Here is a 113,069-nt window from a genome sequence, read left to right on the forward strand (position 1 = left end):
TCAACTCCGCTCACCACCCCGACACCAAACAGGCGCCGGGGCGGTGAGCCATGCCCGCACCTTCGGTGAGTCGGCATGCCCCGGTGCCGCGGGACTCGCTACGGTCGACTCGCACGCACGACGCGGCCACCCACTGGGGCCGCCCAGCGATCCGGAAGGAATCCGATGAGGAAGACCGCACACCGCCGCACTGCAGGCGCCGTCGCCGGCTTGGCGGCCGTCGCACTGATCGCGGCGGGCTGTAGCAGCGACACGAACGACGACGCTTCGCCGTCGAACGCTGCGCAGACGGGCGTCTCGGCGACGCAGGAGCCCGAAGCCTCTGCCTCCACCGCCGAGTCCGAGTCCTCCGCCGCGCCGGCCTCGGCGTCGGAAGCCTCCGCGGACGCCTCCGAGGTGAAGGTCATGGGGGAGCGCGACGTCGAGGTGACGATGACCGGGCCGATCGCGGTCAAGTACGCATCGGCCACCGATGCTCAGAAGAAGACGCTCGGAAAGCCGCTGACCGGCGACCACAATGCTGAGACCCGGGACAGCGGCGTCGTCTTCCAGCAGTTCCAGGGCGGCGTCATCACGGCGAAGAACGATGATCCGGGCACTCCCGCGTACATCACCTGGGGCAAGATCCGCGATGCCTGGAACACCGAACGCGCCGCGGACGGTACCCCGTCGCAGACTGGCAAGAACGGGTCCGAGGGCCCGCTGGGAGTCGCGACCAGTGATGAGGTCACCGACGGCGACCTCAAGGAGTCGACCTTCGAGCACGGCAAGGTCACCTACAACACCAAGACCGGGAAGGTCACCGTCACAGTCAACGGAAAGGTCGTACCGGCGGAGTGAGGCCGGTCGGCCCTACCCCATTTGAGTGAGTTCGGCGGCCAACTGGCGGGTCCGTGCGGCGATGTCGTCGCGGACGAGTCGCATGCGTTCGACGCCGTCTATGCCGCGGCGAGAGGGTTCGTCGGTGTCCCAGTTGACGATCCGGGTGCCCGGCTGATCAACGACCGCTTGGCGACCGAGAGTGACGACGAGATCGACGGTCTCGAGGATGTGGGGATCGACGGCTTTGGGAATCTGATCGGTGATGTCCAAACCGACCTCGGCGAGGACGCGGGCGGAGAGTTCGTTGACGACCGTTCCCGGTTCGGTGCCGGCGGAGTGGACCTCTACTGAGTCGCCGGCGATGTGCTTCATGAGGGCTGCGGCCATCTGTGATTTGCCGGCGTTCTTGACGCAAACGAACAGCACCGACGGGGTCACGACGAGGCACTCCTTTCGACGCGAGCGGCGGGGGACGTGTCGGAAGGGAACCTGCTGCGCAATGCGAGAGAGACGTAGACCAGGGCGACCAGTACGGGTACCTCGATGAGCGGGCCGACGACCCCGGCGAGAGCCTGCCCGGAGGTGGCGCCGTAGGTGCCGATCGCGACGGCGATGGCGAGTTCGAAGTTGTTTCCGGCCGCAGTGAAAGCGAGCGTCGTGGTGCGGGCGTATCCGAGGCGCAAGGCTCTGCCGAGAAGGTATCCGCCGGCCCACATCACGGCGAAGTAGATCAGGAGCGGGAGCGCGATTCGTGCTACGTCGCCGGGGCGGGAAGTGATCTGTTCACCCTGGAGCGCGAAGAGCAGCACGATGGTGAACAGCAGGCCGTAGAGCGCCCATGGACCGACGCGAGGGAGAAACTCATCCTCATACCAGTCACGACCTCTGGCCCGTTCGCCGATCCTGCGTGAGAGGTATCCGGCGAGCAGCGGGATACCGAGAAAGACGAGAACGGACTTGGCGATCTGCCAGGGGGAGGCGTCGATCGAGGTCTGCTCCAACCCGAGCCATCCCGGCAGCACTGACAGGTAGAACCAGCCGAGCGCAGCGAACATGACGACTTGGAAGAGCGAGTTGATCGCAACCAGGACGGCGGCGGCCTCGCGGTCGCCACACGCGAGGTCGTTCCAGATGATGACCATCGCGATGCAGCGCGCGAGGCCGACGATGATCAAGCCGGTGCGGTACTCGGGGAGGTCGGGGAGCAGGAGCCACGCGAGGGCGAACATGAGCGCCGGCCCGAGAACCCAGTTGAGGACGAGCGACGAGATCAGGAGTCTGCGGTCGCCGGTGACGGCGTCGAGGCGGTCGTAGCGGACCTTGGCCAGGACCGGGTACATCATGATCAGCAGGCCGAGGGCGATGGGCAGAGAGATACCGTCGACCTCGATTGCTTCGAGCACCGTGTTCAGGCCGGGGACGAAGCGTCCCAGGAGCAGACCGGCCACCATGGCGACGCCGATCCAGATCGGCAGGAGACGGTCGAGCGTTGAGAGCCGCCGGGCCACAGACGTCTCGGGGGCCCCCGTCATCACGAGGGTGCTCCACTGGACTCCGGGACGAGGCTATCGGCTAGAGCTTGTAAAGCAACGGGCACGACGCGGTAATAGACCCACGTGCCCCTGCGTTCGGAGACCAGCAGACCCGCATCACGGAGTACTTTGAGGTGGTGGGAGATCGTCGGCTGCGAGACGTCGACCGCCGGGGAGATGTCACAGACGCAGGCCTCACCATCGACGTGGCTCGCGATCAGACTGAACAACTGGAGGCGCACCGGATCGGCGAGTGCTTTGAACACCAGCGCCAGATCACGGGCGTCGTGCGACGTCAGCGGCTGTCGCACGAGCGGTGAGCACCGCACAGACAGGTCGGTGACAGCGATCTGTTTCGACATACATCTATATTGACCGATCTCGAATCACGGGGCAACCGACGCCAGGGGAGGACCCTCGCGCGCGACTCACCGGCCCCGCCGGTGTCAGCCGACAGCAGGCGAGCAGCAGGTGGCCTGCGCACCGGGAGTCGGCTTCTCGTCGCGGCCACTCGCACCCGACAACGCTTGCGGCGATTCACCGAACTCGTCGGCATCGCCGAGCACGGCGTAGACCTCCCACGCTTCGCCGTCGGGCGCGGTGACCCAGACCTTGTCCTGGGTGGCGAAGCAGCACGTGGTGTCGATCTGCTCGTCGGTGAACAGGCCCGCGCCGGAGAGGCGAGCGATCTCGGCGTGCACGGTCTCGCTGGAGTCGACCTCGACACCGAGGTGATTCAGGCTGCCTCCACGGCCCCGATTCTCGATGAGCACGAGTTTCAGAGCAGGCTCATCGACAACGAAGTTGGCGTACCCGGGCTTGACCTTGGCGGGAACGGTGTTGAACAGAGTGCCGTAGAAGGCAATGGCCGACTCGAGGTCGTCGACGTTCAGGGCGAGTTGGATGCGGGACATGGCAATCCTCCAGCGATTCGATGAATGTCGAATTAGTTCGACAGCTCCGTTCTAATCGACACTTCGACGTATGTCAAAGCATTGGGTAGTGTGGGAGCCATGCCCAAGCCGTTGCCCGTCATCGATGTCAGCTCACCGATCTGCTGTGCACCGATCGGGGCCGGCCCGGTGGCCGAGGACGATGCCGTCGCGCTGGCACTGCGCCTGAAGGCCCTCGCCGACCCGGTGCGGATCCGGCTGCTGTCACTCCTGATGGGTTCCGTCAGGGGAGAGATCGGCGCCGGCGCTCTCGCCGAGGCAGTCGGGGTGTCGGCAGCCACCGCGTCGCATCACCTGGCGCAGCTGCGCAACGCCGGGTTGGTGGACTCGCAGCGCAGGGGAGTGCACGTGTTCTATCGGGCCGAGAAGGACAATCTCGAGGCGCTGCGAACAGTCCTGGCGACGTGTTGCTGAGGGGACGATCGAGGCCGGCCGCGACCGCTCCGCCGCAGGCCGAGTCACTTTCGCGCTGACCAGCGTAGAGTCGGTACTGACCGGCGGTCACATCTGGCAGAGCTCTGCCATCGGCTTCGGTCGTCACAGCCACCACCGTGGCCAGTCAGGTGAACGATCATGATCTCACCGTCCCGAATCCTTCTCCCCGCGCCGCGGCACCTGTACGGGCACATGCGCGATTACCACCGCGCCCGCCCCGGCCACGATTCACGCCCACAGGACATCGTCACCGGAATCCAGGAGGACGACACCGACAGCGTGCCGGGTGACCTGCTCGCCGAGTGGGACGTTCTCTTCTACCCCAGGACCGCCGATCCCGCCGAGCGTCTACGCGGAGACGTCATCGCCCGTCGCGTACGTCGTCGGGATCGACATTCCCGGACCAGTGTCCTGGCCGGCGACTCGCATCCGGTGATCCTGCTCGCCACCGACATCCCCCTCGAGGAGGCTCGTCAGGTGTGGCGGCGGACCCTGCACTCCGCCGAACACGACGTGACCCTGTCCGACATCATGACTGAGACCGAAACGGACTTCTCATGATCACCCGCCGACCAGACCTGCCGCCGATCACCCGCCGGCTCAACGCCCAGCTTCGCGAGCTGGACCTGAACGCCCTTGACCCCGAGAGCGCAGCGGCGATCAGCGAACTGAGTTCAGTAGTCCTCAACGTGACCGCCGAACTGGAGAACGATCTGATCATCAGCAGAGGTCGAACAGATCGCCCCACCCTGACGCGCCCTGCGTCGTGAGGAGGAGTATCCCATGATCATCATCCTCGGAGTCGTCATTCTGGTCGCCGCCGTGGTCATCGCGACCGTTGGAGTCTTGACCAACGACGGCGGCACCCACGCCCTGCCGACCGACAGCTTCTCCGTCTTCGGCTACCACGTGACCGGTTCGACCGGCACGCTGTTCCTGTACGGAGTGGTCCTCGGCGCGATCGCGATGCTCGGACTCGCGATGATCCTGGCCGGCGCGCGACGTTCGTCGCGCCGGGGGAGTCGGGCCCGCCGTGATCTCAAGCAGTCCGATCAGCGCGTCGAAAGCCTCAGCCAGGACCGGGACGAGTTGATCGCCCAGCACGCGGACACCGCCACGTCGCCCGACGCCCCCACCGGCCGCAGGTACTTCCGCAGACGCTGGCACAACGCGACCGGCTGAGGCCCGGTTTCCCCGCAGCGCGGTCAGATGAGCGGCGGGATGGCGGGGTCGATCGGCACCTCGATCACAGTGGGCCCCTTGCGGTCCCAGGCGTTCGCGAGTTCTGCACGCACTTCGGCGGCGGTCGATGCGACGACGCCCTTGGCGCCGTAGCCCTCGGCGACCAGGTGCGGCTTGAGCCCGGGCAAGTCGAGGCCGGGGACCCCGGGGTTGCGCTGGAACTCCGCGAACGCCTTCAGGATGCCGTACTCGCCGTTGTTGGGCACCACGACGACCAGCGGGAGATCATGCTGCGCCGCGGTGTACAGAGCCTGCGGAGAGAACTGCAGCGATCCGTCGCCGATCACCGCCATGACGGGACGGTTGCGACCGAGGTCGCGCTCAGCGAGCGCGACGCCGACTGCGGCGGGAAGATCCCAGCCGAGTGCACCGCTGGCCATCGCGAAGTAGCTGTCCGGTGCCGTGAATGCCCATTCCGAATGCAGGTCGGCGATGTTCGACGGCGACTCCTGCACGATGACGGTGTCCGCCGGCGCTGCTCCGCGCAGGACGCGGAACAACTGTCGAGGTGTGAGACGGTCATCGTCGTCGGGATCGGCGGGGCTGGCCACCGCGGACGGGTGCGGGGCGAGGCGGTGCTCTTGCGTCACGACCGTCGCCTGGCTCTGCCGTGCGGTGACGAGGTCCGCGAGAGCACGAAGCGCGAATACCGCGTCGGAGATCAGACTGTCGCCTACGGGCGCGCGACCCGACTCGGCAGGGTCGTCGGTGATGTGCAGCAAGCGGGCGCCGTGGGGGATGTAATCGCCTGGCACCCAGGGGTAGTACCGGAACACCGGCGCACCGACGACGAGAATCACGTCGTAGCCCTTGAGCTTCTCCGACAGAAGTCCTTGCGCGAACGGCAGGCCGCCGGCGTAGAGCGCATGGTCCTCGGGGAAGGACACGCGCTCACTCGACGGTGCCGCCCACACCGGCGCACCGACGCGCTCGGCGAGAGCGACGGCTTCGTCCCAGCCGTCCCCGCGGGCGATGTCCGATCCGTAGACGAGCACCGGATTCTTCGCTGAGTCGAGCGCCGCGGCGAACTCGGCGAGTCGCTCGGGGTCGGGCCCGACCCGGGTGGCGACCGACCGCACCGCAGCCGGACCGATCGCCTCCTTGTCCCAGTCGTCCAGCGGCAGGGACAGGAACACGGGTCCGTGCGGAGGCTGCATCGCCACGGCGTAGGCGCGCATGAATGCCGCAGGCACGTCCTCAGCGCGCGACGGCTGATAGGCCCACTTCACCCAGGGCTTCGCAATCACCTCGGGGTCGGGGTTCGCCAGCCACGGCTCCAGCAGGAGCATCTCCCGCGTCTGCTGACCCGCCGTGAGAATCAGCGGCGTCTTGTTCTGGAAGGTCGAGTCCAGTGTTCCCAGAGCATTGCTCACGCCCGCAGCAGTGTGCACGTTCACGAGCGCAGGCTTCCGGGTCACCTGCGCGTACCCATCGGCAGCGGCGACAACGCTGGCCTCATGAAGGCCGAGGACGTAGCGGAAGTCGTCTGGGAAGTTCTCCAGGAACGTTTCTTCGGTCGAGCCGGGATTGCCGAACACCGTGGTGAGCCCGAGCTCACGCAGGAGGTCGAACGTGGCCTCGCGGACTGTCGTCAAGTGACCTGCTCCTTCTGGAAGTTCCGCACACAAGAGTCGAAGACGTGCAGATGCACCCATCAATCCGAACCACAGCAGTTGCACGAGGCACAAACCCGTAAGCCGATTCACCCTGGCACGGATGGTCCCACCCAGGGCACAGATCGATCTGCTCCCGTCGGCTTCCGTAAGATGTGAGACGAGTCGCACCGCACTGCGGGCGCGCACAAGAAGGGGCGGACGATGGCGAAGCGGAACGACGGTGCCGGCGCCGTCGTCCTCGTGGTGTTCTTCCTGATCGCCGGAATCGCGATCGTATTTCCGAAACCCATCTGGCTCACCTTCGCCATCGTGCTCGGCGTCGCCGCGATCGCGGTCGTCGGCACGCTCGTGCGGAAGGACGTCGCGGAGCAGCGGCAGATCCGGGCGGCCACCGTCCGCGCGACGGAAGACGAACAAGCCCGAGTGGAGAGGGCCCGACAATCGAACCGGTTGGGACACAAGAACGTCGAGCGCCTCGAGTCCGCGCAAGTCGCCGCCGAGCGCGTGACCCTCTCGGACGCCGCGGGCGAAGGATGGCTGGGGGAGGTCGACTTCACCGAGGATCTGCGCACCATCGCGGAGAACTTCGAGAAGGCGACGGCGCTGCGTGCCACAGCGTCCGACCTGACGGCCCTGTCCGCTCCGAGCCCAGACGATCGTCGTATCCTCGCCGACGCGCAGACTGCCGCCGATCGCCTCGAGGACGCGGCGAATCTGCTCTCCGACCTGATCTGCCGGTGCTCAGACGAGGCCGACCTCATCGATGCCTCGCTGCGCAAGCAAAGGCAGGACGCCGAGAACGAGCGTAGACGCGCCGAGCTCCACGGCGACCTGAGTGCGATGCTCTACGGCGCCGAGAGCGCGCCTGGCGAGGAGCCGATGGAGTCCGGCGCCGATCGTGTCATGGCAAGAGTGGCCGCGTACCGGGAGATCGTCGCGGAGATCTCCCGAGTGCGGGACCACTGAACCGACCCCGGGTCGGGCCGCACGCCTCACTCTCGGTGGACACCCTTCGCCCGAGTCGGATCACGAAATGAGTGCCGCTCACACGTACGGCTGTGTGAGCATCTCCAGGAGGTGCCCCGACGGATCCCTGAAATAGACCCGACGGCCGTCATCGGTCGATACTTCACCGGGCCGGCGCATCTGTGGATCGGCCCAGTGCTCGACGTCGCGCCGCCGAAGGGCCGCGTATCCGCGGTCGAACTCGTCATCGTTCATCAGGAATGCCAGGTGAATCGGATCGTTGACCGGCGCGGTGGCGAACTGGAGGAGAGTGTCGTCATCGAGGACGATGTTGACGAACGGCCCCCAGTCCTCGGTCCGGCGAGCGCCGAGCACCTCGAGATAGAACTCGGCAGAGGCGGCGGGATCGTGTGCGCCGATGATGGTGTGATTGAAGCTGACTGACATTGAAAGACTTTCGTCTCCGGCACCTCCATGTCTGACGCAGTCCGTCACCGACACGCGATGCTGGAACAAACGATAGGAGATCTTCGCGGTCTACTCAATCGACAGTGTATTCGGGCAATGTCACTGCTTCGGCTTTGGAGAAGAACATCCGCCGGGCGAGAGGCCGCAGTGGTCGGCTGACCATGAGGCGGGTCGTGGCGATCCGAAGCCAGATCGCCAGACGGCTGTTCGGCGCGAAGCTCCGCATCCCGCCCGGCGGGAGTTCTTGTGCCGTGGTGACGTATGGCCGCGCGAGCTCGTCGTAGCGCTGTAGGGCGACCTGCAGGTCGGGCTGGCTCGTGACTTCGCCGGCGAGGATGTAGGCGCCCACGAGGGCGAGGCTGGTGCCCAATCCGGTCAGCGGCGACGGGCAGTACGCGGCGTCGCCGATCAGAGTGACACGATCGCGGCTCCATTCCGCCATATGCACCTGTACCAGCGCATCGAGGTAGAAGTCGTCCGCGACGTCCGCGGCGGCCAGGAGTTCGGGCGTGCGCCAGCCGGCGCCGGCGAAGCGCGTCCTGAGCAGCGCGCGCTGCTCGTCGGGGTCGTGCCGATCGAAGACGAGTGGTTCGGAGGCGAACGAAAGACTCGCTTTGGCGGTGCCGTCTTCGCGCCCCGGCCGCTGAGATGCGACCAGTCCGCCGGGATGGTTGTACATCGCGTACCAGCCGTCGAGAGACTCGCCCTCCGGCGCGGTGAACCAGGCCATGTAGCCACCCAGTGGCCGCACGAACTGTTCCTCGGGACCGAACACCAGCTTGCGGGTCGCCGAGTGCGGGCCGTCTGCGCCCACCACGAGGTCGACGAGGCAGACGGAGCGGTCATCCAGCTCCACCTGAACCTGATCGCCTGCGGGGGACAGGCCGCTGATTCGCGTACCGAACCGGTACTCGGCGCCGTGATCTTTACTGTCGGCCACCAGGAGATCGGCGAGGTCGCCGCGCAGGATCTCGATCTCGCTGACGATCCCTTCGCCGCCGAAGTCGCTCACGCGCATCTCGGAGAGGTGTCGCCCGGTCGAGTCGACTTCCGCGATGCCTTCCTGCTGCAGAGACAGCGCTCGCGCACGATCCAGCAGTCCCATCCTGTCCAGGACCGTGCGGCCGGCACCGCGCAGATCGACCGCCTGCCCGCCGGGCCTGACGCCGTCGGCGATCTCCACGACGGTCACATGCACCCCTCGTCGCGCGAGCAACGAGGCCAGAACAGGACCGGCGATCCCCGCACCGCTGATCAATACGGAATCGATCAATGTCTCATCCCAAGTGTTGGAAGCCTTTTCGCGATGCTACGCCGATCGGAATGACGTGGCCAGACGGATAAACCACGCGTACTGGTCGATCCCGGCGGCGAAGACTGCTGAGATCATTCCGGCGTTGGTCCACCCAAGACCCGGTAGGTGGTCTGGACCATCCCGCCGTCGAGGATCGCGGTACGGACATGCTCCAGGTGAACATCTCCGCCCAAGGGTCCGAACAGTGACGGCCCATCGCCGATGAGCACGGGCACGTGAGAAAGCGTGAGCTCGTCGACGAGGTGATCGATGGCTACCACGAGATGCAGAAGACGGGGAGGCGCCACGTGTCGCAGCCTGCCCCTGATTCATCCGATGCAATATGCAGTGGTTTACTTGTCATAATGTATCTTATCGGCACACCGGGTGGGCCAACGAGAGAAGCGTGATCGCGGTCAGATCCACCGAGGCCGCCTTGTCCGCCCGTGAGTCCGCTTGGTCAGGCCGAGTCCCTCGTGCCCACAACGCAGGTTCCGAATCGACTATCCACGTCGATGTCGCCGACCCGGTCACCGAATCCAGAAAGCCGGCCAACCTATCCGGCAGGTCATCGTCACAGGTTCACCAAGGACTCCGGCCACGCTTGCTCCGACCGTGGAAACACTTCTCCGAGAACATCTTTCAGCCCCACAGTCGCCGCCATTACGTCACAGTGACGTAATGGCGGCGACTTGCCACCCGTCGCAAAGTCACCACGGACTCGGATTCTGCGGCGAGGAACCTACGGCTCGACCGTCACCTTGATCGCCGACCCCTCCTTGACGATCTTGAACGCCTCAAGGACGTCGTCGAGCGGGATGTGGCGCGTGATCAGATCTTTGACCGGAACCTGTCCGGTCGAGATGTATTCGAGCGCCCGCTTGTTGTGTTCGGGTGCGGAGCCGTTCGCTCCGTGGATGTGCAACTGGCGGTAATGCACCAGGTTCGAGTCGCACGTGATCGTCGGGTCGGTCTTGGGAAGACCGCCGAAGAACGAGATCCGGCCGTTCCGCGCAGCCATCGAGATCGCCTGCTCCTGCGCGACGTTGGCCGCCGTCGCCGTGATGACGACGTCGGCGCCGCGGCCCTCCGTCAGCTCCATCACGCGCTCGATCACGTCCACTTGGGAGCCGTCGATGATCTCGTCCGGCGACACCGCGTCGGCCGACATCTGCAGTCGGCCCGCGTTGACGTCGACAAGATAGACGGGTCCACACTTGTGCACGCCGCGCGCGATACGAATGTGCATGCACCCGATGGGGCCGGCACCGAAGACCACCACGGTGTCGCCTTCCTCGATACCGAGCAGCTCTTGCGCGTTGATGGCACAGGCGAACGGCTCGGCTGCCGAGGCCTCATCGAAACCGACGTTGTCCGGAATCCGGTTGAGGCCGTCCACCTTGAGCACCTGCGGCGGGACGATCATGTATTCGGCGAACCCGCCGTCGTACTGGTACCCCACCGACGTCTGGTTCTGGCAGACCGCCATCCAGCCCTTGCGGCACTCGTAGCACTCACCGCACGGCACCGCGGCGATCACCTGGACACGGTCGCCGACCTTCCAGTCCGCGTCGAACGTCGAGTTGACGTCGGCGCCGACCTCGACCACCTCGCCGGCGATCTCGTGGCCGATGGTGCGGGGCGGCGTCAGGTTCTGGTGGCCGTTGTAGAAGATCTTCACATCGGTGCCGCAGGTCGAACAGTTGCGGACACGGAGCTTGACTTCATCGGGGGCGCACGCGGGTTCGGGGACGTCTTCGAGGCGGACATCCTCGGGGGCGTAGAAGCGCAGTGCCTTCATGGTGGTGTTCCTCTCGTAGCCGTCCAGACGGAATGTGGATGTGATCTAGGACTCTAGCGACCATTCGGGCACAAATCCACTTCCACTTCTGCCCGTTCATGGTGATTCTCTTGCATTTGTGCCCGTTTGTGTGTGTAATAGCTGTGACTGGTATCACTATGCGTATCAGAATCGGAGGCAACGCACATGTCAGAAGCTGATAGTTCCACTGAGGCGGCCCCCCGCGGTGGCATCCGGGTCGGCGCCCAGAAGTTCGGCACCGCGTTGTCGAACATGGTCATGCCCAACATCGGGGCGTTCATCGCCTGGGGCCTGCTGACCGCTCTGTTCATCGAATCCGGCTGGCTCACCGGGATCTTCAGCGGACTGAAGGACCCCGGCGGCTGGGTTGCCAAGATCGGCGGCTGGGGCGAGTACGACGGCGCCGGGATCGTCGGCCCGATGATCACCTTCCTGCTCCCCATCCTGATCGGATACACCGGCGGCCGGATGATCCACGGCAACCGCGGTGCCGTCGTCGGTGCCATCGCCACCGTGGGCGTGATCACCGGATCCGACGTCCCGATGTTCCTGGGCGCCATGATCATCGGTCCGCTGGGCGGCTGGCTGATGAAGAAGCTGGACGGCCTGTGGGAAGGAAAGATCCGGCCCGGCTTCGAGATGCTCGTCGACAACTTCTCCGTCGGTATCCTCGGCCTGCTGCTCGCGATCCTCGGGTTCTTCGGTGTCGGCCCGCTGGTCTCCACCTTCACCCGTGCCGCCGGCAACGCGGTCGACTTCCTGGTGAACCACGACGTCTTGCCATTGACGTCGATCCTCATCGAACCGGCCAAGGTTCTGTTCCTCAACAACGCCATCAATCACGGCGTGTTGACGCCCCTGGGAACCGCTCAAGCGGCAGAGACCGGGAAGTCCATCCTCTTCCTGCTCGAGACCAATCCCGGCCCCGGCCTGGGCATCCTGCTGGCCTACACGTTCTTCGGCACCGGCAATGCGCGGGCCTCGGCTCCCGGCGCCGCCCTCATCCAGTTCTTCGGCGGTATCCACGAGATCTACTTCCCGTACGTGCTGATGAAGCCGCGCTTGATCCTCGCGGCCATCCTCGGCGGCATGACCGGAATCTTCATCAACGTCTTGTTCAGCTCGGGTCTGCGGGCCCCGGCCGCCCCCGGATCGATCATCGCGATCTACGCCCAGACCCCCTCGGACGACTTCCTCGGCGTGACCTTGTCCGTGGTCGGGGCCACCGCGGTCTCACTGGTGGTGGCGACCTTCTTGCTGAAGATCGACCACTCCGAGGAGATGCCCGATCTCGCCGCCGCAACCGCTGGCATGGAGGCCATGAAGGGCAAGAAGTCGAGTGTCTCGTCCATGCTGACCGGCCCGGACCACAGCCGCGGCCCGATCACCGACATCGTTTTCGCCTGCGACGCGGGCATGGGGTCCTCGGCGATGGGAGCCTCGGTGCTGCGCCGCAAGATCAAGAAGGCCGGCTTCGACGACGTCACCGTCGTCAACCAGGCGATCTCCAACCTGGAGGACACCCACGACCTGATCGTCACGCACACCGATCTGACCGCCCGGGCCCGCCAGTCGACGCCGTCGGCCATCCACATCTCGGTCGACGACTTCATGTCGAGCCCCCGCTACGACGAGATCGTCGACCTCCTGGGCAAGACGAACTCGGCGGAAGGCGCTTCCGGTTCCCCGAGCGACGGTGCGGATCCAACTTCGGACTCCGCGACGGCTGCTCCCCCGGCCGGCGCCGTCGCGACCGCGCCCTCCCCCACCCAGCAGGCGCTGGCAGTGGAATCGATCGTCCTGCACGGCACCGCCACCACGCGCGACGATGCCATCGACGAAGCCGGCCGGCTCCTGGTCGAGTGCGGCGCCGTCGAAGAGTCGTACGTGGCCTCGATGCACGAACGGGAGAAGTCGGTCGCGACCTTCATGGGCAACGGACTGGCCATCCCTCACGGCACCAACGAAGCCAAGAGCGCCATCCGGCGCACCGGGCTGTCGTTCGTCCGGTACGACGAGCCCATCGACTGGAAGGGCAAGCCAGCCGAGTTCGTGGTCGGGATCGCCGGCGCGGGCAAGGATCATCTGACCCTGCTGAACACCATCGCCAAGGTCTTCCTCGACGCCGACGAGGTCGAGCGGCTGCGTGCCGCGCAGACGGCTGAGGAAGTCCGGGACATCCTCACCGAGGAGTGAGCGTCTCGTGGCTGCCACCCGGGCCGCGGGTAGCGTGATCCCCGTGGATCCCGGCACCAGGCAGCGGCAGATCGTCGAGTTCGCGCGCGCTCGCGGGCGGGTGGAGGTGGTCTCGCTCGCCGACGAGTTGGACGTCGCCAACGAGACCATCCGCCGCGACCTCAACGTGCTCGCGTCGCGGCGGCTGGTCAAGCGCGTGCACGGCGGAGCGATCCCGCTGGAGACCGCGGTCTTCGAGACCGGGCTGGAGTACCGCAGCGAGGTGGACCTGGCGCAGAAGCACCGCATCGCGGCGGCTGCCGCCGGCCAGTTGCAGGGTGCCGAGACGGTCTTTCTGGACGAGGGAATCACTCCCCGGCTCATCGCCGAGCAACTGGCCGACGAAGAGCTGACCGTGGTGACCGCGTCGCTGCTGGCCGCCGAAGCGCTCGCGAACAGTGCGGTCACCGTACTGCTCATCGGCGGCCGGATGCGCGGTCGTACCTTGGCCACCGTCGACGACTGGGCCGTCGACCGCTTGCGCAGCCTGGTGATCGACGTCGCCTTTCTGGGTACCAACGCGATCTCGCTCGAGCACGGTCTCACGACCTCCGATCCCGCCGTCGCCGCAGTCAAGCGTGCGGCGGTGCAGGTCGCACGGCGCCCGGTCCTGGTGGCCGCGCACTCCAAGTTCGGGCAGAGCAACTTCTGCCGGTTCGCCGAACTGGCCGAGATGGAGTCCATCATCACCGGCACCGAACTTGACGCCGACATGGCCGACCGATTCCAACAGCGCGGGCCGACAGTGTGGAGGGTCTGAGATACAGAACTATGGTAAGCCTTACCTGTGATCAAGAGTCGGAGAACACGTCTGGGCTGTCTCGCACTGGCCGGAGCGACAGCGCTCAGCCTCCTGGCCGCAGGTGAGGCCCGGGGCGCCGACGCGTTCGCCGAGGAGTTCAACGGCGCTGCGGGAACAGCGCCCCACTCCTCCACGTGGAACTTCGAGACCGGCGGAGGCGGCTGGGGCAACAACGAACAGCAGGTCTACACCTCGTCGCGGGCCAACTCCCGGCTCGACGGGGACGGCCACCTGCTGATCCAAGCCCGCAAGGACACCAGCGGCTGGACCTCGGCGCGCATCAACACCTTCGACAAGTTCACCTTCACCTACGGCACCGTCTCCGCGCGGATGTCGATGCCGATGGGCAAGGGACTGCACACCGGGTTCTGGTTGCTGGGCACCGACATCTACAGCGCGGGTTTTCCGGAGTCCGGTGAGGTCGACATCGCCGAGCACATCACCGGCAGCAATTTCGTCCACGTGGGCATCCACGGCCCCACCACCACGCCCGGCACGGGCAACGGCTCCCTCGGCGGGCTCGGAGCCGGGTCCCTCGATCTGAGCGGGCTCGGCAATGTGGCTCCGACGTTGACCGGGCGCTACCAGCGCGGTTTCGACGTCAAGAACATCGACCCCTCGCAGTTCCACACCTACGGCGTCACCAAGACCTCCTCGGCCATCACGTTCCTGTTCGACGGCGCCCCGGTGTACACGATCGCCAAGTCGTCACTCGCGGCCACCGAGAAGTGGGTCTTCGACAAGCCGGTCTACGTGCTCGTGAACCTCGCCGTCGGCGGGGACTGGCCCGGCGCGACCGACGGCGCCACCGCCGATGCGGCGACCGCCGTCATCGACTGGGTCCGCTACACGCCCTGACACCGTTCGATCCGGACACCGCTCGACCCGGAATCGGCTTCGCGGCCATTTCGGGAGGCAGCCGCGTAGGCTCGTAGTCAGCTGACACGAGACGACACCACGCGGCCTCGCAGCCCCTTTCGAGGCCCCGCGTCTCATGGAGGAGGCGGATTCCGGTGACTACCAACAGCTTCGAGGCCCGAGACCAGCTCGACGTGAGCGGCGACCTCTACGAGATCTATCGGCTCGACCGGTTGGCGGGCTCGTCGCGTCTTCCCTACAGTCTCAAAGTTCTCCTGGAGAACCTCCTTCGCAACGAAGACGGTCATCTGGTCACCCGCGCGCAGATCGAGGCCCTCCGCGACTGGGATCCGGCCGCCGAGCTCAACCCGGAGATCCAGTACACCCCGGCGCGCGTGCTGATGCAGGACTTCACCGGTGTCCCGTGCGTCGTCGACCTGGTCGCCATGCGCGACGCGATGACCGCCCTCGGCGGCGACCCGACCAAGATCAACCCGCAGATCCCCGCCGAGCTGGTCATCGACCACTCCGTCATCGCCGACGCCTTCGGCAGCCCGGAGTCCTTCGGCATCAACTCGGAACTGGAGTTCGACCGCAACAAGGAGCGATACCAGTTGCTGCGCTGGGGCCAGCGGTCGTTCGACGACTTCTCCGTGGTTCCGCCCGACACCGGCATCTGCCATCAGGTGAACCTGGAGTACCTCTCGCGCGTGGTCTTCACCCGCGAACGCAACGGAGCCACACAGGCCTACCCCGACACCCTCGTCGGCACCGACTCGCACACGCCGATGGTCAACGGCCTCGGGGTCCTCGGCTGGGGTGTCGGCGGCATCGAGGCCGAAGCGGCCATGCTCGGCCAGCCGATGAGCATGCTGATCCCCCAGGTGATCGGGATCCGGCTCAGCGGCGAACTGCGCGAAGGGACCACCGCCACCGATCTGGTGCTCACGGTGGCCGAGCTGTTGCGCAGCATCGGCGTGGTGGGCAAATTCGTCGAGTTCTTCGGGCCGGGCGTGGCCAACGTGCCCCTGGCGACCCGCGCCACCATCGGCAACATGAGCCCCGAGTACGGTTCCACCGCAACGATGTTCCCCATCGACGCCGAGACCCTCGACTACCTGCGTCTCACCGGGCGCACCGACGAGCAGATCGCGCTGGTCGAGGCGTACGCGCGGGAGCAGGGACTGTGGCACCGGCCCGATCACGTGCCCGACTTCTCCCGCATCGTCGACCTCGATCTGTCGACGGTCGAGCCGTCCATCGCCGGACCGAGCCGGCCCCAGGACCGGATTCCGCTCGGGGATGCACCGCGCACGGTCTTGGGGCTGCTCAACCGGGATCGCGACGATTCCGGTTCGGGCACAACGGGTGTGGACAACGCCTCGGCCTCGTCGTTCCCGGCCAGCGATCCGATCGCTCTGGGATCCGGTGACGGCGACGACGCACCGCCGCGGCGGGTCTCCGACGCCCAGCTCACCGCCAACGAGCAACTCGGCTGGCCCAGCGACCCGGCGGAGGTCGTGATCGGTGACCGGAAGGCGATCGTCGACCACGGCGACGTCGTGATCGCGGCCATCACCTCATGCACCAACACCTCCAACCCCGCCGTCATGCTCGGTGCCGCGCTGCTGGCCAAGAAGGCCGTCGAGCGAGGGCTGCGGACCCGCCCGTGGGTCAAGACCACCCTGGCTCCGGGCTCGCGCGTGGTCACCGACTACTTCGCGCGGTCCGGGCTGACCGAGTACCTTGATGAGCTCGGCTTCAACCTGGTCGGTTACGGCTGCACCACCTGCATCGGCAACTCCGGCCCACTGATCGCACAGGTCAGCAAAGCCGTCGGTGACAACGACCTGAACGTCTCCGCGGTGCTCTCGGGCAACCGCAACTTCGAGGGCCGCATCCATCCCGAGGTGACGATGAACTTCCTGGCCTCACCACCCCTGGTGATCGCCTACGCCCTCGCCGGGAGTCTGCACACCGATCTGCTGTTCGAGCCGCTGGGGACCAACGACGACGGCGAGGACGTCTATCTGCGCGACATCTGGCCCACCGGTGAGGAGATCAAGCAGGCCGTCGACGCGAACGTCGAAGCGCAGATGTTCACCGACGGCTACTCCGACGTGTACGCCGGCGACGACAACTGGCGCGGCATGACGATCTCCGACAGCGCCGTCTACGACTGGGACGACGAATCCACGTACATCCGCCGCCCGCCGTACTTCGACGACATGGCCCACGAACCCGCACCGGTACGCGACATCACCGGCGCGCGGGTGCTGGCCAAGCTGGGAGATTCGGTCACCACCGACCACATCTCCCCCGCCGGCGCGATCAAGCTCGACAGCCCGGCCGGCCGCTACCTGACCGAGAAGGGCGTGGACCGCAAGGACTTCAACTCCTACGGCTCGCGCCGGGGCAATCACGAGGTGATGATCCGCGGCACGTTCGCGAACATCCGGCTCCGCAATCAGCTGGTGCCGGGCGTCGAAGGCGGCTTCACCGCGCACTGGCCCGACGGCGAGCAGACGACCATCTACGACGCCGCCGAGGCCTACCAGCGCGAGGGCGTCCCGCTGATCGTCATCGCCGGAAAGGACTACGGGTCCGGATCCTCACGCGACTGGGCGGCCAAGGGCACGCGGCTGCTCGGGGTGCGTGCGGTGATCGCCGAATCGTTCGAGCGCATCCACCGATCGAACCTGATCGGCATGGGGGTTCTGCCCTTGCAGTTCCCGGAGGGCGACAGCGCCGAGTCGCTGAATCTGGACGGCGACGAGACGTACTCGATCACCGGTATCGCCACCGCCGACGGGCTCGCCGACGAGGTGACCGTGACCGTCGAGAAGGACGGCCGGAGCCGCGAGTTCACCGCCGTCGTCCGGATCGACACCCCGGCCGAGGCCGCCTACTACCTGCACGACGGGATCCTGCCGTACGTGCTGCGGACGCTGTTGGCGGCCGAGTGAGCGCCGGCGGCCCGGTGCCGCGGGCCACACCGGACCACCCGCGGTCCGGCCGGCGATGCCACGATGGACGCATGGCTAATCCGGGTGACATCGACCGCGATCGCGACGAGGACGGCCGCGCCCGCAATGCCCGTCCCCGTGACGCCCTCGGCCGTCCGCTGCCCCCGGGCAGTGTCGGGGTCGAACGTATTCCCGAAGATCTGGATCTGCCGGCCGCCGAATCGCTCTCGTGGGCGCAGGACCTGCTGGAGCAGGGACTCGCGTTCAATGCGCACGAGGTCCTCGAAGGGGCGTGGAAGAGCTGCCCCGACGGCGAGCGCATGCTGTGGCAGGGTCTGGCCCAGCTGGCCGTCGGCATCACGCATGTCCAGCGCGGCAACCCGAAGGGGGCGCAGTCGCTGCTCGAGCGGGCGGTCCGGCGTATCGAGTCTCACGAGGGGCCGGTGCCGTACGGAATCGACGCGGCCGGACTGGTCGCCTACGCCGACGACCTGGCCGCCGTTCTGCGCGGCGGCGACGATCCGGCACCCGGCGATCTGGTACCTCGCCTGACGTCCGCCGACGCCGGGCCGTCGCCGGTCACCCCGTGTGCACCGGCGGACGACTAAGCTGCCTCACGCGGGACCGAGTTCGGCGGAGGAAGGTGGCGGGGTGTCGTTCGCAGAACGCATCGACGGCTTTCAGCGTCGCCATCCGAAGGTGGGATTCCCCCTCGCGGTCGCCTACAAGTTCTTCGACGATCAGGGCGGCTACCTTGCTGCGCTCATCACCTACTACGCCTTCGTGTCACTGTTTCCCCTCCTGCTGCTGATGACGACGGTCCTCGGTTTCGTCCTGGAGGACGACCCGGAACTGAAGGACTGGATCGTCACGGCCACGATCGACCAGATTCCGGTGATCGGTGATCAGCTGAACGAACCCGGCAGCCTCGGCGGCGGATTCGTCGGGGTCACCATCGGCCTGCTGGGCGCCCTCTACGGCGGGCTCGGGGTCGCGGTGGCCTCACAGAACGCCATGAACATCGTGTGGGCGGTGCCGCGCAACAGCCGGCCGAATCCGATCAAGGTCCGTATCCGCGGCCTTCTGCTGCTCTTCACCGTCGGTCTCGCCATCCCCGGACTGGTGGTCCTCGGCGCATTCATCGCGGCCGGCGATTTCGGCAACTTCGGCCGCGTTCTCACGTTCAGCGGCGCCGCCGTGCTGGCCATGGCGGTCTTCACCGTCGCTTTCCGGATCGGCACCGCCCGCGACCTGAGCCTCGGCGACGTGTTGCCCGGCGCGATCATCGCGGGTCTGGGCTGGCAGTTCCTCCAGGAGTTCGGCAGCTACTACGCCCAGCGCGTGATCGTCCGCGCCAGCGCCGTCAACAGCGTCTTCGCCGTGGTGCTGGGCCTGATCGCCTTCATCTACCTTGCGGCCGCGCTGGTCGTGTTCTGTCTGGAGATCAACGTCGTCCGCGCCAAGAAGCTCTATCCGCGGTCGCTGCTGACACCGTTCACCGACAACGTCACCCTCACTCCCGGCGACGAAGCTGCGTACGCCGCAATGGCGAAGGCTCAGCGCAACAAGGGATTCGAGACCATCGAGGTCGGCTTCCAGAAGCCTGAAGAGCCTCCATCCGAACCCGAGGCGACTCCCACACCGCCGGAGAAGACTCCGCACCGGACCGAATGAGTCCGACCGGACTCCGACGATCTCCCTCTTTATTATCACTATCAATACTGATAATGTCGCACCATGGCGACGACCTCGGCCCTGTTGCACCCGGTACGACTACGGATCGTCCAGACACTGGTGGCCCACGAGGAAGCCACCACGCGTCGACTGCACGAACAGCTCCACGACATCCCGATCGCCACGCTGTACCGGCACATGGCGCACCTGGTGAAACACGGCCTGATCGAAGTCGCCGACGAAACGCAGATCCGGGGCACCAGCGAGAAGACCTATCGACTCGCCCCCGGGTTCGCCAATCCGTCGCCCGACGAGATCCGATCACTGAGCTCCGACGACCTCCTCACCGCCTTCACGGTCTTCACCTCGACGCTCATCAGCGATTTCGGCAGCTATCTGCGCACCGACGGCTACGACCTCGAAGCCGACTACGGCGGATTCACCACCGCCGACTTCTGGGCGAGTGCCGAGGAGATGGAGCAGTTGATCGCCACCATCAACACCGCGCTCCTCGAAGTCGCCGGCAATGCGCCGTCCCCCCAACGACGCCGGCGGGAGCTCGCCACCATCCTCATCCCACGCCCGGAACAGCAGGAGGATCGCTCATGAACGTCGAAGTCGGAGTATCCGATCTGGAACCCGGCATGCTGGTCGTCCTGCTTCCCGTCCTCGTCCTGCTGACCGGGCTGGTGGTGTGGTGTCTGGTCGACATCGTGCGCCGCGAGGAGGTCGGGCATCTCCCCAAGAGCGTCTGGGCACTCCTCGTGCTCCTGGCGGTCCCGGTCGGATCGATCCTCTATCTGGTTCTCGGCCGGACTTCCGGCACGGCGCTCGCCGCGACGGACACCGCCCACCCCGAAGCACCGTCACCGATACCACCGAGCATGCACACCCCTGCGCCGCAGAAGGTCTCGGCACACGGCCCCGACCTCGCCCTGCAGGTCGACGACCTCGGCCTGACCTTCGCCGGCGGCGCCGGCATCCACGGGCTGACCTTCGTCGCCCGGGACCGCTCGGTCACCGCGGTGATCGGACCGAACGGAGCCGGCAAGACGGTGCTGTTCTGCGTTCTGGCCGGACTGTTGCGCGCCGATACCGGGAGCGTGCAGACCCGCCCGGGCGCCCGGGTCGCCTACTGCCCGGACGTCCCGCAGTTCGAGGGTTGGCTGACGGCCCGGGAAGTCGTGGACACCTCCCTCGCCGTCTCGGGCATGGCGGGCGGCACCGATCCGCACACCGCGCTGCACCGCTGCGGCCTCGGCGACGTGGCCGATCGACGCGTCGCCGACTTCTCTCGCGGAATGCTTCAGCGCCTGGGAATCGCCGCCGCCCTAGTCCTCGACCCCGACGTCCTGATCCTCGACGAACCCAACAGCGCGCTCGACCCGATCGGCCGCGCCGACATCCGGCGGCTGATCCTGGAACAGAAGCAGCAGCGCTGCATTCTGCTGTCCAGCCACTTGCTCAGCGAGGTCGAACAGCTCGCCGACGAAGTGATCGTGCTCAGCCGCGGCCGGATCGTCGCCGCCGGCGACACCACCGACCTGCTCACCCGGGGGCTCGAACCCGCCTGGACCATCCGGCTCGCCGCCCCCGCCGCGACACCGCTGGGGGACCTGCGTGCCGCCTTCCCCGACGTCGTCCTCGACTTCCCGTCGCGGCACCTGTGCACGGCGGTCTTCGCGAGCTTCGAGGCCGCCGCGGACGCCCTCCCGCGGGTGCTCGCGGGCCTGCACGCTCCCGTCGTCGAGGTCACCCTGCGCGACCGTGACCTCGACGGCGCCTTCGCCCGAATCGTGGAGAGGACGACGACGTGACCACCGCGATCGGCGATGCCGCCGGTGTCGAGATCCGGCGACTGACCCGCACCGGACTGCTCCTCGGTCTGCTGGTGACCTTCGCCTTCTTCGGACTCGCCGGACCTGCACTGGCCCTGTACATGCCGCAGATCCTGGGTGCGGCGGCGGGGACCGAACAACTGACGATCGAGGCCGCCGAGGCCACACCCGCCGACGGAATCGCCTTCTACGATCAGAGCGCGATGCAGCTCGGGCTCATCTTCGCGATCGCGGTCGCCGTCACCGCCCTCGGCTGGGATGCCCGTACCGGCTCCTCGATCTTCTATCGCACGCGCGTGCAACGCCTGGCGAGCGTCCTGCTGCCTCGCCTGGCAGTGGATGCCGCCGCGGCCGTGGTCGGCTACTCGATCGGATTCCTGCTCGCCGTCGTGCTCACGTCGATCACCATCGGCGCGGTCGCCGCGGGTTCCGCGCTGGCACTGTGGATCTCGTCGACGGTGTACCTCCTCATGGCCATGAGCATCGGTCACCTCCTCATGGCCGCCATGCGCCGCACCGCCGCAGCCATCGCCGTCACGACGGTCGTGGTCCTGCTGCTGCCGGTGCTGAGCCAGGTCGGCGCGGTTGCGGCGTGGATGCCCACCTCGCTGCTCGGGTCGTCGACGATCCTCGTGTGGCCCCTGGTCTCGGCAGTCGTCGTCGCCGCGGCCTGCGTCGCCGGTGCCACCGTCGTCGCCGGTAGGCAGACGCTGCGGCGCGACACCTGAGCTATCGGTACTGCTCCTGCAACACCCGTTTGAGGATCTTGCCGGTGGGCAGCCTCGGCAACTCGTCGACGAACTCGAGCCGGCGGGGGCACTTGAACGGCGACACCCGCTCGGTGAGGTACTCCAACAGCCGTCGCTCGGTGTCTGGATCGCCACCGACGCCGGGACGCACCTGGACAGCTGCGTGCACCACCTGCCCAAGCTCGGCGTGCGGGATACCGAATACGGCGGCATCGACGACGTCCGGGTGGCCGGCGAGCACGTTCTCCGCCTCCTGCGGGTAGATGTTCACACCGCCGCACAGGATCAGGTCCGAGCGACGGTCCGCCAGATACAGGTACCCGTCCGCATCCAGACGACCTAGATCGCCCACCGTCGTCCAGCCGCGCTCGTTCCGGGACGTGGCGGTCTTCTCCGGATCGTGCAGATACTCGAACCACAAGCCGCCGGACGACCAGATGGTGCCCGTCTCGCCCACCGGCACTTCGGTGCCCGCGTCGTCGAGGATGTGCGGAGTCCCGCTGACGGCGCGACCGACTGACCCCGGGTGCGCCAGCCACTCCGCGGAATCGAGTTCGGTGAACAGATAGTTCTCTGTCGCCGAATAGAACTCGCGCACGATAGGCCCGAGCCAGTCGATCAGCTCCCGCTTGGCCTCGACCGGCATCGGGGCAGCCGCGTGGATCACGCATCTCAGCGACGACAGATCCCGCTCCCGGCGCTGCTCGACGGGCAGCTTGAGGATTCGCAGGAGCATGGTCGGCACCATCTGCGTCTCGGTGACCCGATGGGACTCGATCAGTTCCAGGGCGGTCTGCGCGTCGAAGGACTCCATGACGATCACGGTGCCGCCGTAGCGGTGCACCGTCATGGCGACCCGAAGCGGCGCAGCGTGATACAGCGGCGCTGGCGAGAGGTAGACGCTTCCCGAGCCCAGTCCCCACCGCTGATGGAACAGCGTCGCGAACCCGGGTGCGGTGCCCAGCGGCGCCAGCGTCAGTTCGGCCACCACGCCTTTCGGCCGGCCCGTGGTGCCCGACGAATACAGCAGGTCCACCCCTTCGCGTTCGTCCGGATGGGGTGGCGCACCGGCGGAGGCGGCCGCCAGTGACTCGAACTCCCCCTCCGGCTCACCGGTGGTGAACAGTTCCCCGATCGCCGGGGAGCCGTGGAGGGCACGCCGCGCAAGCTCTGTCATGCCGCCGCTGACCACCAGCGCCGCCGCGTCCGCGTCACCGAGGATGTAGGCGATGTCGTCGGCAGCCAGCCGCGTCGACAGGGCGACGTACCGCAGGCCCGCCCGTTGCAGTCCCCAGGCCACTTGGAAGAACCACTCGTCGTTCTCCATCAGCAGGGCGACGGTGGCACCGTGGCCCAAGCCCCGCGCATGCATCAGCCCGGCGATCGCGCGCGACGACTCCACCAGTTCGCCGTAGGTCACCGTGACCCCGGTCGAGGCCATGACATAAGCGGGCCGGTGCGGGTCCGCGGCGGCGTGGGTATCGGGGAACGACGTGCTCATGAGATCTCCGTTCGCCGTCGCTCAGTACAGGTAGTCTTCGCCGCTGGCGCGGACGGTCACGTCGCTGAGGCTGATTCCCCACGGCTGGTCGATCACGTGCACGACGGCGTCGGCGAGGTCGTCGGGCTTGATCAGCCAGTACTCGATCGAGTCGACGTCGGTCAGCGCCTCCGGCAGACGTTCCTCGATCATCGCGGTGGCGTGCTCGGCGTACTCCTGCTGCCGCTGCCCGACCAGTCCGAAGATCGCGGTGTCGTTGACGATCCAGCTCGCCAGATTGGTACCGGTGATCCCGGTCGGTCGCACCGTGGAAACCTTGATCTTGCCCTTGGATTCGATGCGGAGCGAGTCCGACAGCACGTTCACGGCCGCCTTGGTGGCGCTGTAGACGCCCGATCCGGCGATCCCGGCGTTGCCGTAGATCGACGAGATGTTGACGACGTGGCCGCGGCCCTGCGCGATCATCTGGTCGTGGACCGCGGAGATCCCGTGCACCACGCCCTTGATGTTGATGTCGATCGCACCGTCCCACTTGTCGGCCGCCTTCGCGTGGTCGGCGAAGTAGGCCAGCGGCATCACCCCGGCATTGTTGACCAGCACGTCCACCGCGCCGTACTTCTCGACGGCACGACGGGCCGCAGCATGCATCTGCTCGGCGTCGGTCACGTCCGCCGGCTGGGCGATCGCGTCCCCGCCGGCGGCGACGATGCCGTCGATCACCGTCTGAAGATTCGCGGCGTCGACGTCGACACCGACGATCCGGGCGCCGCGGGCCGCACACTTCTCGGCGACGAGGCGGCCGAAGCCGCTTCCGGCGCCAGTGATGATGATGACCTTGTCCTGCAGGTGTTCAGACATGAGAGTGCTCCTTGAGTTGAAGAGTTGATGCTCGCCGGTGCCGTAGGGCTCAGACGATGTCGATCGCGTCCAAGACGCGGCTCACGCGTGCCCGATCGCCCTCGACCGTGACGGCCGAGCGCCAGGCCGAGCGGCGGGTGCCCCAGCGCGTGAAGTCGAGTGCGTCGCTGACCGCGACATCGGCGGGCAGATCTTCGCTCTCGGTCACGGTGACCGAGTCCGGCTGGTCGGCATCGGTGCCGATCACGAACGACCGCTGCGTCGCACCGGTCAGACGCAGACCGACCGGGCCCTCGATCACCGCGCCGACGGCGCTCCCGCACATCGGCGCGAAGCCCGCGATCATCCAGTCCAGCGCCGGATCGATCGACGAGGTGATCGGCAGCTCGGCCGCCGAGGCCACCGCGCCGTGCGGCGCGAGCAAGTCTGAGTGCAGGTGCACCAAGTGATCGAAGGCCACCGCGTCGGACAGCTGCGCCATCGCGTACGTGCCCAGATCCAGCATCTCCAGCGGCTGATCCCGCAGCTCGGCGGTCTGGAGCGCGGCCAGCACCGCGAGTCCGGCCGCCGCCTGCTCGGCGTAGTAGTCGACCACCTGAGCCGGGCTCCAGTCGGCCCGTTCGATCACCGCGGCATCGTTGAGCCGCTCGGACGTGCCGCTCGGGTTGTCGGGCAGCACCAACTCGGGGTCGGCGATGAAGTTGAAGAAGAAGCCCATATGGCCGACCAGATCCTGAACACGCCAGCCGTGACAGGCGCTGTCGGCCGCCCACTGGTCGGCGGAGAGCCCTTCGATGATGGTCTGCGTCACGGCGGCCAGCTCCTGGGCCGCGGTGACTCCTCGTTGTGACATGTGTCCGTCGCTTTCTGTCGTCAGGCCGGAAGGAAGATGGACTTGGTCTGCTGATAGGCGGCCAGCCCTTCGGCGCCCAGTTCGCGACCGAGGCCGCTGGCCTTGACCCCGCCGAACGGCGAACCCCAGTCGAGGTTGAACGTGTTCACCCCGAACGAGCCGGTCTCCACCCGGCGCGCCACGTCCAGACCGCGCTCCTCGTCGCTGGTCCAGACGGTGCCGCCGAGCCCGTACTCCGAATCGTTCGCGATCGCGACGGCGTCGTCGAGGTCGTCGTACGACAGCACGGTGAGCACCGGGCCGAAGATCTCGTTGCGTGCGATCGCGCTGCCGTTGTCCACTCCGCCGAAGACGGTCGGCGCCACGAAGTAGCCGCGGTCGATGCCGGCGGGCGCGCCGCCTCCGGTGGTGACGGTGCCGCCGTCGGCGCGGCCCTGCTCGATGTGGTCCAGGACCCGGCGGCGCTGGCGGTCGCTGACCAGCGGCCCGATGAAGGTGTCCTCGTCCAGCGGGTCGCCGATCGGCAGACTCCGTGCCATCTCGGTGATCGCCTCGAGGTAGGAGTCGTACGCGGTGCGGGGCACCAGCACGCGGGTGGACATGTAGCACGTCTGCCCGGCGTTCAGCAGCGACGCCGCAGGCAGGCCGGCGACCGTCGCCTCCAGGTCGGCGTCGTCGAGCACCAGGGCCGCGGACTTGCCGCCGAGTTCCAGGGTGACCGGCCGCAGCAGCTCGCCGCACACCGCGCCGATCTGTCGGCCGGCGGCGGTGGATCCGGTGAACGCCACCTTGTCGATGCCGGGATGGGCCACCAGGTAGCGGCCGGTCTCCGCGCCGCCGGTGACGATGTTGATCGCCCCCGCCGGCAGTCCGGCCTCCACGGCCGCCTCGGCGAGAAGATACGAGTCCAGGGTGGTCTCCGGGGACGGCTTGAGGACCACGGTGCAGCCCGCCGCCAGCGCGGGAGCGATTTTGAACATCGACAGGACGGCCGGGAAGTTCCACGGTGCGATGGCCGCGACGACGCCGACCGGATCGCGGCGCACCACGGTGGTGCCCGGCATCGGCTGGCTGTTCCGGCGCTCCTCGCGCGGGGCCGCCTCGATCAGATCGGCGTAGTAGCGGAGCAGCTGGACGGGTGCCGCCCCCTCGGCGAAGCGTGCCAGCGCGATGGGCATGCCGTTCTCCGCGGTGACCGCATGAGCCCGGGCCTCGGCCCGCGCTTCCAGTGCGTCGGCGAAGCGGCGCATCATGTCGGCGCGCTCGGCATGGCTCTGTGCGCGCCACGAGTCGCTGCGGAACGTCTCTCGGGCGGCCGCTACTGCGGCATCCACGTCGGCGGTCGACGACGCCGGGATGGTCCCCGTCTGCTCCTCGGTGAGCGGCGAGATCACCGGAATGGTGTCGGTCGTCGCCGGCGTGCGCCATCGGCCGCCGATGAACAGAGAGGTGCGAGTGGTGTCTGTTGAGGTCATGGGGTCCTCCTCATTGAGGTGATCGTCACCGCCGTCTGTGGCGTATGAGTTCATCGTCACACCCGAGCCGCGCCGATTGCTTGACATCTGGTGCCATACTTTTTTACTTTTCAACACATGGCCGATCTCATCAGCGCCTCCTCGCTCAGTCGGTTCCCCCAACTCGCGGACCAACTCGGAGGCGACGCCGACAGGTTGCTGCGCGGCGTCGGCATCGACCCCGCCGTCGTCGGTGCGCACGACCGCTTCGTGCCGTTCACCGCGGTGTCCGCGCTGCTCGGTCGGGCGGCGGCCGAACTCCGCACCCCGGACTTCGCGCTCCGGCTGGCGGCTCAACAGCATCCGGACATCCTGGGGCCGATCGCCATCGCCGCACGCAACGCCACCACCGTCGGCGCCGCTCTGCAGGCGGTCACCGAGCATGCGCACGTGTACAGCCCGGCACTGGCCACCGCTGTACGCGCCGACGGCGATCACACCGCCTACGAGTTCGACATCGTGCTGCGTCGGGTGCCGGCTCGCGATCACATCACCGAACTCGCCCTGGGGGTCACCCTGAGCACGGTCAAGATGATCGCCGGACCCGCATTCCAGCCCGTGCGCGTCACCTTCGTCCACGCACCGATCGCCGAGCGCGAGGCGTACCTGGAGCACTTCGGTGCTCCCGTCGAGTTCGAAGCGCCGCGCAACACGATCGTCGTCCACACCGAGCTCATGAATCACCGGATCACTCAGGTCGATCCGCTCGCCCACGACCTCGCGATTCAGCTGATGGCCGGCGTGGACCGATATACCTCGTTCGAAGACACGGTCGCGGCCGCGATCAAGCGATCGCTCCCGGTGGGCGCGGCCGGACTGCCCCGCGTCGCGGCGCTCATGGCGATGCATCCGCGCACCCTGCAGCGCAGGCTCGGCACCGCGGACATCACCTTCGACGCACTGGTGGATCAAGTCCGCCGCGACACCGCCGGCGGCATGCTCGCCAACCCGAACGTCCCCCTGTCGGCGATCGCCACGCAACTCGGCTACTCCGAGCAGAGTTCCCTCACTCGCAGTTGTCGACGGTGGTTCGGCAGGACGCCGAAGGAGCACCGGCGTGCGCTGGTGCAGGCAGCGGCCGTGGCACGGTCCGACCCCGCTCGCAGCACGACCACCGATGCCGCGGGGCACTAGGCTCGGCGGGGTGAGCGTGCGTGCAGGAATCATCGTCACCGGTACCGAGGTCCTCAGCGGCCAGATCTCCGACCAGAACGGGCCGTGGGTGGCTGCGCGCCTGCTGGAGCTCGGCGTCGACGTGGCCCACGTGACCATCTGCGGCGACCGGCCCGGCGACATGACGCAGCAGTTGCGCTTCCTCACCGGTCAGGGTCTCGACCTCATCGTCACCACCGGCGGCCTGGGCCCGACGGCCGACGACCTCACGGTCCCCACCGTGGCCGCCTTCTGCGGTCTCGAGGTGATTCGCGACCCGGAGGTGGAGGAGCACATCACCCAGATCATCCGGCGGTGGCGCCGGTTCGCCGACGATCACCAGCTCTCCGATGCCCTCACCGCCGGCATCGCCAAACAGGCCCTGGTGCCGGCCGGAGCGGCCGCGATCCCGCCGACCGGGACCGCGCCCGGTGTCGCGATACCCGCTTCGCCCACTCACCCGGCGATCCTGATCCTTCCCGGGCCGCCCCGGGAACTGCGGGCGATGTGGCCGGCCGCTCTCGCCCAGCCTGCCGTCGCCGGCGTCCTGGCCGGCGCCGACGACGTGGTCCACGAGACGATGCGCGCCTACGGGCTCTCTGAACCCGATCTGGCCGCCACCCTGCGCCGAGCAGGTGAGGAGATCGGTGGCTACGACACCCTGGAGCTCACCACCTGCATGCGCGGCGGCGAGGTCGAGATCGATGCGCGGTTCCCGCGCGGCGCCGCCGCCCATTACGACGCCCTGAAAACACTTCTGCTGCAGGAACATTCCGGGCAGATCTTCTCCCCCGACGGCGCGACCGTGGACGACCTCCTGGCGCGGGCGCTCACCGGCCGCACCATCGCGACGGCGGAGTCGTGCACCGGCGGCCTGGTCGCCGCACGCCTCACCGACCGCCCCGGCTCCTCGGCCTACGTCCTCGGCGGGGTCGTCTCATACTCGAACGACGTCAAGATCAGGGTCCTCGGCGTCCCCGCCGATCTGATCGCCGAACTCGGGGCGGTGAGCGAGCCCGTCGCCGCCGCGATGGCCGACGGCGCGCGCTCGGTCGCCGGCTCCGACATCGCCGTCTCCACCACCGGCATCGCCGGTCCCGGGGGCCAGGTCCCGGGCAAGCCCGTCGGCACCGTGTGTTTCGGTCTGGCGATCGACGGCCGCCCCACCGCCACGGTCACCCGCACCTTCCCCGGCGACCGCACAATGGTCCGCACGCTCGCCACGTCCTACGCCCTGCACCTGGTGCTCGGCGCCCTCACCTGACCCAGTCTCGGCGACCGTGGTCCCGGCGCCGAGCAAGCGCTCGGACAGCTACGATCCGGGTGGACCGCTGCACACAGTGCGACGCGGTCCGCGACGAGAGGAAGAGCCGTGTCCGAGAAGTTCACCCTGCCCGAGAAGGTCACCGCCCTGGACCTGCCCCCGCAGGAGCTCAGTGCCGACACCCGGCGCTACTTCGAGATCTGCCAGGAGAAGCTCGGCATGGTCCCGAACGTGCTGGCGTCCTACGCCTTCGACGATGCCAAACTCACCGCCTTCACCGCCATGTACAACGACCTGATGCTCGGCGACTCGGGGCTGTCCAAGCTCGAGCGCGAGATGATCGCGGTCGTCGTCTCGTCGGTCAACAAGTGCTATTACTGCCTCACCGCGCACGGCGCCGCCGTGCGGCAGCTGTCCGGCGACCCGGCGCTCGGCGAGCAGTTGGTGATGAACTTCCGCGCGGCCGACCTGCCCGCCCGGCAGCGCGCGATGCTCGAGTTCGCCGAGAAGCTGACCGAGCAGCCCTCGAAGATGGACGAGGCCGACCGGCAGGGCCTGCGCGCGGCCGGCTTCTCCGACCGGGACATCTGGGACATCGCCTCCACCGCCGCGTTCTACAACATGACCAACCGGATGGCCGGCGCCGTCGACATGCGGCCCAACCCGGAGTACGCGGCCCAGTACCGCTGAGCGCGCGGGGACCGCCTCGCGGACATAGAGTCGAAGGCGACCCACCCCGAGTCCCTGGAGGCACGAATGCGCGCAGTAGTGATGTACGGCCCGGGCGACGTCCGCGTCGAGGAGGTCGAGGAGCCCACCCTCACCCGGCCCACCGACGCCGTCATCCGCGTCACCGCCACGTGCGTCTGCGGGTCGGACCTGTGGCCCTACCGCGGTTTCAACGAGATCGGGAAGCCGGCGCGCATGGGCCACGAGTATCTCGGCGTGGTCGAGCAGATCGGTGACGACGTGCACGATCTCGCGGTCGGCGATCACGTGGTCGGCTCCTTCGTCGCCTCGGACAACACCTGCGAGATCTGCCTGGACGGTTACCAGTCCCGCTGCATCCATCAGGTGATGATGGGCGGTATCGGCACTCAGGCCGACTACGCACTGATCCCCTGGGCCGACGGCACCCTGGTGAAGATCCCCGCCGAGCGGACTCCCGAGCAGACCGCGTCCCTCCTCGCCGCCTCCGACGTCCTGGGCACCGGCTGGTTCGCCGCCGTGGCGGCCGGTGCGGGTCCGGGCAAGACCGTCGCGGTGGTCGGTGACGGCGCGGTGGGTCTGCTCGGCGTCCTCGCCGCCGAACAGCTCGGCGCCGAGCGGATCATCGCCATGTCCCGTCACGCCGACCGCCAGGAACTGGCGCGCCGTTTCGGCGCGACCGACATCGTGACCGAACGCGGCGCCGCCGGGATCGCCGAGATCAAAGAACTGACCGGAGGTTACGGTGCGCACTCGACCATCGAGGCCGTCGGCACCCAGGAGTCGATGCAGCAGGCCATCGGCGCCACCCGGCCCGGCGGACACGTCGGCTTCGTCGGGGTGGCGCACGACGTCGAGCTCGACGGCTCGGATCTGTTCGTCTCCACCGTGCACCTGCACGGCGGTCCGGCGCCGGTGCGCCGGTTCCTTCCCGACCTGGTCGAAGCGATCATGACCGGACAGATCGCCCCGGGCGTGGTCTTCGATCTGACCCTCCCCATCGAGGAGGCGGCCGAGGGCTATCGCGCCATGGACGAGCGCACCGCAACCAAGGTGATGCTAACCCTCTGAACTGCACATTCATCGCCTCGCCGGGGCGGAGGACCCCGTCCTGGCGACACCCCTGACGGGACCGTCCTGCTGACGTACCATCCGGATTGAGGGGGCTCGTTCGGCTCCGAGACCCCATCTCAGCCCCGCTGAGCCGAGCCCTGGAGGCGAAACCGATGACGGAACGTCCATACACCACCACCGATTCCGGAGCACCGGCCGGCAGCGACGAGTATTCGCTCACCGTCGGCGCCAACGGTCCGATCGTCTTGCACGACCACTACCTGATCGAGCAGATGGCGCAGTTCAACCGCGAGCGGATTCCGGAGCGCCAGCCGCACGCCAAGGGCAGCGGCGCGTTCGGCACTTTCGAGACCACCGACGACGTCTCCGAGTTCACCTGCGCGAGCCTGTTCCAGCCCGGCGCCAAGACCGAGATGCTGGCCCGATTCTCGTCCGTCGCCGGCGAGCGCGGCAGCCCTGACACGTGGCGCGATCCGCGCGGCTTCGCGCTGAAGTTCTACACCGACGAGGGCATCTACGACATGGTCGGCAACAACACGCCGGTCTTCTTCCTTCGCGATCCCCTCAAGTTCCAGCACTTCATCCGCTCGCAGAAGCGCCGCGCCGACAACAACCTTCGCGACCACGACATGCAGTGGGACTTCTGGTCCCTCTCCCCCGAGACCGCCCACCAGGTCACCTGGCTGATGGGCGATCGCGGTACGCCGAGCACGTGGCGGCACATGAACGGGTACAGCTCGCACACGTACCTGTGGGTCAACGCCGAGGGCGTGAAGCACTGGGTCAAGTACCACTTCAAGACCGACCAGGGGGTGGAGTGCCTGACCGGCGAAGAGGCGGACCGGTTCACCATGACCGATCCCGATCACTACACGCGTGACCTGTTCGAGTCGATCGCCGGCGGCGACCATCCGAGCTGGACGCTGCACGTGCAGCTGATGCCGTTCGACGACGCGAAGACCTACCGATTCAACCCGTTCGACCTGACCAAGGTGTGGCCGCACGCCGATTACCCCCTGGTCCGGGTGGGCAAGATGACGCTGCACACCAACCCCGTCGATCACCACGCCCAGATCGAGCAGGCGGCCTTCGCCCCGAGCAACGTGGTGCCCGGGATCGGTTTCAGCCCGGACAAGATGCTGCTCGGCCGGGTCTTCTCCTACCCGGACGCCCACCGCGCCCGGATCGGGCCCAACTACCAGCAGATCCCGGTGAACAGGCCGATCAACCCCGTGCACAGCTACTCCAAGGACGGGGCGATGCGCATCGACCCGGTGCACGACCCGGTGTACGCGCCCAACTCCAAGGGCGGTCCGGCCGCGGACTATCCCGGCCAGGCCGAGCCGCAGTGGGCGGCGGACGGCGAACTGGTCCGCAGCGCCTACGAGTTGCACGCCGAGGACGACGACTGGGGACAGGCGGGCACGCTGGTACGTGAGGTGCTCGACGACGACGCGCGCGAACGCCTGGTCTCCAACGCCGCCGGGCACTTGCTCGCCGGCGTCACCGAGCCCGTGCTCGAGCGTGCTTTCGAGTATTGGCGCAACGTCGACGCCGACATCGGCGCCCGGATCGAGGCGGCGGTGCGGGCCGGCTGACCCCGCACCATCCCGGAGACGCGGTGACCGGTCCGCTGGGACCGGTCACCGCGTCGCCGTTCGGGCGGTCAGAACCCGCCGGCCACCCGCACCCGGGTCCGACCGGTGACCGCCCCGGACAGGATGGTCCGGAGCGTTCCGGGCAGTGCGGCGACGTCCACCTCGGTGGTGACCGCGTCGAGATGGCGGGGCTTGAGGTCGTCCCCGAGCCGCGCCCACAGCGCCCGGCGCCGGTCGATCGTCTGCTGCACCGAGTCGATACCGGCCAAGGTCACACCCCGGAGGATGAACGGGTGGACGGTGGTGGGCAGGTCCGCGCCGCCGGCCAGGCCGGAGGCTGCCACCACGCCCTCGTAGCGCAGGGTGCTCGCGATGTACGCCAGCGTCGTCCCGCCGACGCAGTCGACGGCGGCGGCCCACTGCGCCTTGCCCAGGGCGCGCACTTTCTCCCCCTCCGGCGGCACCCGGCCGATCACCTGGGCGGCCCCGAGCGCACGCAGCAACTCGTGAGCACTGTCGGTTCCGGTCGAGGCCACCACCTCGTACCCGGCCCCGGCCAGCAGATCGACGCTCACGCTGCCGACGCCGCCGCTGGCACCGGTCACCAGGACCGGACCGTCGTCCGGTGTGATCCCGTAGGAGATCAGCCGCTCGACGCTCATCGCCGCGGTGTACCCGGCGGTGCCGATGGCTGCCGCCTCGGCGGTGGTCAGACCGTCGAGGCGAACCACCAGGTCGGCGGGCACACGCGCGACTTCGGCGTAGCCGCCGTGCCGAGCGGTGCCGATGTCGCGGCCGTGTGCGACGACGGCGTCACCGACGCTGAAGTCCGCCGACGTGCTCGCCCGCACCGTGCCCGCGATGTCGATCCCCGGAATCAGCGGGTAGTCCCGGGCGACTCCGCCTTTCGGTGTCACCGCGAGCGCATCCTTGTAGTTCACGCTCGAATAGGCGACGTCGATCTCCACCGCCCCGTCCGGCAGGAAACTCTCGTCGACCCGCTGGTGGGCCAGCTCGATGTCGCCGCTGTCGCCCTGTTGCGCCACAAGCGCATTCACTTCACCCATGTCCGAAGCCTATGCCCTCGCCGCCTCCGGTGGTCGACCGATTCGCGGCACCGGACCGCGGGCCGGTGACCGGCCTGCTCACCGACCGGCTGACCGGCGCCGACGGGTGACCTAGGCTCGAGCTCATCGAGGTGCGCTCCGGTGCGCCACCACGGCCACGAGTGGAAGCGAGTCCCCCATGAGGTTCGGCGACGACTGGCAGGCACGTCTCACCCGCATGCCCGGGCCGGAGGGTGTCCACCGACTCAGCGTCACCGGCACCTTCCACTTCGACGGCCCGCCACGCAGCCTCACCGTGGCACCCGGCAGGCAGGGCTTCAATCAGTACATGCTGATCCTGACGCTGACTCTCGGTGAAGGACCGGCGCCGTCGTCCGACGAGCCCGACGTGAAGGTGGACTGGACCACCGACGTCGGCATCGAGTACACGGAGGTCTCCGTCGGCGTCGTCGGCTCCCCCGTCGCCGGCGTCACCCTGCCCGTCATCACCGATGAAACGACCTTCCGTCCGATGTGACCACAGCCTGGTCACATCGGGCGGAAGGTAGCGTACGACGACCCGGCCGGCGATTACGGGGTCACGGTTTCGGTGTCCCCGGCGGCGGCGACGATCTCCCGCAGCGCGGCCACATGCCCGGTGAACGCCGTTCGCCCAGTGGGCGTCAGGCGGGCGCGCACGGTGTGCCGGCGCCCGGTCAATCGCCTCTCGGTGGCCACGTAGCCGGCCTTCTCCAGTGTCGTGAGCTGTTTGGACAGGGCCGAATCGGACAGCTCGAGTCGATCTTTGAGGAACGCGAACTCCGCCCAGTCGGTGGAGGCGAGCGCCGCCACCAGAGCCAGCCGGGTGCTCGGGTGGATCAGCTCGTCGAAACGCGCACTCATGCGTGCGCCCAGTGCCGCAGCGTCCGCAGGATCTCCGGGCCGCCGAAACCGATGACCGCCGCCACCGCGACGGACGCGATGATTCCCGCGTGAGCCGCTCCGTCCGCGTCGAGCCACAGTGCGACGCCGACGGTGACCAGCACCCCGGCCACCAGGATGGCGATGATCAGCCACGGCAGCCGACGGCTCACGGCGCTCCGGCGCAACCGGACTCCCGCCGTACCGCGAGTGCCGTCGTACAGACGCCCGGCCAAGGTGGCGTTGAGCGCGCCGAAGAGCACGGTCCCGGTCACCGCAGCCCACACCGGAGCGAGGCTGCCCAGAACCCCGAGAGCGATCCAGCCGGCCGCGGTCATCCACCAGTACCAGCGCGGCAGACCGACGTCGTCGGAGACCTTCTGCTGCACTCGGTCGACGGCCTCTAGTGCCGATCGAGCGTTGTCGCCGGTCGCTTCGTTCATCACGATCACTCACTTTCCTTGTCGGAAAGTAACGTTCCTCTTTCCAGTCGGGAAAGTCAATAGGGCTCAGGAGACGACCCAGAATCCGAGCGCCGCCGCCGCAACGGTGGCGACCAGCGTGCCGAGCAGGTTGACCGCAGCCGCCCCCCAGCGCCGGTCCCGCGCCAGGGTCACCACGTCGACCATCGCCGTGCTGAAGGTGGTGTAGCCGCCGCAGAAGCCGACGCCGAGCACCAGGCGCCAGCCACCGGACTCGCCGCCGAACAGGGCCGCCCCGGTGATCATGCCGAGCAGAAGGCTGCCGGCCACGTTGACGCTCAGAGTGCCCCAGCCGACGCCCCGGCCGTACCGGGCCGTCACCAGTGTGTCCTGCGCGTAACGGGCGACGGCGCCCAGACCGCCGGCGACCCCGATACCGAATACCAGCGCGAGGGTCATCGGCCCACTCCCCTCTCCGGATCGGGTCCCCGGAGACGCCGCACGGCCTGCGCGGCACACAGACCCAGGCCCGCAGCGGTTAGACCGAAGACCAGGCTGGCGGCCGCATAGGCCGCGGCCAGTCCCGCCTGTCCGTGCCGGCCCAGCTGATCGAACTGGACGGCGAAGGAACTGTAGGTGGTGAAGGCGCCGAGGAATCCGGTGCCGAGCAGCAGCCGCGCGCGCCGCACACGGTCGGCGCGCCACCCGGACGAGGTCAGCGTTTCCAGCAGCAGCCCGAGCGCGAAGGCGCCGACGAGATTCACCGTGAACGTGGACCAGGGGAAGCCGTCCGGGCCGGAGGGCAGTGCCACATCCACCCCGTACCGCGCGGGGGCCCCGAGTAGGCCGCCGAGGAAGACCGTCACCATCGCCGTGCCGTGCCCGGCGAGCGGGCGCACTCGGGTCACCGCAGGTCGCCGACGGCGGTGACGGCCATGCAGAGCTCGGTGCACACGCGGGCGAGATCTTCCACGGGGATGTCGCGCTCGGCCAGCCAGCCGTCGATCACTTGGTTCACCCCGCCGACCACGAACTGCGCATGCCGGCGCGCCGCGGCATCGACCACCGGTGTGAAGCCCGGGACCTGCGGGCCGTATTCCAGAATCAGGGCGGCGAGCAGCTCGAAGGTCTCCCGGCGCCGGTTCTCCAGCCCCGCGATCTGCCCGACCTCCGTGGTCAGGATGCGCTGGCGCTCGGGATCTTCGGCGATGCCCCGCAGGAAGACCGTCAGCGCCGCCTCGAGCCGGGCTTCCACGTCACCCTCCGCTCCCATGCTGGTCTCGACCAGGGTCGTGAACATCTCCTCGCGCACTTGATCGGCGACGGCCACGATCACCGCGTCCCGGTTCGGGAAATGCTCGTAGAAGTAGCGGTTGGTCAGCCCCGCTTCGGAGACCACACCGCGGACGGTCACCGCCCCGAGCCCCTGCGCACCCCACGCGCGTCGGGCGGCGGCGATCAGTTTGTCGCGCCGCGCGGCCCGGCGGTCGCCTGCGCTCACGCCGCCGTAGTCCCGAATCACCGTTCCACGTGCCATTGACAGCGAATTCTAGCCGAGCCTATATTCGGACAACACGCGTTACCCAAAGAGCTGCGCCGTCCCGACAGGAGCCTTCCGCCATGGCACACACCATTCCCCGGCGACATCCCGACGCTCCGGTGCCGATCCCCGCGGGAGTGTCCGCGATCGGCACCGCCCTGGGGGTCCGCGGGCCCGATCCCGCCCGCTTCCAGCAGTTGGGCGAGCTGTTGATGGCCGGCGATCCACTGATGGACGAGTTCGCCGACTGGATGTCGACACAGGATTCCGCGCTGGTCCGGCCGCTCTTCGAGCAGGCCCTGGCGCGCGGTATCGACAGCGTCGAGAACGCCCCGGCCCCGCTACGAGCACTGTTCGACGAACTGGAGTCCGTCCCGGAGTGGGTCGATGCCGATCAGCTGGAGACTGCGGCGGCCGCCATGCGCAGCGGCGGCGCCGACGGCCTGTACATCGCGCGCGACGTCGCCCTGCTCGGCGGATATCAGTTCGCCGGCTTCAACCAGACGCTGTTGCGCACCGGGGCTCTGGAGAAGGGCTCCAACACCCGGTTCGCCGAGACCTCGCAGTGGGCGATGGACGTGATCGCGGCCGGGGGCCTCGCGCCGCTCGGCCCGGGCTACCGGTCCACCGTCCGCGTCCGGTTCATCCATTCGATGGTGCGCCGGCACGTGGGCGCCATGCCCGACTGGGACGCCGATCAGTGGGGACTGCCCATCAACCAGACCGACATGGCGGCGACCATCGTCGGCTCGCTGATCGCCCCCAGCCTCGGCGGCCTCGGGATGGGTATCGTCAACCGGCCCGCCGAGTACCGTGCCATCGCCCATCTGACCCGGTACGTCGGCTGGCTGATGGGTATCCGGGACGACTTGCTGCCCAACGACTTCCGCGATGCGATCCGTCTGCTGATGCACACCTCGGCGGCACTGGCCACCCCCGACGAGACCAGCAAGCGGCTGGCCAAGCCCATGGCGGACGATCCGATGCACTGGCAGTACCGACATCTGAGCCCTCTGCGCCGCCGCTGGGCCCGCCGTCAGCACCTGTCCATCAGCGCCGCTTTCCTTGGCCCGAAGGCCATGGCCACGCTCGGACTGCCCACTCGCACACTCCCCTGGTATCCGCTGCTCGCCCTCCCGCGGAATCTCGTCCGCTCCGGCGTCGGCTTCCTGCCCGGCGGCCGCGACTGGATGGCGGCGCGCGGCGACCGGCAGGCCCACGCGTTCCTGCGCACCATGACCGCGGCACCGGCCACCATCGGCGCCACCACCACCGTCGCCGAGCACGTGGCCTGAGACCGATCGCGGTTCCCCGGGCCCGGCGCTCAGCCCACCGGCCCGGGGACCAGGCGGGGCACCAGCCGGACCAGGACCACCATGGCGACCAGTTCGATCAGCGTCTGCAGCACCACCACCGACGCCGCGGCCGGTGCCAGCGGCCCCGGAAGGGCCAGCGCCAGCGGCAGCACCACGAGCGAGTTGCGCGTCACTCCGGAGAAGACGACGGCGCGCCGACCTCGCGTGTCCAGTCCCAGCCCTCGGGCGGTGACAACGCCGAAGATCGTCATCGCGACCGCGAACAGTGCATAGATTCCGGCCACCGTCCCCAGACCGGTCGGCCAGCCGTCCAGGCGGGGCAGTTGTGAGGCCACCACGGTGAAGAGCACCGCCATCATCAGCGGCACCATGGCCACCGTCGCCCCCGACTCGGCACGACGGCCGGCGCGGGTCCGCCGGGCCCACCACTGAGTCGCCCACGCGAGCAACAGGGGAAGCACGATCAACACCGCGAAGGCTTCCAGGAACGGCCGCACCTGGACCACTGCAGTCAGCTCCCGCCCGAGGAAGGCCCACAGATAGAGCGGCAACAGAGCCATCTGCACCACCAGCAGCACCGGCGTGGCGGCGAGGAGCCGCCGCTCGTCACCGCCGGCCAAACCGGTGAAGACGATGACGTAATCGACGCACGGGCACAGCAGCACCAGCAGCACCCCCAGTTGCACGCCGCGCTCGGACGGCACGAGCGCGAAGAGGGCGGCCACCACCAGCGGAACCACCACGAAGTTGAGCACCAGCACGGCGCCGAGGAACCGCCCGCCGCGCATCGCCCGCCCCATCGCGGCCACCGGAACCTGGAGGAAGGTCACGTACAGCAAAGCCGCCAGGAACGGGGTGATGAGCACGCTCAGCGACGAGAACGTCTGCGGAGCAAGTACTCCCGCCGCCGCGGCCACCGCGATCGCCCCGAGGTAGCAGGCGACCTGATGACGCTCCAGCGAGGCAGCCGCGGCCGCGGCCGAGGGACGGGAAGCCGGCACCCGGCCAGGTTAGCCGACCCCGGTGCCGCACCTGGCGAATCAGCCTGCAGCCGGGGCCGGCCCCGGGTTAGGGTGCGGCATGCTGACGGATCGATTTCGAATGGACGACCGCGTCGCGGTGGTGACCGGGGCCGGGCGCGGCCTCGGCGCCGCGATCGCCGTGGGTTTCGCACAGGCAGGCGCCGACGTGGTGATCTCCGCCCGCACCGCCGACGATCTGGAACGGGTGCGCGGTGCCGTCGAGGCGACCGGCCGCCGCGCTCTGGCTGTGCCGCTCGACCTGGCCACCGCCGATCCCGGGGAACTCGCCGAAGCCGCAATCGCCGAGTTCGGCCGGCTCGACACGGTGGTGAACAACGTCGGCGGCGCCATGCCGAAACCGTTCCTGGACACCAGCGTGCGCGACCTGGTCGGCTCCTTCGCGTTCAACGTCGGGACGGCGCATGCGCTACTGCTGGCGGCGGTCCCGCACCTACTCAAGAACGAGGACGGCGGCAGCGTCGTGAACATCACCTCCTCCATCGGGCGGCTGTCGGACCGCGGCTATCTCACCTACGGCACCGTCAAGGCGGCCCTGACGCACTACACCGAGCTCGCCGCGCAAGATCTGAGTCCGCGGATCCGGGTGAACGCGATCGCGCCCGGCGCCGTGGCCACCTCGGCCCTGGAGGTGGTGGCCGCCGACGACGGGCTGCGCGGGCAGATCGAGGCCGCCACCCCGCTGCGCCGCCTCGGCGAACCGGAAGACATCGCCGCAGCCGCGGTCTACCTGGCCAGTCCGGCCGCCGCCTACGTGACCGGCACCGTCGTCGAGGTGGACGGCGGCCTGGCCGCACCGAACTTCGCCCTGCCCATCCCCGACGTGCAGTAACCCCGGCATGCACCTGCACTGCTGCGTCGAGCCGTTCCGAAGGAGCCTGTCATGACCGACGCCGACGACATCCGCGCGATCGAACACCTCAAGTACCGGTATCTGCGCGCGGTGGACACCCGGGACTGGACGGCCTTCGCCGACACCCTCACCGAGGACGTCCACGCCGGGTACGGCTCCAAGATCAACGGCAAACCGCTCACCTTCACCGGCCGCACCGAGCTGACCGAGTATCTCCGGCAGGCGATGCCGCCGGACATGGTCACCGAGCACCGGGTCAGCCACCCGATGATCGAGGTGGACGGCGATACCGCGACCGGCAGCTGGTATCTGCAGGACCGCGTCATGGTCCCCGAGTACGACGTGCTGATCATCGGTGCCGCCTTCTACCGGGACACCTACCGACGCACCCCGGACGGCTGGCGGATCTCCTCGACCGCCTACGACCGCACTTTCGAGGCGACGGGCACCCTCAGCGGCGCCGGCCTGACGGTGCGGCCCGGCCCCGCGATCATCGGCGCGCCCGCCGGGGACTGACCGGCCGGGATGCCACGATGAGCTCATGTGTTTCAACGCGACCTCGAGCTTCATCGGCGCCGGTGTGATCGGGGTGGCCGGTGTGGCCACCCTCGCCCTGGTCCGGGACAAGCGGCAGCTGCCGTTCGCCGCCCTCCCCCTGCTGTTCGCCGCCCACCAGGCCCTCGAAGGGTGGACCTGGCTGGAGCTCGACGGCTCGTCCGACGCCCAGCTCTCCGGCTGGGGCGTGCACATGTGGGTGATGTTCGCCTGGGCGCTGCTGCCGATCTACGTGCCGTGGGCGGTGTGGCTGATGGAGCCGGACCGGCGCCGCCGCGGCTGGCTGCGGTGGCCGATGGTGATCGGCGGCGCCCTGGCGCTCTACATGGTGTATCTCTCGGTGCAACCCGAGATCGGCGTCCAGGTGATCGACAGCAACCTGGCCTACGAACTGGGGGCGCCGTTCAGCGGCGTCTGGCTGGCCGTGCCCTACGTGTTCGCCACCTGCTTCGGGCCGATGATGAGTTCGTACCGCTGGGTGATCGCGCTGGGCGTGGGCAATCTGGTCGCCATGACCATCGCCGCCATCATCAAGGCCGCCGACTATTCGTCGATCTGGTGCACCCTCGCGGCCTTCCTGAGCCTGATCGTCTTCGGCCACTACCTGTCCCAGTACACCGGTAAGGGCACCGGAAGTCCGGTGGGCCGGCCGCAGCCCCTCCCGGCCTGATCCGACAGCCGGCCTCGAGTCGAGGCCCGAGCCTTCTGCGCTCAGGCCCCGACGTAGTCGGCGAGGTGCTGGCCGGTCAGCGTCGAGCGATCGGCCACCAACTCCGCCGGCGTGCCCTCGAACACCACCCGGCCGCCGTCCTGGCCCGCGCCGGGACCCAGATCGATGATCCAGTCGGCGTGCGCCATCACGGCTTGGTGGTGCTCGATCACGATCACCGACCGGCCCGAATCGACCAGCCGGTCGAGCATGCCGAGCAGCTGGTCGACGTCGGCCAGGTGAAGGCCCGTGGTGGGCTCGTCGAGCACGTACAGCCCGGCCTTGTCGGCCATGGCGGTGGCCAGTTTGATGCGCTGGCGCTCGCCGCCGGACAGCGTGGTCAGCGGCTGACCGAGGGTGAGGTAGCCGAGCCCGACGTCGGCCAGCCGGTCCAGGATCTTGGACGCGGCCGGCGTCCGCGCCGCGCCCTCGGCGAAGAAGCCGCGAGCCGCCTCCACCGTCATGGCCAGCACTTCGCTGATGTCCTTGGCCGAATCCCCGTCGCCCAGGCGGTATTCCAGCACCTCGGCCCGGAACCGCTTGCCGCCGCAATCCTCGCAGGGTGAGGCCACCCCGGCCATCGTCACCAGGTCGGTGTAGATCACCCCGGCGCCCTTGCACACCGGACACGCGCCCTCCGAGTTCGCACTGAACAGCGCCGGCTTCACACCGTTGGCCTTGGCGAAGGCCTTCCGGATCGGTTCCAGCAGACCGGTGTACGTGGCCGGATTGCTGCGGCGCGAGCCGCGGATCGCGGTCTGATCGATCGCGACCACCTCCGGCTGCCCGGACACCGAACCGTGGATGAGCGAGCTCTTGCCCGACCCCGCCACGCCGGTCACCGCGACCAGCACGCCGAGCGGAACGTCGACGTCGACGTGATCGAGATTGTTGGCGCAGGCATCGCGGATCTCCAGCGTCCCGGACGCCTCGCGCACCTGCGGTTTCAGGACCGCACGGTGGTGCAGGTGACGGCCGGTGACCGTGTCGGCGGCCTCCAGACCGGCCAGGTCGCCCTCGAAGCACACCTGCCCGCCCCCGGTGCCCGCCCCGGGCCCGAGGTCGACGAGGTGGTCGGCGATCGCGATCACCTCCGGCTTGTGCTCCACCACCAGCACCGTGTTTCCCTTGTCCCGCAGGCGCAGCAGCAGGTCGTTCATCCGGGAGATGTCGTGCGGGTGCAGTCCCACCGTCGGCTCGTCGAACACGTAGGTGACGTCGGTGAGCGCCGAACCGAGATGCCGGATCATCTTGGTGCGCTGGCCTTCTCCGCCCGACAACGTCCCGGTGGGACGTTCCAGGGCCAGATAGCCCAGGCCGATCTCCACGAACGAGGAGAGGGTGGCACGCAGATTCTCCAGCAGCGGCGCCACCCGCGGATCGTCGAGCCGGTCGACCCACGCCGCCAGGTCGACGATCGGCATGCGGCACGCATCGGCGATGCTCAGCCCGTCGATCTTGCTGTTGCGGGCGTGCTCGGCCAGCCGGGTGCCGTCGCACTCGGGGCAGACGGTCTGGGTCACCGCGCGCTCGATGAAGGCCCGGATGTGCGGCTGGACCGAATCGATGTCCTTGCTCAGCATGGACTTCTGGATGCGCGGGATCAATCCCTCGTAGGTGAGGTTGATGCCGTCGACCTTGATCTTGGTCGGCTCCTTGTACAGGAGGGCGTCCAGCTCGGTATCGGTGAAGTCCTTGATCGGCGTATCCGGATCGAAATAGCCGCAGCCGCTGAAGATCCGCCCATACCAGCCGTCGGCGCTGTAGCCCGGAATGGTCAGCGCGCCCTCGTTGAGCGACTTCTCGGCGTCGTACAGCTGGGTCAGGTCCATCTCCGAGACGGTGCCCATCCCTTCGCAGCGCGGGCACATGCCGCCCAGGCTCTCGAAGCTGGCCTTGGTGGCCTTCTTGTCGCCGACCTTGATCGCACCGCTGCCGCTGACCGACGGCACGTTGAACGAGAACGCGGTGGACGGTCCGACGTGCGGCTCTCCGAGCCGGCTGAACAGGATGCGCAGCATCGCGTTCGCGTCGGTGATGGTGCCGACCGTCGAGCGCGGATTGCCGCCGATCCGTTCCTGATCGACGATGATCGCGGTGGTGATCCCGTCGAGGACGTCCACGTCGGGCCGTGCCAGTGTCGGCATGAACCCCTGGACGAACGAACTGTAGGTCTCGTTGATCAGCCGCTGACTCTCGGCCGCGACCGTGCCGAAGACCAGCGAGCTCTTGCCCGAGCCGGACAGCCCGGTGAACACCGTCAGCCGCCGTTTGGGCAGGTCGACGTCGATGTCCTTCAGGTTGTTGACCCGGGCTCCCCGTACGCGGATCAGATCGTGGCTGTCGGCCGGCACGGCGGGGTGGTCGTCGGCCTGCGGGTCCTGGTTCGAAGCGGTGGGCATGTCTGTCATTGTTCCGTATCCCGGCAGGCGATACTGGACCGCGTGACCGACCGGCGGTGTGCACCGTGAAGCCCGATCAGATCCGCGAGCGTGCAGCCGCCGCCGGTGCGCGGCTGCGCGATTCCGTCGTCGTCGCCGTCCTCACCGGACTGGGCCGCGCCAACGTCACCGACCGGGCGATGACCCTGGCCGGCCAGGCCTTCACGTCGATCCTGCCGGTGCTGATCCTGATCACCTCGATGCCCGGCCGGGGGCCGATCGAGCGCGCGCTCGACCGCATCAGCAGCCAGTGGCTGGAGCTGGACACCGGTTCGTCGTTCACCTCCGACGCCACCGTCGCCTCCTTCGGCATCGCCGGGGTGCTGATGACCGTCATCGGTGCGACATCGTTCTCCCGCGCCCTCGACCGGATGTACGCCGAGGTCTGGGAGTACCCCCGGCTCGGCATCGCCGGCTGGTGGCGGTGGCCGCTGATCATCGCCGCCATCGTCGCCGGGATCACCGTGGAGGTCTTCCTCATCCGCAGCTGGCCCTACGGCCTGACCATGGTGATCGAGACGGCGCTGAGCCTGCTGCTCTGGGCACTGGTCTGGGCGGCGGTCACCCGACTGCTCACCGCCGGCCGGGTCGGCGGCCGGGACGTGCTGGCCACCGGCGTGGCGATCGGCTCGGCCGTGGCACTGTTCTTTCTTCTCACGCAGATCGGTTTCGTGCCGATCCTGACCAACGCCGAGGCGCGCTTCGGCACCCTCGGCGTGGTCTTCTCGGTGATCGGCTGGCTGTTCGTCTACGCCTGGGTCATGGTCGCGGCGGTGGTCGTGGTGCACACGGTCCGCACGTGGACTCCGCGCGTCAGCGCGTCATGACCTGGGTCCGGGCGATCGCCTTGTCCACTTCGCCACGGCTCAGCGGGTCGTTGTTGGCCGAGTAACCGAGTGAGATCGAGCGCGGTGTGGTGTCGGCGATCAGCAGGGTGAAGTCGTCCGAGGTGATGGCGCCCCGCGAGACCGGCACCTTTCCGCGGAAGATCAGCACCTGCATGTCGCTGTCCTCAGGATGGTCCTCCCGTTCACTGTCGATCACGGGGGTGCGGGGGTTGGTGTTCTGATATCCGGGCATGTCCGGCAGGCATTCGATGATCTTGCGGCCGATGGCGCGCAGATCGCCGGTGAAGTCCGCCGGCAGCGCGCCCACCAGCAACTGCGCCTGCCAGTTCTGACCGGCCGGGCGGGAGACGACGATGCCGTCCGATCGCACCAGGAACGGCATCTGGCCACCGGGGTCGGGTGACCAGCCCGCCGGGAGGGCCTCGCTCGGAATGCGGATCGGTCCGGCCTCGAGGTTCGGCGACGTGCCGCGCCGCGTTCCGTTGCCCGCAACGCACGCCGTGGGTACGCCGCCGACCACGGCGGGATCGCTGGCAACGCTGCTGGAGGGAGACGCGCTGGTGCTGGGCGAGGTGCTCGACGAACTGGATGCGGTCGTCGTCTCGTCGTCTCCGCCGCCGGGAAGGACCAGCGCCAGGGTCACCCCGACCACCAGGATCAGGGCGATCAGCACACCGCCGGCGATCAGCACGGCGGTGCGGTTCCCGCTCGAGCCGCCGGTGCCGCCCGGGCCGCCCGCCGGAAAGCCGGGCGGAATCGGACCGCCAGGCGGAATCGGACCGGCAGGACTGTATCCCGGCGGCGGTCCACCGACGGCGGGGTACGCCGGCATCGTCGCGCCGTGACCGGGCGCGCCGCCTGCGGGCGGCACGGCCGGTGGCACCGCGGCACCGGCTCCCGGCGCACCCTGCCCCGGCGTGATCGGCGTCGTCGCGCCCGGCATCGTCGCACCGGCCGGACCGCCGACGACCCTGGTCGGCTCGTTCGCAGTCGGTTCGTTCACAGTCGGCTCGTTCAGGGTCTGAGCGAGTGCTGTGCCCTCGGCGCCGAGGAGCGCGGTCGCCAGGGCGGCGGCGAAGTCGCCGCAGGACTCGTAGCGTTCACCGGCCGGCCGCCGCACCCGGGCCAGGACTTCGTCCACCTCGGGCGACAGCTCGGGCCGCATGGTGGTGACCCGCTGGCCGATCGAGGCTCCGCCGCTGAGCAGAAAGGTGGCCAGCTCCCCCAGTGCCGCCTGGTCGGCGCGCTGCCCGGCCGGTCCGCCCGCCTCCGGAATCCCGAATCCGGTCACCCGATAGCGCCGTCCGGCCGGTCCGTCGGCGACGAGCACGTCCGACGGGGCCACCTCCGACCGGGCCAGCCCACGCGCGCGCGCCTGATCGAGGGCGCCGCCGACCGCGATGACCGCGGCCGCCGCGTCCTGGACGCTCAACGGTCCGGACTGGCGTACCAGCGCCTCGGCCGTGGGCGACAGCAGATACTCGGTGGCGATCCACAACCGTCCCTGTTCCTCGCCGTATCCGCGGATCGCGACGACGGCCGGATGATCCAGGCTGCCCGCTTGTGCGGCCGTGGTGAAGAAGGCCTGGCGATAGGCCGGGTCGCTGCCCCGTGACTCCGGCAGCAGCAGCAGGATGTCCTCCTGCGCGCCCTGAGGGGGTTTGATCAGGTAGGTTTCACCGGCAGGTCCGACCCCGAGCGATCCGACGATTCGCAAGCCGGCGAAGGTTTGTCCCGTGCGAAGCATGCGGTCACCCTACGACACCCGGCGGTGCGCCGCCGGGAGCGGTCCGGGGCTGCGGAGGTGGCCAATCGCGTCCGCTCCGGGACCTGCGCACCTAGTGTTTCAGTCCACGGGGGTGAGGCGACTCATCGGGGGGTTGGACGAAGGACGGTATGCAGACGATCAACACCGTGACGGGGCCGATCGACCCGTCGGCACTCGGCGCGGTTCTGGCTCACGAACACGTCTTCGTCCTGAACGACGATTTCCGGCTCAACTTCCTCGTCGACTGGGATGAGGAGGAGCAGGTCGCCGGTGCGGTGCGGCGGCTGACCGAGGTCAAAGAACTCGGCTTCGACAGTCTGCTCGACGTCTCGGTGGCCGGTCTGGGCCGCAACGTGGAGCGGGTGCGCCGCGTCGCCGATCAGATCGACCTCAACGTCCTGGTCGCCACGGGCCTGTTCACCTACAGCGACCTGCCGCTGCAGTTCCACTACACCGGCCCCGGGCTGGGCTTCGACTCGCCCGAACCGCTGGTCGAGGCCTTCGTGCGCGACCTGACCGTCGGGATCGGCCGCACCGGGATCAAGGCCGCCTTCCTGGTCTGCGTCATCGAGGCCGAGGGGCTCACCCCGGGCGTCGAGCGGATCATGCGCGCCGTGGGCCGGGCCAGCGTGGAGACCGGCGCACCGGTGGTGGTGCACACCAACCCGCACACCCAATCAGGTCTGGTCGCCCAGCGGATCCTCGGCGAGGAAGGCGTGGATCTGCGGCGGGTGCTGCTGGCTCACTCCGGAGACACCGGCGACCTGGACTACCTGCGCCATCTGGCCGATGCCGGTTCCCTCCTCGGGCTGGACCACTTCGGCGTCGACCTCCTGCTCCCCCACGAGACGCGGATGGCGACGCTGCTCGCCCTGCTGGAATCGGGGCACGCCGATCGGCTGGTGTTGTCCCAGAGCGCCTTCTGCTACAGCGACTGGTTCGACCCCGCCAGGATCGCCACGGCAGCTCCCGACTGGAACTACCGCCAGATCGCCGAGCGGGTGATCCCCGAACTCCGCGCACACGGGATCGCCCAGGCCACCATCGACACCATGCTGGTGGACGTGCCGCGCCGATTCCTCACCGGCGTCGATCCCGGCGCCGGTGAACCGGGACTTCCGACACCAATTTCTCTATATTCTGGACCTGGTCCAGATAACTGAGGCATGATGTGGGTATGGCCGACACCGAGACGCTCACCGCCTCCATCCGTGGGGCCGGTCTGCGAGTGACCCGGCCGCGGCTGGCCGTCCTCTCGGCGGTCTCCGAGACGCCCCACGCGGTCACCGAGACCATCCTCGGCTCGGTGCGCGCGGCGCTGCCCGAGGTCTCCCGGCAAGCGGTTTACGACGTCCTGCGCGCGCTCACCGACGCCGGCCTGGTCCGCCGTATCCAGCCGTCCGGTCACGCCGCGCGTTACGAGACCCGGATCGGCGACAACCACCACCACGTCGTCTGCCGCGACTGCGGTGACGTGCGCGACGTCGACTGCGCACTGGGCCAGGCCCCGTGCCTGACCGCCGCCCACGACCACGGCTTCGAGATCGACGAGGCCGAGGTCGTGTACTGGGGGCGCTGCCCCGAGTGCGCCGCCCGCCGGCGATCCGCCCACGACCACCCCCGCGAACCACTCTGACCGTCCGTCCCGATCCGGTTCCACCGACCCTGCCCGTTCCATCGACCCCGTCAGCTCCACCTACTCGTCGGCCGAACAGCTCGGCCGACCGAAAGGAAATCCTGTGTCCGACGAACAGCCCCTCGCCGAAATCGACGACAGCACCGCCGGTTGCCCGGTCCACGGCGGCCTGCGCCCGCCGTCGGAAGGCGGCGGCAACCGCGACTGGTGGCCCAACCAGCTCAACCTCAAGCTCCTCGCCGAGAATCCGGTCGAGGGCGACCCCTACCCCGGCTTCGACTACGGCGCCGCCTTCGAGAGCATCGACCTCGATGAGCTCAAGGCGGACCTGGATGCGCTCATGCACGACTCGAAGTCGTGGTGGCCGGCCGACTACGGCAACTACGGCCCCCTGTTCGTACGGATGGCCTGGCACGCGGCCGGCACCTACCGCATCAGCGACGGCCGCGGCGGCGGCGGGCACGGTATGCAGCGCTTCGCCCCGCTCAACAGCTGGCCGGACAACGCCGGTCTGGACAAGGCTCGCCGCCTCCTCTGGCCGCTGAAGAAGAAGTACGGGGCGAAACTCTCCTGGGGCGACCTGATCATCTTCGCCGGCACCTACGCCATGGAGTCGATGGGGATGACCATGTTCGGCTTCGCCGGTGGCCGCACCGACAAGTGGGAGCCCGAGGAGGTCTACTGGGGTCCGGAGACCACCTGGCTCGACGACGAGCGCTACACCGGTGAGCGCGACCTGGACAACCCGCTGGCCGCGGTCCAGATGGGCCTGATCTACGTCAATCCCGAAGGCCCCAACGGTAACCCGGATCCGCTCAAGGCGGCGGTGGACATCCGTGAGACCTTCGGCCGCATGGCGATGAACGACGAGGAGACCGTCGCCCTGATCGCCGGCGGCCACACCTTCGGCAAGACCCACGGCAACGGCCCGGCCGACGTGCTCGGCCCCGAGCCCGAGGCCGCGCCGCTGGAGACCATGGGCCTGGGCTGGAAGAACCCCACCCGCACCGGCGTCGGCGCCGACGCGGTCAGTTCCGGACTGGAAGGCGCTTGGAACAGCACCCCGGTCACCTGGGACAACAACTTCTTCTGGACCCTCTTCGGGTACGAGTGGGAGCTGGGCAAGAGCCCGGCGGGCGCCCAGCAGTGGCATCCGAAGGACAACGCCGGATCCACCAGCGTGCCCGACCCGGCCGACCCGGAGAAGCGCCATCAGCCGATGATGCTGACCACCGACCTGGCGCTGCGCTACGACCCGATCTACGAGAAGATCTCCCGCCGGTTCCTGGAGAACCCGAAGGAGTTCGAGGACGCCTACGCCCGCGCGTGGTTCAAGCTGACCCACCGCGACATGGGACCGATCTCGCGCTACCGCGGTGCCCTCGCCCCGACCGAGACGCTGATCTGGCAGGACCCGGTGCCGCCGGTCGATCACGAACTGATCGACGACGGCGACGTCAAGGCCCTGAAGAAGAAGATCCTCGAGTCCGGCCTGACCATCGGCCAGCTGGTCAAGACCGCGTGGGCCTCGGCCGCGTCGTTCCGCTCCAGTGACAAGCGCGGCGGCGCCAACGGCGGTCGCGTGCGGCTGGATCCGCAGCGCGACTGGGCGGTCAACGAGCCCGCCGAGCTGGCGCGGGCCATCGAGGTGCTCGAGGGCATCGCCGATCAGTTCAACGACTCGACCGAGGGCATGATCGGCCACCTGCGGCACGGGGACAAGAAGGTCTCCTTCGCCGACATCGTGGTGCTCGGCGGCGCAGCGGCCATCGAAGAGGCCGCCCGCCAGGCCGGCGTCGAGGTGACCGTGCCCTTCACCCCGGGCCGCACCGACGCCGTCCAGGAGCAGACCGACGTGGAGTCCTTCGAGGCCATGGAGCCCCGCTGGGACGGCTTCCGCAACTACGTCGCCGACGATGCGCCCATCCCGGCCGAGTACCTGCTGGTCGACCGGGCACAGCTGCTGGGCCTGACCGCCCCGCAGATGACCGCGCTGATCGGTGGTCTGCGCGTCCTGGGTGCCAACCACCAGGATTCGCCGCTGGGCGTCTTCACCGAGAATCCGGGCACTCTGTCGCAGGACTTCTTCGTCAATCTCCTGGACATGGAGATCGACTGGAAGCCGGGACCCGACGGCACCTACGTCGGCGTCGACCGGGCGACGGGCGAGCAGAAGTGGACGGCGAGCCGCGTCGACCTGGCCTTCGGTTCCAACTCGCAGCTGCGGGCCCTAGCCGAGGTGTACGGCCAGGACGACTCCAAGCGTAAGTTCGTCGACGACTTCGTCGCCGCCTGGCACCAGGTGATGGACAACGATCGCTTCGAACTGCGTCGCTGAACCGGCGGCACCACCACCGCCCGCACACCGGGAGACCCCGGTCCGCGCTTGTTGCCGGACCGGGGTCGCCCCGTTCGGTGGGCGTGTCAGGATGTCGGTATGAAACTCGGTCTGCAACTTGGATATTGGGGGGCGCAGCCTCCGCACAACCACGCCGAACTGGTCGACGCCGCCGAGACCTTCGGCTTCGATGCGATATTCACCGCGGAGGCATGGGGCTCGGATGCCTATGTCCCCCTCGCCTGGTGGGGCAGCCGCACCGAACGGCTCCGGCTGGGCACCTCGGTGCTGCAGATGTCGGCACGCACGCCCACCGCCTGCGCGATGGCCGCGCTGACGATGGATCACCTGTCCGGCGGGCGGCACATCGTCGGACTGGGCGTCTCCGGTCCGCAGGTGGTCGAGGGCTGGTACGGCCAGCCGTTCGCCAAGCCCCTCGCCCGCACCCGCGAATACATCGACGTCATGCGTCAGGTCTGGGCTCGCCGGGAGCCGGTCACCAGCGACGGACCGCACTACCGGCTCCCCTACGCCGGTGAGGGTGCCACCGGGCTGGGCAAGCCGCTCAAGCCGATCGTGCACCCGCTGCGCGCGGACATCCCCGTCTTCCTCGGCGCCGAGGGACCGAAGAACATCGCGCTCACCGCGGAGATCGCCGACGGTTGGCTGCCGCTGTTCTACACCCCGCGCATGGCTGACACCTACAACGAGTGGCTGGACGAGGGCTTCGCCCGCCCGGGCGCCCGGCACACGCGCGAGACCTTCGAGATCTGCGCGACCGCCCAGATCGTCCTCACCGACGATCCGGCCGCCGCCTACGCCGCGATCAAGCCGTTTTTGGCGTTGTACATGGGCGGCATGGGCAGCGAAGACACCAACTTCCACGCCGAGGTCTATCGCCGGATGGGCTACTCCGAGGTGGTCGACGAGGTGACCGAACTGTTCCGCACCGGCCGCAAGGACGAGGCGGCACAGATCATCCCCGACGCCGTGGTCGACGACTCGGCGATCGTGGGCGACGAAGCGCACGTGCGCGAGCAGATCAAGGTCTGGGAGGCCGCAGGCGTCACCACCATGCTGGTCTCGCCCGGATCGGTCGATGAGGTCGAGCGACTCGCGAAGCTGGTCCAGTGACCGCCCGGGGCCGCCTCCGATCACTGCTGGCGCTCCTGGGCATCACCGCCCTGATCCTCACCGGCTGCGGCACCACCTCCGACGATCCGGGCCGCCCGCGCACCTGCGTCGACGACTACAGCGCCGGAACCGACTACTTCCCGGACAAGGCGACCGTCGACTACGCCCAGAACTTCACCCTGGACTATCACCCGAACTACGTGGTCCTCACGGTGCGCCAGCCGTTCCCGGGCGGCAGCCCGGAGAGCTACGCGCTGGTGCGCTGCGGAACCCCGGCGCCGGAGCTCACCGGTGACCTGGCCGGCGCCCAGACCATCGAGGTGCCGGTGCAGACCGTCTACTCCGGTTCCACCACGCAACTTCCGTGGTTCACCGAGCTCGGCGTCCTGGACGCACTCACCGGCGCCGCCGACACCTCCATGATCAGCAACCAGCAGGTGCGTGACCGCGTCTCCGAGGGCAAGGTCACCGAGTACGCCACCGGTGCCACCGTCGACACCGAACGCGTGCTGGCTGCGCGGCCCGACGTCGTCCTCACCGACGGCACCGAGAACGGCGCCTACCCGGTGCTGAGGCGCGCCGGCATTCCGGTGGTGGCCGTCGCCGACTGGCTCGAGTCCAGTCCGCTGGCGATCGCCGAGTGGATCAAAGTCCTCGGAGTCCTCACCGACACTTCGGCCAAGGCCGAGGAAGTCTTCTCCGGCATCGCCGAGCGGTACAACGATCTCGCCGCGAAGGCGCGCGGGGCAGCGGTCACCGACCTGCTGTACGGCGCCGACTTCCAGGGCACGTGGACCGTGCCCGGTGCCGACAGCTCGTCCGGCCGACTGATCACCGACGCCGGCGGCCGGTGGCCGTGGAGCGACCGCGCCGGCAACTCGGTTCAGCTCAGTTTCGAAGAGGTGGTCGATCGCGCCGGTGACGTGCCGATCTGGCTGGTCTCGGACAACCAGTGGACGTCGATCGCCGATGTGCTGAAGGTGGATCCGCGGTACCGCAACCTGGCGGCGGTGTCCTCCGGCCAGGTGTGGAATGCGAATCTGGCGATGGGCCCGACCGGCGGCAACGACTTCTTCGAATCCGGCAGCGCGCGACCGGATCTGGTGCTGGCCGACACCGTCGCGATCCTGCACCCGGAGCTGCTGCCCGACCACGAGTTCGTCTACTACCGGAGGCTCGCGCGGTGATCGCGGAGGGTCCGGGGCGCAGCCGCCGGACCTGGTGGGCGTTCGGGCTGCTGGCGGCGGCGGTGATCCTGGCGCTGGGCGCGTCGCTGTTCCTCGGCTCGACGTCGGTGCCGTTCGGCGACACCGCCGCCGTCCTGCTCGGCGACAGCGACTCGCGTGCGGCCGGCCTGGTCCTGGATTTCCGGATCCCGCGCACCATCACCGCGTTCACCGTCGGCGCCGCCCTGGGACTGGCCGGCATGCAGATGCAGACCCTGTTCCGGAACCCGCTGGCCGACCCCTACATCCTGGGCGCCAGCTCCGGCGCCTCGCTCGGCGTGGCGCTGGTGGTGCTGCTCGGCGGCACCGCGGCCGGCGGCTTCACCAGCGGCCTGACCGGCATGGGGCGCAACGGCATGGTGATCGCCGCCGCCCTCGGTGCCGGAATCGTACTGGCGGTGATCGCGATCCTGTCACGGTGGGTGCGGTCGTCGGTGGCGCTGTTGCTGGTCGGCGTGATGCTTGCCTCGGTCAGCACCGCTGCGGTCTCGGTGCTGCTGACGATGACCAAACCGCAACTGGCCCAGCAGTTCCTGGAATGGGGTATGGGCACCTTCCGTGCCTCCACCTATCAGGATCTGCGGATCATGGTGCCGCTGGTGGTGGTCGGGATCGCGCTGGCTGCGCTCACCATCCGCCCGCTGAACGCGCTGCTGCTGGGTGAGGGCTATGCGCGCTCCATGGGCATCGGCATCGGCCGGACCAGACTGTCGATCATCGTCTCGGCCGCCATCCTCGCCGGCGTGACCACCGCCTTCTGCGGGCCGATCGGCTTCGTGGGACTGGTGGTCCCGCATCTGGCACGGTTCGCCGTCGGCAGTTCCGACCACCGGCTGGTGATGCCCGCGACTCTCCTGATCGGCGCCGCACTGACGCTGGTCTGCGGCGTGATCGCCGAGCTGCCGGGCACCGGCAAAGTCTTGCCGCTGGGCGCTGTCACCGCGCTCTTCGGCGCGCCGGTGGTGATCGTGGTTCTGGTCCGCGCCAGCCGGGGCCGGCTGTCGGGGGTGGGACTGTGAGTGTCGACCGAACCCCTGGAACCGGACTGGCCCTGCGCGATCTGTCCATCGGCTATCCGGCGCGCCGCTCGGGACTGCGACGCACCGGAACCGATCGTGTCCTGGCCGAGCAGCTGACCGCGACGGCCCTTCCGGCGCGGCTCACCGCACTACTCGGGCCCAACGGCTCGGGCAAGTCGACGCTGCTGAGGACCGTGTGCGGATTGCAGCCCGCGCTCGCCGGCCGGACCGAGATCGAGGGCCGCGACGTGGCCGACACCCCGCCGGCCCGACTGGCCACCTCGGTGGCCGTGGTGCTGACCGAACGCGTCGACCCCGGTTTCCTCAGCGTGCGCGAGATCGTGGCACTGGGACGCACCCCGCACCTCGGCGTGTCGGCGCGGATGACGGCCGACGACCACGCCGTCGTCCAGTGGGCGCTCGAGGTGACCGGCACCGCCGCTCTGGCCGGGCGGCTCGGCGGCGAACTGTCCGACGGTCAGCGCCAGCGCGTGATGACCGCCCGTGCCCTCGCCCAGCAACCCCGGCTGCTGATCCTGGACGAGCCGACGTCGTTCTTGGACGTCCCGTCGAGGGTGGAGCTCCTGGACCTGCTGGCCCGTCTGGCCCGCGAACAGGATCTGGCGGTGCTGGTGTCCACCCACGAGCTGGAATTGGCGCTCCGGCTGGCCGACGAGGTGTGGCTGCTGCCCGGTGACGGGCGGCTGGTCACCGGGCCGCCGGGCCTCGTCGCCGGCGAGATCGGCGCGGCCTTCGACCGCGGCCGCCTCCGCTTCGACGCGGACTCTCTGCAGTTCACCATCGCCGGCGATAAATGAACGGAAAGTGAACTGGCAGCCAACGCAGCTTGACTTCACCTGTACTTTTGGTTACAAATGAGTGGACGAGAAACGATCAAAGGAGGAGGACTACATGCCCGATCGCACAAGTCCCGATCTCACGTCGAAGATTCGCGGCTACTCACGCCGCCTGAACGCGCGTCTGCGCATGAGTGCGGCAGAGCGCCTGAGCCTGCAGGTCACGCACTCGCCCGTCGGAGTGCTCGGCACTCCACGCCGCGCCGCCTGACACGCGAAACGACCCCGAAGACCCCCGACCGCCGGTCGGGGGTCTTCGTCGTCTCCCGGACCTGCCGACGGGTCAGCCGCGCGCCGTCCGGGTGAGGTGCCAGGCCCCGCATTCGCATTCGTAGGAACCCAGTGACGGCGTGGCCCGGGGCGCGGCCGAGATCGCCAGGATCGCGGCCGTCACGGCGTCCCGGGTCGGATAGGCGATCTTCTCGGGTGTCGGACAGACCGGCGGCCGGTAGGTCACCCGGGGTCGCCGCCGGCGCGCGGGACGGTCGGCGGCAGCGGTCCGCTCCTCGATAATCTGGAAGTAGGCCTCGAGTTCGTCGTCGTCGAAGCCGTGGTTCATCCCCGGTGCGGCCGATCCTGCTCGGGCTCGTAGCGGGGCACCACGCGGAACACCTGGAGCTCCTTCGGCACACCTTTCGCCCGGAATCGTTTGCGCCGCACCACATAGCCGTCGGTGCCGGCCAACTCCAGCGTGGGGGCGCTGGCGTAGACCTCGCCGGCGCCGGCCGCCGCACACACCCGCGCCGCGATGTTCACGTCCACCCCCAGGAAGTCGTCGCCCACGGCGCGCGGCGCCCCGGTGTGGACTCCCGCGCGCAGCGCGGGCCGGTAGGAGGCCAGCCGGATGGCACTGACCGCGTCGGTGGCCTCGTGCGCCGCTTCGATCGCCTCGCGGCCGTCGACGAAGACCGCCATCATCCCGTCGCCGAGGGACTTGACCACGTGACCGCCTCGGTCGCTGATCACCCGCTCACTGACGTCGTTGACGGCGTTGAGCAGCTCCAGGACCTGATCGTCGCCGGCGCGCAGGGCCCACCGGGAGAAGTCGACCAGGTCGGTGAACAGGATGGTCACCGGGGTCGGCTCGGTGGAATCGGGCAGGCGGCGCCGGCTCATCGCCCGCCACACCCCGACCGTGGCGAGCCCGAGCTCGCGCACGGCGCTGGGCCGTTCGGCATTGACGTCTTCGATCGCCCGGGCCAGCCGGTCCAGGGTGGTCGACCGACCGGACAGCGGATCCGGCGGTGTCAGGCCGCGGGCGAACTGGGCGGCCCGGACCAGCGGGGCACTCGCATCGGTCCAGGCCAGCAGTTCTCCGGCCCGCTGCAGCGGCGACTGACTCGGCGCCACGGGCCCCAGTGGGACCACCGCATCGCTCGGCGGCGTCTGCGGTGCGTCGTCGTCTCCGCCGGGTCCAGGCTTCACAACTGCCGATTCTAGGCCAGGCCTAGGTCGCGTCCGCGTGCTCTGCGTCGTGTCTCGCACGCTGCTCGGCCCGGTTGGCGCGGATGCTCGAAACCATGGCGGCACCGATGAAGGCGATACCGACCAGGCCCGAGATCACCTCATTGACCTCGGTTTTCAGGCTGATCAGCAGAATCGTGGCCAGTGCGCCGATCGCCCAGTGCGCACCGTTCTCCAGGTACCGGTATTCGTTCAGCGTGCCGGCGCGCACCAGGTAGACAGTGAGCGAACGCACGAACATCGCCCCGATGAAGCCCAGGCCCAGTGCGATCAGGATCGGATCGGACGTGATCGCGAAGGCGCCGACCACCCCGTCGAAGGAGAACGAGGCGTCGAGCATCTCCAGGTAGAGGAACAGCATGAAGGCGGCCTTGCCGGCCACCACGACCGGTGTCCGGCGCGTCCCCTTCCCGGATGGGTTCCCGGCGGTGTCCACCTGGTCGGCGGACTCGGCCGGAGCCGGATCGCCGGTGTCGAAGAGCGAGGTGAGTCCCTGAATCGTCAGATACGCCAGCATGCCGACCAGGCCGGCCACCAGCACCGTGCCCCGTTCCTCGGCATCGGTGACGGCCCCGGCGGTCAGCAGCACGGCCAGGGCGACGATCACGGCGGCGTGCTTGATCCGGCCGAACCGGGCCAGGCCGTGCTCGACGAAGCGGCCCCAGAACTCACGTTCACCGTCGAAGGCGTAGTCCAGGAAGATCAGCAGCAGGAACATCCCGCCGAGCGCGGCGATCTGCGGATGCGCCTCGGTCATGATGGTGGCGTAGCTCGGATTGTCCGGGGTCTCCGGATTCGGCGGGTTGAGCGCCAGGTCCAGAGCTTGCGCCGGGTTCAGTCCGGCGGTGGCCCACACGATCACCAGCGGGAACAACACCCGCATGCCGAAGACCGCGATCAGCACGCCGATGGTCAGGAAGATCCGCTGCCAGAACGCCGACATCCGCTCGAGCACCGTCGCATTCATCACGGCGTTGTCGAAGGAGAGTGAGATCTCCAGGATGCCCAGGATGGTGCAGATGAACAGTCCGCTCCACCCGCCGTAGACGAAGGCGACCACCAGCGAGGCGAGCGTGATCAAGACCGACAGCGCGAAGGTGCGGACGATCATCGCAGGCGCTCGGCTTCCTTCGCGAGCCGCACCAGTTCGGTGGACAGCGCCGTCAGCCCGTCGCGGTCCTCACCTTCGTCCAGAGCGGTCGCCAGATCCTCGGCCGCGCAGCGCAGCGCGAACATCCGGTCCCCGAGCGCGGTGACCTCGTCCGGCGACAGGATCAGGGCGTCCGCGGGAATAGCCGTGCCCTCGGTGAGCGTTCTCTGTTCATAGGCGCGCTGCCGGCACGATCGTTTGCAGTACTTCCGGTGACGGCCGCGATCGGAGTCGACCATTTCGCGGCCGCACCACGCGCAGGCGTACGGCCGCTGCCGCCTCGTCGATTCGGGCACGCCCAGACGTTACCGTGCATCGTCGACGACGCCCGGCACCGGCGCACGGGTGCCCCGCGCCCGAGCGACGCGTAAGATGGACATGTTGACCTGAAGTGAAGGGAATTGCGCCACATGGCTGATCGAGTACTCCGTGGAAGCCGCCTGGGTGCGGTGAGCTACGAGACCGACCGCGACCACGATCTGGCACCGCGCCGGATCGTGCAGTACCGCACCGACAACGGCGAGATCTTCGACATCCCCTTCGCCGACGACGCCGAGGTCCCTTCGAAGTGGCCGTGCAAGAACGGCATGGAGGGCACCATCCTCGAAGGCGCCGAGCCCGAGGAGAAGAAGGGCAAGCCCCCGCGTACCCACTGGGACATGCTGCTCGAGCGTCGCTCCGAAGAAGAACTCGACGTGCTGCTGGCCGAGCGGCTCGACCTGCTGCGCGCTCGGCGCCGCGGCGGCTCGGCCTAGACTCGCCCGACCGCCGGGCGGCCAGAGACGAACAAGCTCCCGGACCGATAGGTCCGGGAGCTTCGTTCTTCCTACAGGGGTCTGTCTGCAGAGTTCTGCCTGCAGGTCAGTGACGGAAGCGGGCGGTGCGGCCCTGCCATCCCCACCGGGCCACGTTGAAGAACGACTCGGCGATCACGCCGCCGTCCATCTTGGACTCGCCGATCTCGCGTTCGGTGAACGTGATCGGCACCTCGCGGACGGTGAATCCCTGCTGGATGGTGCGCCAGGCCAGATCGATCTGGAAGCAGTAACCGGCCGATTCCACCTCGTCCAGGCCGATCGCCCGCAAGACCGGCGCCCGGTAGGCGCGGTAGCCGGCGGTGATGTCGCGGATCCTGCTGCCCAGCGCCAGTCGCGCATAGGTGTTGGCGCCCTTGGACAGGATCTCCCGGCGCTTGGGCCAGTTCACCAGTTCGCCTCCGGGCACATAGCGTGAGCCGATCACCAGGTCCGCGCCGTCGTTGATCTTGGCCAGCAGGCGATGCAGTTGCTCGGGCGCGTGGCTGCCGTCGGCGTCCATCTCGATGATCACCGGGTAGTCGTGGTCCAGCCCCCAGGCGAATCCGGCGAGGTACGCCTTGCCGAGCCCGTCCTTGGCCGTGCGATGCAGGACGTGGATGCGTCCGGCCGCGTCGTCGGCGGCGAGCTCGTCGGCGATCTCGCCGGTCCCGTCCGGACTGGAGTCGTCGACCACCAGGACGTGGATGTCGCTCAGCGAGTCCAGAAGCCGCCCGACGATCAGCGGCAGGTTCTCCCGCTCGTTGAAGGTCGGGATCACGACCAGCCCGCCGGCACCCTGCTCGCCGACCACCTGCTCGGCTCCCTGCGGGCTTCCGCTCATGGTGTCCCCTCGTCTGCTGCTGTGCCACGTCGGCTGAACGTGAACGTATCGAACCTAGTATGTCGGCGCAGGGCGTACAAAAACCCGCCCACCGCGCAGAGGACCGCGAACAACTGCGGCCACGGCCCCAGCGTCACCGCCGGGGTGGTCCCGGTGCGCAGCGGCAGCTCCGCCTCCAGGATCGCCGGACTGAAGATCTCGCTGTTGGTCAGGACCCGGCCGGCAGGATCGATGAGGGCGCTGACGCCGCTGGTGGCGGCCACCGCCACCGCCCGGCCGGTCTCGACGGCCCGGACCTGGGACATCGCCAGCTGCTGGTAGGTCATGTCGGTGTGACCGAAGGTCGCATTGTTGGTCGGCACGAACAGCAGCTGTGCACCGTCGCCCACCGCCTGGCGCGGCGACCTGTCGAAGGCGACCTCCCAGCACGTGGAGACGCCGAGGACGACGGCGCCCGCCGGGGTGTTCACGTCGACCACGGCCGGCCCGGTACCGGCGCGGAAGTCGCCCGCCCGGTCGGCGTACGAGGAGAACTTGGAGAAGAAGCCGCGCCACGGGAGGTATTCGCCGAAGGGCTGGATGATGTGCTTGTCGTAGCGGTCGGCGGGCTCCGGCGCGGCCAGCGAGTTCTGCGTCTCCCACACCAGCACCGTGTTGGTGGGGCGCCCGTCCGGCCCGTAGAGCAGCGTCCCGAAGACGATCGGGATGCCGGTGGCCGAGACGGCGCTTCGGATCACCCGGGCGGCATCGGCGTTGTCCAGCGGCGAGATGTCCGAGGCGTTCTCCGGCCACAGGATCAGGTCCGGTCTCGCCCGCTTCCCCGAGTCGACGTCCTCGGCCAGCCGCAGGGTCTCGCGGAAGTGGTTGTCCAGGACGGCGCGGCGCTGCTGATTGAAGTCCAGACCCAGCCGGGGCACGTTCCCCTGGATGGCCGCGACGCGAATGGTGTCCCCGCCCTCCGGCGCCGGTGCGGTGCCCATCGCGATCCCGGCGAGGGCCGCCGGAACCACGGCGCAGGCCGCTGCCGAGCCGAGCGCGACCGCCGTCGCGGGCCGCTGGACGAGCGCGATGACCAGGGCGGCGATCCCGGCGCCCACCAGGGCGACCGTGAAGGACAGTCCGGGCACTCCGAGCCAGCGCGCGACCGGGAGGAAGAAGCCCTGATTCTGGCTGAAGGCCGCCGCACCCCAGGGGAATCCGCCGAACGGGAAGGACGACCGCAGCCATTCCACGGCCACCCAGCACAGCGCGAACCACAGCGGCGCCGCCGCCGACACTCCCCCGGCGGCCGTTTCCCCCGCGCGCCGTGACGCGCGGGCGCGCATCGTGACCGTCGCCATCGCGCCGAACAGCGCCAGATACGCGGCCATGACCACCGAGAGCGCCACCCACGGGACGGCCCCCACGAACTCGCCGATCCACGGCAGCAGCGGCAGGAAGAAGGCCAAGCCGAAGACGAAGCCGACCAGGGCCCCGGTGCGCACACGAGGGCGGCCGACGGTCAGGCAGGCGTACAGGATCCCGAGGACGACCGGGGTGAGCGGCCACAGGCCCAGCGGCGGGAACGCCGCGTACGCCAGACCCCCGCCGATCGCCGCCGCGGCGGCGCGCAGCAGCGACGCCGACCTCACCGATCGTCTCGCGAATAGATCACTTCGCCGGCGACCGCGGTCTGCACGCACTGCGGAAGCCGCGCCCCGGGAGCCACGTCCGGCAGCCCGGGCACCCGCGACCGCGGATCGGTGGACCAGCGCTGCACATCGCTGCTGGACGCGGCCACCACCAGGTCGTCGATCTCCCACACCGCGTAGTGAGCGGGCGCGCCGGGCACCAGGGTGCCGGTGAGGCCGTCGTTGATGCCGCCGGCCCGCCAGCCGCCGCGTGTGGCGGCCGCGAACGCGGCACGCGGTGAGATCGCGCTCGCCGGATTGTTGTGGTGCGCCGCGGCCCGCACCGTGGCCCACGGGTCGATCGGGCAGACCGGTGCGTCACTGGAGAAGGCCAGCGCCACACCCGCTTTCGCGAGCGCCGCGAAGTCGTTCAGGCCGTCGCCGCGTTCCCCCAGCCGCTGCTCGTACAGTCGGCCGGGACCGCCCCAGGCGGCGTCGAAGAGCGGCTGCATGCTCGCCACCACCCCGCACCGGGCGAACAGCTCGGCCTGGGCCGCGGTCACCATCTCGGCGTGTTCCAGGCGGTGCACGCAGCGTGCGAGCGCCGGGGTACCGAGCTCGTCGGCCACCTCGGCCATCGCGGTCGCCACCATCGCGGCGGCCGCGTCGCCGATGACGTGGAATCCGGCCTGGATCCCGGCCTGGGTGGTCGCGCGCAGATGGGCCCGTACCTGGTCCAGATCGAGGTAGCCGACTCCGCAGGTGTGCGGGTCGTCGGTGTAGGGCTGCGACAGCAGCGCCGTGTGCGAGCCCAGTGCGCCGTCGACGAAGAGGTCACCGCCGATCGCGTGCGCGCCGGTGTCGGCCACCACCGCGCGGGCCTCGTCGGCGGTGGTCACGCACTGTCCCCAGTAGCGGCGCACCCGGACCTTGTGGTCCAGCTCGGCGAGGGAGCGGAAGTCGTCGATCCCGCTGATGTCGGGGCCGCCGTTCTCGTGCACGGCGGCGACGCCGTGGGCGGCGGCGTGGTCGAGGGCGCGCTGCTGGGCGCGGCGGCGGCCGGCCGGCGTGATCAGCCCGCGCGCCACCCCGCGCACACGATGGTGCGCTGCGGCGACCAGCGGACGCTGCGGGTCGTAGCCGGCCTCACCGGCCAGACCGTCGACGCTCTCGCGCAGCGCCGACGAGGCGGCCGCCGAGTGCTCGTCGATCCGGGCCAGATAGACCGGCCGCGGGCCGGCGACGGCGTCCAGGTCGGCGGTCGACGGCGCGACGTCCTCCCCCGGGCCGGCCTCGACCCAGGCGGAGTCGTCCCAGCCCATTCCCCAGATCACGTCCTCGTCGGGGTAGGCGGCCACGTAGGCGGACAGCTCGCGCAGGCACTGCGACCTGCTGGTCACCGCCGACAGGTCCAGACCGCCCAGGGCCAGACCGGTGTCGGTGAGGTGGACGTGGGAGTCGACGAAGGCAGGGCTGACGAAGCGTCCGCCCAGGTCCACGATCTCCGCATCGGGGTGGAGTGCACGTCCGACGTCGTCGGAGCCCACCCACACCACGGTGCCGTCGGTGATGGCGAGAGCGGTCGCGTCGGGCGTGGCGGGAGAGGAATAGACGATGCCGCCGAGAAGGAGCTGCGTAGTCACGCTGACAGTCTCTCACTCCGGTCCGGGCGGACCGCCGCGGGCAGGTCCGCGGCGCCCTCAGCGGTCGAAGGTCGGAGGCAGTGCTGGGCGGTCCACGTAGATGGTGCCGTCGGGATTGCGGATGGTGGTGTCGACCACCACGCTGCCCTCGGCGCGGCCGTCGTCCACCACGTCACCGTCGACGTACCCGCGCGGGGTCATCCCGACGATGGTGACGCGCTCGGCGAGCAGGCTCGCCCGGCGGGTGGCCGCCATCGCGACCACCGGGCGCAGCCGGCGGCGCACCGGACCGGCCAGCAGGATCAGTCCCAGAACGGTGCTGACGATGCCCGGGAGGATGGTCAGCAGGGCGGCACCGGCGAACAGCGCCGAATCGGTGAGCGTCCGGCCCGGCGAGGCGCCCTCGGGCTGCGGCGCGCGGGCGGCGGAGAAGATCTCCCGGGCGCGCCGGCCGAGCACGGCGAACCCGATGGCCGAGGCGGCGATCGTGATCAGGATCGCCCAGCCCCAGCCGAGGAAGTGGACCATCGCCCAGAAGGCGGCGATCTCCACTGCGAGGTATCCGACGACGATCCAGGGCTTCATCTTCCGACCTTCCCACGCGGGGCGTGTGTGCGACTGCTTACCGGTTCAACGCACGACGGCCCGATTTTGCTCCCGGGACGCCGCCGGTACCGGCTCAGGGCGGCCGCTCACTCCTCGCGGCGGCCCTCGATCTGCCCTTCGGCCTCCAGGTAGAGCGCCCGCAGCTGCTCGATCAGCTCCGGCGGTGGTTCCCGCCACATCCTGCGCTCGTTGGCCTCCAGCAGCCGCTCGGTGATCCCGTGCAGGGCCCACGGGTTCGACTGCTCCAGGAACTCCCGGTTGGTTTCGTCGAGCACGTACTGCTCGGTGAGCTTCTCGTACATCCAGTCGGCGACCACGTCGGTGGTGGCGTCGTAGCCGAACAGGTAGTCGACGGTGGCGGCCATCTCGAAGGCGCCCTTGTAGCCGTGCCGGCGCATGGCCGACAGCCAGCGCGGATTCACCACGCGGGCACGGAACACACGGGCGGTCTCCTCCGACAGGGTGCGCGTGCGCACGGTGTCCGGGCGGGTGGAGTCGCCGATGTAGGCCTCCGGCGACTCGCCGGTCAGCGCGCGCACAGTGGCCACCATGCCGCCGTGGAACTGGAAGTAGTCGTCGGAGTCGGCGATGTCGTGCTCGCGGGTGTCGGTGTTCTTGGCGGCGACGGCGATCCGCCGGTAGGCGGCCCGCATGTCGTCGACGGCCGGCACGCCGTCGAGGCCTCGTCCGTAGGCGTAGCCGCCCCACTCGGTGTAGACGGCGGCCAGATCCTCGTCGGTGCGCCACTGCTGCGAGTCGATCAACTGCAGCAGGCCGGCGCCGTAGGTGCCCGGGGCCGAACCGAAGACGCGGGTGGTGGCCCGGCGGGCGTCGCCGTGCTCGGCCAGCGCCGCCCGCGCATGCGCGGCGACGTAGTTGTCCTCGTCGGGCTCGTCGGCGGCAGCCGCGAGGGCGACCGCGTCGTCGAGCATGGTGACCACGTGCGCGAACGCGTCCCGGAAGAACCCGGAGATGCGGATGGTGACGTCGATCCGGGGGCGGCCCAACTCGGCCTGGTCGATCAGCTCCAGGCCGGTGACGCGGCGTGAGCCCTCGTCCCAGACCGGGGTGACGCCCAGCAGTGCCAGGACCTCGCCCACATCGTCGCCGGAGGTCCGCATGGCGCTGGTCCCCCAGACCGATAGGCCCACCGACTTCGGGTATTCGCCGTGATCGGCCAGGTAGCGCTCCACCAGCGAGTCGGCCAGCGCCCGGCCGGTCTCGGCGGCCAGTTGCGAGGGCACCGCCTTGGGGTCGACGGAATAGAAGTTGCGGCCGGTGGGCAGCACGTTGATCAGGCCGCGCAGCGGTGACCCGCTGGGGCCGGCCGGGATGAAGCCGCCGCGCAGGGCGTGCAGCACGCGGTCGATCTCGCAGTCGGTGGCGCGCAGTCGCGGCACCACCTCGGTCCCGGCGAAGCGCAGGATGTCCCCGACTGCGGGGGGATGGCCGTCGGCGGCGGCCGCGACCGCGTCGGGCGACCAGTCGCCGGCGGCGCAGGCGCTCACCAGCTCCCGCGCGACGGCCTCGACGCGATCGACCTCGCGGCGCGGGGACGACTCCTCGTCGAGCCCCAATGCCTCGCGCAGACCCGGGAGGGTCTGGCTGCCGCCCCAGAGCTGTCGTGCCCGGAGCATCGCCAGCACCAGGTCGATCTCCATGTCGGCGTCCGGGGCCTGCCCCAGCACGTGCAGGCCGTCGCGGATCGCGGCGTCCTTGATCTCGCACAGCCAGCCGTCGACGTGCAGCAGCATGTCGTCGAAGACCTCTTCGTCGGGGCGTTCGGTCAGCCCGAGGTCGTGGTCCATCTTCGCGGCGGTCAGCAGCGTCCAGATCTGCTGCCGGATGGCGGGCAGCTTGGCCGGATCCAGCGCGGAGATGTTCGCGTGCTCGTCGAGCAGTTGCTCCAGCCGGTTGATGTCGCCGTAGGTCTCCGCCCGCGCCATCGGCGGGATCAGGTGATCGACCAGGACCGCGTGCGCGCGCCGCTTGGCCTGCGTGCCCTCCCCCGGATCGTTGACCAGGAACGGATAGATCAGCGGCAGGTCGCCGAGGGCGGCGTCGGTGCCGCAGTCGGCCGACATGGCCAGCATCTTGCCCGGGAGCCATTCGAGGTTGCCGTGCTTGCCGATGTGCACCAGGGCGTCGGCACCGAAACCCCAGCCGTCGCGGTCGGTGCGCGAGGCCAGCCAGCGGTAGCTCGCCAGGTAGTGGTGGCTCGGCGGCAGGTCCGGGTCGTGGTAGATCGCGACCGGGTTCTCGCCGAAGCCGCGCGGCGGCTGCACCAGCAGGACGACGTTGCCGAAGGTCAGCGCGGCGATGACGATCTCGCCGTCGGGGTCGGCCGACCGGTCGACGAACAGTTCGCCCGGCGGCGGCCCCCAGTGTTCGACGACGGCGCTGCGCAGGCCGTCGGGAAGCCGGTCGAACCAGGCGGTGTAGTCGGCGGCGCCGACGCGGATCGGATTGGCCGCCAGCGCCTCCTCGGTGAGCCAGTCGGCGTCCTGACCGCCCGCATCGATGAGGGTGTGCATCAGCGCATCGGGGTCGTCGGCGGCGGGAGTGGCCCCCAGCCCCGGGATCGGCTCGTCGCCGAGGTCGTACCCGGCGGCGGCCAGCGCCCGCAGCAGGTGGATCAGCGAGCGCGGGGTGTCCAGGCCGACGGCGTTGCCGATCCGGGCGTGCTTGGTCGGATACGCCGACAGCAGCAGGCCCAGCCGCGTGTCCGGCGTCTGCAGGTACCGCAGGCGGGCATGTGCGACGGCGATGCCGGCCACCCGGGCGCAGCGCTCCGCGTCGGGCGCGTAGTACGGCAGCCCGTTGTCGTCGAATTCCTTGAACGAGAACGGCACGGTGATGATTCGGCCGTCGAACTCGGGCACCGCCACCTGGCTGGCGACGTCGAGCGGGGACATGCCGTCGTCGCTCGCGGCCCAGTCGTCCCGCGAGGACGTCAGGCACAGTCCCTGCAGGATCGGGATGTCCAGGGCCGCGAGGCGTTCGACGTTCCAGGCCTCGTCGTCGCCGCCGGCGCTCGCTGCGGCCGGGGTGGTGCCGCCGGCGGCCAGGACGGTCACGACCAGGGCGTCGTAGGTGCCCAACTGCTCGATGAGCTCGTCGGGCGCCGCGCGCAGGGAAGCGCAGAAGACCCCTTCGGCGCGGGCTCCGGCGGCCTCGATCGCACCGCACAGCGCGTCGATGTACTCGGTGTTGCCGGCCAGATGCTGGGCGCGGTAGTAGAGCACTCCGATACGAGGCTCCTCGGCCGGCACCTGTCCGGCGGTGCGCTCCAGCACACCCCAGTTCGGGGTCTCCACCGGCGGCTCGAAGCCCAGCCCGGTCAGCAGCACGGTGTCGGACAGGAAGTTGTGGACCGCCGCCAGGTTCTCCCGCCCACCGGCGACGAAGTAGCTGTGTGCCTGCGCGGCGACGCCGGCGGGCACCGTCGACAGCGACATCAGGTCGGGGTCCGGGTTGAGCTCGCCGGACAACACCACCACCGGAGCGGGGCCGGCGAGGACCGCATCGAGGCCCTCCTCCCAGGCCCGTCGTCCGCCGAGCAGTCGCACGACCACCAGATCGGTGTCGGCGATCAGCGCCGGCACCTCCTCGAGCAGTAGTCGTGCTGGGTTCGCGACGGCGAAATCGGCGCCGCACGTGGCGGCGGTACGCAGATCGGTGTCCGAGGTGGACAGCAGTGTGATCACGGGGGCCTGGCCTACTCCCTGCCGGATGGCGCGTCCGGCGTCGATGGTGTGGCGGCACGGAGCCGCCGGAACGACGCGGGTCTGACTCGGCTTCGGCCGGGTTGCCCCGCCGAAGCCACACAGTGGCGCGACCGCACCGGACTCTCACCGGCTTCCGCGTCGATCGGTCAGTGTCACCATAGTGGAGGACCGGTGCGGCCACCTCCGCCCGTCGGGGCGGGCTTAGGCTGGAGTGGTGAACAGACCGACCGACCGCTGCCCCGGGGTCTTCGCCACCCACGAGGCCGCCGACGGTCGGCTCGCCCGTCTGCGACTGCCGGGCGGGGTGCTGACTCCGGCACGACTGGAGGCTCTCGCCCTGGCCGCCGAGGAACTCGGCGACGGCTACATCGAACTCACCGGCCGGGCCAACGTCCAGGTCCGCGGCATCGCCGCGGACGACGTGGAGACCTTCGCCGACCGGATGATCGCTGCCGGACTGGCCGGGAGCCGCAGCCACGACCGGGTCCGCAACATCGTCGTCTCCCCGCTCACCGGGCGCCTCGGCGGCACGTCCGAACTGTGGACGGTCGCCGACCGGCTCGGCGACGTGCTCCGGGCGAGCGACCGGGCACAGGAGCTGTCCGGACGCTTCTGGTTCGGACTCGACGACGGTCGCGGCGACGTCCTGGCCCGGACGCCCGACGTGGTGGGGCTCTGGTCCGGTGACGATCGCGCCGAGCTGGTGATCGCCGATCACCGGACCGGCCGCACCATCTCCTTCGACGACCTTGCGGACACCCTGCTCGACGTCGCACTGGCCTTCCTGGACCTGCGGACCGACGAGTGGCGGATCGCCGACCTGCCGGCCGACCGTCACCGCGAGCTGCACCGGCGGTTCGCCGGTATCGGCGCGCCGGGCAAAGCTGCCCCGCCCGCTGACGCCCCGGTCGGACCTCGCGTCGGCTGGTTCGGTCAGGACGACGGCCGGGTGCTGCTGGGCGCGGTGACGCCGCTGCACCGGCTGTCGGCGCGCCAGGCGCAGTTCGCCGCCGCCGTCGGCGCACCGCTGATCGTCACCCCGGACCGTGAACTGCTGATTGCCGACCTCACCGAAGGTGTCGCCGAGACCGTGGTCCGGGTCCTGGCGCCGCTCGGCCTGATCTTCGATGCCGGCTCGGCGTGGACGCGGGCGAGCGCCTGCACCGGAGCACCGGGCTGCGCCAACGCCCGCACCGACGTCCGGCGGCTGCTCAGCGAACACGTCGACCGCGGCGGCGACCTCGACGGACGCGAGCACTGGGTCGCCTGCGAGCGCGGTTGCGGCAGCCCGCCCGATGCGCTGGTGCGGGTACTCGGCGCAGCCCCCGGGGACGCCGAAGTAGGCTGAACGCGCCATGAGCGACTATCTGCGTGACGGTGCGGCCATCTACCGCCAGTCCTTTGCCACCATCCGGGCCGAATCGGACCTGTCGGCCTTCCCCGCCGACCTTGAGCCGGTGGTGGTCCGGATGATTCACGCCTGCGGCCAGACCGATCTCACCGCGAACGTGATCGCCACACCCGGCGTGGTCGCCGCGGCCCGGGCCGCACTCGCGGCCGGCGGGCCGATCCTCTGCGACGCGAACATGGTCGCTTCGGGCGTCACCCGTAAGCGCCTGCCCGCCGACAATCCGGTGCGCTGCCATCTGGGTCAGCCCGGCCTTGCCGAGCTCGCCGAGCAACTGGGCACCACCAGAACCGCTGCCGCACTGGAGTTCTGGCGCGACGATCTGGAGCGCTCGGTGGTGGCCATCGGCAACGCCCCCACCGCGCTGTTCGCCCTGCTCGACAAGATCGACGCGGGCTGGCCCCGGCCGGCCGCGATCGTGGGTGCGCCGGTGGGCTTCGTCGGCGCCGCCGAGTCGTGCGCTGCCCTTGCCGAACGGAACGATCTCGAATTCCTCACCGTCACCGGCCGTCGCGGCGGGTCGGCGATCACCGCGGCCGCCCTCAACGCTCTCGCGAGCCCCGTCGAGTGAGCACCGTGGCCGGAAAACTCTGGGGCATCGGGCTGGGACCGGGCGACCCCGAACTCGTCACCGTCAAGGCCGCCCGAATCATCGGCGCGGCCGACGTGATCGCCTATCACTGTGCGCGCCACGGCAATTCGATCGCCCGGTCGGTGGCCGAGCCGTATCTGCGCGACGGGCAGCAGGAAGAGCGCCTGATGTACCCGCTCACCGTGGAGACCACCGACCACCCCGGCGGTTACGCGGGAGCGATGGCCGACTTCTACACCGAGAGCGCCGCACGGCTGGCCGCTCACCTGGAGGCGGGCCGCGACGTGGTCCTGCTCGCCGAGGGCGACCCACTGTTCTTCAGCTCGTACATGCACATGCACAAGCGACTCGCCGGCCGTTTCGATGCCGAGATCGTCCCCGGCGTCACCTCGGTGAGTGCGGCCTCCGCGGCTCTGGGCATTCCCCTGGTCGAGGGCGAGGAGACGCTCACGGTGCTGCCCGGCACGGCGGACGCGGGCGAGCTGATCGCCCACTTCCGTTCCGGGGAGGCGCTGGCGGTGATGAAGCTGGGCCGCACCTTCGTCAAGGTCCGCGAGGCGCTGATCGAGGCCGGTCGCGCCGACGAGGCCTGGTACGTCGAACGCGCCTCCACCGACCGGCAACGCGTGGAGCGGGTGGCGGACGTCGATTCGGCGACGGTGCCGTACTTCTCGCTGATCGTCGTCCCCGGACGGCGGAACAATCCGCTGGCCGCCGCCGAGGCCGGCAAGCCGGGTGACGCCGTCGCGGGTGAGGTGGTGGTCGTGGGACTCGGTCCGGGTCCGGTGGAGCAGACCACCCCGCAGGTGGCCGCCGAACTCGCCGCGGCCACCGATCTGGTCGGCTACGACACCTACCTGCGCCGGGTCACGGCCCGGCCGGGCCAGCGGGTACACGCCAGCGACAACCGGGTGGAGGCCCAGCGCGCCGAGTTCGCGCTCGAGCAGGCCGCCCGCGGTGCCCGCGTGGCCGTGGTCTCCTCCGGCGATCCGGGGATCTTCGCGATGGCGACCGCGGTGGCCGAGGCCGCGGCCGATGAACGCTGGCAGGGCGTGGGCGTCCGCGTGGTGCCCGGGGTGAGCGCCGCGCAGGCCGTGGCCGCCGCCGTCGGCGCCCCGCTCGGTCACGACTTCGCGATCTTGTCGCTGTCGGACCTGCTCAAGCCGTGGTCGGTGATCGAGGACCGGATCAGTCATGCGGTGGCCGCCGACCTGGTCTTCGCGGTCTACAACCCGGCTTCGAGTAAACGGACAGAACAGATCCGCCGGTTCGCCGAGTTGCTGAATCAGCTGGTGCCGTCCGATCGCGTCATGGTGCAGGGCCGGGACGTCGGTGGACGCGGCGAACGCCTGCGGCTGCTGACTGTCGGCGAGTTCGACCCGGCCACCGTGGACATGCGGACCCTGCTGATCGTCGGCTCGTCCCAGACCCGGATCGTCCGCCGGCCGGGCGGCGATCTGGTCTTCACCCCGCGGCACTACCGGGAGCGCTCCGCCGACTGAACGTCAGGCGCCCCGGACCCAATCTGCGGCAGCCGCAACGGAATCGACCCGCGCCAGATCGTCCGGCTCGGGCGGACGCTGCACCATCACCACGTCGATTCCGGCGTCCGCGGCAGCCGCCAGTTTGGCGCGGGTGAGTTCTCCTCCGCTGTTCTTGGTCACCAGCACGTCGATCCGGTGCTCGGCCAGCAGAGCGCGTTCGCCGTCCAGATCGTAGGGGCCGCGGGAGGAGAGGATCCCGCGATGCGGCGGCAGTGGTCCGGCAGGCGGGTCGACGACGCGGATCAGGAACCAGGCATCGGAGATCCCCGCGAAAGCGCCGGCGTCCTGACGGCCGGTGGTCAGAAAGACCCGGCCGCCGCGCTCGGCCACCGCCGTGGCAGCGGCGCCGATGTCGGGGACGCTGAACCAGCGATCGTCCGGGCCGGGCTGCCAGGCCGGCCGCGCCAGCCGGAGCAGAGGCACGCCGGTGCGCGTGCAGGCCGCGTGCGCGTTGGCGGTGATCTGCGCCGCGAACGGGTGGGTCGCGTCGACCACAGCCCGGATCTCGTTGTCGCGCAGCCAGTCCGCGAGACCGTCCACGCCGCCGAAGCCGCCCACCCGGACCTCGCCGACGGGCAGGCGGGGATTCCGCACGCGGCCGGCGAGCGAGCTGATCACGGGAATCTGCTCGCCGGTCAGTACGGCGGCGAGCGCCCGGGCCTCGCCGGTGCCGCCGAGCAGCAGAACCCGCGCAGCCGGATTCACTCCGCCTCCCCGGCGGAGGCGTCCCGGCGCAGCTTGGTCATGCGCGCCTGGGAGTAGAGGTAGCTGTCGGTGACACCGGTGGCGGCATCGGAGTCGAGGACCCGGCCGACGAAGATCACCGCTGTCTTGGTGATACCGGCGGCTTCCAGAGCTGCGGGCAGCTCCGCGAGCGGGGCGCGCACGATCTGCTGGTCGTCGCGCGAGGCGTACGCGACCGTCGCCGTCGGACAGTCGGCGCCGTAGTGCGGCGCCAGCGACGCCGCCAGCTGTGGAGCGCGGTGGGCTGCCAGGTGCAGAGCGAGGGTCACCCCCGTCCGAGCCAGCGATTCGAGGTCCTCCCCCGGCGGCATGTCGGTCGACAGCGTCGAGACCCTGGTGACCAGCAGGCTCTGCCCCACCCCGGGCACGGTGAGTTCGGCGTCCAGCGCGGCGGCCGCGGCGGCGAAGGCCGGCACGCCGGGGACCAGCTGGTAGTCGATGTTCAGCTCGCGCAGCCGGCGCAGTTGCTCGGTGAGCGCGGAGTAGATCGCCAGATCGCCCGAGTGCAGCCGGGCCACGTCGTGGCCGGCGGCGTCGGCGGCGGCCAGACGAGCGATGATCTCGTCGAGCGGCATCCGGGCGGTGTCGATGGTGACGGCGTCGGCCGGCAGCAGATCCAGAAGCTCGTCCGGAACCAGCGACCCGGCGTACAGGCAGGTCCGGCACCGGGCCAGGAGCCTCGCCCCGCGCACGGTGATCAGGTCCGCGGCCCCTGGCCCTGCGCCGATGAAGTAGACCGTCATCGGGTCACCACCCACTGCACCACCGGCAGCGCCGGGCGCCAGGCGGTCTTCGAGCCGAGAGCCGAGGCGTAGTCGAACTGCAACCGGGTGAGCGTGCCGCCGCCCTCGGCGTGCGCGGCGACCAGCAGTTGCTCGGTTTCCAGCGTGACGGCGTTGGCGACCAGGCGTCCACCGCCGGCGATCGCCTCGCGGCAGATTTCCAGAACCTCGCCATCCAGACCGCCGCCGACGAAGACCGTGTCCGGCCCGGGGGCCCCGGACAGCGCGTCCGGTACGGCCCCGGCGACGCTCAGGCGGTCGGCGACGCCGTGCCTGCGCGCGTTCGCGGTGATCCGGTCGGCGCGTTCGGGATCGGCTTCGAAGGCGATCACCCGGCCGGTCGCAGTCTGCCGGAGCCATTCGATGCCGACGCTTCCCGACCCGGCCCCGACGTCCCACAGCAGTTGTCCCTCGGCGGGGGCCAGCGCCGCCACGGTCACGGCGCGGACGGCCTGCTTGGTCAGCTGGCCGTCGTGGGCGAACTCCGCGTCCGCCAACCCGGGCGCCCGGCTCGTCGCCGGTCCCACGCAGTCGATCGCCAGAACGTTCAGTACCGGCGACGGCTCGTCGCGCCAGGTGCGGGCCGTACCGCTCGCGATGGTCTCGCCGGGACCGCCGAGGTCGCCGAGCACCGTCATCTCTGACCGCTCGAACCCCGTGCACCGCAGAAGGTCTGCGACACGGCCCGGGGAGTGTCCGTCGCGGGAGAGCACCAGCAGCCGTGCCCCGTCGGTGACCGCTCCGATGAGTGCTTCGGGTTCTGCGGTCACCAAGGACAGGACGCGGGTGTGCGCGAGATCCCAGCCGAGCCGGGCGGCCGCGAGTGAGATGCTGGAGGGAGCGGGCAAGACGGTGACGCGGTCGGCGCCGACCGCCTTCACGATGGTGCTGCCGATGCCGTGCAGCATCGGGTCGCCGCTGGCGAGGACGTGGACGGTCTGTTCCGGTGCGTCGGATTCCCCGGCGAGGACCTCCTGCAGGTGTTCGGACATCGGTGATCGCCAGGGCGTCGTCGCGGCGCCCAGATCGGCGGGCAGAAGCGCCAGCTGCCGCGCCGAACCGACGATCTCAGTGGCTGATCGCAACTGTGTCCGCGCGTGCCCACTGAGGCCGGCCCAGCCGTCGGCGCCGATCCCGACCACTACGAAGCGTGTCATCGCGGCAGTCGCCGCCAGATCGCGCGGGGCAACAGCCGCATCACGAAGAAGACCGGTCGCAGGCGCCCGGGAATCCACACCTCACCGCGGCCCTTCCGGTAGGCCGTCACCACCGCGTCCGCGACCTGATCGGTGGTCACCGACATCGGGGCCGGGGACGTTCCGGACTCCATCAACTCGCGGGTCATGTTCCCGATCACGAAACCCGGACGGGCCAGCAACACCCGAACGCCCGTGCCCTGCAGCGCATCGGCCAGACCACTCGCGAATCCGTCGAGGCCCGCCTTGGTGGAGCCGTAGACGTAATTGGCCCGTCGCACCCGGACTCCGGCGACCGACGAGAAGACGATGATGGTGCCGGCGCCCCGATCCCGGAAAGCGTTGGCCAGCAGGGTGATCACGCTGATCTGCGCGTAGTAGTCGGTGTGGGCGATCTGCAGGGCGTGTTCCACATCGGTCTCGGCGCGCTGGGCGTCACCGAGGATCCCGAAGGCCACCACCGCGACGTCGAGGGGGCCGTAGTCGGCGACGAGGGACTGCACGAGCGCCGGATGGGCGGCGACGTCGTCGGCGTCGAAGGCGACGGTGACGACTTCCGTGGCGCCCGCCGCCTCGAGCGCGGCCGTCTCGGCCGTCAGGTCGTCGGGGCGCCGGGCGGCGAGCACCACCCGGTTCCCGGAGGCCAGCCGCTGTGCGGTGGCCACTCCGATTTCACTGCGTCCACCGAATACCACGATCGTTCCCACCGGTGCAGTATCTCACCGCGGCCGCTGGCTACAGTCGGGGCATGGCGCGCTCCGTGGAAGACCTCAGTTCCGAGGCCCGGCAACTGCTCACCGAATACCATCTGGCGTCCCTGTCGACGCTCCGGGCCGACGGGACCCCGCATGTCGTGGCCGTCGGTTTCACCCTGCAACCCGAGACTGCGACCGCGAGGGTGATCACCTTCGAGGGGAGCCAGAAGGTGCGCAACGTGGAGCGCGGCGGCTACGCCGCCCTCACGCACGTCGACGGACCGCGATGGCTCACGCTGGAAGGGCCCGCCCGTATCCGCCGCGAGCCCGACCAGGTGCGCGACGCCGAACGCCGATACGCCGAGCGTTACCGCGAACCCAAGCCGAACCCGCAGCGCGTGGTGATCGAAGTGGACGTCACCCGTGCGCTCGGCTCAGCCGGAATGTTCGACGATCGGACCTGACGGGGCCGTGGGGGTGGACTGGGCGGGGGCGACTCGCGCTCCCGGACCGGGAACCGAGCGAACCTGCTCCGGGCCGGTCAGCCGGTGTCCATCGGCGCACTCCAGAACCGCGGAAACCTTCGCGTCGCAGCCGCGGTGCTCGACCACCAGTGCCGGGCCCTCGGGGCCGGCGCGGTGCTTGTCTCCCCACTGCAGGAGTGCGATCAGGGCCGGCTGCAGATCAAGACCGGCCGGGGTGAGCCGGTACTCGCGGCGTGCCCGGGCGCCGGCTTCCTGATATTCGGCGGTGGTGAGCACTCCGGCGCCGACCAGGTGCCGCAGCCGCGCCGCGAGCACCGATTCGGACATCCCGGTGTGCCGGCGGATCTGATCGAATCGGCGCACGCCGTGGAAGACCTCACGCAGGACCAGCACGCTCCACCGGTCTCCCATCACCTCCAGCGCGCGTTGCACCGAACAGTTGCCGGTGTCGTAGTCGAGCCAGTCCATACCGCCGAAGATACCTGACTTCACAGTTGACAGTCAGCCCTTCGCCATCTAGCTTTCGATTACGAAGCCAGGATGTTCCGAGGTCTGGCACACGAACGGAGATCGCCATGACAGCAGCCGACACGACCAGCGCTTTTCTCGACGCCTGCGGACTGACGCTGACCGAGGTGACCGGAAGAAGGGTGGTCGGCACCGTCGAACTCGACGAACGGCATCACACGCCGTGGGGCGTGGTGCACGGCGGCCTGTACGCCAGCCTGGTCGAGACCGCGGCCAGCGTCGGCGCCAGCACGGCCGTCGCCGACGCCGGACAGTTCGCCGTCGGATTGCACAACGGCACAGACTTTCTGCGGTCGAGCACCGGCTGCACCGCCGAGGTGGTGGCCGAAGCGATCCAGCAGGGCCGGACGCAGCAACTGTGGCTGGTGACCGTCACCGACACCTCGACCGGCAAGGCGCTCGCCCGCGGACAGCTCCGCCTGCAGAACATCCCGCTGCCGAGCTGAGCTCAGACGCCCGCCCCGACCACCGACGGCAGGATTCGACCGTCGAGTACGGGATCAGAGACGGGTGAGGCTGCGGGGACGGGTGTTCACCGGCTCGGGACCCTCGTCGGTGAGGATCACGATGTCTTCCAACCGCGCGCCCCAGCGGCCCGGCAGGTAGACGCCGGGCTCCACGGAGAACGCCATGCCGGGCCGCAGCCGGTCGGTGTTGCCGGCAACGATGTACGGCTCCTCGTGCACCGACAGCCCGATGCCGTGGCCGGTGCGGTGGATGAAGTACTCTCCCAGACCCGCCTCGGTCAGCACTTCTCGGGCCGCCGCGTCGATGCTCTCCGCGGTAGCCCCCTCGCGCACGGCGGCCACCGCCGCCGACTGCGCACGTTCGAGGGTGTCGTAGGCGGCCGCGATCTCCGGGGCGGGTTCACCGAAGCAGTACGTGCGGGTGCAATCGGAGTTGTAGCCGACACCGAGCGGTCCGCCGATGTCGACGACCACGATGTCCTCCGCCGTGATCACCCGATCGGACTGTTCGTGGTGCGGGTCGGCTCCGTTCGGTCCGGAGCCGACGATGACGAACTCGGCACTCGAATGCCCCTCAGCAACAATCGCTGCGGTGATGTCCGCGGCCACCTCGGCTTCGGTCCGCCCGGGCCGCAGCCACTCGCCCATGCGGGCGTGCACGCGGTCGATGGCCGCCCCGGCGGCGCGCAACGCATCCAGTTCGGCGTCGTCCTTGATCATCCGCAGTTCCCGCAGCACCGGGGTGGCCAGCCGCACCGGGACGCTGACCCGCTCGGCGAGCGGAATCACGTGCAGCGCAGGCAGCGCATCGGACACCGCTAGCGCGGGGTCGGCACCCAAGCCGTCGAGCGCCAGTGCGTACGGGTCGTCGCCGTCCACCCAGTCGCGGATCGCCAGTCCGAGGTCGCCGACCGCCGAATCACGCAGGGAGGCCAGTTCCAGACGCGCGGTCACCAGGTACGGCTCACCGGTCGCCGGAATCACCAGGGCGGTCAGCCGCTCGAAGGTGTCGGCGCGCACCCCGGTGAGATACCGGAGATCCGGACCGGTGCCGACGACGATCGCGTCGAGCCCGGCCTCGGCGGTGAGTTCGGCGGCGCGCTCCAGGCGGCGCGCATAGACCGCGGAATCGAATCGGGGATGCTCAGCGTGTGCCATGAGTGCCAGCCTATCGACCGTAGCCGGGTCGATTGTGGAACAGTGTGCCCATGGGAAAGGTGATGCTGCTCGACGGCGCGAGTCTGTGGTTCCGGTCCTTCTACGCCCTGCCGGAGAAGCTGACCTCACCCGACGGCCGGCCCGTGAACGCGGTGCGCGGCTTCGTCGACACCATCGCGGCTCTGGTGGCCGCCCACGCTCCCACCCGGCTGGTGGTCTGCCTGGATCTGGACTGGCGCCCGGCCTTCCGCACCGATCTCCTGCCCTCGTACAAGGCCCACCGCGTCGCCGAAGGCGGCGACGGCGGCGCTGAGGAGGTCCCCGACACCCTGACCCCGCAGGTCGACATGATCCTCGACGTCCTGCGCTGCGCCGGCATCGAGACCGCCGGAGCCGCCGGCTGCGAAGCCGACGACGTGATCGGCACGCTGGCCTTCGACGAGGCCGTCGACGACGTACTGGTGGTGACCGGAGACCGCGATCTATTGCAAGTGGTCGCCGACGATCCGGTGAACGTGCGGGTGCTGTACGTCGGGCGCGGGCTGGCCAGGGCCGAGTTGATGGGCCCGGTCGAGGTGGCCGAGAAGTACGCGCTGCCCACCGATCGGGCCGGGACAGCCTACGCGGAGATGTCCATTCTGCGCGGCGACCCTTCGGACGGCCTGCCCGGCGTGAAGGGCATCGGAGACAAGACGGCCGCGAAGCTGATCACCGAGTACGGCGACCTCGACACTCTGGAGAACGCTGCACGACAACCCGATTCGGGCATCTCGCCGCGCATCGCGAACGCTCTGGATCAGGCCGCGGACTACCTCCATGCGGCCCGGGCCGTCGTGGCCGTCCGGACGGACGCACCGATCGAGTTCAGCCGGGGCGATGAGGTGCTGCCGCGGCGCCCCGACGATGCCGCCGGTCTCGAGGCCCTGGTCGCCGAGCTCGGTATCGACGCCAGCGTGCAACGTCTGGGCACCGCACTGGACTGGTGACCGGCGCCGGTCACTCGCTCGGCGCGGAGACCTCGAAGGTGCCGTCGTCGTCGGTCACCTTGATGGTGACCCGCTTGTTCTGCCCGGCGACCGACACCAGGCAGGTGAAGGTCTCTCCGGCCTCCGCTTTCATACCGGACGGGCAGCTGACGTCTTTCACGTCGGTCAGGCCGTAACCGCTGGCCGAGTCCTGATCGGTGAGCACACGCTGCACGCCGTCTTCGAGCCCGCTCTGCGAGAGGGTCTTGCCGACCCACCCCGGCCAGACGAACGCCGACAGCGCGACCAGCGCGGCGATCACCAGCACGACCCCCAGCAGGAGCATCCACAGTCGCTTACCGGGGCCGGACCGTTTCCCGGCGGATCCGGCAGCAGTCTCGTCCGCGGGCGTGCCGACGTGTTCGGGAGCGGGACGGTCGATGATGTCGGTGAACCCGGCACCCGTTGCGGCCGCCCGCACGTCGCGCGCCGGCACCTGCGGTTCAGGCGCCTGCGGCGCGTACTGGGCCCGGCGGGGCGGCGCCTGTTGGGGCGGTCCTTGGGGCGGTCGGGGCCGGTCGTAGTCCGGCCGGGCCTGCGACGGCGGTCCGGCGACGCGGGGACCGTCCGGTGCGCCGTGACGCGGTCCCCGCGGCGGCTGTCCGTGCTGGGGCGGGGGCCCCTGCGGAGGCGGCCCCTGCGGCGGGCGGCCCTGCGGCGGCGGTCCCGGGGGACGCTGCCCCGGGGGCGGCCCCTGCGGGGGAGCACCGCGCCCGGGCCCCGAAGGCGCGGCCCACGGGGACGGCTGTTGCGGGTCGTTCGGCGTGGTCATCCTCTGCCCTTCGCTGGGGACCGGCCCGCACCCGGGCGCGCAGTCGACATGCACTCGGCGGTCACGTTACCGCAGGTCCTCACTCCAGTTCGGCAGCAACCACGCCGCGCCGCAGACTCTTCACCGCGCGCCGCGCGGCGCCGGCGAGCGGCGCCTCCCGGTCCACGCTGTTGCGGATCTGCTCGAGGAGATCGATCACCTGCCGGTTCCAGCGGACGAAGTCGCCCGGGGACAGCAGCTGCCCACCTGCTGCGGCGGCGGTGAGCGCCTCGTGAAGCGGACGGCCCGCCGCCCACGCCGAGATCGGCGCGCAGAAGCCGGTGTCGGGTTCACGCGTGGTGAGCGACTCCGAGCCGCCCGAATGCCGGGCCTGCACCTCGTTGGTGGCCTGCCACACCCGGAGGGTGTCACTCATCGCCTCGCGGAGGCTGCTGCGTCCCGGCAGTGCGTCCACGCCGCCGCCGTAAGCGTCCCGGCGGGACTGGTAGACCATCGACGAGACCACCGCGGCCAGCTCACCCGGAGGCAACCCGTCCCAGATTCCGGCCCGAATGCACTCGGCCACCAGCAGGTCGGTCTCGGCGTAGATCCGGCGCAGCACATCACCGGTGGGCGTCACCTGTAGACCGCCGTCGCCATCGGATTCGAGGTAGCCCAGCTCCCGGAGCACCGCGACGACCACGTCGAAGTCCTCCTCCAGCTTGGATTTACGCGCGCTGATCGAACGCTCCAGACTCTCGATGTCGCGGACCAGCCGGTTACGGCGTTCCCCGAGCCGGAACAGTTTGTCCAGGCCCGCCTCGCGGTGGATGGGATGTGCGCGCAACTGCTCACGCAACTGCGTGAGCTCGCGGTCTGTTCCCTTGTCCTTCTTGCGTTTCGCGGTGCGTCCCACCGGCCGGGTGATCCCGCTGGCGGTGATCGCCTCGGCGAGCCGGCGCCGGCCCCGGCCGCTGCGGGTGTCCGCATCCCGTGGAATCCGGAGGTGGCCGAGCACCTCGGGCGGATTGACGAAGTCGCCGACCCCGACCCGTCCGGCCCAGCCGTCGTCGATCAGCACCAGCGGCCGCGGATCGTTGAGCTGCTGGGCGGCCTCCAGAACCACCGCCAGGCCCCGGTGTCGCCGCGAACTGACGGCGATCACCTGCCCGCGCTTGAGGGCGGCGAGATCCTCGGCGACGGCGTTCTCGCTCTCCACCCGGCGCGCGAATCGCTGTTCGCGCTCGTGCCGCTTGATGTCTTCGCGCAGTGCGAGGTACCCGAGGAAGCCTGCGTGCCGATCACCGCCGGACACCTCTTCGCCGGTGTCGTCCAGGGTGATTCCGGCGTCGACGCCGGCCTTCTCGGTACCGGCGATCAGCTCCTGATCGAGCTGGCGTAGCTTCCGGCGCGCCTGGTCGAGCTGACGGGCCTGTCCGACCAGCGTGCGGTCGGTCTGGAACTGGGCGAAGGAGCGGCGCAGCAGGTGCCGGGAACCCTCCACGCCGAGCCGGTGGATCAGGTTGAGCACCATGTTGTATTCGGGTGCGAAGCTGCTGCGCAGCGGGAACGTGCGCGCCCCGGCCAGGCCGGCGACGCGGTCCGGGATCACTTCCGGCGTCCACAGCACCACCGCGTTGCCTTCGACGTCGATGCCGCGGCGGCCGGCCCGGCCGGTCAGCTGGGTGTACTCCCCCGGCGTCAGGTCGACGTGCGCCTCGCCGTTGTACTTGACCAAGCGTTCGAGGACCACCGAGCGGGCGGGCATGTTGATGCCCAGCGCCAGGGTCTCGGTGGCGAAGACCACCTTGGTGAGACCACGGACGAACAGTTCCTCCACCGCCTGCCGGAACATCGGCAGCATGCCCGCGTGATGCGCGGCGAACCCGCGGCGCAGGCCGGCCCACCATTGATCGACCCCGAGCACCTCGGCGTCGCCGGGTGCCAGCTCCCGCAGGTGCCGCTCGACGATCTCGTCGACCTTGGCCACCTCGGCGGGTTCGATCAGGTTCAGGTCGCTGCGCAGACACTGGGTGAAGGCGTCCTCGCAGCCCTTCCGCGAGAAGATGAAATCGATCGCCGGCAGCAGCCCGTCGTCCTCGAGCAGCCGGATCAGCCGCGGCCGGGGCATCGGATTCGACCGGCCGCCGCGACGATCCGTGCGGCCCCGGTAGTGACGCGCGCGGCCCTCGTCGTCGCCGAGCGAACGCTGCTTGATGTACCGCTTGAGCTCGGTATTGACCTGACGCTTGCCGTGGACCGGTGTAGCGCGGTCGAACAGCTCGAACATGCGGCCGCCCACCAGCATGTGCTGGTGCAGCGGCACCGGACGATGCTCGGAGACGATCACCTCGGTGTCGCCGCGGACGGTGGTGATCCAGTCGCCGAACTCCTCGGCGTTGCTGACCGTCGCCGACAGCGAGACCACCGACACCGACGCCTCCAGTCCGAGGATCACCTCTTCCCAGACCGCACCGCGGAAACGGTCGGCCAGGAAGTGCACCTCGTCCATCACGACGAACGAGAGTCCGGTCAGGGCAGGCGAATTGGCGTAGATCATGTTGCGCAAGACCTCGGTGGTCATCACCACCACCGGCGCCGCGGAGTTGATCGCGTTGTCGCCGGTGAGCAGCCCCACCGATTCCGCTCCGTGCGCAGCCACCAGGTCGTGATACTTCTGGTTGCTGAGCGCCTTGATCGGCGTGGTGTAGAAGCACTTGCCGCCGCGCTGCAGGGCCAGGTAGACGGCGAACTCCCCGACCACGGTCTTGCCGGCACCGGTCGGCGCACAGACCAGGACCCCGCGGTCGTCCTCCAGGACGCGGCAGGCGTCGGACTGGAAGGAGTCCAGCCCGAAGCGCAGCCCGGCGGCGAAGGCCTGCAACTGCGGGCCGGGTGCGGGGGGCGGATCGAGCTCGGGAACTTCACCGGAGGGCTCGAAGTCGGGGTCGTCGATCGGCTGGTCCGGATTCACTGTGGTCATCACCTACAGGATGCCACGAGACCTCGGAGATGCTGCAGGACTACGGCGATGCTGCGGGACTACACCGAAGCCGGGGACTACAGGACCTCGTCGAAGGCGCCCGGACCGCGCACGCGCTCACGGCGCCGGCCGGCGCCGATCGGCTGCGGGGCCGGAATCGGATCGGGCGCCGCGACCGGATCGGCGGTCTCCGACCGGTCCTCGCCGTCCAGCGGCGAGGCCTCGTCGTCGGACACGTTCATCCAGTCCGGCTCCCGCGACGCCTTGCGCTTGTCGTGGATCCGAGCGAACTGGATCGCGAACTCCTGCAGGATCGACAGCGCGATCGCCAGCGCGGTCATCGTGAACGGATCCCCGCTGGGCGTCACCACTGCGGCGAAGACGAACATGGCGAAGATCAGGCCGCGACGCCACTTCTTGAGCCGCTGGTAGCTGAGCACCCCCGTCAGGTTCAGCGCGATGATCAGCAGCGGCAGTTCGAAGCTGACACCGAAGATCAGCAGCAACTGCAGCATGAAGCCGAAATACTGGTCGCCGGCCAGCGCGGTCACCTGGACCTCGTTGCCCACCGTCAGCAGGAACTCGAAGGCCTTGGCGACGACGAAGTAGGCCAGCACCGCACCGCCGACGAAGAGCACGGCGGCCACGGAGACGAATCCGGCGGCGTAGCGGCGTTCGTGCTTGAGCAACGCCGGCGTGATGAACTGCCAGAGCTCGTACAGCCAGATGGGGCACGCCAGCACCACGCCGGCGGTGAGTGCCACTTGCAACCGCAGCATGAACTGGTCGAACGGCCCGGTGGCCAGCAGCCGGCATTCGTCGCCGGCGGTGATGGAGGCCCGGGACTCGGGCGGCAACTCGCAGTACGGGCGGCGCAGCAGCTCACCGAGTGACTCGATGGGGCCGGCTCCGTGCGTGTACCAGAAGAAGCCGACGACGGTGGTGACGAAGACCGCCGCCATCGCCACTACCAGGCGGTATCGGAGTTCATAAAGGTGCTCGGCCAACGGCATGGAACCGTCGGGATTGACCTTGCTGCGCCGGCGCCGGGGATCCAGGCGGCGCAGCACTGCGGGAGTGCGCACGCGTCAGCAGGCGGTGCGGCTATTTGTCTGCGCGGTCTTCAGCGACGTCGCGCGCGCTGTCGGTGAGCGGACGAGCAGTCGGAGCCGATTCCGGGGCCGGGAGTTCGCGCTTGGCCTCCGGCTCCTTGTCCGATCCATCGCCGGTCATCTCGCCGATCTCGGACTTGAAGATGCGCATCGAGCGGCCGAGACCACGCGCCGCATCCGGTAGCTTCTTCGAACCGAACAGGATGACCAGAACGACGATCACCACGATCCAGTGCCACGGCTGCATAGCACCCACAAGTCCACCTCCGCATTTCCACAGGACCTGGATAGTCCGGCATCCTCAGCTTCTTACGATCCCATGCTACCCGAGTCGGCTACTGCCGCTCAGTCTGCGTAACGCGCGCGGGCAGCGGCGGCGGTCCCGGCGATCGCCCCGCGGACCTCCCGGCTCTGCTCGTCGGTGGAGATCAGCCGGACTCGGCCGCCGAAACTCTGCAGCAGCCGGGCCAGCCAGTCCGGCGAGGCATAGGTGATCTCGGCGACCACCGGCTCGGTCTCGCCGGCCGGCTCGGTCAACGGGCGCGCCTGGTAGTACTCGATCACCCACAGTGCCTCCGGGTCGACCTCGATGCGCGCCACCGGCATGGTCTGGTCGTGCGTGGGCATTGAGATCGGGACCGCGGCCACGTCGGCGGGCGGCCGCGCGGGCTCGTCGAGCAGGTCGGCGTCCTGGACACGGTCGAAGCGGAACAAGCGCCGGCCGTCGGATTCTCGGCACCAGGCGTCCAGGTAACTGTGACTGTCGACCACCTGCACGCGGATCGGATCCACCACGCGCTCGGTCACCTCGTCGCGGCTGGGCGTGTAGTAGCGGATGCGCAGCGCACGACGCCGTGCCACGGCCTCGCGGATGGTCGCCGAGGAGGGATGCTCGCCGGGGTCGGCGCCGTCGTCGATCACCACCGCACGCGAGGCGCCGGTAGCCTCCTCGATCTTGGCGATGGCGCGGCGGATCGCATCGGCGTCGAGCGCCCCCTGGGCGTCGAGCAGCATGCGCAGGGCCACCAGCAGGATGTTCGCTTCGGTTCCGGTCAGCCGCAGCGGCCGGTCCATGCCCGCGGTGTAGTGGACGTTGACGTAGCCCCCGCCGAACTCGATGTCGATCAGATCGCCGCCCAGGCCACCGGGCAGGCCGCAGACCCACAACTGGTTGAGGTCCTTGTCGAGCTGGGCTTCGGTGACTCCCAGTTCGGCCGCCGCGACCGACATCTTGATCCCGGGCCGGGCCTGGAAATAGGGCACCATGGCCAGCAGCCGCGAGAAACGGCTCGGTGCAGCGCTCATCGGGCATCTCCTCCCCCGGCCGAGGCGGCCAGCGCATCGAGTTCCGCGATCACCGCGGCCCGCAGATCGGGCGGATCCAGGATGACGGCGTCACTTCCGGCGGACAGCACCATGCGGATCAGGTCGGTGCGCGATCGGATCTCGACGGTCACCTCCTGACCGGGCTCACCGTGCAGTTCCCGGTCGGTCACCCCGGTGGCCCACCGGCGCAGCGCCACGGCCCGTCCGTCGGCGAGCCAGAGGGTGGCCGTCGCGGGTTCGGCCGGGGCGGCGCCCTCGACGGCGTCGGCCACCAGCCGGGCCAGGTCGACCCCGTCGGGCACCCGCACCTCACCGGCATCGCCGACGGCCACGACATCGGAGATCCGCGAGACGCGGAAGGTGCGCGTCTGGCCGCGATCGCGGTCGTGCCCGACCACGTACCAGCGACCCGAGTTGCTGATCACGCCCCACGGTTCCAGCGTGCGTTCGGCCACGCCCGCACCGGTGCGGTGCGCGAAGGTGACCGGACGGCTCTCCCCGATAGCGCTGAGCAGTCCGCGGAAGGCCCGCTCGTCGCCCATCGAGCGTCCGCGGCCGGCGGGGCTGAAGCCCAGTTCCTCGGGCGGGCTGGCATCGATGCCCGCGGCCCGCAGCTTGAGCATCGCCGTCTGCGACTCGACCGCCACGTCGGGGTCGTGCCAGACCGCTGCCGCCGCGGCGACGGCCGCGGCCTCGTCGCGTTCCAGGCTGATCTCCGTGAGGGCGTAGTGCTCGCGTTTGATCCGGTACCCCTCGTCGCCGCCGAGCGGCGGGTATCCGGTCTCCACCGGAATGCCGAGGGCCCGCAGTTCGGCCTTGTCGCGCTCGAGCATGCGCTTGAAGGCCTCTTCGCTCTTGTTCTGATCGTTGTACCCGGTGACGTTCTTGCGCAGGTACGCCGCCGTCACGTAGGTCCGCGTGTGCATCAGGCAGATCACGAGATTGAGCAGTCGCTCGTTCTTTGCGGTGGTCACGGCTCCACTGTAGGCGTCACATCGACGCGATCAGACGTTCGACGCGCTCATCGACGTTGCGGAACGGGTCCTTGCACAGAACCGTCCGCTGGGCTTGATCATTGAGCTTCAGGTGTACCCAGTCGACGGTGAAATCACGGTCGGCGGCCTGTGCGGCGGTGATGAACTCGCCGCGCAGCCGGGCACGGGTGGTCTGCGGTGCCAGATCGACGGCGGCGTCGATCGCCTCGTCGGTGGTCACCCGGGCCACCAGCCCCTTGCGGGACAGCAGGTCGAAGACGCCGCGGCCGCGCCGGATGTCGTGGTAGGCCAGGTCCAGTTGCGCCATCTTCGGATCGCTCAGGTCCATGCCGTAACGGTCCTGGTAGCGCTGCAGCAGTTTGCGCTTGATCACCCAGTCGATCTCGGTGTCCACGTCGCTGAAGTCGCCGGACTCGACGGCGTCGAGCGTCCTGCCCCACAGATCCACCACGCGGTCCATCACCGGATCGGGGGTGCGCTGGGCCAGATGGGTCACCGCCCGGGCGTGATACTCGCGCTGGATCGACAGGGCCGTCGCGGACTTGCCTCCGGCCAGCCGGATCGCGTGCCGCCCGGTCGGGTCGTGGCTGATGTCGCGGATCGCCCGGATCGGGTTGTCCAGGGCGAAGTCCCGGAAGCTGATCCCCGATTCGATCATCTCCAGCACCAGCAGTGCCGACCCCACCTTGAGCATCGTGGTGGTCTCGGACATGTTCGAGTCGCCGACGATCACGTGCAGGCGGCGGTACTTCTCGGCGTCGGCGTGCGGCTCGTCGCGGGTGTTGATGATCGGCCGCGACCGCGTGGTGGCCGAGGAGACGCCTTCCCAGACGTGATCGGCCCGCTGGGACAAGCAGTAGCGCGTCTCGTGCCCGACGCTGAGGACCTTGCCCGCCCCGCAGATCAGCTGGCGGGTCACCAGGAACGGCAGCAGGACGTCGGACACCCGGCCGAACTCGCCGGTGCGCGAGACCAGGTAGTTTTCGTGGCAGCCGTACGAGTTGCCCGCCGAGTCGGTGTTGTTCTTGAACAGGTAGATGTCCCCGCCGATGCCCTCCTCGGCCAGCCGCTGTTCGGCGTCGACCAGCAGATCCTCCAGGATCCGTTCGCCGGCGCGGTCGTGGGTCACCAGCTGTTCCACCGAATCGCATTCGGCCGTCGCGTACTCCGGGTGTGAGCCCACATCGAGGTAGAGGCGGGACCCGTTGGGCAGGAAGACGTTCGACGAGCGGCCCCAGGCGACCACGCGGCGGAACAGGTAGCGCGCCACCTCGTCCGGGCTGAGCCGGCGCTGCCCCTGCATGGTGCAGGTGACTCCGAACTCGGTCTCGATGCCCATGATCCGGCGTTCCATGCCGCTCACCCCTGTTCGATCAAGTCGGTCACCCGGACGTCGTTCAGGCGCACGAAGGCCCGGCGCGGGCGCCCGCGATCGAGAATCGCCACCTCGAGCTGATCGGGGGCCAGGGCGGCCGGCTCGGCGGTCTTCTCGGCTGCCCCCGACGACGAATTCGCCGGTTCCGCCGGGGCCGAGAGCGCGTCCACGGCGACAGACAGGGCCCGTGCGAGCGGCAGATCCGGCTCGTAAGCCGCGGTCATGGCGGACACGATCGGCTCGGTGGTGCCGCCCATCACGAGGAAGGAGTTCTCGTCGGCGATGGAGCCGTCGTAGCCGATTCGGTACAGCTGCGACGGCGTGCTGCGGCCCGGCCGAGCCACCTCGGCGACGCACAGCTCCACCTCGTACGGCTTGGGTTGCTCGGTGAAGACTGTGCCGAGGGTGGTGGCGTAGGCGGTGGCCAACGACAGGCCGCTCACATCGGCGCGGTCGTAGCTGTAGCCGCGCAGGTCGGCGAGCTGGATTCCGGCGCGCCGCAAGGATTCGAACTCGTTGTACTTGCCGACGGCGGCGAAGCCGATCCGGTCGTAGATCTCGCTGACCTTGCGCAAGGTGTTCGACGGATTATGCGCGACGAACAGCACGCCGTCCTCGTAGGTGAGGGCGATGACGCTGCGTCCGCGCGCGATGCCCTTGCGGGCGAGCTCCGAGCGATCGCGCATGATCTGCTCGGCACTGGCGTAGTACGGGAAGGTCACGACTGGTTCTCCCGCCGGTCGGCGTCGGCGGCCGCGCGACGCGCGATCACCGCTTCGGCGGCGTCGGAGATCTCCCGGGCGGGGACCTCCTGGGCGCCGTCGACGTCCACGCGGACAGCGGTCGGGAAGATCCGGCGCACCAGATCCGGTCCCCCGGTGGCCGAGTCGTCGTCGGCGGCGTCGTAGAGCGCTTCCACCGCCAGGGCCAGCGCCTCCTCGGCGGTGACCTCCGGGCGGTACAGCTTCTTCAGCGACGACCGCGCGTAGACCGCACCCGAGCCGATCGCGTCGTAGCCGGCACGTTCCTCGTGCCGCGCTCCGGCCACGTCGAAGGAGAAGATTCGCCCGGACACCGTCTCGGTGTCGACGCCGTCGTGCGGCCCGTCGTAGCCGACCAGCAGCGGCAGTGCGGCGAGCCCCTGCAGGGCCGCCCCGAGGTTGTTGCGCACCATGGTCGCCAGCCGCGAGACCTTGCCGTCCAGGGTCAGCGAGACACCCTCGATCTTCTCGTAGTGCTCGAGTTCGACGGTGAACAGTTTGATCAGCTCGAAGGCCACCCCCGCGGTGCCGGCGATCCCGGCGGCCGAGAAGTCGTCGGTGACGAAGACCTTCTGCACATCGCGGGTGGCGATCACATTGCCCATCGTCGAGCGGCGGTCACCGGCCAGGACCACGCCGCCCGGGTAGGCGACGGCCACGATGGTGGTGCCGTGCGGCACTTTGGCGCCCATGTCAGATCCGTCTCCGGTTCCGGTGTGCGACATACGATTCTGCGGCAGCCGATCTGGCGCGCTGACGCGCAGGAACTCGGTGAACGAGGAGATGTCGCGCGACGCGCCGGTGCCCTGCGGCACCGTCACTGGCCGCCCTTCTGAACGTAGGCGCGCACGAAGTCTTCGGCGTTCTCCTCCAGCACGTCGTCGATCTCGTCGAGCAGATCATCGGTCTCGCCGGCGAGCTTTTCGCGACGCTCCTGCCCGGCGGGGCCCTCGCCGATCGCGTCGTCGTCTCCGCCGCCACCGCCGCGTTTACTCTGCTCCTGCGCCATCGTCGCCTCCTGAAGATGTCCTTTGCCCCACCCTACCGGGGCGGTCGCCGCCACGAGGTCAGCGCCTCGGCCAGTCGCGCCACCGAGATCCGCCGTTCCGGACCCCCGACGGTGCCGCCGGGCGGTTACGCTGATCCGACACATCGACTCGGGAGCGCCCATGCCGGACCCAGACCTGACTGAACTCGCGACACAGGCCTACGTGTACGGCTTCCCGCTGGTTTTCAATCTCAACCAGGTCCAGCGATACGTCCACGAGGGGGTGGGGGCGAACCCCGCCGCGCCGTTCAACACGTTCAGTCACGCCCGCACGATGGCCGGACCGGCCGACACCTTCGTCACGATCAACAACGACACCGTGTACTCGATGGCCCAGATGGACCTGAGTGTGGGCCCGGTCCTCCTGCACGTGCCCGACACCGCGGGCCGCTACTACGTCCTCCAGTTCGTCGACGCGTGGACCGACAATTTCGCGTACGTCGGCCATCGCGCCACCGGCACCGCCGCCGGCGACTTCCTCCTGGTCCCGCCCAGGTGGAGCGGTCGGGCACCGGACGACACCACCGTGATCGAGTTCCCGACTCGGGTGGCGTCGATCGTCGGACGGTGGGCGTGCGCAGGCGCGGACGAGCTCCCGATCGTGACCACCCTGCAGGACGCCACCACCTTGACGCCGCTGGACTCCGAGGCGGCCCCGGCCGGTATCGACCGGCCGGCGACCTCGGATTCGCCGGCCATGGCCTTCTTCGACGAACTGCGGCTGTGGAGCCGGGAATTCCCCGGCGCCGAGCGCGACCGCCCGCTGCAGGAGAGCTTCACTCCACTCGGGATCAACGCCGATCAGCCGATCACAGCCACGGACCCCACGATCGCGCAAGCACTGGCCGACGGCTATGCACGCGGCGAGGCGGTGCTGCAGAAAGTGCTCACCTCCGGGGGCAACAGCCCCTTCGTGAACGGATGGAAGCAGACCTTCCACGTGTTCGACTTCAATCTCGACTTCTTCGGGGTCGGGACCCTCGACGACCCGCGATTCAAGATCGCCGATCCCAAGGTGCGAATCGTCGAGCGGGCCGCGTCCGCCGCCGGCGGCCTCTGGGGCAATCACGCCTACGAAGCGGCGTACATCATGACCTACATCGATGACCGAGGCGAGCAACTCACCGGTTCCCGCACCTACACCCTGCACCTGGATCCCACGCCGCCGGTCGGCGCGTTCTGGTCGATCACGATGTACGACGTGCCGAACTTCTTCATGGTCGACAATCCCATCGACCGATACTCGGTCGGCGACCGCACGCCCGGGATCGTCTACGAGGACGACGGCTCGCTGGTGATCACGATCAGCCACACCGAACCCGACGACGCGACCGCCAGGGCGAACTGGCTGCCGGCGCCTGCCGGGGACTTCCGTCCGGTCCTGAGGATGTACGAGCCGGCCCCGGACGTTCTCGACGGCGCTTACCGGACGCCGGCCATCACGCGCAGCGAGCCCTGATCACCGGTCCGACACCCGAGTCCACTCCTCGACATTCCACTCCTCGACGAAACGAGACGGCCCCATGGGCACCGCCATCGGAGACATCCTCCCCCTCGCACTCGGTATCGCGATCAGCCCGATCCCGATCATCGCCGCGATCCTCATGCTCCTGTCCCCGAAAGCCCGGGTCACGAGCGTCGGATTCCTCCTCGGCTGGGTCGTCGGGATCGTCGTCGCCGTCGTCGTGTTCACGTTGCTGTCGTCGGTTCTCCCCGAGAGCGGTTCGGACACGTCCAAGCCCGTCCAGGGCATCGTCAAGCTGATCCTCGGCGCGCTCCTGCTGGTGCTCGCGGCCCGGCAATGGCAGGGGCGTCCCAGCGGCGAGGCCGAGCCCGCCCTCCCGAAGTGGATGCGATCCATCGACACGATGACCTTCCCCACGGCGACGGGACTGGGATTCCTGCTCTCCGCCCTGAACCCGAAGAACCTCATCATGGCGGCCGGGGCCGGCGTCATCATCGGCGCTGCGTCCCTCGACACCGTCTCGGTCACGATCACGATCGTCGTGTTCACCGTGATCGCCGCGTGCACCGTCGCGGTCCCGGTCCTCGCCTACCTGTTCGCCGCGGACAGCCTGCACGGTCCGCTGGACAGACTGCGCAGCTGGCTCGAGCGCGAGAACGCCGTCATCATGGCGGTCCTGCTGCTGGTGATCGGCGTGTCGCTGATCGGTAAGGGCATCGGCAGCTTCTGAGCGGCGCCGGCGAGACTACGACCCGGAGGTGAGCGCCTCCACCAGTTCGGCGGCCGAGCCGGCGGCGTCGAGGACCTCACCGACCATCGCCTTGGTGCCGCGCAACGGCTCGAGTGTGGGGATTCGGACCAGCGATTCGTCGCCGAGGTCGAAGATCACCGAATCCCAGCTGGCCGCGGCCACATCGGCACCGAAGCGGCTGACGCACTGCCCGCGGAAGTAGGCGCGCGTGTCCTCCGGCGGGTGATGGACGGCGCGCTGCACCTGTTCCTCGGTGACCAGCCGGCGCATCGAGCCGCGCGCGACGAGCCGGTTGTAGAGCCCCTTGTCCAGGCGCACATCCGAGTACTGCAGGTCGATCAGGTGGAGGCGGGGAGCCGCCCAGCTGAGGCCTTCGCGCTGGCGGAAGCCCTCCAGCAGACGCAGTTTGGCAGGCCAGTCCAGGATGTCGGCGCATTCCATCGGATCGCGCTCGAGCTTGTCGAGCACGTCGGCCCACGTGGCGATCACGTGCGCGGCGCGCTCGTCGTCGCTGTGGTGCCTGTCGTGGAAGGCGCTCACCCGGGCCAGGTACTCGCGCTGCAGCGCCAGCCCGGTCAGCTCCCGGCCGTCGGTCAGTGCCACGGTCTTGGTGAGCGTCGGATCGTGGCTGATGTCGTGTACGGCGTGCACCGGCCAGGCCAGCGCCAGATCGGACAGATCGACGCCGGCCTCGATCAGGTCCAGCACCAGTGCGGTGGTGCCCACCTTCAGGTAGGTCGCGGTCTCGGCGAGGTTCGCATCGCCGATGATCACGTGCAGCCGACGGTACTTGTCCGGCTCGGCGTGCGGTTCGTCCCGCGTGTTGATGATGCCGCGCTTGAGCGTGGTCTCGAGCCCCACCTCCACCTCGATGTAGTCCGCGCGCTGGCTGAGCTGATAACCCGCCTCCTCCCCGGCCTGGCCGATCCCGACCCGGCCGGAACCGCAGATCACCTGCCGCGACGCGAAGAACGGCATCAGGCCCGCGATGATCGCGTCGAACGACGTCGTGCGCTTCATCAGGTAGTTCTCGTGCGTCCCGTACGACGCGCCCTTGCCGTCGATGTTGTTCTTGTACAACTGCAGCTTCGGGGCCCCCGGCACGCTCGCCACGTAGCGGGCCGCCTCCTCCATCACGCGCTCGCCGGCCTTGTCCCAGATCACCGCGTCGAGCGGATCACGGACCTCGGGGGCCGAGTACTCCGGGTGCGCGTGGTCGACGTACAGGCGGGCGCCGTTGGTGAGGATCATGTTCGCCGCGCCGATCTCGTCGGCGTCGATGATCGGGGCCGGGCCGCGGTGGCGCCCGAGGTCGTAGCCGCGGGCGTCGCGCATGGGTGACTCGACGTCGTAGTCCCAGCGGGTCCGCTGCTCGCGGCGCGGCACCTTGGCCGCGGCCGCATAGGCGAGCACCGCCTGGGTCGAGGTCATGATCGGGTTGGCGGTCCGGTCTCCCGGAGCGGAGATCCCGTACTCCACTTCGGTACCGATGATGCGATCCATGGCTCCAGCCTAGGCCGCACCGCCCGGGCGGCACCGCCGGGGCGCGAGCATGCGGACGGGGCCGGTCGAGCGGCCCGGCGTCAGTGCTTCTTCAGGCGCAGCCGGCTGTAGATGAAGCCCAGCAGCAGCAGACTCATCAGGATCAGCACGCCGTACGCCAGGAGTGCGTGCCCCAGCGACGGCTCCCACAGCGGATAGAGGATCGACCCGCCGGGGTCGTCCTCGGGCGGACGCACCTGCGGCGCCGCCGCGGTGAACGGCAGATTCACCGCCTGCGCGGCGTTCGCGTAGCCCCAGTAGCTGGGGAACAGCCACGACAGTTGCTTGGCGCCGCCTGCGGCGATCGGGAACAGCCCACCGCAGAAGACCAGCTGCACCATCACCACGATCACCAGCGGCGGCATCGTCTGCTCGCCCGACCGCACGCCCGCGGAGATCGCCAGGCCGATCAGGGCGCAGACCACCGCGAGGGCGGCCACGGCCAGAAACAGCGTCAGCGCCGGCGGCAGCAGCGGCGCCTCGCCGCCCGGTGGAGTCACGTCGTCGCTGGTCGGCATGGCGCGCACGGCGTAACACAGGCCGACCATGATGACGGTCTGGATCACCGCGAGCGCACCGAACACCAGCACCTTGGCCGCCAGGTAGGCACTCGGCCGCAGTCCCACCGCGCGTTCGCGCTCGAAGATCGCCCGTTCGGAGACCAGGTCGCGGACGGTCAGCGCCGAGCCCATGAACGCCGCTCCGATCACCAGCACCACCAGGATCTGCAGCGCCTCCGTCGGGTCCTTGGGCATGGTGCCCGGCGGCGCCCCCGGCGGAACGGTCGCCGGTGCGAACCCGCGACTGCCCGGCAGCACCATCGTCAGCAGGCCGAGAACCACCGGCAGTATCGCCAGGAAGGCCAGATATCCGCGGTCGGCGACGATCAGCCGGAGTTGCCGGCGGGCCACCGTGCTGAACTGCCGCGAGGGCGCCGCCTGCGGAAGCATCACCGGTGGACCGGCAGGTGGGGGCGCCGGCGGCGCGGGCAGATGCGGATGCCGCTGCCGGTAGGCGTGCCAGACCTCGTCGGGGTGATTGGTGACTCGGTCGAAGATCTCCGCCCAGTCGTCCGAGCCGAGCTCAGCGGCCTTGCCCTTCGGGTCGCCGCAGTAGGCGGTCTTACCGCCCGGCGCCAGCAGCAGCACCTGATCGCAGGTGTCCAGATGGGCGACCGAGTGCGTCACCACCAGGACCACGCGGCCGGCGTCGGCGAGCGTCCGCAGGGTCTGCATCACCTGGCGGTCCAGCGCCGGATCCAGACCCGAGGTCGGCTCGTCCAGGATCAGCAGCGACGGACCGGTCAGCAGCTCCATCGCCACCGAGGCGCGTTTGCGCTGGCCGCCGGACAGCTTGTCGATCCGCGTCTGGGCGTGCGCGGAGAGCTGGAGTTCGGCCAGCACGCCGTCGATCACCACGTCCCGGTCACCGGTGGACAGGTCCGCCGGCAGCCGCAGTTCGGCGGCGTAGCGCAGGGCTTGGCGCACGGTGAGCTTGCTGTGCAGGACGTCGTCCTGCGGCACCATGCCGATGCGGTTGCGCAGGACCTCGTACTCGTCGTGCACGTCGCGGCCCTCGAACGACACCCGGCCCACCGTGGGGCTGTTGAGCCCGGCGGCGATCCGCGAGACCGTCGACTTGCCCGCGCCGGACGGCCCGATGATCGCGGTGAGACTGCCCGGGCCGGCCTGGAACGAGATGTCGTTGAGCAGAACCTTGCCGCCGTCGACCGTCAGGCCGATGCCTTCGATCTGCAGACCGCCGCTGACCGCCGACCGGGGCCGCCCGCGGATCAGGTTGCCGCCGGCGACCACGAAGTCGCTGTTGCCGATGGTGACGACGTCGTGCTCGGCGAGCTGCTGCCGGTGGATCCGGTGACCGTTGACGAAGGTGCCGTTGACACTGCCGAGATCCTCGATTAGCAGGGCCGGGCCGCCCGCCGTGAGGCGGGCGTGCCGCCGCGATGCCAGAACGTCGCTGACCACGATGTCGTTGTCCGGGGTGCGGCCGATGCTCTTGACTCCGGTCACCGAGATCGTCTCGCGGCCGCCGCTCAGCTCACCCGGGATCTGGAAGACGGCCGAGGCGTTCTGGTGCAGCGCCGCGAGGTGCGGCGCATCCGGCAGACTTCCGAAGGCGGCCGCGCTCGGCACCGGACCTCCGGCGGGCGGGCCGGGACGCTGCGGTGGGCGCTGGGCCGACAGCGGGCTCGACACCGGTGGCGGAACAGGCTGCCCACGGAGGGGACGCGACGGCGGCTGAGCGCCGAGCGGCTGCGACCGGGGCGGCCCGGGCTGGGGCGACTGGGATCGCAGTGGTTGTGACTGGGGCGGCCGGGACTGGGGCGGCTGCTGCGGGGTGAGTTCGAGCACCGGTCCGGTCTGCGCGTCGCCGAGCCGGAGTAGCGTACGGCCGCGCACCGGCACCTGCTGCACGCGGACGCCGCCGGCGAAGAAGCCGTTGGTGGACCCCCGGTCCTGCACCATCCAGCCGGCAGTGGTCCATTCCAGGGTGAGATGGGTGCGCGAGATCAACGGATGATTCAGCGTCACCGCATTGTCCGGGGTGCGGCCCAGCGTCGCCGGGGACACCGTGACAACTTGGACCGGCCCGGAATCGATACGCAGATGCAGAGGCGTCGGTTCAGGTCGATTCATCACCGGTCACTCTAGCGGGCGGCGCCGTCCACGACGCCCTGACGCTACCGTCACCGATGGCCGGGGGGCGTCCTACAAGTACTGGCCGGTGTTGGAGTCGGTGTCGATCGCGCGAGCGGCACCGCTGTTCTTGCCGGTCACCAGGGTGCGGATGTAGACGATCCGCTCCCCCTTCTTGCCGGAGATCCGGGCCCAATCGTCCGGGTTGGTGGTGTTCGGCAGGTCCTCGTTCTCGGAGAACTCGTCGAGGATCGACTCCAGGAAGTGGCCGATCCGCAGACCGCCGCGACCGGTCTCCAACTGCTCCTTGATGGCGAACTTCTTCGCCCGGTCCACCACGTTCTGAATCATCGCGCCGGAGTTGAAGTCCTTGAAGTACATGACCTCTTTGTCGCCGTTGGCGTACGTCACCTCGAGGAACCGGTTGTCGTCGCTCTCGTCGTACATGCGCTCGACGATGCGCTCGATCATGCCGGTGACGCAGGCCTGCGCATCGCCGCCGAACTCGGCGAGGTCGTCGGGGTGCAGCGGCAGTTCGGTGGTCAGGTACTTGGAGAAGATGTCGATGGCCGACTCGGCGTCGGGCCGCTCGATCTTGATCTTCACGTCCAGGCGGCCGGGCCGCAGGATCGCGGGGTCGATCATGTCCTCGCGGTTGGAGGCGCCGATGACGATCACGTTCTCCAGGCCCTCGACGCCGTCGATCTCACTGAGCAGCTGCGGAACCACGGTGGTCTCCACATCCGAGGAGACACCCGAGCCGCGGGTACGGAAGATCGAGTCCATCTCGTCGAAGAAGACGATCACCGGGGTGCCCTCGGAGGCCTTCTCGCGGGCCCGCTGGAAGATCAGCCGGATGTGCCGTTCGGTCTCGCCGACGAACTTGTTCAGCAGCTCGGGGCCCTTGATGTTGAGGAAGTAGCTCTTCGCCTCGCGGGCGTCCTCGCCGCGGGACTCGGCGATCTTGCGCGCCAGCGAGTTGGCCACCGCTTTGGCGATGAGCGTCTTACCGCAGCCGGGCGGCCCGTACAGGAGCACCCCCTTGGGCGGACGCAGCTCGTAGTCGCGGAACAGGTCCGCGTGCAGGAAGGGCAGCTCGACGGCGTCGCGGATCTGCTCGATCTGCCGACGCAGGCCGCCGATGTCCTCGTAGTCGACGTCGGGCACCTCTTCGAGCACCAGGTCTTCGACCTCGGCCTTGGGAATGCGCTCGAGCGCGAAACCCGCCTTGGCGTCGATCAGGAGCGAATCGCCGGGCCGCAGCCGGCGGGTGGCCTCGCCACCGTCCTCGGCGTGGATCAGCGGCGTGGCCAGGTTCACCACGCGCTCCTCGTCGGCATGCCCGACCACCAGGGCCCGGCTGCCGTCTCCGAGCAGCTCGCGCAGGGTGCTGATCTCGCCGACCAGGTCGTAGCCGACGGCTTCGACGACGGTCAGCGCCTCGTTCAGGCGCAGCCCCTGGCCGCGCTGCAGCTCCTCCGTGTCGACGTTCGGCGACACCGTCAGGCGCATCTTGCGCCCCGAGGTGAACACGTCGACGGTCTCGGCATCGCAGATGTCGATCAGGACGCCGAAGCCGCTCGGCGGCTGGCCCAGGCGGTCCACCTCTTCGCGCAGTGCCAGCAGCTGCTGGCGCGCTTCTTTGAGGGTGCCGAGAAGCTTCTCGTTGCGCTTGGTGAGTTGCTCGACGCGCTCGGTCAACTCCGGCGGCGTGGCACCGGGCGCGGTGCCACCCGGACGGCTGGTCGGGCGGTCGGACGAAGTCATGCGCAACTGCTCCTCACTGGGCGGGACCGCGAACTGCTCTCGGCGCCCGCCTGTATCCGGGGTCGCGAGCAAGCTCCCGCTCCCCCATGATAGATAGTTCTGCTTCTTCAGCTTATCCGCGTGTCGGCCGGCGCTGCACCCGAAGGGTTTGTGTGCCGTCGGCCAGACGCCGTGCCGTGATGAGGAAGGCGGTGTGCCCCTGCATGCGATGTTCGGGGCGCACGGCCAGTCCGACGGCGCTCCAGTCCCGGACCATCGACTCCCAGGCGCGCGGTTCGGTCCAGCACTGCTGCTCGCGCAGCGCCTCCACCACGCGCGAGAGCTGCGTGACCGTGGCGACGTAGACGATCAGCACCCCGCCCGGCCGCAGGGTGGCCTTGACGGTGTCCAGGCAGTCCCACGGCGCCACCATGTCGAGGATGATCCGGTCGGCCTGCTCGGCCGGGTCGTGCTCGGCCAGGTCGGCGATCCGCAACTCCCAGTTGTCCGGGCGCCCGCCCAGGAAGGTCTCCACATTGCGGACCGCGTGCTCGGCGTGGTCCGCGCGGATCTCGTACGACAGCACCGACCCCTGCTCGCCCACCGCACGAAGCAGCGACAGCGTCAATGCGCCGGAACCGGCGCCGGCTTCCAGGACGCGCGCACCGGGGAAGATGTCGCCCTCGGTGACGATCTGCGCCGAATCCTTGGGGTAGATCACCTGCGCGCCGCGCGGCATCGAGACCACGTAGTCGGTCAGCAGCGGGCGCAGCGCCAGGTACTCGGTGCCGCTGGTGGCCGCGACCACCGACCCCTCGTCCGAGCCGATCAGATCGTCGTGCGCGATGGCGCCGCGGTGGGTGTGGAACTGCTTACCCGGATCCAGCACGACGGTGAACTTCCGTCCTTTGCCGTCGGTGAGCTGTACGCGATCGCCTACAGCGAAGGGCCCGGTAGTCGCCATCTGGGTGTGCTTCCTCTTTCGTTCGGCGGCCGCGCGCTCGGCGGGCCTCAAGACTCCTCAGCTTGTCACATGCGGTCCCGGCCACCGTGTGGGCGTCGGCCGCCGGACCCCCTAAGCGATCGCTCACCGGCTGTCATAGAGTGCGGTCATGGCAGCACACTCGACCCCCGGCGAGGCCGGCACCGACGCACCGCAGTTCCCGGCCTACTACGAGGCCGTCCCCGTTCCCGCGGGCGCCGACGGCGACTACCGGTACTTTCAGCCGACCGGCGCGACGGTCAGCGTCTGGTCCCCCGACATCCAGCACGGCGGCCCCCCGACCGGTCTTCTCGTCCAGGCGATGGAGGAGGCCGTCGACCCGCGACCGGTCGACGAGCGGCACGAGAACCCCGACGCTCCGGACTCGCTGGCGTTCACCCGCGTGACGATGGAGATCCTCGGTGCGGTCGGCCTCGGCGTGAATCGCGTGCGCACCTGGGTGCCGCGGCCCGGCCGGCAGATCAGTCAGGTGGCCGCCGAGCTCGACGCCCAGCAGCCCGACGGCAGTTTTCGCACCGTCGGGCGGGCGACGGCCTGGCGTCTGCGCACCGGGGACACCTCGGCGGTCGCGGAGCTGCCGCATCCGCCGCTGCCCACCGGGCCCGGTGAAGGACCCCGCACCATCGGTTTCGCCGAGGTGGACGGCGTCTCGGTGCCGTGGGGGCGCGTCGGCTTCATCGGGACGGTGGAGGTGGCCTTCACACAGGGCCGCAACGGTCCCGCCTCGGCCGTCTGGCTGCGGCCGCTGCTGCCGCTGATCGCCGGGTCACCGACCAGTGAACTGGCCTCGGCGTTCACGGTCATCGACGTCGCCAACGGTGTCGGCACCCGCCTGGATCCCGCCGAGTGGTCGTGGATGAACACCGACACCACCGTGCACCTGACCGGTCGCCCGCGCGGCGAGTGGATCGGGCTCGATGCGGCGCTGGCCGCCGGCCGCGAAGGCTTCGGTGCGAGCTTCGCCGACCTGTACGACACCGGGGGCTTCTTCGGCCGGTCCGCGCAGACGGTGCTGCTGAGCAAGCAGCCCTGACCGCGGCCTGCTCGTCAGAAGCGGCAGGAGCGGATGTCGGAGGCCAGGATGGCGCGGGCACCGAGCTCGGAGAGCTCGTCCATCAGCTGCTGGTGAGTCTTGCGCGGCACCATGGCGCGCACCGCCAGCCAGTCCGGATCGGCCATCGGCGAGATGGTCGGCGACTCGAGTCCCGGGGTGATCTGCACGGCGCCGTCGAGGAGTTCCTTCGGGCAGTCGTAGTCGATCATCACGTACTGCTGGCCGAAGACGACGCCCTGCACGCGGGCGGCGAACCGCTGGGCCGCCTTGGACGGTTCGGCGACCGCGGCGGTACGGATCAGCACGGCCTCGGAGTCGCACAGCGACTCGCCGAAGGCCTGCAGGTCGTGCAGGCGCAGCGTCCGCCCCGAGCCGACGACGTCGGCGATGGCGTCCGCGACGCCGAGCTGGATGGAGATCTCGACCGCGCCGTCGAGCCGGATGATCTCGGCCTCGATGCCGCGCGCGCCCAAATCGCGGCGGACCAGGTTCGGATACGAGGTGGCGATCCGCTTGCCTGCGAGATCGTCGACGGTCCACTCCCGCCCCTTCGGGGCGGCATAGCGGAACGTCGATGACCCGAATCCCAGAACCACTTCTTCGTGCACTTCGACGCCGGAGTCGGCGGCCAGGTCCCGGCCGGTGATCCCCAGATCGAGCTGGCCTGCGGCGACGTAGATCGCGACGTCGCGGGGCCGCAGGAAGTAGAACTCGACGTCGTTCGCGACGTCGATGACGGTGAGGTCCTTGGGGTCCGAACGCTTGCGGTAGCCGGCCTCGGACAGGATGTCGACGGCGGCTTCGGACAGGGCGCCCTTGTTGGGCACGGCGACGCGCAGCATGGCGAGGCTCTCTTCAGTCGTTGTGGTGGTCTGGGGGCTACTCGGGCCGGCTCACAGGTACTTGTAGACGTCTTCGGGCTGGAGGCCGCGCTTGATCATCATCACCTGGAGCCAGTAGATGAGCTGGCTCATCTCCTCGGCGAGGGAGTCGTCGGACTCGTGCTCGGCGGCCAGCCACACCTCGCCGGCCTCCTCGATGATCTTCTTGCCGAGGGTATGCACGCCCTTGTCGAGGGCGGCGACGGTACCGCTGCCTTCCGGGCGGGTCGCTGCCTTATCGGTCAGCTCGGCGAAAAGGTCGTCGAAGGTCTTCACGGTTACCCATTTTCGCACGCCCCGCTCCGGCCGCGCTCCCCGAGGTCACCACATCCGGCCGCGTCGGGTGAAACGGGTCAGCGACCGCCCGCCGCGGCGTAGAGGCCGGCGAGCTCGTCGAGCGTCAGTCCGGCGAGGGTGTCGCGGAAGACGCGCTTGCCGGCCGGCCGGACCGCTATCTGCGACGGCACGACCAGATTCGGGACGCCGGCGGCGTGGGCGGCCGCTGCGCCGGTCGGCGAATCCTCGATCGCCAGGCAGTCGTTCGGGTGGGCGCCGGCGATCTCGGCGGCGCGCAGGTAGATGTCGGGGGCCGGTTTGCCCACGGCCACCTCGTCCCCGCAGACCGTCGCCACGAAGCGGCCCGAGTCGATGGTGGTGATGGCGATGTCGGCGATGTCGCGCTGGGTGTTGGTGACCAGCAGCATCGGAATCTCCGCGGCCGCGATCAGGTCGAGCAGTTCCCGCGCTCCGGGGCGCCACGGCAGTTCCCGCGCGAACAGCCCGATCACGTGCTCCACCATTGTGGCCTCTTCGGCCTCGAAGTCCCGGCCCGACTCGGGGACGCGAGCGGCGTCGAAGACCTTGGTGAGGGCGTCGACGGCGTTGTTGCCGAGCGTCGCCAAGCGCAGTTCCTCGGTCATCTCGATGCCGTGCCGGCGGGCCAGCGCCTCCATCGCGATGTCCCAGATCGGCTCGGTGTCCAGAATGGTCCCGTCCATGTCCCACAGGACGGCGGCGGGCAGGAGCGGGCCGCTCATCGCGGTCACGACGCCGGCGAGGTGTCGTCGCTGACTGGACGCCGGTACACGGCGGCACCGTCGGTCGGCAGTCGACCACCGGCGGTCTGCGGGTCCTCCGGCTGCCCGGCGGGGGTCTTCTGGTCGTCGTCGGTGTCGTCGGGGGCACCCAGGCGTCCGAGCGCGAAGGTCGCGACCCACATGACGCCGAGCGCCACGATGACGGCGACGTCCCCGGCCTTGTCGACCCGCAGATGCTCGTGGTAGATCGTCAGGCCCAGGGCCATCGCGATCACCGGCTTGAGCACCGTCACCGTCGGGAGACTGGTCTGCACGTCACCGGCCTGGTAGCTCGACTGCTGCCAGAGTGTGCCGAGCGTCGCGGTCACCGCCATCGCCCAGAACTCCCAGCTGGTGAGTCCGTTGAGGAAGCTGTGGCCGAAGGCATCCATGCCAGTCTTGGTGAACGGCGCCGCGTAGCCGAGCAGCATGCCGGCCGCCACGGCCAGCACCAGTGACCGGGTGGTGCCGTGCGGCAGCCGGGAACCGCCCACCACGCAGATCGCCACCACCACGACCAGGAAGATCAGCGGGATGATCCACGACTTCAGGGACGGATTGGTGATGCCCGCGGACGGTTCGCCGAGCACCAGGAAGATGATCAGCGAGACGACCAGCACGGCCGCCCAGAACCACTCCTTGCCCTTGAGCCGGCGCCGCTGCGCCCACGCCGCCAGCGGCAGCGCGAACAGCAACGAGGTCACCAGCAGCGGCTGCACCAGCAGCAGGCTGCCGATCGCGAGAGCACCGGCCTGGAAGGCGAAGCCGGCGATGTCGGCGGTGATGCCGGCGACCCACACCTTGCGGCGCATCAGCTTCGCGAAGAAGCCGAGCCCGATGGCGCCGTCGTCCCCGATGCCCTCGGTGCCCTTCTGCTGCAGCACGGCGGCGACGGCGAACAACGCCGACGCGATCAGCGCGAGCACGATGGCCAGTACGGTCACGGTTCCTCTTTCACTACCTCGACCGGCAGCCGGTGCGGTCGTCGTCCAGCAGGTTACGCATTCGACAGCCATCGTCGCGCATCCGGTCCGCCCTGGTCGGCGAACGGGGCAGGATCACGTGTTGAAATACTTCGCTTCCGGATGGTGCAGCACGAAGGCGTCGGTGGACTGCTCCGGATGCAGCTGCAGTTCCTCGGACAGGATGACGCCGATCCGCTCCGGCTCGAGCAGGTCCATCATCTTGGCGCGGTCCTCCAGATCCGGGCAGGCCCCGTAGCCGAAGGAGTAGCGCGCGCCCCGGTACTCCAGATCGAAGAATCCCTGCGCGGCATCGGGATCGTCGTCGGCCGCACTGCCCCCGGCGAACTTGAGTTCGCTGCGGACCCGCTGGTGCCAGTACTCGGCCAGTGCCTCGGTCAGCTGCACGCCGATGCCGTGCACCTCGAGATAGTCGCGGTAGCTGTTGGCCGCGAAGAGCTCGTTGGCGAAGTCGGCGATCGGGTTGCCCATGGTGACCAGCTGGAACGGCAGCACGTCGACGGCGCCCGCCGCCAGCGCCTGCTCCCGGGACATCAGGAAGTCGGCGATGCACAGGAATCGCGACCGCTGCTGGCGCGGGAAGGTGAAGCTGTAGCGGACGGGCGCGTCGGGGCGCGGCTCGGTGAGCACGTGCACCACGTCGCCCTCGCTGACGGCCGGGAAGTAGCCGTACACCACTGCGGCGTGCTGCAGGATCCCCTCGGTCGACAGGCGGTCGAGCCAGTGGCGCAGCCGGGGGCGCCCCTCGGTCTCCACCAGCTCCTCGTAGTCCGGTCCGCCGTCGCCGCGCGTACCGCGCAGGCCCCACTGCCCCAGGAACAGGGCCCGCTCGTCGAGCATCGACGAGTAGTCGGCGATCGGGATGCCCTTGACGATGCGGCTCCCCCAGAACGGCGGCGTCGGAATCTCGTTGTCGGCCGCCACATCCGAGCGGGCCGGGACGTCCACCGGCACCTCGGCGGCCTTTCGCTTCTCGGCGATCCGCTGGGAGCGTTCCCGGCGAGCCTTGCGTTCGGCGACCTTGGCGGCGGCGGCCTTGGCCTCCTCGCTGTCCGGATCGGGGCCGTGCCCCCGCTTGATCGCCATGAGCTCGTCCATCAGGCTCAGGCCCTCGAAGGCGTCCCGGGCGTAGCGGACGTCGCCCTCGTAGATGTCGGCGAGATCACCCTCCACGTAGGTGCGGGTGAGTGCGGCGCCGCCCAGCAGCACCGGGAACTCGCTCACCCCGCGCGAGTTCATCTCCTCGAGGTTCTCCTTCATCACCACCGTCGACTTCACCAGGAGCCCGGACATGCCGATCACGTCGGCCCGGTGCTCCTCGGCCACCGACAGGATGGTGGCGATGGGCTGCTTGATGCCGATGTTGACCACGTCGTAGCCGTTGTTCGACAGGATGATGTCGACCAGGTTCTTACCGATGTCGTGGACGTCGCCCTTGACGGTGGCCAGCACGATCCGGCCCTTGCCGTCCTCGTCGGTGGCCTCCATGAACTGCTCCAGGTGCGCCACCGAGGCCTTCATCACCTCCGCGGACTGCAGGACGAACGGCAGCTGCATCTGACCCGATCCGAACAGTTCGCCGACGGTCTTCATGCCGGCCAGCAGGTGTTCGTTGATGATCTCCAGCGGCGGGATCTGGGCGCGCGCCTCGTCGAGGTCCTCCACCAGACCGTTGCGCTCACCGTCGACGATGCGGGCCTGCAGCCGCTCGAACAGCGGCATGGCCGCCAGTTCGGCGGCGCGGGACTCGCGCGCCGAGGCCGCCGAGACGCCCTCGAACAGCTCCATCAGCCGCTGCAGCGGGTCGTAGGCGGGTTCGTCGGCGGTCTCCGGGCGCCGGCGGTCGTACACCAGGTCCAGCGCCACCTCGCGGTGCTCGTCCGGGATCCGCGCCATCGGCAGGATCTTGGAGGCGTGCACGATCGCCGTGTCCAGACCGGCCTGCACGCACTCGTGCAGGAACACCGAGTTCAGCACCTGTCGCGCGGCCGGGTTCAGGCCGAACGAGATGTTCGAGATGCCCAGGGTGAAGTGAACCTCCGGGTACTTCTCGTGCAGCCGGCGGATCGCTTCGATGGTCTCGATGCCGTCGCGGCGAACCTCCTCCTGACCGGTGGAGATCGGGAAGGTGAGGGCATCGATGATGATGTCCTCCTGTTCGAGGCCCCAGTTGTCGATCAAGTCGGTGATCAGGCGCTCGGCGATGGCCACCTTGTGGTCGGCGGTGCGGGCCTGGCCCTCCTCGTCGATGGTCAGGGCCACCACCGCCGCCCCGTGCTCGGCGACGTGCTCCATGATCCGCGTGAACCGCGAATCCGGGCCGTCGCCGTCCTCGTAGTTCACCGAGTTCACCGCCGACCGGCCGCCGAGATGCTCCAGTCCGGCCCGGATCACGTCCGGCTCGGTGGAGTCGATCATGATCGGCAGGGTCGAGGCGGTGGCCAGCCGGGCGGCCAGCGCGGTCATGTCCGCGGCACCGTCCCGGCCGACGTAGTCGACGTTGAGATCGAGCATGTGGGCGCCGTCGCGCGTCTGCTCCTTCGCGATCTCCAGGCACTTCTGGTAGTCCTCAGCGATCATCGCCTCGCGGAAGGCCTTGGAGCCGTTGGAGTTGGTGCGCTCGGCGACCACCAGGAAGCTGGCGTCCTGATCGAAGGGCACCGCCGAATACAGCGACGACGTCTCCGACTCGTGTTCCGGATGGCGCGGTGCCGGGGTCACCTGGGCCACCGCGTCGGCCACACGCCGGATGTGCTCGGGGGTGGACCCGCAACAGCCGCCGACGAACTGCAGTCCGAACTCGCTGACGAATCCGGCCAGCGCGGTCGCCAGCTCGTCGGCGGTCAGCGGATACTCGGCGCCGTTCGGACCCAGCACGGGCAGCCCGGCGTTCGGCATCACCGAGACCGGCACCCGCGAGTGCTTGGACAGGTACCGCAGGTGTTCGCTCATCTCCGAAGGACCGGTCGCACAGTTCAGGCCGATGACATCCACGCCGAGCGGTTCGATCGCGGCCAGCGCGGCCCCGATCTCCGAACCGACCAACATGGTGCCGGTGGTCTCCACCGTCACGTGGGTGACGATCGGCAGGTGCCGGCCGACCTGCTTCATCGCTCGGCGGGCGGCGATCACCGCCGCCTTGAGCTGCAGCAGGTCCTGGCAGGTCTCGATCAGGATGACGTCCGCGCCGCCCTCGAGCATGCCGATGACGCACTCCACGTAGGCGTCCCGGATCACGTCGAAGGTGGTGTGCCCGAGGCTGGGCAGCTTGGTGCCCGGCCCGATCGACCCCAGAACGAAGCGGTCGGTGCCGTCGGCGGACGGACCCATCTCGTCGGCGACGCCCCGCGCGATCGAGGTGCCCTTGAACGACAGTTCCCGGATGCGGTCGGCGATGTCGTAGTCGCCGAGGTTGGACATGTTGCAGCCGAAGGTGTTGGTCTCCACGGCGTCGGCCCCGGCTTCGAAGTAGCGCCGGTGGATGTCGGCCAGGACGTCGGGCCGCGTCTCGTTGAGGATCTCGTTGCAGCCCTCCAGACCCAGGAAGTCTCCGTCCACGGTCAGATCGGCGGCCTGCAGCATGGTTCCCATCGCGCCGTCGCCGATCAGCACCCGTCGCGACATGGCCTGCATGAAGGTCGTGTCGTAACGGTCGGTGTCGGGACGAATGATCGGCATGGCACCCAGGGTAGTTCCCCCAGTTTGGCGGACGTCCGTAGGCTGTACTTGTGAGTCAACCGAGCCCCGATTCCCTGCCGAAGCTGCGCCGACCGGTGCTGCTGGCGGCCTTCGGCGGCTGGAACGATGCCGCTGACGCCGCGTCGGCCGCCGTGGAGCATCTGTCGCTGACCTGGGAGGCGACCCAGGTCTACGACATCGACCCGGACGATTACTACGACTACCAATCGTCCCGGCCGATGGTGCACATGAACGGCGGGGTGACCCGGCGCCTGGAGTGGCCGTCCACCGGTATCTCGTACTGCCGGGTGCCCAAGGCCGACCGCGACCTGATTCTGGTGCTGGGGCACGAGCCGAACCTGCGCTGGCGCACCTTCTGCCAGGAGATCGTCGACGTGGCTCTGGCGCTGGACGTCGAGATCGTGGTGACCCTGGGTTCCCTGCTCGCCGACATCCCGCACACGCGGCCGGTCCCGATCAGCGGCTCGGCCCACACCGCCGACGCCGCCAAGCGGTACGGCCTCGAGCAGTCGAAGTACGAGGGCCCGACCGGTATCACCGGGGTGCTGCAGGACGCGTTCATCCAGGCGGGAGTGCCCGCGGTGGCCCTGTGGGCGTCGGTGCCGCACTACATCGGACATCCGCCCAATCCGAAGGCCACCCTGGCCCTGCTCGACCGTCTCGGATCGTTGCTCGACCTGACCGTTCCGGTCGGCGTACTGCCCGACCAGGCACGACAGTGGGAGGAGGCCATCACCGAGATGACCTCCGAAGACGAGGACATGGCCGGGTACGTGCGCGAACTGGAAGACCGTGAGGACGCCGACGCCGAGCCGTCCGACGAGCTGACCGAAGTCGACGGCGACACCCTGGCCGCCGAGTTCGAGCGTTACCTCCGCCGCCGCGGCGGGGCCACCGACGCCTGACGCCTGCCGGTCGAGAGGGTCAGTCGATTCGTTCGATGGCGACCACCGGGGTGGTGATCCGCCAGGTGCGGACGTCGGGGTCGTCGACGGCGCTCACCCAGAACTGGGCGGGTTCGCCGACCCGGCAGGTGCGCACGTCGAGCAGCGGAATGTCCTCGGAGTCCCGTCGCAGCTCGCTGACCTCCCAGGTGACGTCCTCGTTCCGGCCGACGCCCGGCGCGCGCAGCAGCGTCTTCTCCGCCAGATCGATCAGATAGGTGGAGGTCTGCGTCACCACCGTGAACACTCCTGCGCCGGCCGCCGCCGGAATCTCGGTCACCTGAACCACGCCAGCAGCCTAACCGACGCGCCCGAGCCCGGGGTCAGCCGTCCCGCAGGTCGACGCCCAGCAGCGCGTCGACCACATCGGCGAGCTGCCCCGGCGCCTCGGTGGACGAGCCGATGCCCAGCACCGTGTCCGAGGCCCAGCCGTCGATCGCGGCGAGCGCCTTCGGGGTGTCGAGGTCGTTGGCCAGGTGGGCGCGCACCCGCTCGATGATCTCGGTGGCGTCCGGACCGGACTCGCACTGCACCGCCCGCTGCCAGCTGGCCAGCCGGTTCTGCGCCTGACTGAGTGCGGCGTCGGTCCACATCCGGTCCTGCCGGTAGTGGCCGTCGAGCAGCCCCAGCCGGATGATCCGCGGATCGACACCGGACTCGCGCAGCTTCGACACCAGCACCAGATTGCCCAGGCTCTTGGACATCTTCTCGCCGTCCAGACCGATCATGCCGGTGTGCACGTAATTCCGGGCGAAGCGGCGCTGAGAGGCCAGGGCCTCGCCGTGCGCGGCCGAGTACTCGTGATGCGGAAAGATCAGGTCGCTGCCGCCGCCCTGGATGTCGAAGCCCTCGCCGAGACGGTTCAGGGCGATCACCGCGCACTCGATGTGCCAGCCGGGACGGCCTGCGCCGAACGGCGCCTCCCACGACGGCTCCCCCGGCCGCGCCGCGCGCCACACCAGGGCGTCGAGCGGATCCCGCTTGCCGGGCCGGTCGGGGTCCCCGCCGCGCTCGGCGAACAGGGCGTCCATGGTGGCGCGGTCGTAATTGGATTCGTAACCGAAGACCGGGGTCGCGTCGGCGCGGAAGTAGACGTCCGGATACTCGTCGTCGTCGACGACGTAGGCGGCGCCGGACTCCAGGAGCCTGCCGACCGCGTCGATCACCTCGTCGACCGATTCGATCGCGCCGATGTAGTCGCGCGGCGGCAGCACCCGCAGCGCCGCCATGTCTTCGCGAAACAGGTCGATCTCGCGGGTACCGAGGTCGCGCCAGTCGACGCCGTCGCGCTCGGCCCGCTCGAACAGTGGATCGTCGACGTCGGTGATGTTCTGCACGTAGTGGACGTCGTGGCCCTGGTCGCGGAGCACCCGGTTGATCGTGTCGAAGGTGAGGTAGGTGGCGGCGTGCCCCAGGTGGGTGGCGTCATACGGGGTGATGCCGCAGACGTACATGGTGGCCACGGGCCCCGGAGCCACCGGCTTCACCTGCTCATCGGAGGTGTCGTACAGGCGCAGCGCCGGACCGGTGCCGGGCAGCTCGGGGACGGTGGTCGACGGCCAGGAGTGCATGACGACAACTCTAGTGGGGGAGGTTGCGGTCCAAGATCCGCCCTGCTGGCCGCCGCGACGGCCGCGCGTCGGCCGAGCTCAGAACGGCGGCCACGGGATGGCTCGCTGATGCGGCGGGCGCGGCAGCGCCCCGCCGTCGGCAAGGGCCGCGACCCGGCGCCGCAGGGCTGCCAGTTCCTCCTCGGAGACCAGCTCGCACAGCTCGCCGGTCAGATCGCTGCCCGGCGACAACCGCTCGCCGAGGGCGGCCAGATCGGCGCGAACGCTCTCGTTCGCCGGGTCCCCGGCCCAGCCCCACAGGATGGTGCGCAGTTTCGGCTCGGTGTGCAGGGTGAGGCCGTGGTCGATGCCGAACAGCCGGCCGTCGGCGTCGACCAGGATGTGTCCGCCCTTGCGGTCGGCGTTGTTGAGGACCGCGTCGAGCACCGCCAGCCGATGCAACCGCTCGTCGGTGGCGTGCGCCAGGGCCACCACCGAGCCGTCGTCGTCGTGCGCCCGCAGGATCGGGACGTAGCCCTCGGGGACGTCGTCGGCCGGGACGATCTCCACCGGTTCGCGTCCGGCCGGGGCCTCCGGCTGGTCGATCCACAGTTGCAGCATCCCCGGACCGAGTTCGGCGCCGGGCGGCCCCTCCGCGCGCAGGACGGTCTCCGGGATCAGATCCCAGCCGAGGGCCGCGTCGATCAGCCGGGCCGCCACCTCGCGCCCGGCGAGCGTGCCGTCCGGAAAATCCCAGAGCGGGGTCTCCCCGCGCACCGGCTTGTAGACGCAGCGCGTCGACTGCTCCCCCAGCGTCGCCTCACACACCAGCGTCAGATTGCTGGCCGAGGGGATCTGGCCGAACAGCGACAGTTCACCCTGGCTCAGCAGGCGCCGCACCTGCGGACCGGAGAGCGCGTCGGTCACCTCGGTGCACGATCGGCCGCTCACTACGATCCCGGTTCGGGCTCGTCGTCGCCGGGCTCAGAATCCTCGTCGCCGGTCTCCTCGTCCACCTCGAAGGCGGCGTCGAAGCCGGGCACCAGGCGGCCCAGCATGGCCAGCACCTCCGGGTCGACGAATTCCAGCGACCGGCTGAACTCGGCGTCACGCTTGTAACCGTTGCTGCGCGCACAGATGTGTCCGCCCGGGTCCAGGGGCTGGTTGCACAGCGGGCACAGCGGCCGGCCGGCGGCCACCACTCGCATGGAGCGCGCCGAGAACTCGCGGGCGGCTTCGGCGCTGAGGAAGATCCGCACCGTGTCCGGGCCCTCGGCGGTGTCGTCGAGGATGACGGCCTCGTCGATCGGCTCCTCGGTGACGGCGAGGAGTTCCACCACGACGGCGGCGGCTTCGGCGTCCCAGCCGAGGCCCATCGAGCCCACGTGGAACTCGGCGTCGATCGGCATCGCCAGCGGCGAGGTGTCGGAGACGTCACCGGCCTCGGGCGGCACATGGGTGCCGAACCGGCGGGCGACCTCGTCCAGGAGATAGCCCAGCCGGTCGGCCAGGATCAGCACCTGCTGTTTCTCGATCTGCACGCTGAGCACCTGTGCGCCGGAGGCCACCTGCAGGAAGAAGGTCCGGTCGCCGGGCTGACCGACGGTACCGGCGACGAAGCGTTCGGGTTCACGAAATTCGTGAATGGTGCGCGCCATCTTCGATCCACCTCACTCGCATCGCATTGACTTCACCGGCAGACTTCAACCGTACCCGCGCCGGAGGCCGATCGCGGGGCTCAGGGGGTTCCGGTGGACCCGCCCACGGCCGCCGCTTGTGCCGGTCGCGGCGGCAGAGTCAGCGCCCCGTTGTTGTTGACGGTGTGCACGTACGGCCGCGCCGAGGCGTAGTGCACCACGCTGATCGACGCCGGGTCGACGACGATCCGCTGGAAGGTGTCCAGGTGCATGCCGAGCGCGTCGGCCAGCACGGCCTTGAGAACGTCGCCGTGCGAGCACACCACCCACAACCCGTGCCCGTTCTCGCCGCCGTGGATCTTGTCCAGGGCGCGTATCGCCGCGGTCGCGCGCCGGGAGACGTCGGACAGTCCCTCGCCGCCGGGGAAGACCGCCGCCGAGGGCTGTTGCTGCACCACCTTCCACAGCGGTTCGCCGACCAGTTCTTTCAGGGGGCGGTTGCTCCAGTCGCCGTAGTCGACCTCCGCCAGCCGGTCGTCGACGATCTCGGGTACCGCGCCTTCCGGCCGCTCGCCGAGCGCCTGCACCAGCGGTGCGACGGTCTCGGCGCAGCGCTGCAGCGGAGACCGCACCACCGCGGTCACGTCGCCGAGCACTCCGGACAGGCGGCCGGCGAGCTCGGCCGCCTGGGCGACCCCTTTGTCGTCGAGACCGACCCCCGGGGTGCGGCCGGCCAGGACGCCGGAAGTGTTGGCCGTCGACCGCCCGTGGCGGACCAGAATCACCGTCATGGCTGCCAGCCTATGGGCCCCGGCGCGCGGTGATCATCAAGCCGGACCGGTGAGCCGGGTCAGGAAGCGGCGACCACACCGGTCGCGAGCAGGACGAGGATGGTCCCGCCCAGGAGGACGCGGTAGGCGGCGAACCAGTTCATCGAGTGGTCACTGACGAAGCGCAACAGCCAGGCGATCGCCGCGTAGCCGACGAAGAAGGCGATGACCGTCGCCAGCACGATCTGTCCGCCGGAGGCCTGCAGTCCCTCCTGGGACGGTTCGAAGGCGTCTTTGAGGCTGTACAGCCCCGAGCCGACCACCGCGGGGATGGCGATCAGGAACGAGAACCGGAAGGCCGCCTCACGGTTGAGCCCCAGGAACAGGCCTGCGCTCGCGGTGGCGCCCGATCGGGACACCCCGGGGATCAGCGCGAGACACTGGGCCAGGCCCATGACGATCGCGTCGGTGCGGGTGAGCTGATCGAGCCCGCGCCGCTGAGTCGCGAAGCGTTCGGCGGCGACGAAGACGAACGAGAACAGGATTAGCATGATCGCGATCAGCCACAGATTGCGGCCCACCGTGCGGATCTGGTCGGTGAAGATGAAGCCCAGCACGACGATCGGAATGGTCGCGAAGATCACATACCAGCCGACGCGGTAGTCCATGCCCCGGCGTTGCGGGTCCCGCAGGCCGGCGAACCAGGCCGCGATGATCCGGACGATGTCCTTGGCGAAGAAGACCAGGACCGCCAACTCGGTGCCCAGCTGGGTGACCGCGGTGAACGAAGCTCCGGCGTCCTCGTGAAACCACAGCTCAGAGACGATTCGCATATGCGCGGAGGAGGAGATCGGCAGAAACTCGGTGAGGCCCTGCACCGCTCCCAGAACGATGGACTGCGCCCAGGTCATGTCGGTCACGAGCGCCCACTGTACCGCCCGTGCGGGCCCCGGCCGGGCACGCGAGGGCCCGCACGGGCGGACCGGTGGCTCAGCGCACCGACTTCGGATACGCCCAGTCTGCCGAGTGTGCGTATCCGAGGTCACGGTGCAGGCGGCCGAGGTCAGTGCGCCGCTCCTGCCCCACCGCTCCGGCGCGTACGCGACTCACGCAAGATGGAGGCATGCGCGTACCAACCCGAATCACCGCGGCGGCCGCCGTGCTCGCCCTGGCCGCGACCCTGGCCGCGTGCGGCGCCGACGACGAGGTGACCACCGGCGACGGCGCCGGCGATGTGGCGACCGTCGAGCCGGCCACCCCGTCGGCCTCGCCCCCGCTGGACGGCGAGCCGGCCGGAACGGTGATCCCCGGTGTCGCCGGTACGGCGCTCGCCCAGGCCGGATCCACCGTCGCCGTGCTCGGCACCGACGGCACGGTCCGCCTGCACACCGCCCCCGGCGCTGCGGACACGCCGCCGCCGCGCGCGACCGACGTGACCGACGTGGCGGCGCTGACCGCCGACGGCGACGGCTTCCTCGCCGCCTCACCGGCACGACTGTCGCGGATCGGCGCGGACGGGGCGGTCACGCAGATCGCCGGCGAGCAGGGGCCGGTACTGAGTGTGGCGGTGACCGACGACGACCGGATCCTGGTGGGCACCGACGACGGTCACCTGCGGGTGCTCGGTCGCGACGGCGAGCTGCAACGCGACATCCACGATTTCGTGCGGGTCGACGAGATCCTCGTCGCACCGGCGTCCTCGGAGGTGGCCGGCCAGGTGGTCGTGGTCGACCGCGCCCAATCGATGGTCGCGCCCATCGACATCGACACCGGGGAGCGGAAGGCGTCGCTGCGCGCCGGCAACGGCATCGCCGAAGCCACCGTCGACTCCTACGGGCGCATCCTGGCCACCGGCACCGCCGACAACGAGTTGCTCGGCTTCTACGGCCAGCCCATCGTCATGCGGTTCCGATTCCCGGTCTCCCCCGGTCCCTACGCCCTGACCTGGGACGACACCCAGCAGTTGCTGTGGGTGTCCACCACCGGCGACAACCAGGCCATCGCCTACGACCTGTCGACCGGCGAGCCGCGCGAACGCGGCCGGATCGCCACCGTCGGTCAAGTGTCGGCGATGACCGCCGACCCGGACACCGGAATCCTGTACGTGCTCTCCGAACGCGGCGACGGTCTGCAGGCCGTGCCCCGCAACACCCCCGACGGCGCCCGGTAGGAGGCCGCACATGTCCCGATCTCCCGCTCCGCTCGGTTCCCGCGTGCTCCGCGCCGTCAACCGGGCCGTCTATCCCCCGCTGCTCGCCCTGATGTTCCGGGTCCCGCCCGAGCGGATCCACCGGATCATCGCCCGGCTGCTGCGGTTCGCCGGCCGCACGCCGCTGGTGCGCTCGCTGGTGGCCGCCGTCTTCGCCCCGCGCGACGAGGTCCTGCGTTCGACGGTCTTCGGCGTCGACTTCCCCGCCCCCATCGGCCTCGCCGCCGGCCTGGACAAGTCCGCCGAGGCGGTGAACGTCTGGGGCCAGCTGGGATTCGGCTACGCCGAGATCGGCACCATCACCGGCCGCGAGCAGCCCGGCAATCCGCAGCCCCGCCTGTTCCGGTTGCCCGCCGACAAGGCGCTGATCAACCGGATGGGCTTCAACAATCCGGGGGCCGAGGCCGCCGCGCTGACGCTGGCCGAACCCCGTCCGGGACCGCGCCGGGTGCCCATCGGCGCCAACATCGGAAAGACCAAGGTGGTGCCGGTCGACGGCGCCATCGACGACTACCGGTTCAGCGCCCGCATGCTGGGTCCGCTCGCCGACTTCGTCGTGGTCAACGTCAGCTCACCCAACACCCCCGGGCTGCGTGACCTGCAGGCCGTGGAGTCGCTGCGCCCGATCCTGGCGGCGGTGCAGGAGGTGGCGCAGGTCCCGGTGCTGGTGAAGATCGCACCGGATCTGTCCGACGAGGACGTGGACGCCGTCGCCGATCTGGCCGTCGAGTTGGGCCTGGCCGGCATCGTCGCCACCAACACCACCATCAGCCGCGCGGGGCTCACCACCCCGGACGATGAGGTCGCGGCCATCGGTGCCGGCGGCCTGTCCGGCCCCCCGGTCCGCGAACGGTCTCTGCAGGTGCTGCGCCGCCTGTACGGGCGGGTCGGCGGCCGCGTCGCGCTGATCAGCGTGGGCGGTATCGAATCGGCCGACGACGCCTGGGAGCGGATCCTCGCCGGCGCGAGCCTGCTGCAGGTCTACACCGGTTTCATCTACGGCGGACCGGGCTGGCTCCGCGAACTGAACGACGGTGTGGCCGAACGCCTTCGGGCGGCCGGTCACACGCGCCTGTCCGACGCCGTCGGCACGGCTGTCTGACCCGAGGCGGGCTATTCGTCGCCGGCCTGCTCGAAGATTCCGATCAGCGTGCCGCGGCCGATGGCGTGCGAGAACAGGTTGAATCCCAGGAAGCCCGGCGAGGCGCCCTCGGGCAGGTCCAGCGATTCGACGTCGACGGCGTGCACCACGAAGAAGTAGCGGTGCGGGCCGTGACCGGGGGGCGGTCCGGCACCGACGAACTGAGCCAGTCCGGCGTCGTTGCGCAGGGTCACTGCCTGGCCGGGCAGGGTGGCCGCGCCGGGGGCGCCGGCGCCCGCCGGGAGCGAGGTGACCGTGGCCGGGATGTCGGCGACGGCCCAGTGCCAGAAGCCGGAGGCGGTCGGAGCGTCCGGGTCGAAGCAGGTGACGACGAAGCTCTTGGTCTCCGCCGGGAAGCCCGACCAGCTCAGCTGCGGGGAGAGGTCCTCGCCGCCCGCGCCGAAGATGGCCGAGGCCTGCGGCATGGGCAGTGTCTGCCCCTCGGTGAAGTCCTCCGAGGTCACCGTGATGTCCGGCAGGGCCGGTAGCGCGGCGTACGGGTTGTAATCAGTCAAGACTGCGTCCTTTCACCAGATGTGGGGCACTCGCGAACCACTCTGCCAGGCGTTCAGGAGTTGAGCACGAAATGTTCCAGGACGTTGGTGCCGAACAGCACCGCGTCCACCGGGACCCGCTCGTCGATGCCGTGGAACAGCGCCGCGAAGTCCAGGTCCGGGGGCAGTT

The 113,069-nt window shown here is 69.5% G+C and carries 111 protein-coding genes (1 of these 111 running past the window's edge); 47 read left to right on the forward strand and 64 right to left on the reverse strand.

Features of this window, described 5'->3' with window-relative positions:
- Positions 1–165 precede the first annotated feature (165 nt).
- Positions 166–840 (forward strand): LGFP repeat-containing protein, encoded by a 675-nt coding sequence (locus ABD732_RS14675; RefSeq protein WP_344785039.1) that lies wholly within the window; start codon positions 166–168, stop codon positions 838–840.
- A gap of 12 nt (positions 841–852) precedes the next feature.
- On the opposite strand, the gene ABD732_RS14680 is transcribed toward ABD732_RS14675, so the two are convergent.
- From ABD732_RS14680 to ABD732_RS14695, 4 genes are all read right to left on the reverse strand, one after another.
- Positions 853–1,260: an arsenate-mycothiol transferase ArsC gene (locus ABD732_RS14680; RefSeq protein WP_344785041.1), complete on the reverse strand. Its 408-nt coding sequence runs from the start codon at positions 1,258–1,260 to the stop codon at positions 853–855.
- Entirely contained in the window at positions 1,257–2,354 is a 1,098-nt protein-coding gene (gene arsB / locus ABD732_RS14685) for an ACR3 family arsenite efflux transporter (protein ID WP_344785043.1), read from the reverse strand. Before arsB ends, ABD732_RS14680 begins: the two co-directional genes overlap by 4 nt.
- Positions 2,354–2,716, reverse strand: coding sequence for a metalloregulator ArsR/SmtB family transcription factor (locus tag ABD732_RS14690; RefSeq protein ID WP_344785044.1), 363 nt, complete (start codon positions 2,714–2,716; stop codon positions 2,354–2,356). The genes arsB and ABD732_RS14690 overlap by 1 nt, the downstream gene beginning before the upstream one ends.
- Positions 2,717–2,800: 84 nt before the next feature.
- The gene (locus ABD732_RS14695; protein ID WP_344785046.1) at positions 2,801–3,268 is read right to left on the reverse strand and encodes an ArsI/CadI family heavy metal resistance metalloenzyme; all 468 of its coding nucleotides are present in this window, start codon (positions 3,266–3,268) and stop codon (positions 2,801–2,803) included.
- Between the two features lie 99 nt (positions 3,269–3,367).
- Here ABD732_RS14695 and ABD732_RS14700 point away from each other — a divergent pair, with 99 nt between their 5' ends.
- The 4 genes from ABD732_RS14700 (at position 3,368) to ABD732_RS14715 (ending at position 4,924) form a co-directional block, all read left to right on the forward strand.
- Positions 3,368–3,721: an Rv2640c family ArsR-like transcriptional regulator gene (locus ABD732_RS14700; protein ID WP_344785048.1), complete on the forward strand. Its 354-nt coding sequence runs from the start codon at positions 3,368–3,370 to the stop codon at positions 3,719–3,721.
- Positions 3,722–3,880: 159 nt separating this feature from the next.
- On the forward strand, positions 3,881–4,303 hold the full coding sequence (locus tag ABD732_RS14705) for a hypothetical protein (RefSeq protein ID WP_344785050.1): 423 nt from the start codon (positions 3,881–3,883) through the stop codon (positions 4,301–4,303).
- Entirely contained in the window at positions 4,300–4,512 is a 213-nt protein-coding gene (locus tag ABD732_RS14710; protein WP_344785052.1) for a hypothetical protein, read from the forward strand. The genes ABD732_RS14705 and ABD732_RS14710 overlap by 4 nt, the downstream gene beginning before the upstream one ends.
- A 13-nt stretch (positions 4,513–4,525) precedes the next feature.
- Complete coding sequence (locus tag ABD732_RS14715) at positions 4,526–4,924, forward strand: hypothetical protein (protein WP_344785053.1); 399 nt, start codon at positions 4,526–4,528, stop codon at positions 4,922–4,924.
- Between the two features lie 23 nt (positions 4,925–4,947).
- On the opposite strand, the gene mdlC is transcribed toward ABD732_RS14715, so the two are convergent.
- Positions 4,948–6,579 carry a benzoylformate decarboxylase gene (gene mdlC / locus ABD732_RS14720; RefSeq protein ID WP_344785055.1) on the reverse strand — a complete coding sequence of 544 codons (1,632 nt, stop codon included), beginning with the start codon at positions 6,577–6,579 and terminating at the stop codon, positions 4,948–4,950.
- A 222-nt stretch (positions 6,580–6,801) separates the two neighbouring features.
- Between mdlC and ABD732_RS14725 the strand changes: the two genes are divergently transcribed.
- Complete coding sequence (locus ABD732_RS14725) at positions 6,802–7,566, forward strand: hypothetical protein (protein WP_344785057.1); 765 nt, start codon at positions 6,802–6,804, stop codon at positions 7,564–7,566.
- Positions 7,567–7,644: 78 nt separating this feature from the next.
- Here ABD732_RS14725 and ABD732_RS14730 read toward each other — a convergent pair whose 3' ends face one another.
- From ABD732_RS14730 to ABD732_RS14745, 4 genes are all read right to left on the reverse strand, one after another.
- The gene (locus tag ABD732_RS14730; RefSeq protein WP_344785059.1) at positions 7,645–8,082 is read right to left on the reverse strand and encodes a VOC family protein; all 438 of its coding nucleotides are present in this window, start codon (positions 8,080–8,082) and stop codon (positions 7,645–7,647) included.
- A 25-nt stretch (positions 8,083–8,107) separates the two neighbouring features.
- Complete coding sequence (locus tag ABD732_RS14735; protein ID WP_344785414.1) at positions 8,108–9,304, reverse strand: FAD-dependent monooxygenase; 1,197 nt, start codon at positions 9,302–9,304, stop codon at positions 8,108–8,110.
- A 116-nt stretch (positions 9,305–9,420) separates the two neighbouring features.
- Positions 9,421–9,609, reverse strand: a complete 189-nt coding sequence (locus ABD732_RS14740) for a dihydrofolate reductase family protein (protein WP_344785061.1) — start codon at positions 9,607–9,609, stop codon at positions 9,421–9,423.
- A 461-nt stretch (positions 9,610–10,070) separates the two neighbouring features.
- Complete coding sequence (locus tag ABD732_RS14745; protein WP_344785063.1) at positions 10,071–11,129, reverse strand: zinc-dependent dehydrogenase; 1,059 nt, start codon at positions 11,127–11,129, stop codon at positions 10,071–10,073.
- 186 nt (positions 11,130–11,315) lie between these two features.
- On the opposite strand from ABD732_RS14745, the gene ABD732_RS14750 reads away from it, so the two are divergent.
- From ABD732_RS14750 to ABD732_RS14790, 9 genes are all read left to right on the forward strand, one after another.
- Entirely contained in the window at positions 11,316–13,346 is a 2,031-nt protein-coding gene (locus tag ABD732_RS14750) for a PTS mannitol transporter subunit IICBA (protein WP_344785065.1), read from the forward strand.
- A 43-nt stretch (positions 13,347–13,389) separates the two neighbouring features.
- Entirely contained in the window at positions 13,390–14,145 is a 756-nt protein-coding gene (locus ABD732_RS14755; RefSeq protein WP_344785415.1) for a DeoR/GlpR family DNA-binding transcription regulator, read from the forward strand.
- 27 nt (positions 14,146–14,172) lie between these two features.
- Entirely contained in the window at positions 14,173–15,045 is an 873-nt protein-coding gene (locus ABD732_RS14760) for a glycoside hydrolase family 16 protein (protein WP_344785067.1), read from the forward strand.
- Between the two features lie 155 nt (positions 15,046–15,200).
- Complete coding sequence (gene acnA, locus ABD732_RS14765; RefSeq protein WP_344785069.1) at positions 15,201–18,011, forward strand: aconitate hydratase; 2,811 nt, start codon at positions 15,201–15,203, stop codon at positions 18,009–18,011.
- A gap of 71 nt (positions 18,012–18,082) precedes the next feature.
- Positions 18,083–18,619, forward strand: a complete 537-nt coding sequence (locus ABD732_RS14770; RefSeq protein ID WP_344785071.1) for a DUF309 domain-containing protein — start codon at positions 18,083–18,085, stop codon at positions 18,617–18,619.
- 43 nt (positions 18,620–18,662) lie between these two features.
- Complete coding sequence (locus ABD732_RS14775; protein WP_344785073.1) at positions 18,663–19,685, forward strand: YihY/virulence factor BrkB family protein; 1,023 nt, start codon at positions 18,663–18,665, stop codon at positions 19,683–19,685.
- A 63-nt stretch (positions 19,686–19,748) separates the two neighbouring features.
- Positions 19,749–20,294 (forward strand): helix-turn-helix domain-containing protein, encoded by a 546-nt coding sequence (locus tag ABD732_RS14780; RefSeq protein WP_344785075.1) that lies wholly within the window; start codon positions 19,749–19,751, stop codon positions 20,292–20,294.
- Complete coding sequence (locus ABD732_RS14785) at positions 20,291–21,502, forward strand: ATP-binding cassette domain-containing protein (RefSeq protein WP_344785077.1); 1,212 nt, start codon at positions 20,291–20,293, stop codon at positions 21,500–21,502. Before ABD732_RS14780 ends, ABD732_RS14785 begins: the two co-directional genes overlap by 4 nt.
- Positions 21,499–22,251 carry a hypothetical protein gene (locus tag ABD732_RS14790; protein WP_344785078.1) on the forward strand — a complete coding sequence of 251 codons (753 nt, stop codon included), beginning with the start codon at positions 21,499–21,501 and terminating at the stop codon, positions 22,249–22,251. The genes ABD732_RS14785 and ABD732_RS14790 overlap by 4 nt, the downstream gene beginning before the upstream one ends.
- A gap of 1 nt (position 22,252) precedes the next feature.
- Here ABD732_RS14790 and ABD732_RS14795 read toward each other — a convergent pair whose 3' ends face one another.
- From ABD732_RS14795 to ABD732_RS14810, 4 genes are read right to left on the reverse strand one after another with little or no spacing between them, the layout of a single operon-like run.
- The gene (locus ABD732_RS14795) at positions 22,253–23,773 is read right to left on the reverse strand and encodes an AMP-binding protein (RefSeq protein WP_344785080.1); all 1,521 of its coding nucleotides are present in this window, start codon (positions 23,771–23,773) and stop codon (positions 22,253–22,255) included.
- A 21-nt stretch (positions 23,774–23,794) separates the two neighbouring features.
- Positions 23,795–24,631, reverse strand: a complete 837-nt coding sequence (locus ABD732_RS14800) for an SDR family oxidoreductase (RefSeq protein WP_344785082.1) — start codon at positions 24,629–24,631, stop codon at positions 23,795–23,797.
- A gap of 49 nt (positions 24,632–24,680) precedes the next feature.
- A complete protein-coding gene (locus tag ABD732_RS14805) occupies positions 24,681–25,484 on the reverse strand; it encodes a maleylpyruvate isomerase family mycothiol-dependent enzyme (RefSeq protein ID WP_344785084.1) in 804 nt (267 codons plus the stop codon).
- Between the two features lie 20 nt (positions 25,485–25,504).
- Positions 25,505–26,959: an aldehyde dehydrogenase gene (locus ABD732_RS14810; RefSeq protein ID WP_344785086.1), complete on the reverse strand. Its 1,455-nt coding sequence runs from the start codon at positions 26,957–26,959 to the stop codon at positions 25,505–25,507.
- A 117-nt stretch (positions 26,960–27,076) separates the two neighbouring features.
- On the opposite strand from ABD732_RS14810, the gene ABD732_RS14815 reads away from it, so the two are divergent.
- From ABD732_RS14815 to ABD732_RS14835, 5 genes are all read left to right on the forward strand, one after another.
- Positions 27,077–28,132 (forward strand): AraC family transcriptional regulator, encoded by a 1,056-nt coding sequence (locus ABD732_RS14815; protein WP_344785088.1) that lies wholly within the window; start codon positions 27,077–27,079, stop codon positions 28,130–28,132.
- Between the two features lie 10 nt (positions 28,133–28,142).
- Positions 28,143–29,414, forward strand: coding sequence for a competence/damage-inducible protein A (locus tag ABD732_RS14820; RefSeq protein ID WP_344785090.1), 1,272 nt, complete (start codon positions 28,143–28,145; stop codon positions 29,412–29,414).
- A gap of 108 nt (positions 29,415–29,522) precedes the next feature.
- The gene (locus ABD732_RS14825) at positions 29,523–30,104 is read left to right on the forward strand and encodes a peroxidase-related enzyme (RefSeq protein WP_344785092.1); all 582 of its coding nucleotides are present in this window, start codon (positions 29,523–29,525) and stop codon (positions 30,102–30,104) included.
- Between the two features lie 66 nt (positions 30,105–30,170).
- Entirely contained in the window at positions 30,171–31,193 is a 1,023-nt protein-coding gene (locus ABD732_RS14830) for a zinc-binding dehydrogenase (protein WP_344785094.1), read from the forward strand.
- Between the two features lie 155 nt (positions 31,194–31,348).
- On the forward strand, positions 31,349–32,794 hold the full coding sequence (locus ABD732_RS14835) for a catalase (RefSeq protein ID WP_344785096.1): 1,446 nt from the start codon (positions 31,349–31,351) through the stop codon (positions 32,792–32,794).
- A gap of 68 nt (positions 32,795–32,862) precedes the next feature.
- On the opposite strand, the gene ABD732_RS14840 is transcribed toward ABD732_RS14835, so the two are convergent.
- Positions 32,863–33,861: an acrylyl-CoA reductase family protein gene (locus ABD732_RS14840; protein WP_344785098.1), complete on the reverse strand. Its 999-nt coding sequence runs from the start codon at positions 33,859–33,861 to the stop codon at positions 32,863–32,865.
- A gap of 178 nt (positions 33,862–34,039) precedes the next feature.
- Here ABD732_RS14840 and ABD732_RS14845 point away from each other — a divergent pair, with 178 nt between their 5' ends.
- On the forward strand, positions 34,040–34,378 hold the full coding sequence (locus tag ABD732_RS14845) for a hypothetical protein (RefSeq protein ID WP_344785100.1): 339 nt from the start codon (positions 34,040–34,042) through the stop codon (positions 34,376–34,378).
- 53 nt (positions 34,379–34,431) lie between these two features.
- Here ABD732_RS14845 and ABD732_RS14850 read toward each other — a convergent pair whose 3' ends face one another.
- From ABD732_RS14850 to ABD732_RS14870, 5 genes are read right to left on the reverse strand one after another with little or no spacing between them, the layout of a single operon-like run.
- The gene (locus ABD732_RS14850; protein ID WP_344785102.1) at positions 34,432–34,743 is read right to left on the reverse strand and encodes a winged helix-turn-helix domain-containing protein; all 312 of its coding nucleotides are present in this window, start codon (positions 34,741–34,743) and stop codon (positions 34,432–34,434) included.
- The gene (locus ABD732_RS14855; protein WP_425553061.1) at positions 34,740–35,213 is read right to left on the reverse strand and encodes a hypothetical protein; all 474 of its coding nucleotides are present in this window, start codon (positions 35,211–35,213) and stop codon (positions 34,740–34,742) included. Before ABD732_RS14855 ends, ABD732_RS14850 begins: the two co-directional genes overlap by 4 nt.
- A gap of 57 nt (positions 35,214–35,270) precedes the next feature.
- Entirely contained in the window at positions 35,271–35,642 is a 372-nt protein-coding gene (locus ABD732_RS14860; RefSeq protein WP_344785104.1) for a fluoride efflux transporter FluC, read from the reverse strand.
- Positions 35,639–36,091, reverse strand: a complete 453-nt coding sequence (locus ABD732_RS14865) for a fluoride efflux transporter FluC (RefSeq protein ID WP_344785106.1) — start codon at positions 36,089–36,091, stop codon at positions 35,639–35,641. Before ABD732_RS14865 ends, ABD732_RS14860 begins: the two co-directional genes overlap by 4 nt.
- Positions 36,088–36,720 carry a TetR/AcrR family transcriptional regulator gene (locus ABD732_RS14870; protein ID WP_344785108.1) on the reverse strand — a complete coding sequence of 211 codons (633 nt, stop codon included), beginning with the start codon at positions 36,718–36,720 and terminating at the stop codon, positions 36,088–36,090. The genes ABD732_RS14865 and ABD732_RS14870 overlap by 4 nt, the downstream gene beginning before the upstream one ends.
- A gap of 83 nt (positions 36,721–36,803) precedes the next feature.
- On the opposite strand from ABD732_RS14870, the gene ABD732_RS14875 reads away from it, so the two are divergent.
- Entirely contained in the window at positions 36,804–38,018 is a 1,215-nt protein-coding gene (locus ABD732_RS14875) for an oxygenase MpaB family protein (protein ID WP_344785110.1), read from the forward strand.
- A 29-nt stretch (positions 38,019–38,047) separates the two neighbouring features.
- Here the strand turns inward: ABD732_RS14875 and ABD732_RS14880 are convergent, their stop codons facing one another.
- A complete protein-coding gene (locus tag ABD732_RS14880) occupies positions 38,048–39,040 on the reverse strand; it encodes an arsenic resistance protein (protein WP_344785113.1) in 993 nt (330 codons plus the stop codon).
- Between the two features lie 79 nt (positions 39,041–39,119).
- On the opposite strand from ABD732_RS14880, the gene ABD732_RS14885 reads away from it, so the two are divergent.
- From ABD732_RS14885 to ABD732_RS14895, 3 genes are read left to right on the forward strand one after another with little or no spacing between them, the layout of a single operon-like run.
- Positions 39,120–39,911: an SDR family oxidoreductase gene (locus ABD732_RS14885; protein ID WP_344785115.1), complete on the forward strand. Its 792-nt coding sequence runs from the start codon at positions 39,120–39,122 to the stop codon at positions 39,909–39,911.
- Between the two features lie 51 nt (positions 39,912–39,962).
- Positions 39,963–40,448 carry a nuclear transport factor 2 family protein gene (locus ABD732_RS14890; protein WP_344785117.1) on the forward strand — a complete coding sequence of 162 codons (486 nt, stop codon included), beginning with the start codon at positions 39,963–39,965 and terminating at the stop codon, positions 40,446–40,448.
- A 25-nt stretch (positions 40,449–40,473) separates the two neighbouring features.
- A complete protein-coding gene (locus tag ABD732_RS14895) occupies positions 40,474–41,157 on the forward strand; it encodes a DUF6629 family protein (protein ID WP_344785119.1) in 684 nt (227 codons plus the stop codon).
- 41 nt (positions 41,158–41,198) lie between these two features.
- Here the strand turns inward: ABD732_RS14895 and ABD732_RS14900 are convergent, their stop codons facing one another.
- On the reverse strand, positions 41,199–43,598 hold the full coding sequence (locus ABD732_RS14900; RefSeq protein ID WP_344785121.1) for an ATP-binding cassette domain-containing protein: 2,400 nt from the start codon (positions 43,596–43,598) through the stop codon (positions 41,199–41,201).
- A 65-nt stretch (positions 43,599–43,663) separates the two neighbouring features.
- Between ABD732_RS14900 and ABD732_RS14905 the strand changes: the two genes are divergently transcribed.
- Positions 43,664–44,464 (forward strand): hypothetical protein, encoded by an 801-nt coding sequence (locus tag ABD732_RS14905; protein ID WP_344785123.1) that lies wholly within the window; start codon positions 43,664–43,666, stop codon positions 44,462–44,464.
- Here the strand turns inward: ABD732_RS14905 and ABD732_RS14910 are convergent.
- Positions 44,451–46,232, reverse strand: a complete 1,782-nt coding sequence (locus tag ABD732_RS14910) for a serine/threonine-protein kinase (protein ID WP_344785125.1) — start codon at positions 46,230–46,232, stop codon at positions 44,451–44,453. The genes ABD732_RS14905 and ABD732_RS14910 overlap by 14 nt on opposite strands.
- A gap of 149 nt (positions 46,233–46,381) precedes the next feature.
- Between ABD732_RS14910 and ABD732_RS14915 the strand changes: the two genes are divergently transcribed.
- From ABD732_RS14915 to ABD732_RS14950, 8 genes are all read left to right on the forward strand, one after another.
- The gene (locus tag ABD732_RS14915; protein WP_344785127.1) at positions 46,382–47,416 is read left to right on the forward strand and encodes a phosphotriesterase family protein; all 1,035 of its coding nucleotides are present in this window, start codon (positions 46,382–46,384) and stop codon (positions 47,414–47,416) included.
- A gap of 14 nt (positions 47,417–47,430) precedes the next feature.
- Entirely contained in the window at positions 47,431–47,889 is a 459-nt protein-coding gene (locus tag ABD732_RS14920) for a Fur family transcriptional regulator (RefSeq protein WP_344785129.1), read from the forward strand.
- Positions 47,890–47,992: 103 nt separating this feature from the next.
- The gene (katG, locus tag ABD732_RS14925; protein WP_344785131.1) at positions 47,993–50,227 is read left to right on the forward strand and encodes a catalase/peroxidase HPI; all 2,235 of its coding nucleotides are present in this window, start codon (positions 47,993–47,995) and stop codon (positions 50,225–50,227) included.
- A gap of 99 nt (positions 50,228–50,326) precedes the next feature.
- Complete coding sequence (locus tag ABD732_RS14930) at positions 50,327–51,361, forward strand: LLM class F420-dependent oxidoreductase (RefSeq protein WP_344785133.1); 1,035 nt, start codon at positions 50,327–50,329, stop codon at positions 51,359–51,361.
- Positions 51,358–52,548, forward strand: coding sequence for an ABC transporter substrate-binding protein (locus ABD732_RS14935; protein WP_344785135.1), 1,191 nt, complete (start codon positions 51,358–51,360; stop codon positions 52,546–52,548). Before ABD732_RS14930 ends, ABD732_RS14935 begins: the two co-directional genes overlap by 4 nt.
- Complete coding sequence (locus ABD732_RS14940) at positions 52,545–53,606, forward strand: FecCD family ABC transporter permease (protein ID WP_344785137.1); 1,062 nt, start codon at positions 52,545–52,547, stop codon at positions 53,604–53,606. The genes ABD732_RS14935 and ABD732_RS14940 overlap by 4 nt, the downstream gene beginning before the upstream one ends.
- Positions 53,603–54,424: an ABC transporter ATP-binding protein gene (locus ABD732_RS14945; RefSeq protein ID WP_344785139.1), complete on the forward strand. Its 822-nt coding sequence runs from the start codon at positions 53,603–53,605 to the stop codon at positions 54,422–54,424. The genes ABD732_RS14940 and ABD732_RS14945 overlap by 4 nt, the downstream gene beginning before the upstream one ends.
- A gap of 94 nt (positions 54,425–54,518) precedes the next feature.
- The gene (locus ABD732_RS14950; protein WP_344785141.1) at positions 54,519–54,674 is read left to right on the forward strand and encodes a hypothetical protein; all 156 of its coding nucleotides are present in this window, start codon (positions 54,519–54,521) and stop codon (positions 54,672–54,674) included.
- A 72-nt stretch (positions 54,675–54,746) separates the two neighbouring features.
- Here ABD732_RS14950 and ABD732_RS14955 read toward each other — a convergent pair whose 3' ends face one another.
- From ABD732_RS14955 to ABD732_RS14970, 4 genes are read right to left on the reverse strand one after another with little or no spacing between them, the layout of a single operon-like run.
- Entirely contained in the window at positions 54,747–55,022 is a 276-nt protein-coding gene (locus tag ABD732_RS14955; protein WP_344785143.1) for a hypothetical protein, read from the reverse strand.
- The gene (locus ABD732_RS14960) at positions 55,019–55,888 is read right to left on the reverse strand and encodes an adenylate/guanylate cyclase domain-containing protein (RefSeq protein WP_425553062.1); all 870 of its coding nucleotides are present in this window, start codon (positions 55,886–55,888) and stop codon (positions 55,019–55,021) included. The genes ABD732_RS14955 and ABD732_RS14960 overlap by 4 nt, the downstream gene beginning before the upstream one ends.
- Before the next feature lie 22 nt (positions 55,889–55,910).
- Positions 55,911–57,038, reverse strand: a complete 1,128-nt coding sequence (locus tag ABD732_RS14965) for a DUF475 domain-containing protein (protein WP_344785145.1) — start codon at positions 57,036–57,038, stop codon at positions 55,911–55,913.
- A complete protein-coding gene (locus ABD732_RS14970; RefSeq protein ID WP_344785418.1) occupies positions 57,035–57,316 on the reverse strand; it encodes a hypothetical protein in 282 nt (93 codons plus the stop codon). The genes ABD732_RS14965 and ABD732_RS14970 overlap by 4 nt, the downstream gene beginning before the upstream one ends.
- 171 nt (positions 57,317–57,487) lie before the next feature.
- On the opposite strand from ABD732_RS14970, the gene ABD732_RS14975 reads away from it, so the two are divergent.
- On the forward strand, positions 57,488–57,832 hold the full coding sequence (locus ABD732_RS14975) for an RNA polymerase-binding protein RbpA (protein WP_344785147.1): 345 nt from the start codon (positions 57,488–57,490) through the stop codon (positions 57,830–57,832).
- Between the two features lie 106 nt (positions 57,833–57,938).
- Here the strand turns inward: ABD732_RS14975 and ABD732_RS14980 are convergent, their stop codons facing one another.
- The 5 genes from ABD732_RS14980 to cobN all read right to left on the reverse strand — a co-directional run bounded on the left by ABD732_RS14980 (position 57,939) and on the right by cobN (position 66,281).
- Entirely contained in the window at positions 57,939–58,715 is a 777-nt protein-coding gene (locus ABD732_RS14980) for a polyprenol monophosphomannose synthase (RefSeq protein WP_344785149.1), read from the reverse strand.
- Complete coding sequence (gene lnt, locus ABD732_RS14985; RefSeq protein ID WP_344785151.1) at positions 58,712–60,346, reverse strand: apolipoprotein N-acyltransferase; 1,635 nt, start codon at positions 60,344–60,346, stop codon at positions 58,712–58,714. Before lnt ends, ABD732_RS14980 begins: the two co-directional genes overlap by 4 nt.
- Positions 60,343–61,968 carry an amidohydrolase gene (locus tag ABD732_RS14990; protein WP_344785153.1) on the reverse strand — a complete coding sequence of 542 codons (1,626 nt, stop codon included), beginning with the start codon at positions 61,966–61,968 and terminating at the stop codon, positions 60,343–60,345. Before ABD732_RS14990 ends, lnt begins: the two co-directional genes overlap by 4 nt.
- A 57-nt stretch (positions 61,969–62,025) precedes the next feature.
- Positions 62,026–62,553 (reverse strand): FxsA family protein, encoded by a 528-nt coding sequence (locus ABD732_RS14995; protein ID WP_344785155.1) that lies wholly within the window; start codon positions 62,551–62,553, stop codon positions 62,026–62,028.
- Between the two features lie 107 nt (positions 62,554–62,660).
- Positions 62,661–66,281 carry a cobaltochelatase subunit CobN gene (gene cobN / locus ABD732_RS15000; RefSeq protein WP_344785157.1) on the reverse strand — a complete coding sequence of 1,207 codons (3,621 nt, stop codon included), beginning with the start codon at positions 66,279–66,281 and terminating at the stop codon, positions 62,661–62,663.
- A gap of 235 nt (positions 66,282–66,516) precedes the next feature.
- On the opposite strand from cobN, the gene ABD732_RS15005 reads away from it, so the two are divergent.
- The 3 genes from ABD732_RS15005 to ABD732_RS15015 are packed head-to-tail and all read left to right on the forward strand — an operon-like array spanning position 66,517 to position 69,804.
- Entirely contained in the window at positions 66,517–67,650 is a 1,134-nt protein-coding gene (locus ABD732_RS15005; RefSeq protein ID WP_344785159.1) for a precorrin-3B synthase, read from the forward strand.
- 7 nt (positions 67,651–67,657) lie between these two features.
- The gene (locus tag ABD732_RS15010; protein WP_344785161.1) at positions 67,658–68,281 is read left to right on the forward strand and encodes a precorrin-8X methylmutase; all 624 of its coding nucleotides are present in this window, start codon (positions 67,658–67,660) and stop codon (positions 68,279–68,281) included.
- Positions 68,282–68,286: 5 nt separating this feature from the next.
- Complete coding sequence (locus ABD732_RS15015; RefSeq protein ID WP_344785163.1) at positions 68,287–69,804, forward strand: precorrin-2 C(20)-methyltransferase; 1,518 nt, start codon at positions 68,287–68,289, stop codon at positions 69,802–69,804.
- 3 nt (positions 69,805–69,807) lie between these two features.
- Here ABD732_RS15015 and ABD732_RS15020 read toward each other — a convergent pair whose 3' ends face one another.
- The 4 genes from ABD732_RS15020 to dprE2 are packed head-to-tail and all read right to left on the reverse strand — an operon-like array spanning position 69,808 to position 73,275.
- Positions 69,808–70,551 carry a cobalt-precorrin-6A reductase gene (locus tag ABD732_RS15020; RefSeq protein ID WP_344785165.1) on the reverse strand — a complete coding sequence of 248 codons (744 nt, stop codon included), beginning with the start codon at positions 70,549–70,551 and terminating at the stop codon, positions 69,808–69,810.
- Positions 70,548–71,333, reverse strand: coding sequence for a cobalt-precorrin-4/precorrin-4 C(11)-methyltransferase (locus ABD732_RS15025; RefSeq protein WP_344785167.1), 786 nt, complete (start codon positions 71,331–71,333; stop codon positions 70,548–70,550). Before ABD732_RS15025 ends, ABD732_RS15020 begins: the two co-directional genes overlap by 4 nt.
- Positions 71,330–72,529 (reverse strand): precorrin-6y C5,15-methyltransferase (decarboxylating) subunit CbiE, encoded by a 1,200-nt coding sequence (gene cbiE / locus ABD732_RS15030; protein ID WP_344785169.1) that lies wholly within the window; start codon positions 72,527–72,529, stop codon positions 71,330–71,332. Before cbiE ends, ABD732_RS15025 begins: the two co-directional genes overlap by 4 nt.
- Positions 72,526–73,275 (reverse strand): decaprenylphospho-beta-D-erythro-pentofuranosid-2-ulose 2-reductase, encoded by a 750-nt coding sequence (dprE2, locus tag ABD732_RS15035; RefSeq protein ID WP_344785171.1) that lies wholly within the window; start codon positions 73,273–73,275, stop codon positions 72,526–72,528. The genes cbiE and dprE2 overlap by 4 nt, the downstream gene beginning before the upstream one ends.
- Positions 73,276–73,316: 41 nt before the next feature.
- Here dprE2 and ABD732_RS15040 point away from each other — a divergent pair, with 41 nt between their 5' ends.
- Positions 73,317–73,727 (forward strand): pyridoxamine 5'-phosphate oxidase family protein, encoded by a 411-nt coding sequence (locus ABD732_RS15040; RefSeq protein ID WP_344785173.1) that lies wholly within the window; start codon positions 73,317–73,319, stop codon positions 73,725–73,727.
- Here the strand turns inward: ABD732_RS15040 and ABD732_RS15045 are convergent.
- Positions 73,698–74,216, reverse strand: a complete 519-nt coding sequence (locus ABD732_RS15045; RefSeq protein ID WP_344785175.1) for a winged helix-turn-helix transcriptional regulator — start codon at positions 74,214–74,216, stop codon at positions 73,698–73,700. The genes ABD732_RS15040 and ABD732_RS15045 overlap by 30 nt on opposite strands.
- 107 nt (positions 74,217–74,323) lie before the next feature.
- Between ABD732_RS15045 and ABD732_RS15050 the strand changes: the two genes are divergently transcribed.
- Entirely contained in the window at positions 74,324–74,722 is a 399-nt protein-coding gene (locus ABD732_RS15050) for a PaaI family thioesterase (RefSeq protein WP_344785177.1), read from the forward strand.
- 54 nt (positions 74,723–74,776) lie between these two features.
- Here ABD732_RS15050 and ABD732_RS15055 read toward each other — a convergent pair whose 3' ends face one another.
- Positions 74,777–75,901 (reverse strand): M24 family metallopeptidase, encoded by a 1,125-nt coding sequence (locus ABD732_RS15055; protein WP_344785179.1) that lies wholly within the window; start codon positions 75,899–75,901, stop codon positions 74,777–74,779.
- 62 nt (positions 75,902–75,963) lie between these two features.
- Here ABD732_RS15055 and ABD732_RS15060 point away from each other — a divergent pair, with 62 nt between their 5' ends.
- Positions 75,964–76,887, forward strand: coding sequence for a 5'-3' exonuclease (locus ABD732_RS15060; protein ID WP_344785419.1), 924 nt, complete (start codon positions 75,964–75,966; stop codon positions 76,885–76,887).
- A gap of 10 nt (positions 76,888–76,897) precedes the next feature.
- Here ABD732_RS15060 and ABD732_RS15065 read toward each other — a convergent pair whose 3' ends face one another.
- From ABD732_RS15065 to ABD732_RS15110, 10 genes are all read right to left on the reverse strand, one after another.
- Entirely contained in the window at positions 76,898–77,698 is an 801-nt protein-coding gene (locus ABD732_RS15065) for a DUF4333 domain-containing protein (protein ID WP_344785181.1), read from the reverse strand.
- Between the two features lie 79 nt (positions 77,699–77,777).
- The gene (locus ABD732_RS15070; protein ID WP_344785183.1) at positions 77,778–80,660 is read right to left on the reverse strand and encodes a DEAD/DEAH box helicase; all 2,883 of its coding nucleotides are present in this window, start codon (positions 80,658–80,660) and stop codon (positions 77,778–77,780) included.
- 77 nt (positions 80,661–80,737) lie between these two features.
- A complete protein-coding gene (gene tatC / locus ABD732_RS15075; protein WP_344785420.1) occupies positions 80,738–81,673 on the reverse strand; it encodes a twin-arginine translocase subunit TatC in 936 nt (311 codons plus the stop codon).
- Positions 81,674–81,764: 91 nt separating this feature from the next.
- Positions 81,765–82,028 (reverse strand): Sec-independent protein translocase subunit TatA, encoded by a 264-nt coding sequence (gene tatA / locus ABD732_RS15080; protein WP_344785185.1) that lies wholly within the window; start codon positions 82,026–82,028, stop codon positions 81,765–81,767.
- Between the two features lie 89 nt (positions 82,029–82,117).
- The gene (locus tag ABD732_RS15085) at positions 82,118–83,077 is read right to left on the reverse strand and encodes a helix-turn-helix transcriptional regulator (protein WP_344785187.1); all 960 of its coding nucleotides are present in this window, start codon (positions 83,075–83,077) and stop codon (positions 82,118–82,120) included.
- Positions 83,074–84,072 (reverse strand): helix-turn-helix transcriptional regulator, encoded by a 999-nt coding sequence (locus tag ABD732_RS15090; protein WP_344785189.1) that lies wholly within the window; start codon positions 84,070–84,072, stop codon positions 83,074–83,076. The genes ABD732_RS15085 and ABD732_RS15090 overlap by 4 nt, the downstream gene beginning before the upstream one ends.
- Before the next feature lie 16 nt (positions 84,073–84,088).
- Positions 84,089–85,447, reverse strand: a complete 1,359-nt coding sequence (gene pafA / locus ABD732_RS15095) for a Pup--protein ligase (protein ID WP_344785191.1) — start codon at positions 85,445–85,447, stop codon at positions 84,089–84,091.
- Positions 85,448–85,452: 5 nt separating this feature from the next.
- Positions 85,453–86,190 (reverse strand): proteasome subunit alpha, encoded by a 738-nt coding sequence (gene prcA, locus ABD732_RS15100; RefSeq protein WP_344785194.1) that lies wholly within the window; start codon positions 86,188–86,190, stop codon positions 85,453–85,455.
- Positions 86,187–87,050, reverse strand: coding sequence for a proteasome subunit beta (gene prcB, locus ABD732_RS15105; protein ID WP_344785196.1), 864 nt, complete (start codon positions 87,048–87,050; stop codon positions 86,187–86,189). The genes prcA and prcB overlap by 4 nt, the downstream gene beginning before the upstream one ends.
- The gene (locus tag ABD732_RS15110) at positions 87,047–87,238 is read right to left on the reverse strand and encodes a ubiquitin-like protein Pup (RefSeq protein ID WP_344785198.1); all 192 of its coding nucleotides are present in this window, start codon (positions 87,236–87,238) and stop codon (positions 87,047–87,049) included. The genes prcB and ABD732_RS15110 overlap by 4 nt, the downstream gene beginning before the upstream one ends.
- A gap of 160 nt (positions 87,239–87,398) precedes the next feature.
- Here ABD732_RS15110 and ABD732_RS15115 point away from each other — a divergent pair, with 160 nt between their 5' ends.
- Complete coding sequence (locus ABD732_RS15115; RefSeq protein ID WP_344785200.1) at positions 87,399–88,736, forward strand: DUF1254 domain-containing protein; 1,338 nt, start codon at positions 87,399–87,401, stop codon at positions 88,734–88,736.
- Positions 88,737–88,800: 64 nt separating this feature from the next.
- A complete protein-coding gene (locus ABD732_RS15120; protein ID WP_344785202.1) occupies positions 88,801–89,472 on the forward strand; it encodes a GAP family protein in 672 nt (223 codons plus the stop codon).
- Between the two features lie 15 nt (positions 89,473–89,487).
- On the opposite strand, the gene dop is transcribed toward ABD732_RS15120, so the two are convergent.
- The 4 genes from dop to ABD732_RS15140 all read right to left on the reverse strand — a co-directional run bounded on the left by dop (position 89,488) and on the right by ABD732_RS15140 (position 96,402).
- Positions 89,488–90,996 (reverse strand): depupylase/deamidase Dop, encoded by a 1,509-nt coding sequence (dop, locus tag ABD732_RS15125; protein WP_344785204.1) that lies wholly within the window; start codon positions 90,994–90,996, stop codon positions 89,488–89,490.
- A gap of 80 nt (positions 90,997–91,076) precedes the next feature.
- Entirely contained in the window at positions 91,077–93,692 is a 2,616-nt protein-coding gene (locus ABD732_RS15130; RefSeq protein ID WP_344785206.1) for an ATP-binding cassette domain-containing protein, read from the reverse strand.
- A gap of 72 nt (positions 93,693–93,764) precedes the next feature.
- On the reverse strand, positions 93,765–95,459 hold the full coding sequence (gene arc, locus ABD732_RS15135; protein WP_344785208.1) for a proteasome ATPase: 1,695 nt from the start codon (positions 95,457–95,459) through the stop codon (positions 93,765–93,767).
- Positions 95,460–95,571: 112 nt separating this feature from the next.
- A complete protein-coding gene (locus ABD732_RS15140; protein ID WP_344785210.1) occupies positions 95,572–96,402 on the reverse strand; it encodes a tRNA (adenine-N1)-methyltransferase in 831 nt (276 codons plus the stop codon).
- A gap of 148 nt (positions 96,403–96,550) precedes the next feature.
- Between ABD732_RS15140 and ABD732_RS15145 the strand changes: the two genes are divergently transcribed.
- Entirely contained in the window at positions 96,551–97,474 is a 924-nt protein-coding gene (locus ABD732_RS15145; RefSeq protein ID WP_344785212.1) for a thioesterase family protein, read from the forward strand.
- Between the two features lie 14 nt (positions 97,475–97,488).
- Here the strand turns inward: ABD732_RS15145 and hisG are convergent, their stop codons facing one another.
- From hisG to metH, 5 genes are all read right to left on the reverse strand, one after another.
- On the reverse strand, positions 97,489–98,337 hold the full coding sequence (hisG, locus tag ABD732_RS15150) for an ATP phosphoribosyltransferase (protein WP_344785214.1): 849 nt from the start codon (positions 98,335–98,337) through the stop codon (positions 97,489–97,491).
- 51 nt (positions 98,338–98,388) lie between these two features.
- Positions 98,389–98,652, reverse strand: a complete 264-nt coding sequence (locus ABD732_RS15155) for a phosphoribosyl-ATP diphosphatase (protein ID WP_344785216.1) — start codon at positions 98,650–98,652, stop codon at positions 98,389–98,391.
- Positions 98,653–98,729: 77 nt separating this feature from the next.
- Entirely contained in the window at positions 98,730–99,413 is a 684-nt protein-coding gene (locus tag ABD732_RS15160) for an HAD family hydrolase (protein WP_344785218.1), read from the reverse strand.
- Between the two features lie 5 nt (positions 99,414–99,418).
- Positions 99,419–100,396 carry a DMT family transporter gene (locus ABD732_RS15165; RefSeq protein ID WP_344785220.1) on the reverse strand — a complete coding sequence of 326 codons (978 nt, stop codon included), beginning with the start codon at positions 100,394–100,396 and terminating at the stop codon, positions 99,419–99,421.
- 114 nt (positions 100,397–100,510) lie between these two features.
- Complete coding sequence (gene metH, locus ABD732_RS15170; RefSeq protein ID WP_344785222.1) at positions 100,511–104,113, reverse strand: methionine synthase; 3,603 nt, start codon at positions 104,111–104,113, stop codon at positions 100,511–100,513.
- 50 nt (positions 104,114–104,163) lie between these two features.
- Here metH and ABD732_RS15175 point away from each other — a divergent pair, with 50 nt between their 5' ends.
- Positions 104,164–105,039, forward strand: coding sequence for a PAC2 family protein (locus tag ABD732_RS15175; protein WP_344785224.1), 876 nt, complete (start codon positions 104,164–104,166; stop codon positions 105,037–105,039).
- A gap of 19 nt (positions 105,040–105,058) precedes the next feature.
- On the opposite strand, the gene ABD732_RS15180 is transcribed toward ABD732_RS15175, so the two are convergent.
- From ABD732_RS15180 to ABD732_RS15205, 6 genes are all read right to left on the reverse strand, one after another.
- Positions 105,059–105,367, reverse strand: coding sequence for a hypothetical protein (locus tag ABD732_RS15180; RefSeq protein ID WP_344785226.1), 309 nt, complete (start codon positions 105,365–105,367; stop codon positions 105,059–105,061).
- A 34-nt stretch (positions 105,368–105,401) separates the two neighbouring features.
- Positions 105,402–106,649 carry a cysteine--1-D-myo-inosityl 2-amino-2-deoxy-alpha-D-glucopyranoside ligase gene (gene mshC, locus ABD732_RS15185; protein WP_344785228.1) on the reverse strand — a complete coding sequence of 416 codons (1,248 nt, stop codon included), beginning with the start codon at positions 106,647–106,649 and terminating at the stop codon, positions 105,402–105,404.
- 78 nt (positions 106,650–106,727) lie between these two features.
- The gene (locus tag ABD732_RS15190) at positions 106,728–107,555 is read right to left on the reverse strand and encodes an SCO1664 family protein (protein WP_344785230.1); all 828 of its coding nucleotides are present in this window, start codon (positions 107,553–107,555) and stop codon (positions 106,728–106,730) included.
- A 23-nt stretch (positions 107,556–107,578) separates the two neighbouring features.
- Positions 107,579–108,286 carry a DUF3090 domain-containing protein gene (locus ABD732_RS15195; protein ID WP_344785232.1) on the reverse strand — a complete coding sequence of 236 codons (708 nt, stop codon included), beginning with the start codon at positions 108,284–108,286 and terminating at the stop codon, positions 107,579–107,581.
- Positions 108,287–108,366: 80 nt separating this feature from the next.
- Complete coding sequence (locus tag ABD732_RS15200; RefSeq protein WP_344785234.1) at positions 108,367–109,056, reverse strand: MSMEG_4193 family putative phosphomutase; 690 nt, start codon at positions 109,054–109,056, stop codon at positions 108,367–108,369.
- Between the two features lie 59 nt (positions 109,057–109,115).
- On the reverse strand, positions 109,116–109,955 hold the full coding sequence (locus ABD732_RS15205) for an undecaprenyl-diphosphate phosphatase (protein WP_344785236.1): 840 nt from the start codon (positions 109,953–109,955) through the stop codon (positions 109,116–109,118).
- A gap of 203 nt (positions 109,956–110,158) precedes the next feature.
- Here ABD732_RS15205 and ABD732_RS15210 point away from each other — a divergent pair, with 203 nt between their 5' ends.
- On the forward strand, positions 110,159–111,205 hold the full coding sequence (locus ABD732_RS15210; protein WP_344785238.1) for a YncE family protein: 1,047 nt from the start codon (positions 110,159–110,161) through the stop codon (positions 111,203–111,205).
- A 10-nt stretch (positions 111,206–111,215) separates the two neighbouring features.
- Complete coding sequence (locus ABD732_RS15215) at positions 111,216–112,346, forward strand: quinone-dependent dihydroorotate dehydrogenase (protein WP_344785240.1); 1,131 nt, start codon at positions 111,216–111,218, stop codon at positions 112,344–112,346.
- A gap of 11 nt (positions 112,347–112,357) precedes the next feature.
- Here ABD732_RS15215 and ABD732_RS15220 read toward each other — a convergent pair whose 3' ends face one another.
- Both ABD732_RS15220 and ABD732_RS15225 read right to left on the reverse strand, forming a co-directional pair.
- Positions 112,358–112,900: a YbhB/YbcL family Raf kinase inhibitor-like protein gene (locus ABD732_RS15220; protein WP_344785243.1), complete on the reverse strand. Its 543-nt coding sequence runs from the start codon at positions 112,898–112,900 to the stop codon at positions 112,358–112,360.
- Between the two features lie 53 nt (positions 112,901–112,953).
- Positions 112,954–113,069, reverse strand: partial view of a M20/M25/M40 family metallo-hydrolase gene (locus tag ABD732_RS15225; protein WP_344785245.1) — the end only. Its footprint extends 1,219 nt past the window's final position; only the last 116 of its 1,335 coding nucleotides appear in the window; its start codon lies off the right edge, out of view; its stop codon occupies positions 112,954–112,956.

Source organism: Gordonia caeni (assembly GCF_039537105.1).
GTDB classification, from domain to species: domain Bacteria; phylum Actinomycetota; class Actinomycetes; order Mycobacteriales; family Mycobacteriaceae; genus Gordonia; species Gordonia caeni.

Excerpts from the sequence above, each read along its gene's own strand:
- ABD732_RS14845 (WP_344785100.1), top strand. The coding sequence starts at position 34,040 with ATGAGGTTCGGCGACGACTGGCAGGCACGTCTCACCCGCATGCCCGGG.
- ABD732_RS14700 (WP_344785048.1), top strand. The coding sequence starts at position 3,368 with ATGCCCAAGCCGTTGCCCGTCATCGATGTCAGCTCACCGATCTGCTGT.
- mshC (WP_344785228.1), bottom strand. The coding sequence starts at position 106,649 with ATGCACTCCTGGCCGTCGACCACCGTCCCCGAGCTGCCCGGCACCGGT.
- cbiE (WP_344785169.1), bottom strand. The coding sequence starts at position 72,529 with ATGACACGCTTCGTAGTGGTCGGGATCGGCGCCGACGGCTGGGCCGGC.
- ABD732_RS15130 (WP_344785206.1), bottom strand. The coding sequence starts at position 93,692 with ATGAATCGACCTGAACCGACGCCTCTGCATCTGCGTATCGATTCCGGG.
- ABD732_RS14850 (WP_344785102.1), bottom strand. The coding sequence starts at position 34,743 with ATGAGTGCGCGTTTCGACGAGCTGATCCACCCGAGCACCCGGCTGGCT.
- ABD732_RS14830 (WP_344785094.1), top strand. The coding sequence starts at position 30,171 with ATGCGCGCAGTAGTGATGTACGGCCCGGGCGACGTCCGCGTCGAGGAG.
- ABD732_RS14890 (WP_344785117.1), top strand. The coding sequence starts at position 39,963 with ATGACCGACGCCGACGACATCCGCGCGATCGAACACCTCAAGTACCGG.
- ABD732_RS14900 (WP_344785121.1), bottom strand. The coding sequence starts at position 43,598 with ATGCCCACCGCTTCGAACCAGGACCCGCAGGCCGACGACCACCCCGCC.
- ABD732_RS14895 (WP_344785119.1), top strand. The coding sequence starts at position 40,474 with ATGTGTTTCAACGCGACCTCGAGCTTCATCGGCGCCGGTGTGATCGGG.
- ABD732_RS14975 (WP_344785147.1), top strand. The coding sequence starts at position 57,488 with ATGGCTGATCGAGTACTCCGTGGAAGCCGCCTGGGTGCGGTGAGCTAC.
- ABD732_RS15070 (WP_344785183.1), bottom strand. The coding sequence starts at position 80,660 with ATGACCACAGTGAATCCGGACCAGCCGATCGACGACCCCGACTTCGAG.
- ABD732_RS14910 (WP_344785125.1), bottom strand. The coding sequence starts at position 46,232 with ATGCTTCGCACGGGACAAACCTTCGCCGGCTTGCGAATCGTCGGATCG.
- ABD732_RS14970 (WP_344785418.1), bottom strand. The coding sequence starts at position 57,316 with ATGGTCGACTCCGATCGCGGCCGTCACCGGAAGTACTGCAAACGATCG.
- ABD732_RS14815 (WP_344785088.1), top strand. The coding sequence starts at position 27,077 with ATGGCCGATCTCATCAGCGCCTCCTCGCTCAGTCGGTTCCCCCAACTC.
- ABD732_RS14915 (WP_344785127.1), top strand. The coding sequence starts at position 46,382 with ATGCAGACGATCAACACCGTGACGGGGCCGATCGACCCGTCGGCACTC.
- ABD732_RS15010 (WP_344785161.1), top strand. The coding sequence starts at position 67,658 with ATGAGCGACTATCTGCGTGACGGTGCGGCCATCTACCGCCAGTCCTTT.
- ABD732_RS15120 (WP_344785202.1), top strand. The coding sequence starts at position 88,801 with ATGGGCACCGCCATCGGAGACATCCTCCCCCTCGCACTCGGTATCGCG.
- ABD732_RS15060 (WP_344785419.1), top strand. The coding sequence starts at position 75,964 with ATGCTGCTCGACGGCGCGAGTCTGTGGTTCCGGTCCTTCTACGCCCTG.
- ABD732_RS14885 (WP_344785115.1), top strand. The coding sequence starts at position 39,120 with ATGCTGACGGATCGATTTCGAATGGACGACCGCGTCGCGGTGGTGACC.
- ABD732_RS14675 (WP_344785039.1), top strand. The coding sequence starts at position 166 with ATGAGGAAGACCGCACACCGCCGCACTGCAGGCGCCGTCGCCGGCTTG.
- ABD732_RS14715 (WP_344785053.1), top strand. The coding sequence starts at position 4,526 with ATGATCATCATCCTCGGAGTCGTCATTCTGGTCGCCGCCGTGGTCATC.
- dop (WP_344785204.1), bottom strand. The coding sequence starts at position 90,996 with ATGGATCGCATCATCGGTACCGAAGTGGAGTACGGGATCTCCGCTCCG.
- ABD732_RS14875 (WP_344785110.1), top strand. The coding sequence starts at position 36,804 with ATGGCACACACCATTCCCCGGCGACATCCCGACGCTCCGGTGCCGATC.
- ABD732_RS15085 (WP_344785187.1), bottom strand. The coding sequence starts at position 83,077 with ATGAGCGCTGCACCGAGCCGTTTCTCGCGGCTGCTGGCCATGGTGCCC.
- ABD732_RS14995 (WP_344785155.1), bottom strand. The coding sequence starts at position 62,553 with ATGAAGCCCTGGATCGTCGTCGGATACCTCGCAGTGGAGATCGCCGCC.
- ABD732_RS14870 (WP_344785108.1), bottom strand. The coding sequence starts at position 36,720 with ATGGCACGTGGAACGGTGATTCGGGACTACGGCGGCGTGAGCGCAGGC.
- ABD732_RS14805 (WP_344785084.1), bottom strand. The coding sequence starts at position 25,484 with ATGTCACAACGAGGAGTCACCGCGGCCCAGGAGCTGGCCGCCGTGACG.
- pafA (WP_344785191.1), bottom strand. The coding sequence starts at position 85,447 with ATGGAACGCCGGATCATGGGCATCGAGACCGAGTTCGGAGTCACCTGC.
- tatC (WP_344785420.1), bottom strand. The coding sequence starts at position 81,673 with ATGCCGTTGGCCGAGCACCTTTATGAACTCCGATACCGCCTGGTAGTG.
- ABD732_RS14725 (WP_344785057.1), top strand. The coding sequence starts at position 6,802 with ATGGCGAAGCGGAACGACGGTGCCGGCGCCGTCGTCCTCGTGGTGTTC.
- ABD732_RS14955 (WP_344785143.1), bottom strand. The coding sequence starts at position 55,022 with ATGAACCACGGCTTCGACGACGACGAACTCGAGGCCTACTTCCAGATT.
- ABD732_RS14695 (WP_344785046.1), bottom strand. The coding sequence starts at position 3,268 with ATGTCCCGCATCCAACTCGCCCTGAACGTCGACGACCTCGAGTCGGCC.
- ABD732_RS14950 (WP_344785141.1), top strand. The coding sequence starts at position 54,519 with ATGCCCGATCGCACAAGTCCCGATCTCACGTCGAAGATTCGCGGCTAC.
- arc (WP_344785208.1), bottom strand. The coding sequence starts at position 95,459 with ATGACTTCGTCCGACCGCCCGACCAGCCGTCCGGGTGGCACCGCGCCC.
- ABD732_RS14980 (WP_344785149.1), bottom strand. The coding sequence starts at position 58,715 with ATGAGCGGAAGCCCGCAGGGAGCCGAGCAGGTGGTCGGCGAGCAGGGT.
- ABD732_RS15210 (WP_344785238.1), top strand. The coding sequence starts at position 110,159 with ATGCGCGTACCAACCCGAATCACCGCGGCGGCCGCCGTGCTCGCCCTG.
- ABD732_RS14800 (WP_344785082.1), bottom strand. The coding sequence starts at position 24,631 with ATGTCTGAACACCTGCAGGACAAGGTCATCATCATCACTGGCGCCGGA.
- ABD732_RS15065 (WP_344785181.1), bottom strand. The coding sequence starts at position 77,698 with ATGACCACGCCGAACGACCCGCAACAGCCGTCCCCGTGGGCCGCGCCT.
- ABD732_RS14840 (WP_344785098.1), bottom strand. The coding sequence starts at position 33,861 with ATGGGTGAAGTGAATGCGCTTGTGGCGCAACAGGGCGACAGCGGCGAC.
- ABD732_RS14690 (WP_344785044.1), bottom strand. The coding sequence starts at position 2,716 with ATGTCGAAACAGATCGCTGTCACCGACCTGTCTGTGCGGTGCTCACCG.
- ABD732_RS14965 (WP_344785145.1), bottom strand. The coding sequence starts at position 57,038 with ATGATCGTCCGCACCTTCGCGCTGTCGGTCTTGATCACGCTCGCCTCG.
- metH (WP_344785222.1), bottom strand. The coding sequence starts at position 104,113 with ATGCCGATCATTCGTCCCGACACCGACCGTTACGACACGACCTTCATG.
- ABD732_RS15195 (WP_344785232.1), bottom strand. The coding sequence starts at position 108,286 with ATGGCGCGCACCATTCACGAATTTCGTGAACCCGAACGCTTCGTCGCC.
- ABD732_RS14705 (WP_344785050.1), top strand. The coding sequence starts at position 3,881 with ATGATCTCACCGTCCCGAATCCTTCTCCCCGCGCCGCGGCACCTGTAC.
- ABD732_RS14920 (WP_344785129.1), top strand. The coding sequence starts at position 47,431 with ATGGCCGACACCGAGACGCTCACCGCCTCCATCCGTGGGGCCGGTCTG.
- ABD732_RS15050 (WP_344785177.1), top strand. The coding sequence starts at position 74,324 with ATGACAGCAGCCGACACGACCAGCGCTTTTCTCGACGCCTGCGGACTG.
- ABD732_RS14860 (WP_344785104.1), bottom strand. The coding sequence starts at position 35,642 with ATGACCCTCGCGCTGGTATTCGGTATCGGGGTCGCCGGCGGTCTGGGC.
- ABD732_RS15115 (WP_344785200.1), top strand. The coding sequence starts at position 87,399 with ATGCCGGACCCAGACCTGACTGAACTCGCGACACAGGCCTACGTGTAC.
- ABD732_RS14810 (WP_344785086.1), bottom strand. The coding sequence starts at position 26,959 with ATGACCTCAACAGACACCACTCGCACCTCTCTGTTCATCGGCGGCCGA.
- arsB (WP_344785043.1), bottom strand. The coding sequence starts at position 2,354 with ATGACGGGGGCCCCCGAGACGTCTGTGGCCCGGCGGCTCTCAACGCTC.
- ABD732_RS14780 (WP_344785075.1), top strand. The coding sequence starts at position 19,749 with ATGGCGACGACCTCGGCCCTGTTGCACCCGGTACGACTACGGATCGTC.
- ABD732_RS14795 (WP_344785080.1), bottom strand. The coding sequence starts at position 23,773 with ATGAGCACGTCGTTCCCCGATACCCACGCCGCCGCGGACCCGCACCGG.
- ABD732_RS15145 (WP_344785212.1), top strand. The coding sequence starts at position 96,551 with ATGGCAGCACACTCGACCCCCGGCGAGGCCGGCACCGACGCACCGCAG.
- ABD732_RS15140 (WP_344785210.1), bottom strand. The coding sequence starts at position 96,402 with ATGGCGACTACCGGGCCCTTCGCTGTAGGCGATCGCGTACAGCTCACC.
- ABD732_RS14770 (WP_344785071.1), top strand. The coding sequence starts at position 18,083 with ATGGCTAATCCGGGTGACATCGACCGCGATCGCGACGAGGACGGCCGC.
- ABD732_RS14745 (WP_344785063.1), bottom strand. The coding sequence starts at position 11,129 with ATGAAGGCACTGCGCTTCTACGCCCCCGAGGATGTCCGCCTCGAAGAC.
- ABD732_RS14785 (WP_344785077.1), top strand. The coding sequence starts at position 20,291 with ATGAACGTCGAAGTCGGAGTATCCGATCTGGAACCCGGCATGCTGGTC.
- ABD732_RS14750 (WP_344785065.1), top strand. The coding sequence starts at position 11,316 with ATGTCAGAAGCTGATAGTTCCACTGAGGCGGCCCCCCGCGGTGGCATC.
- ABD732_RS15110 (WP_344785198.1), bottom strand. The coding sequence starts at position 87,238 with ATGGCGCAGGAGCAGAGTAAACGCGGCGGTGGCGGCGGAGACGACGAC.
- ABD732_RS15025 (WP_344785167.1), bottom strand. The coding sequence starts at position 71,333 with ATGACGGTCTACTTCATCGGCGCAGGGCCAGGGGCCGCGGACCTGATC.
- ABD732_RS15215 (WP_344785240.1), top strand. The coding sequence starts at position 111,216 with ATGTCCCGATCTCCCGCTCCGCTCGGTTCCCGCGTGCTCCGCGCCGTC.
- ABD732_RS14835 (WP_344785096.1), top strand. The coding sequence starts at position 31,349 with ATGACGGAACGTCCATACACCACCACCGATTCCGGAGCACCGGCCGGC.
- ABD732_RS14930 (WP_344785133.1), top strand. The coding sequence starts at position 50,327 with ATGAAACTCGGTCTGCAACTTGGATATTGGGGGGCGCAGCCTCCGCAC.
- ABD732_RS14710 (WP_344785052.1), top strand. The coding sequence starts at position 4,300 with ATGATCACCCGCCGACCAGACCTGCCGCCGATCACCCGCCGGCTCAAC.
- ABD732_RS15040 (WP_344785173.1), top strand. The coding sequence starts at position 73,317 with ATGGCGCGCTCCGTGGAAGACCTCAGTTCCGAGGCCCGGCAACTGCTC.
- ABD732_RS15055 (WP_344785179.1), bottom strand. The coding sequence starts at position 75,901 with ATGGCACACGCTGAGCATCCCCGATTCGATTCCGCGGTCTATGCGCGC.
- ABD732_RS15160 (WP_344785218.1), bottom strand. The coding sequence starts at position 99,413 with ATGAGCGGCCCGCTCCTGCCCGCCGCCGTCCTGTGGGACATGGACGGG.
- ABD732_RS15200 (WP_344785234.1), bottom strand. The coding sequence starts at position 109,056 with ATGACGGTGATTCTGGTCCGCCACGGGCGGTCGACGGCCAACACTTCC.
- ABD732_RS15045 (WP_344785175.1), bottom strand. The coding sequence starts at position 74,216 with ATGGACTGGCTCGACTACGACACCGGCAACTGTTCGGTGCAACGCGCG.
- hisG (WP_344785214.1), bottom strand. The coding sequence starts at position 98,337 with ATGCTGCGCGTCGCCGTGCCCAACAAGGGCGCCCTGTCCGAAGCCGCC.